Annotated in this window: 69 protein-coding genes; 47 read left to right on the forward strand and 22 right to left on the reverse strand. The window is 67.3% G+C overall.

From position 1 onward, the window contains the following. The first annotated feature begins 383 nt into the window (after window positions 1-383). Complete coding sequence (locus G6034_RS11395) at window positions 384-1,175, forward strand: electron transfer flavoprotein subunit beta/FixA family protein (protein ID WP_218063846.1); 792 nt, start codon at window positions 384-386, stop codon at window positions 1,173-1,175. A 10-nt stretch (window positions 1,176-1,185) separates the two neighbouring features. Beyond that, entirely contained in the window at window positions 1,186-2,154 is a 969-nt protein-coding gene (locus tag G6034_RS11400; RefSeq protein WP_176635241.1) for an electron transfer flavoprotein subunit alpha/FixB family protein, read from the forward strand. Between the two features lie 62 nt (window positions 2,155-2,216). On the opposite strand, the gene G6034_RS11405 is transcribed toward G6034_RS11400, so the two are convergent. From G6034_RS11405 to folE, 7 genes are all read right to left on the reverse strand, one after another. Beyond that, the gene (locus tag G6034_RS11405) at window positions 2,217-3,020 is read right to left on the reverse strand and encodes a class I SAM-dependent methyltransferase (protein ID WP_176635242.1); all 804 of its coding nucleotides are present in this window, start codon (window positions 3,018-3,020) and stop codon (window positions 2,217-2,219) included. 56 nt (window positions 3,021-3,076) lie between these two features. Further along, entirely contained in the window at window positions 3,077-3,544 is a 468-nt protein-coding gene (locus tag G6034_RS11410) for a TrmH family RNA methyltransferase (RefSeq protein ID WP_176635243.1), read from the reverse strand. Between the two features lie 17 nt (window positions 3,545-3,561). Beyond that, a complete protein-coding gene (locus G6034_RS11415) occupies window positions 3,562-4,587 on the reverse strand; it encodes a DnaJ domain-containing protein (RefSeq protein ID WP_176635244.1) in 1,026 nt (341 codons plus the stop codon). 171 nt (window positions 4,588-4,758) lie between these two features. After that, on the reverse strand, window positions 4,759-5,523 hold the full coding sequence (locus tag G6034_RS11420; protein ID WP_218063844.1) for a pyrimidine reductase family protein: 765 nt from the start codon (window positions 5,521-5,523) through the stop codon (window positions 4,759-4,761). After that, the gene (gene folP, locus G6034_RS11425; RefSeq protein WP_176635245.1) at window positions 5,520-6,509 is read right to left on the reverse strand and encodes a dihydropteroate synthase; all 990 of its coding nucleotides are present in this window, start codon (window positions 6,507-6,509) and stop codon (window positions 5,520-5,522) included. The genes G6034_RS11420 and folP overlap by 4 nt, the downstream gene beginning before the upstream one ends. A gap of 8 nt (window positions 6,510-6,517) precedes the next feature. Beyond that, window positions 6,518-7,771: an NAD(P)/FAD-dependent oxidoreductase gene (locus G6034_RS11430; RefSeq protein ID WP_246295708.1), complete on the reverse strand. Its 1,254-nt coding sequence runs from the start codon at window positions 7,769-7,771 to the stop codon at window positions 6,518-6,520. A 59-nt stretch (window positions 7,772-7,830) separates the two neighbouring features. Beyond that, complete coding sequence (gene folE / locus G6034_RS11435; RefSeq protein WP_176635246.1) at window positions 7,831-8,466, reverse strand: GTP cyclohydrolase I; 636 nt, start codon at window positions 8,464-8,466, stop codon at window positions 7,831-7,833. A 125-nt stretch (window positions 8,467-8,591) separates the two neighbouring features. On the opposite strand from folE, the gene G6034_RS11440 reads away from it, so the two are divergent. After that, window positions 8,592-9,275, forward strand: a complete 684-nt coding sequence (locus tag G6034_RS11440) for a helix-turn-helix transcriptional regulator (RefSeq protein ID WP_176635247.1) — start codon at window positions 8,592-8,594, stop codon at window positions 9,273-9,275. A 292-nt stretch (window positions 9,276-9,567) separates the two neighbouring features. Here G6034_RS11440 and G6034_RS11445 read toward each other — a convergent pair whose 3' ends face one another. Next, window positions 9,568-11,067 carry a S8 family peptidase gene (locus G6034_RS11445; RefSeq protein ID WP_176635248.1) on the reverse strand — a complete coding sequence of 500 codons (1,500 nt, stop codon included), beginning with the start codon at window positions 11,065-11,067 and terminating at the stop codon, window positions 9,568-9,570. 157 nt (window positions 11,068-11,224) lie between these two features. Here G6034_RS11445 and G6034_RS11450 point away from each other — a divergent pair, with 157 nt between their 5' ends. The 10 genes from G6034_RS11450 (at window position 11,225) to treS (ending at window position 24,311) form a co-directional block, all read left to right on the forward strand. Next, complete coding sequence (locus G6034_RS11450; protein ID WP_176635249.1) at window positions 11,225-12,448, forward strand: aminotransferase class V-fold PLP-dependent enzyme; 1,224 nt, start codon at window positions 11,225-11,227, stop codon at window positions 12,446-12,448. An 89-nt stretch (window positions 12,449-12,537) separates the two neighbouring features. Next, window positions 12,538-13,677: a tRNA 2-thiouridine(34) synthase MnmA gene (mnmA, locus tag G6034_RS11455; RefSeq protein WP_176635250.1), complete on the forward strand. Its 1,140-nt coding sequence runs from the start codon at window positions 12,538-12,540 to the stop codon at window positions 13,675-13,677. Between the two features lie 69 nt (window positions 13,678-13,746). Next, window positions 13,747-14,364, forward strand: a complete 618-nt coding sequence (locus G6034_RS11460) for a TIGR03086 family metal-binding protein (RefSeq protein ID WP_176635251.1) — start codon at window positions 13,747-13,749, stop codon at window positions 14,362-14,364. A gap of 136 nt (window positions 14,365-14,500) precedes the next feature. Beyond that, complete coding sequence (locus G6034_RS11465) at window positions 14,501-16,144, forward strand: ABC transporter substrate-binding protein (protein WP_176635252.1); 1,644 nt, start codon at window positions 14,501-14,503, stop codon at window positions 16,142-16,144. 126 nt (window positions 16,145-16,270) lie between these two features. Beyond that, window positions 16,271-17,353 carry an ABC transporter permease gene (locus G6034_RS11470; protein WP_246295720.1) on the forward strand — a complete coding sequence of 361 codons (1,083 nt, stop codon included), beginning with the start codon at window positions 16,271-16,273 and terminating at the stop codon, window positions 17,351-17,353. Between the two features lie 3 nt (window positions 17,354-17,356). Beyond that, on the forward strand, window positions 17,357-18,313 hold the full coding sequence (locus G6034_RS11475; RefSeq protein WP_176635254.1) for an ABC transporter permease: 957 nt from the start codon (window positions 17,357-17,359) through the stop codon (window positions 18,311-18,313). Then, complete coding sequence (locus tag G6034_RS11480; protein ID WP_176635255.1) at window positions 18,310-20,019, forward strand: dipeptide ABC transporter ATP-binding protein; 1,710 nt, start codon at window positions 18,310-18,312, stop codon at window positions 20,017-20,019. The genes G6034_RS11475 and G6034_RS11480 overlap by 4 nt, the downstream gene beginning before the upstream one ends. Window positions 20,020-20,099: 80 nt before the next feature. Further along, a complete protein-coding gene (locus tag G6034_RS11485) occupies window positions 20,100-20,576 on the forward strand; it encodes a chorismate mutase (RefSeq protein ID WP_176635256.1) in 477 nt (158 codons plus the stop codon). Continuing rightward, entirely contained in the window at window positions 20,576-21,712 is a 1,137-nt protein-coding gene (locus G6034_RS11490; RefSeq protein WP_343038026.1) for a uroporphyrinogen decarboxylase/cobalamine-independent methonine synthase family protein, read from the forward strand. Before G6034_RS11485 ends, G6034_RS11490 begins: the two co-directional genes overlap by 1 nt. 316 nt (window positions 21,713-22,028) lie before the next feature. Next, entirely contained in the window at window positions 22,029-24,311 is a 2,283-nt protein-coding gene (gene treS / locus G6034_RS11495; RefSeq protein WP_176635257.1) for a maltose alpha-D-glucosyltransferase, read from the forward strand. Window positions 24,312-24,592: 281 nt separating this feature from the next. Here treS and G6034_RS11500 read toward each other — a convergent pair whose 3' ends face one another. From G6034_RS11500 to G6034_RS11520, 5 genes are read right to left on the reverse strand one after another with little or no spacing between them, the layout of a single operon-like run. Then, complete coding sequence (locus G6034_RS11500; RefSeq protein ID WP_176635258.1) at window positions 24,593-25,885, reverse strand: DUF58 domain-containing protein; 1,293 nt, start codon at window positions 25,883-25,885, stop codon at window positions 24,593-24,595. 15 nt (window positions 25,886-25,900) lie between these two features. Next, a complete protein-coding gene (locus G6034_RS11505; protein ID WP_176635259.1) occupies window positions 25,901-26,932 on the reverse strand; it encodes an AAA family ATPase in 1,032 nt (343 codons plus the stop codon). Next, window positions 26,929-28,128, reverse strand: a complete 1,200-nt coding sequence (locus G6034_RS11510) for a DUF4350 domain-containing protein (protein WP_176635260.1) — start codon at window positions 28,126-28,128, stop codon at window positions 26,929-26,931. Before G6034_RS11510 ends, G6034_RS11505 begins: the two co-directional genes overlap by 4 nt. Next, window positions 28,125-28,826, reverse strand: coding sequence for a DUF4129 domain-containing protein (locus tag G6034_RS11515; RefSeq protein WP_176635261.1), 702 nt, complete (start codon window positions 28,824-28,826; stop codon window positions 28,125-28,127). The genes G6034_RS11510 and G6034_RS11515 overlap by 4 nt, the downstream gene beginning before the upstream one ends. Before the next feature lie 15 nt (window positions 28,827-28,841). Next, the gene (locus tag G6034_RS11520; RefSeq protein WP_176635262.1) at window positions 28,842-30,248 is read right to left on the reverse strand and encodes a DUF7847 domain-containing protein; all 1,407 of its coding nucleotides are present in this window, start codon (window positions 30,246-30,248) and stop codon (window positions 28,842-28,844) included. 298 nt (window positions 30,249-30,546) lie between these two features. Here G6034_RS11520 and mtrA point away from each other — a divergent pair, with 298 nt between their 5' ends. The 7 genes from mtrA (at window position 30,547) to secA (ending at window position 41,105) form a co-directional block, all read left to right on the forward strand. Next, entirely contained in the window at window positions 30,547-31,221 is a 675-nt protein-coding gene (gene mtrA, locus G6034_RS11525; RefSeq protein ID WP_176635263.1) for an MtrAB system response regulator MtrA, read from the forward strand. Between the two features lie 70 nt (window positions 31,222-31,291). Beyond that, window positions 31,292-33,208 carry an MtrAB system histidine kinase MtrB gene (mtrB, locus tag G6034_RS11530; RefSeq protein WP_343038027.1) on the forward strand — a complete coding sequence of 639 codons (1,917 nt, stop codon included), beginning with the start codon at window positions 31,292-31,294 and terminating at the stop codon, window positions 33,206-33,208. Window positions 33,209-33,214: 6 nt separating this feature from the next. After that, a complete protein-coding gene (locus tag G6034_RS11535; RefSeq protein ID WP_176635265.1) occupies window positions 33,215-34,984 on the forward strand; it encodes an LpqB family beta-propeller domain-containing protein in 1,770 nt (589 codons plus the stop codon). A 100-nt stretch (window positions 34,985-35,084) separates the two neighbouring features. Further along, the gene (locus G6034_RS11540) at window positions 35,085-35,945 is read left to right on the forward strand and encodes a ComF family protein (RefSeq protein ID WP_176635266.1); all 861 of its coding nucleotides are present in this window, start codon (window positions 35,085-35,087) and stop codon (window positions 35,943-35,945) included. A gap of 149 nt (window positions 35,946-36,094) precedes the next feature. Then, window positions 36,095-36,793 carry a ribosome hibernation-promoting factor, HPF/YfiA family gene (gene hpf / locus G6034_RS11545; RefSeq protein WP_176635267.1) on the forward strand — a complete coding sequence of 233 codons (699 nt, stop codon included), beginning with the start codon at window positions 36,095-36,097 and terminating at the stop codon, window positions 36,791-36,793. Window positions 36,794-36,884: 91 nt separating this feature from the next. Beyond that, window positions 36,885-38,138, forward strand: a complete 1,254-nt coding sequence (locus G6034_RS11550) for a winged helix-turn-helix domain-containing protein (RefSeq protein ID WP_176635268.1) — start codon at window positions 36,885-36,887, stop codon at window positions 38,136-38,138. 138 nt (window positions 38,139-38,276) lie between these two features. Next, window positions 38,277-41,105, forward strand: coding sequence for a preprotein translocase subunit SecA (secA, locus tag G6034_RS11555; RefSeq protein ID WP_176635269.1), 2,829 nt, complete (start codon window positions 38,277-38,279; stop codon window positions 41,103-41,105). Here secA and G6034_RS11560 read toward each other — a convergent pair. Both G6034_RS11560 and G6034_RS11565 read right to left on the reverse strand, forming a co-directional pair. Next, complete coding sequence (locus G6034_RS11560) at window positions 41,102-41,698, reverse strand: Rv3235 family protein (protein ID WP_176635270.1); 597 nt, start codon at window positions 41,696-41,698, stop codon at window positions 41,102-41,104. The genes secA and G6034_RS11560 overlap by 4 nt on opposite strands. A 101-nt stretch (window positions 41,699-41,799) precedes the next feature. After that, window positions 41,800-42,600 carry a LysM peptidoglycan-binding domain-containing protein gene (locus G6034_RS11565; RefSeq protein WP_176635271.1) on the reverse strand — a complete coding sequence of 267 codons (801 nt, stop codon included), beginning with the start codon at window positions 42,598-42,600 and terminating at the stop codon, window positions 41,800-41,802. 241 nt (window positions 42,601-42,841) lie between these two features. On the opposite strand from G6034_RS11565, the gene G6034_RS11570 reads away from it, so the two are divergent. Then, window positions 42,842-43,402: a hypothetical protein gene (locus G6034_RS11570; protein WP_176635272.1), complete on the forward strand. Its 561-nt coding sequence runs from the start codon at window positions 42,842-42,844 to the stop codon at window positions 43,400-43,402. On the opposite strand, the gene G6034_RS11575 is transcribed toward G6034_RS11570, so the two are convergent. Then, on the reverse strand, window positions 43,399-43,635 hold the full coding sequence (locus G6034_RS11575; RefSeq protein WP_176635273.1) for a helix-turn-helix domain-containing protein: 237 nt from the start codon (window positions 43,633-43,635) through the stop codon (window positions 43,399-43,401). The two genes, G6034_RS11570 and G6034_RS11575, sit on opposite strands and share 4 nt — an antisense overlap. Before the next feature lie 231 nt (window positions 43,636-43,866). Here G6034_RS11575 and G6034_RS11580 point away from each other — a divergent pair, with 231 nt between their 5' ends. The 4 genes from G6034_RS11580 to G6034_RS11595 all read left to right on the forward strand — a co-directional run bounded on the left by G6034_RS11580 (window position 43,867) and on the right by G6034_RS11595 (window position 52,749). Beyond that, window positions 43,867-44,502, forward strand: a complete 636-nt coding sequence (locus G6034_RS11580; protein ID WP_176635274.1) for a hypothetical protein — start codon at window positions 43,867-43,869, stop codon at window positions 44,500-44,502. A 32-nt stretch (window positions 44,503-44,534) separates the two neighbouring features. Next, window positions 44,535-46,262: a MinD/ParA family ATP-binding protein gene (locus tag G6034_RS11585; protein WP_343038028.1), complete on the forward strand. Its 1,728-nt coding sequence runs from the start codon at window positions 44,535-44,537 to the stop codon at window positions 46,260-46,262. 58 nt (window positions 46,263-46,320) lie between these two features. Continuing rightward, the gene (locus G6034_RS11590) at window positions 46,321-51,201 is read left to right on the forward strand and encodes an NAD-glutamate dehydrogenase (protein WP_176635275.1); all 4,881 of its coding nucleotides are present in this window, start codon (window positions 46,321-46,323) and stop codon (window positions 51,199-51,201) included. Between the two features lie 72 nt (window positions 51,202-51,273). After that, window positions 51,274-52,749 (forward strand): sensor histidine kinase, encoded by a 1,476-nt coding sequence (locus tag G6034_RS11595; protein ID WP_176635276.1) that lies wholly within the window; start codon window positions 51,274-51,276, stop codon window positions 52,747-52,749. A gap of 230 nt (window positions 52,750-52,979) precedes the next feature. Here the strand turns inward: G6034_RS11595 and G6034_RS11600 are convergent, their stop codons facing one another. After that, the gene (locus tag G6034_RS11600) at window positions 52,980-53,228 is read right to left on the reverse strand and encodes a WhiB family transcriptional regulator (RefSeq protein WP_038469266.1); all 249 of its coding nucleotides are present in this window, start codon (window positions 53,226-53,228) and stop codon (window positions 52,980-52,982) included. A 243-nt stretch (window positions 53,229-53,471) separates the two neighbouring features. Here G6034_RS11600 and G6034_RS11605 point away from each other — a divergent pair, with 243 nt between their 5' ends. Further along, on the forward strand, window positions 53,472-53,951 hold the full coding sequence (locus G6034_RS11605) for a hypothetical protein (protein ID WP_176635277.1): 480 nt from the start codon (window positions 53,472-53,474) through the stop codon (window positions 53,949-53,951). Between the two features lie 20 nt (window positions 53,952-53,971). On the opposite strand, the gene G6034_RS11610 is transcribed toward G6034_RS11605, so the two are convergent. Then, on the reverse strand, window positions 53,972-58,435 hold the full coding sequence (locus G6034_RS11610; protein WP_176635278.1) for an FtsK/SpoIIIE domain-containing protein: 4,464 nt from the start codon (window positions 58,433-58,435) through the stop codon (window positions 53,972-53,974). A gap of 266 nt (window positions 58,436-58,701) precedes the next feature. Here G6034_RS11610 and glf point away from each other — a divergent pair, with 266 nt between their 5' ends. The 10 genes from glf (at window position 58,702) to G6034_RS11660 (ending at window position 71,042) form a co-directional block, all read left to right on the forward strand. Beyond that, window positions 58,702-59,886, forward strand: a complete 1,185-nt coding sequence (glf, locus tag G6034_RS11615) for a UDP-galactopyranose mutase (protein WP_176635279.1) — start codon at window positions 58,702-58,704, stop codon at window positions 59,884-59,886. Then, window positions 59,883-61,922, forward strand: coding sequence for a glycosyltransferase (locus G6034_RS11620; protein ID WP_176635280.1), 2,040 nt, complete (start codon window positions 59,883-59,885; stop codon window positions 61,920-61,922). The genes glf and G6034_RS11620 overlap by 4 nt, the downstream gene beginning before the upstream one ends. Continuing rightward, on the forward strand, window positions 61,919-62,824 hold the full coding sequence (locus G6034_RS11625) for an ABC transporter permease (RefSeq protein ID WP_343038029.1): 906 nt from the start codon (window positions 61,919-61,921) through the stop codon (window positions 62,822-62,824). The genes G6034_RS11620 and G6034_RS11625 overlap by 4 nt, the downstream gene beginning before the upstream one ends. Further along, on the forward strand, window positions 62,824-63,552 hold the full coding sequence (locus G6034_RS11630) for an ABC transporter ATP-binding protein (protein ID WP_176635281.1): 729 nt from the start codon (window positions 62,824-62,826) through the stop codon (window positions 63,550-63,552). The genes G6034_RS11625 and G6034_RS11630 overlap by 1 nt, the downstream gene beginning before the upstream one ends. 112 nt (window positions 63,553-63,664) lie before the next feature. Beyond that, window positions 63,665-65,647 (forward strand): DUF6541 family protein, encoded by a 1,983-nt coding sequence (locus tag G6034_RS11635; protein ID WP_176635282.1) that lies wholly within the window; start codon window positions 63,665-63,667, stop codon window positions 65,645-65,647. A gap of 189 nt (window positions 65,648-65,836) precedes the next feature. Beyond that, entirely contained in the window at window positions 65,837-67,126 is a 1,290-nt protein-coding gene (locus G6034_RS11640) for a nucleotide sugar dehydrogenase (protein WP_176635283.1), read from the forward strand. 45 nt (window positions 67,127-67,171) lie between these two features. Next, on the forward strand, window positions 67,172-67,768 hold the full coding sequence (locus tag G6034_RS11645) for an acyltransferase (protein WP_176635284.1): 597 nt from the start codon (window positions 67,172-67,174) through the stop codon (window positions 67,766-67,768). After that, window positions 67,765-68,856 carry a DegT/DnrJ/EryC1/StrS family aminotransferase gene (locus tag G6034_RS11650; protein ID WP_176635285.1) on the forward strand — a complete coding sequence of 364 codons (1,092 nt, stop codon included), beginning with the start codon at window positions 67,765-67,767 and terminating at the stop codon, window positions 68,854-68,856. Before G6034_RS11645 ends, G6034_RS11650 begins: the two co-directional genes overlap by 4 nt. 3 nt (window positions 68,857-68,859) lie before the next feature. After that, window positions 68,860-69,852: a Gfo/Idh/MocA family protein gene (locus G6034_RS11655; RefSeq protein WP_176635286.1), complete on the forward strand. Its 993-nt coding sequence runs from the start codon at window positions 68,860-68,862 to the stop codon at window positions 69,850-69,852. Next, entirely contained in the window at window positions 69,852-71,042 is a 1,191-nt protein-coding gene (locus G6034_RS11660; RefSeq protein ID WP_176635287.1) for a glycosyltransferase, read from the forward strand. The genes G6034_RS11655 and G6034_RS11660 overlap by 1 nt, the downstream gene beginning before the upstream one ends. Window positions 71,043-71,061: 19 nt before the next feature. Here G6034_RS11660 and wecB read toward each other — a convergent pair whose 3' ends face one another. Together wecB and G6034_RS11670 are read right to left on the reverse strand one after the other, a co-directional pair. Continuing rightward, window positions 71,062-72,126, reverse strand: a complete 1,065-nt coding sequence (gene wecB, locus G6034_RS11665; protein WP_176635288.1) for a non-hydrolyzing UDP-N-acetylglucosamine 2-epimerase — start codon at window positions 72,124-72,126, stop codon at window positions 71,062-71,064. Between the two features lie 9 nt (window positions 72,127-72,135). Beyond that, window positions 72,136-73,308 carry a glycosyltransferase family A protein gene (locus G6034_RS11670; protein WP_176635289.1) on the reverse strand — a complete coding sequence of 391 codons (1,173 nt, stop codon included), beginning with the start codon at window positions 73,306-73,308 and terminating at the stop codon, window positions 72,136-72,138. Window positions 73,309-73,363: 55 nt separating this feature from the next. Between G6034_RS11670 and G6034_RS11675 the strand changes: the two genes are divergently transcribed. The 3 genes from G6034_RS11675 to G6034_RS11685 all read left to right on the forward strand — a co-directional run bounded on the left by G6034_RS11675 (window position 73,364) and on the right by G6034_RS11685 (window position 76,680). After that, the gene (locus G6034_RS11675; RefSeq protein ID WP_176635290.1) at window positions 73,364-74,473 is read left to right on the forward strand and encodes a glycosyltransferase; all 1,110 of its coding nucleotides are present in this window, start codon (window positions 73,364-73,366) and stop codon (window positions 74,471-74,473) included. Between the two features lie 62 nt (window positions 74,474-74,535). Beyond that, on the forward strand, window positions 74,536-75,657 hold the full coding sequence (locus G6034_RS11680; protein WP_246295710.1) for a glycosyltransferase: 1,122 nt from the start codon (window positions 74,536-74,538) through the stop codon (window positions 75,655-75,657). 27 nt (window positions 75,658-75,684) lie between these two features. Continuing rightward, on the forward strand, window positions 75,685-76,680 hold the full coding sequence (locus G6034_RS11685; RefSeq protein WP_218063845.1) for a glycosyltransferase: 996 nt from the start codon (window positions 75,685-75,687) through the stop codon (window positions 76,678-76,680). Window positions 76,681-76,756: 76 nt separating this feature from the next. Here the strand turns inward: G6034_RS11685 and G6034_RS11690 are convergent, their stop codons facing one another. Continuing rightward, complete coding sequence (locus tag G6034_RS11690; protein ID WP_176635292.1) at window positions 76,757-78,598, reverse strand: ABC transporter ATP-binding protein; 1,842 nt, start codon at window positions 78,596-78,598, stop codon at window positions 76,757-76,759. Between the two features lie 155 nt (window positions 78,599-78,753). Here G6034_RS11690 and G6034_RS11695 point away from each other — a divergent pair, with 155 nt between their 5' ends. The 7 genes from G6034_RS11695 (at window position 78,754) to G6034_RS11725 (ending at window position 84,989) form a co-directional block, all read left to right on the forward strand. Beyond that, window positions 78,754-79,719: a glycosyltransferase family protein gene (locus G6034_RS11695; protein WP_176635293.1), complete on the forward strand. Its 966-nt coding sequence runs from the start codon at window positions 78,754-78,756 to the stop codon at window positions 79,717-79,719. Between the two features lie 56 nt (window positions 79,720-79,775). After that, complete coding sequence (locus G6034_RS11700; RefSeq protein ID WP_176635294.1) at window positions 79,776-81,056, forward strand: glycosyltransferase; 1,281 nt, start codon at window positions 79,776-79,778, stop codon at window positions 81,054-81,056. Then, window positions 81,053-81,544 (forward strand): hypothetical protein, encoded by a 492-nt coding sequence (locus tag G6034_RS11705; protein WP_176635295.1) that lies wholly within the window; start codon window positions 81,053-81,055, stop codon window positions 81,542-81,544. The genes G6034_RS11700 and G6034_RS11705 overlap by 4 nt, the downstream gene beginning before the upstream one ends. 76 nt (window positions 81,545-81,620) lie before the next feature. Next, a complete protein-coding gene (locus G6034_RS11710; RefSeq protein WP_176635296.1) occupies window positions 81,621-82,259 on the forward strand; it encodes a glycosyltransferase family 2 protein in 639 nt (212 codons plus the stop codon). 13 nt (window positions 82,260-82,272) lie between these two features. After that, window positions 82,273-82,680, forward strand: a complete 408-nt coding sequence (locus tag G6034_RS11715; protein ID WP_343038030.1) for a DUF2304 domain-containing protein — start codon at window positions 82,273-82,275, stop codon at window positions 82,678-82,680. A gap of 26 nt (window positions 82,681-82,706) precedes the next feature. Further along, window positions 82,707-83,783 (forward strand): acyltransferase family protein, encoded by a 1,077-nt coding sequence (locus G6034_RS11720; RefSeq protein WP_176635298.1) that lies wholly within the window; start codon window positions 82,707-82,709, stop codon window positions 83,781-83,783. Between the two features lie 57 nt (window positions 83,784-83,840). After that, a complete protein-coding gene (locus tag G6034_RS11725; protein WP_176635299.1) occupies window positions 83,841-84,989 on the forward strand; it encodes a glycosyltransferase family protein in 1,149 nt (382 codons plus the stop codon). A gap of 31 nt (window positions 84,990-85,020) precedes the next feature. On the opposite strand, the gene G6034_RS11730 is transcribed toward G6034_RS11725, so the two are convergent. Next, on the reverse strand, window positions 85,021-87,696 hold the full coding sequence (locus tag G6034_RS11730; protein ID WP_176635300.1) for a cell wall-binding repeat-containing protein: 2,676 nt from the start codon (window positions 87,694-87,696) through the stop codon (window positions 85,021-85,023). Window positions 87,697-88,372: 676 nt separating this feature from the next. On the opposite strand from G6034_RS11730, the gene galE reads away from it, so the two are divergent. After that, window positions 88,373-89,389 (forward strand): UDP-glucose 4-epimerase GalE, encoded by a 1,017-nt coding sequence (galE, locus tag G6034_RS11735; protein ID WP_176635301.1) that lies wholly within the window; start codon window positions 88,373-88,375, stop codon window positions 89,387-89,389. The last annotated feature ends 154 nt before the right edge of the window (window positions 89,390-89,543 follow it).

The following is an 89,543-nucleotide window of genomic DNA, read 5'->3' on the forward strand; positions in this document are numbered from 1 at the left end:
GGCCACCGGCGGACGCCGTTCCACCGGGCCCTTGACGGACGTGACCCCGGTGCCGGCGCCACGGCGCTTAGTGCGTGAGCGTGCGCCCAATATTGTTGTGTTCATGCCTCCACTCGGGGACGGGGATGACGAAACGGACTTTTGAGGCTGATATCGGTATCCAAAGTCCGTTTCGTCATCCCGCGTGCCATTGGCGGCGGGCGGGCCGCCGTGCACTGTGCCGCAGGTAAAGAATCGACAAGGGAAATTCCGGGTCCGCACCGGCACGAACTAAGCTGTTGGGGACAGCCTTCAGGACGTTCCGGCGGCACCCTTCCCGGCAACGGGAGCGCGGCGGAAATGATGCGTCCATGACACAAAGGACAGTAGTGGAAAATTCAGCACTGAACATTGTGGTCCTGGTCAAATACGTGCCAGACACGCAATTTGACCGGCACCTCACAGGTGACAGCCACCGCATGGACCGCAACGAGAGCATCCTGAGCGAACTTGACGAATACGCACTGGAAGCGGCGCTCGCGCTCACCGATGCCCGCGGCGGGGCCAAGGCCGGCAACAAGGTCACGGCCCTGACGCTGGGTCCGGCCGCCGCCGCGGCAGCCGTGAAGAAGTCGCTGCAGATCGGCGCCACCGACGGCGTCCACGTGAGCGACGAGGCCCTGGCCGGCTCCGACGCCTCGGCCACCTCGCTGGCACTGGCCGCCGCCATCAAGACCCTGGGCCCCGTGGACCTGGTCATCACCGGCATGGCCTCCACCGACGGCGAAACGTCCATCATCCCCGCGCAGCTCTCCGCCCGGCTGGGACTGCCGCAGCTCACCTTCGCCTCGTCGCTGGAGGTCGACGGAAGCACCGTGACCGCCCGCCGGGACGGCGACGACTTCACCGAGGAAATCCAGGCCACCCTGCCCGTGCTGGTTTCCGTCACGGACCAGGCGAACGAACCCCGCTACCCGAACTTCAAGGGCATCATCGCCGCCAAAAAGAAGAAGGTCACCACGCTGTCCCTCGCCGAGCTGGGGCTGCCGGCCGACGCCGTCGGGCCGGCGGGTTCCCTGACCCGGGTGGACGCCGCCGCCGAGCGCCCCGCCCGCACGGCCGGCACCATCATCACCGACTCGGGCGAAGCCGGCGTTGCGCTTGCCGACTTCCTGGCCGCGCAGAAACTGATCTAAGGATTCGCACATGAGAGCCATTGTTGTATTTATTGACCAGATTGACGTGCCAGGCACACTCCACCCCACCGCCCACCAGCTGCTGACCCTGGCCCGCGCCGCGGGCGAGCCCGTCGCCGTGGTGGCCGGCCCCGTCGATGCCGGGCTGGCCGCGGACCTGGGCGCGTACGGCGTCACCCGGATTCTCCATTCCGAGCAGGCGGACCTTGCCGACTACCTCGTGGCGCCCAAGGCGGACCTGGTGGCGCAGGCGGCGGCGGCCGTGTCAGCCTCCGCCGTGCTGCTGGACAACGGCCCCCAGGGCCGGGAAATCGCGGCCCGCGCGGGCGTAGCCCTGAATGCGGGCGTCATCACGGATGCCGTGTCCGTCGAATCCGTCGATGGGGCCCTCGTGGCGCACAAGTCGGTGCTGGCCGGCTCCTACACGGTCGCGGCGCGGGCCACTTCCGCCGTCGCCGTCATCAGTGTGAAGTCGCACAGCGTGGAGGCCGCCCCGGCAGCCGAGGCAACCACTCCCGCCGTCGAAGCCATTTCGGTGAACTTTGCCCCGGCCAGCCTCGGGGCCCGCGTGGTGCAGCGCACCCCCCGTGCCGCGTCCGGGAGGCCCGAGCTTGAGGACGCCCGGATCGTGGTGGCCGGCGGCCGCGGCGTGGACGGCGACTTTGGCCCGGTGGAGGAAATGGCGGACGTCCTCGGTGCGGCGGTGGGCGCCTCCCGTGCGGCCACGGACGCCGGCTGGATTTCACACTCCGCGCAGGTGGGCCAGACCGGCAAGAAGGTTTCCCCCCAGCTGTACATTTCCGTGGGCATCTCCGGAGCCATCCAGCAAAAGGCCGGCATGCAGACCTCGAAGGTGATCGTGGCCGTGAACAAGGACCCGGAATCGCCGATCTTTGAGATCGCCGACTTCGGCATTGTGGGCGACCTGTTCAAGGTGCTCCCGCAGGCCGTGGAGGAGATCAAGCGCCGCCGCGGCTGACCGGCGCACCGGGCCTGAACAGGCTCGACCGCCGGTGGTCGAGCCTGTTCAGGCCCTGACGCTTAATCCGGGACTGAGCCGATCCCGATCAGGGCGTCGGAGTTCATTTCCACGTGCGGGCCCACGGACTTGATGAAGTCGCGCCGGACCCGCGCAATGGCCTCGGGGTCGCGGGGGAGCAGGGTGCGCCAGCCGCTGCCCATGACCAGGTTCCACGCCATGTCGTCGTCCACGGACAGGGTCAGGGGGTGGGCGGAGACGGAGACGTCTGCCAGCCCCCGGGCGGTCAGCCAGTCCGTCAGCGATTCCACCGAGGCAATCTTCGCCATGTTCTGGTTGGGCAGCGGCACCACGCCGGCCAGCCGCGGACGCTCCTTGACGGCCGCCTCCAGGATGCGGGCGGCAAACGGCTCCAGCGCGCCTTCCACCCAGGTGCTCGCGACGAAGCGGCCGCCGGGGCGGAGCATGGAAACCAGGTGTTCCACGCCGGCCTCCATGTCGGCGAAGAAGAACATGCTGTAGGAGCACAGCACGGCGTCAAAGGTGCGGTGGCCGCGCCACTCGGTGACGTCGGCCTCGGTCAGGGTCGTGTTCAGGATCCCCCGCCCGGCGAGGTTGGCGGCGGCGATGCGCAGGAGCCCGGTGGAAAGGTCGACGCCGTCGACCGTCCCCTGGGGCCCCACGGCCAGCGCGGCCGGGAGGGTGGCCGCGCCGGTGCCGCAGCAGGCGTCAAGCACCTTTTCGCCGGGCTGCAGCACGGCCGCCCCGGCCACATCGCGTCCCATGGGATCCCACAGCTTGTCCGCCCACAGTTCAAATTGCAGGGCGCCGTCGGTGAACGCCAGGCCGGGATCGCGAGCGGACATGAATGCCTCCAGAGGGTGGACCAGTTGGTTGTGTGAAGTGGACGGGCGCGCAGGGGCTACGTTTGCGCGCCGGAGAAGCCGTTTTGGCGCCAAGCCTCATAGACGGCGATGGACGCCGAGTTGGCCAGGTTCAGGGACCTCAGGGTCGGGAGCATTGGGAGCCGCACGCGGCTGGTCACGTGGGGGTCGTGCTTGACCTCTTCCGGCAGTCCCACGGATTCGCGGCCGAACATGAGGACGTCGCCGGGGCGGTAGGCGATGTCCGTGTAGCTGGCTTCCCCGTCCGAGGTGAAGGCAAAGACGCGTTGCGGCGCCAGGGCCTCCCATGCCGCCTCCAGGGTCTTGTGCACGGTGACCACGGCGAGGTCGTGGTAGTCCAGGCCGGCGCGGCGCAGCTTGGCGTCCCCAAAGTCAAAGCCCAGCGGCTCCACCAGGTGCAGCTCGGCGCCGGTGATGGCGGCCAGGCGGATGGCGTTTCCGGTATTGCCGGGGATCTCGGGGGTGACGAAGAGGATGCGAAACACCGCTTCAGCTTACCGCGTCAGTACATGCCGCCGAGCAGGCGGCCCAGCACCTGCAGGTCCACCACATTGGGCCTGGGGCCGGCAGCCAGGAAGTGCTTGGCCTCGCGGACAAACCGGGCCGCGTTGGCCACGTTCAGCACATTCGAGCCATCAGGTTCGGTCCCCCGGGCGTAGTCGATGACCGGCTCAAAGAGATTGCCGGTGCCGCTGTGAACGCAGACCCACGCCGTCACGTTGCATTCGGGGAACAGTTCCTGCAGGCGGCGGGCGGCCGGAACAAGCTGCGGAGGGGCGGCCACCTTGCTGCCATGGACCAGCATGCTGCCGTCCCAGCGGAAGGCGCCGCCGGGCACCAGCATGGAACCGATGACGGCGATCCGGTAGCCGGCTACCAGGACGTGGTCCAGGTAGCCGCTTCCGCCCGGGGCCGTCAGCCCGTTGATCAGCCGGGCCGCGGGAATGCCGGGCAGCACCTGCTGCATGACCAGCTGGGCCGTGCGGGCCTCGCGTGCCAACCTGGACGAGGCGCCAAAGACGCCGCGCTTCCGCGGCGCCCCGTGCACGGGCAGGGCGGCCGTGCTCCGTGGCAGGATGGGCACGGCGCCCTCGGGCAGCGACTCGTAGGCGGGCACGTAGACGGCCGGTTCGCCGGCGGTGTTGCGGGCCCGTGGCGGCCGGCGGGTTGAAAAAGTGCCGTTGAACCCGCCGCCCGCCGCGGACCCGCCGCCAAAGGAGCCGTCCGTGAATCCGGTGCCGCCCTGGCCAGGACCTGCGGGCCCTGCGGGGGAACGCCCCGGCGTGCCATGCCCCCGGCTGCTGCCGCGCCCGGCCGGGGCCGCGTACGACCTGTCGTAGCGAAGCCGCTGCTCCGGGTTGCCGAGCACCTCGTAGGCTTCGGTGACCTTGCGGAACAACGCCGGATCGCCGCCGTGGTCCGGGTGTGAAATGCGGGCGGCCTTGCGGTAGGCAATCTTTATTTCGCGTTCCGTCGCGGTACTGGGGATGCCCAGGACTTGGTAGTGCGTGAGGAACTTCTCGCTCACCGGTGGCCTTTCGCCTGGTTGGTCGAATCAGGCCAGTCTACTGGCGAACCCTGAACGCCGGCACAATTCGGCCGTGTCGCCAGGCAGGCCCGACGTGCAGCCGGCGGCCCGGCCGCGACCACCGCGCGCGTCATGGCCAGGCGCTCCGTGTCCCCACCCGCCAACTGACGCTCAGTTGCCGGGGCGCAGGTAGCGCAGGAACAGCATGGAGCCGGACTTGAGGATGTGCGCCAGTTCCAGGGCCTGCGGCCCGGCGGACGCGGTGCCCGGCAGCACGTCCGCGATGCGCTTGGCCGTGCCGCCCACCAGCAGGGGCGACACCGTCACCGACAGCTCGTCGACCCGCCCGGCCGCTTGGAAGGTGCCCAGCAGGGTGGGCCCGCCCTCCGAGTGGATGCGGTGCATCCCCCGCGTCCCCAGTTCCGCCACCAGGGCGCCCACATCCAGGGCATCCTCCCCGGCCAGGACGACGTCGGCCACCCCGCCGAGCGCCTCCCTGCGGTCCGCGGGGGCGGACGCCGTGGTGATGACCAGCGGCCGGACGGGGGCGTCCGTGAATACCTCCAGGGCCGGGTCCAGGTTCAGGGTGCCCGAGACAACGGCCAGCGGCGGGCGTTCGGGCAGCCCGTGCTCCATGCGCCACCGGCGGGCGTCCGGGCTGAGCAGCTCGCCGCCGTAGCCTTCGGCCCGGACGGTCTGGGCGCCCACCAGGATGACGTCCGCCGTGCGGCGCATCAGCTGGAACAGGTGCTGGTCGTCCGCACTGCCCAGCTTGCCGGAACGGCCCTCCACCGTGGCCGCACCGTCAACGCTGGAAACAAAATTAAAGCTGACCCAGCCGCGCCCGGGCGGGACGGCGGCGTTTTCGCGCAACAGCTCCTCGTCCAGGGCCGGCCCGGACAGCGCCGGCGCCGCCGGGAAGATCCGCTCAATCATGGGGCGTCCTCGGGCGGGCGGCCCGGCTGGTTGGCGTCCCCCGTGTTGTGCAGGAGGTACGCGGGCTGGCGCCAGCCCAGCACGGCCTCGGTCATGCGGATGGCTGAGGCCGCCGACGCCACGTTGTGCATCCGCAGGATGCGGGCGCCGCCCAGAATGGAGATGACGGCCGCGGCCAGCGAGCCTTCCAGGCGGTCCGACTTGTCCTGGTTGAGCGTCTCTCCGATGAAGTCCTTGTTGGACACGGCCGCGAGCGCCGGGAAGCCCAGTGCCGCGATCTCGTTGAAGCGGCGCGTCAGCTCCAGGGTGTGCAGCGTGTTCTTGTTGAGGTCGTGCCCCGGGTCGATGATGATGTTTTCCGGCGGGACGCCCAGCGAAAGGGCCAGCTCCACCTTCTCGCGCAGGAAGGCGGCCACCTCGGCCACCACGTCCGTGTAGACCGGGCGCGGGTGGACGGTGCGCGGCTTGGCCAGCGAATGCGTGATGATCAGGTGGGCGCCGGTCTCCGCGACCACGGACGCCAGCTCCGGGTGGGACAGCCCAGTGGTGTCGTTGACCACGTGGGCCCCCGCCGCGATGCTGCGGGCGGCCACCTCCGGCAGGAAGGTGTCCACGGAGATGATGACGTTGCTGGCCGCGGACACGGCCTCCACCACCGGGACCACCCGGTCGCCCTCTTCCCGGGCGCCCAGCGCCGGCCCCGGCGCAAAGGGGACACCGCCAATGTCAACCCAGTCGGCGCCGTCGTCCACGGCCGCCAGCGACGCCGCCACGGCCGCGTCCAGCGCGAAGGTGGCGCCGCCGTCGTAAAACGAATCCGGGGTCCGGTTCACAATGGCCATGAGGGCCACCTGGCGGCTGAAGTCCAGGGTCCGGGCGCCAATGCGGTGCACCGGGTGCAGCAGCGGCGGCGTGTAAAACGGCGCCGCGGTCCCCGAACCGGGGGCGGTGGCGTCGAAGGAAGGGGGCTGCCGCAGAGTTGTCATCCCCTCCATCAAATATCCCCGAGCGGCGTTTGTGGGTCAGCCAGCTTTGCCGTGTCGACGGTGCGCGCGGAGCTGATGAGGTCCTTGATGGCGTCCTGCACGTCCCAGATGTTGACGTTCATGCCTGCCACGACGCGGCCGTCGAGCACCCAGAAGGCGATGAATTCGCGCCTTTCCAGGCTGCCCCGGACCACAAGTTCGGCCTCCTTGGTGAGCGCGCCGAAGCCGGAGTACTCCATGCCAAGATCGAACTGGTCGGTGTAGAAGTAGGGAATGTCGTCAAGCGCGGCGTCCCGGCCCAGCATTGACTTGGCGGCCACCTTGCCGCTGGCAATGGCGTTGGCCCAGTGCTCGGAGCGGGCGTAGGCGTTGGTCACGGGGTGCAGGGAGTTGGCGACGTCGCCGGCGGCAAAGATGTCCGGGTCGGAGGTCGCCAGGCTGCCCGAGACCTGGATGCCGTTGTTGATGGTGAGCCCGGCGTCCTGGGCCAGGGCGGTGTTGGGGACGACGCCGACGGCGACAATCACCAGATCCGCGGGCAGCACCTCCCCGGTGGTGGTCAGGACTGCGGTGACGTGGCCGCCGTCGCCCCTGATTTCCTTGGCGCTGGAGGGCAGCACGAACTTCACGCCGGCCTCCTCGTGGCGCGAGGCGAACACGCGGCCCAGCTCGCTGCCGATCGCCACGGACAGGGGCACGTCCTCCAGGCCCAGCAGGGTCACGTTGTTGCCAAGTTCGGTGGCGGTGGCGGCGATTTCCATGCCGATCCACCCGGAGCCGATCATGACCAGGTTGTGCCCGCCGGCGGAAAGGAGCTCCTTCATTGCCACGCTGTCCGCCTTGGTGCGGAAGTAGTGCACGCCGTCAAGGTCAACGCCGGGGAACGGGATGACGCGCGGCGAGGCGCCGGTGGCGAGGAGCAGCTTGGCATAGGGCAGCACGGTTCCGTCGGAGAGTGTGGCGGTGTGCGCGGCGGGATCGATTGCCGTGGCTGCGGTGCCGCTCAGGACGGCCACGTTGTTCTCGGGGTACCAGGTGGCAGGGTAGGGCAGGAGGGCATCGTCGCCTTCCTTGCCGGCCAGGAATCCCTTCGACAGCGGCGGGCGCTGGTACGGCGTTTCCGGCTCGTCGGCGACAATGGTCACCGGACCCTCCCAGCCTTCCTTGCGCAGCGTCTCCGCGGCCGTGGCGCCGGCGAGGCCGCCGCCAATGATGACCATCCCGGCTGCTTGGGCCGCCGGCGTGCTGTTTGATTCACTCATGACAAGAAACTCTTTTCCGTGGACGTGGATGCCTGGTGCGTAAAAGGTGGGGGACCGCCCTAGTGGGGGAACTGGTCACGCAGGGGACCGGCGTCGGCCAGGTCCCCGGTGAAAACGGACGTGCGGGTCAGGGTGCCGGCAGTGTGAACGCCGCGCAGGGACATGCACATGTGTTCGGCCTCCACGACGACTCCGACGCCCCGGGGTGACAGCGTCTCCTCCAGCCAGTCTGCCACCTGTTGGGTCAAGCGCTCCTGGACCTGGAGGTCCCGGGAGAAATGCTCCACGCCGCGGGCCAGCTTGGACAGGCCGAAAAGGCGCTCACCGGGCAGGTAGCCCACGTGGGCCACGCCGCGGAAGGGCAGCAGGTGGTGCTGGCAGAGCGAGTGGAAGGGGATGTCCTTGACCAGGACCAGGCCCGCGTAGCCCTCATCGTTGGGGAACGTGGTCCAGTTGGTCCCGCGCGGCGTGAGCATTTCGGCATAGGCGGCGGCCACCCGGCGCGGGGTGTCCAACAGGTGGGGGTCGTTGACGTCGCGGCCCAGGGCACGGAGGAAGTCGGCAATCGCCGCCTGCGCCGCCGGCAGGTCAAGGGGCGCCGGGGCGCCCAACGCGGAACCCTCCAGCGCGGGACGGTCCAGTCCGGGAACCTCGAAGGCGAGGAGGTCGGGGAGGGCCGCGCTTGAGATCGACATGTGCTCTTCCTTTCTAAAGCTTGTATTCTTGACTTTAGAAGTGCAGACTCGAAGCGTCAAGTAAGCGTCATGTAAGAACGAAACAAAGCACCATCCGCACCGCACAACCTCGAAGGCAAGCAGTCATGAATCCAACCCAGCAGCAGGCATCCCTGAGCGAGGCCGAGCGGCTCAACGCCGTGGCGTCCCTGGGTGATCCCGTCCGCAAGAGGCTGTTCGAGTTGATCCGCCGCAGCCCGCACGCCCTCAGCCGGGACGACTGCGCGGAGGCGCTCGGGCTGCCGAAGAGCACCATCCGGGCCCACCTGGACCGGCTGGCGGCGGACGGACTGCTGCTGGTCGAGTTCCGGAAGGTGGGGGACCGCACGGGACCGGGATCGGGGCGCCCCACCAAGCTGTACACCGTGGCCGTGGGCGAGGTGGCGGCCTCCGTCCCCGCCCGGCACTACGACCTTGCGGCCGAACTGCTGGCGGCGGCCGTCCAGCGTTCCATCGACTCCTCCGAAGCCGTGGAGGACGCGCTCGCCGGGGTGGCGTTCGACGCCGGCAGGCGGCTGGGCGCCGAGGCCGGAACCATCCACAACCTGCTGGCCAACACCGGCTACGACCCCCGGCCCGACGGCCGGGGCGGGACCATCATGGCCAACTGCCCGTTTCACAAGCTGTCCCAGGAACACACCGGCGTGGTGTGCCAGCTCAATGGCGCGCTGCTCAACGGGGCCCTGGTGGGCTGCGGGGATGGGGACCACAGCATTGAACCCGACGCCGAACTCTCCCACTGCTGCGCCAGGATCGTCCCCGTTCGGTGATTGAGCCCGTCGAAATCCGGTGGTCGAGCCGCCCCGGTGGTCGAGCCGCCCCGGTGGTCGAGCCGCCCCGGTGGTCGAGCAGCGAGCCCTGCGAGCGCGTCGAGACCTTGAACCCCCGGGGGTGCAGTCATTGCCATTTGCGCGCGGCAGGCCGGGGGCGAATGGCAACAGCCACCCCCTGAACGCAAACGCCAAACACGATTAAGCATTTCCGGCGGCCACCTGAAAAGGTGGCCGCCGGAAATGTTGAAGGCGTGCGCCTGGCGGGCCGCAACCCGCCCTGCCCGGGTGCCTAGAAGACGGCCTGGAGGGCGTCCGCGATCCCTTCGCCGTAGAAGCTGTTGTCGCGCAGGGGGCCTGCGCAGGTGGCGCCCTTGGGCGTCGCCGGCGGCATGCAGATGTGGTCCTCGGCCTGCTTCCGCAGTTGCGAGATCAGCTGCTTCGGCTTCCAGCCGGGATGCCCGGACTTCATCAGCGCGAGCACGCCCGCCACGTGGGGCGAAGCCATGGACGTGCCGCTCAGCAGTCCATAGCCGTTGTTGGGCAGCGTGGACAGGATCCGTGATCCGGGTGCCGCGCCGTCAATCACGTTCAAGCCGCGGTTGGAGAAGGACGACAGCTTGCCGGCCTGGTCGGTTGAGGAAACCGTCACCACCCCGTCCAGTTCGGTGGGCATGTCCTTGCACCCGTTGTTGATCTGGCGCTCAATCCCGGTGGCGTCGTTCGGGCTGACGTCGTCCGTGGTTTTGTTGGCCAGGTCGTAGGAGGCGTTGCCGGCAGCCGCCGCATGCACCACGCCCTTGTCCGTGGACCAGTTGACGGCGCGCTCGACGGCGGTGCGCACGGCCTTCTGGTCCGGCTGGTCATCGCACCAGAACTGCACTGGATCGATGTAGTAGCTGTTGTTCGTGACATCCATGCCCTTCATGCCCGCCCACATGAAGCCGCAGATGGCGTATTCGGGATAGATCGAGCCGGCGTCGTTGACCACCTTGACGGAGGCCATGCGCACGTTGGGTGCCACGCCGACGATGCCCACGCCGTTGCGGGCCGCGCCGATGATGCCCGCCACATGGGTGCCGTGGGAGGAGGTGGTGGGGTTCCAGCCGGTCGGTGAGGTGTCCGGGCGCCCGGCGTTGGTGCAGTTGACGGAGTTGGCCACGTCGATGTTGGCCTTGAGGTCCGGGTGGTTGGGGTCGATCCCGCTGTCCAGGACCCCGACCAGGACCTTCCGTGAACCGTCGGTCAGCTGGTGGGCCTGGTCCGCCTTGATCTGGGTCAGGTTCCACTGCTCGGTTTCACGCGGATCCAGGGCAACGCCGTCGAACGTGGCGTCGCCGTAGAGGAGATCCGAGTTGGCCAGCTGCTTGCTGCGCAGCTGGGGCGCCTTCTGCCACGGTGTGGAAATGCCGTCCGGGGTGCCCTCGGCCACCGGGATGGTGCGGGTGGCTCCCACGGATTCCACGGAGGAATTTCCGTACTTGAGGACGTCCGCGCGGAAGCTGGCGCGCTCGGACTGGACAATGACGACGCCGATCTCCGGCCACTGCTGGACGGCGGCGCCGCCGGCGGCCTCAACGGCACGCACCACGTCCCGGGTCTTGTTGGCGTTGGCGGCCTTGGCATTGACCACGTAGCTCATGAGCTCGCCGTCGGCCGCGGGAAAGTCGATGGGTGTGGACTGCTGGCCGGGCGGCGCCGCCATGGCGCTGCCACTGAGCAGGGTTGACGCCGCGACCGCGACCGCGCAGAAGGCAGCCGCCGTCGTTCGGCGGAAGAGTGCTGTTTTCATGGATTTAATCCCCCAAAGGATTGTTGAGTGATGTCAGACACCTGCGATCCTGCCATCAGCGGCAGACATTGACAACCTTGACAAAAGCCCTGTCATGTTGACGTCGAGCGCGTGCGCCGTAAAGTGGGCAGTCCGCCGGATGCCGTAGAATTGTGCGGTGCCCGTGTATCTAGACCACGCGGCGACCACGCCCATTTCGGCCCCGGCCCTCGCCGCACTCACCAAAGTCATCAGCCGCAGCGGCAACCCCTCCTCGCTGCACGGCGCGGGACGGCGCGCCCGCGCAACGGTCGAACAGTCCCGTGAAACCATTGCCGCGGCCGCCGGCGCCCATCCAACAGAAGTCATCTTCACCTCCGGCGGCACCGAGGCGGACAACCTGGCCGTCAAGGGCCTGTTCTGGTCCCGGCGCGACGCCGATCCCCGCCGCACCCGCATCCTGGTCTCCGCCGTCGAACACGCCGCCGTGCAGGACACCGTGGAATGGCTGGCAAAGAGCGAGGGCGCCCAGGCCGTCTGGCTGCCCGTCGATGAAGCCGGGACCCTTGACCTGGAAGCCCTCAAGAAGGAACTGGACGACGGCGGGGCCGACTCCGTGGCGCTCGTCACCTGCATGTGGGCCAACAACGAGGTGGGCACCATCCAGCCCATCGCCGACGTCGTTGCGCTCGCGGCACCGCACGGCATCCCCGTCCATTCCGACGCGGTGCAGGCCTTCGGCTCCGTGCCGGTCAACTTCAAGGAGTCCGGGCTGGCCGCCATGTCCATCAGCGGGCACAAGATCGGCGGGCCCGTGGGCGTCGGCGCGCTGCTGCTGGGCCGCGCCGTGGCGCTGACCCCCGTGCAGCATGGCGGCGGGCAGGAGCGCAGCGTCCGCTCCGGCACGCTGGACACCGCCGGCATCGCGGCCTTTGCCGCCGCCGCCCGGGACGTCACCGAAAACCTGGCGGCGGAAGGCGCGCGGATCGCGGGCCTGCGGGATGCGCTCATCGCCGCCGTCCGCCAACTGGTCCCCGAGGCTGTGCTGCGCGGCACGGATCCGGCCCTCGACCCCGCCGGCAGGCTGCCTGGCAACGCCCACTTCACGTTCCCGGGCTGCGAGGGAGACTCCCTGCTGTTCCTGCTGGACATGGCGGGGATCGAGTCCTCCACCGGTTCCGCGTGCACGGCCGGCGTGCCGCGGCCCTCGCACGTCCTGCTGGCCATGGGCCTGGACGAGGACACGGCGCGCGGCGCGCAGCGCTTCAGCCTCGGGCATACTTCGACTCCCGCCGACGTTGACGCGTTTGTGGCCGCCCTGCCGCAGGCCCACGCACGCGCAAAAACGGCAGGCATGGCCGGGCACCAATCGTCCATTCAAACCGCCAGCACCGGTGGTTGAGCCTGTCGAAACCAGGCCGGTGATCGAGCCTGTCGAAACCAGGCCGGTGATCGAGCCCGTCGAGATCCAAGAACTGTGAAAGGTATGTAATGCGAGTATTGGCCGCCATGAGTGGCGGGGTTGACTCCGCCGTCGCCGCCGCCCGCGCTGTGGAGGCGGGGCACGACGTCGTCGGCGTCCACCTGGCGCTCTCCCGCATGCCCGGCACCCTCCGGACAGGCAGCCGCGGCTGCTGCACGGTGGAGGACTCCAACGACGCCTGGCGCGCCTGCGACCTCCTCGGCATCCCGTACTACGTCTGGGATTTCTCCGAGCGGTTCAAGGAGGACGTGGTCCAGGACTTCATTGACGAATATGCCGCCGGCCGCACCCCCAATCCGTGCATGCGCTGCAACGAGCGCATCAAGTTTGCCGCGCTGCTGGAGAAGGCCATCGCATTGGGCTTCGACGCCGTCTGCACCGGCCACTACGCCAAGGTCATCACCGATGCCGACGGCAACCCGGAACTGCACCGCGCCGCGGACTGGGCCAAGGACCAGAGCTATGTGCTCGGGGTGCTGACGCATGAGCAGCTCAAGCATTCCATGTTCCCGCTCGCGGACACCCCGTCCAAGGCGGAGGTGCGCGCGGAGGCGGAGCGCCGCGGGCTGTCCGTCGCCAAGAAGCCGGACAGCCACGACATCTGCTTCATTTCCGACGGCGACACCGCCGGCTGGCTGGCCGAGAAGATCCAGATGACCCCGGGCGACATCGTCGACGAGACCGGGACGAAGGTGGGCGGCCACGACGGCGCCAACCAGTTCACAGTGGGCCAGCGGCGCGGCCTGAAGCTGGGCACCCCAGCCGCGGACGGCAAGCCGCGCTTTGTGCTGGAGATCCGGCCCAAGGAGAACAAGGTGGTGGTTGGCCCGCACGCCCTGCTGGCCATTGACGAGCTCAAGGGGATCAAGGTCTCCTGGGCCGGGCTGCCCATCGCCGAGGTCGCCACGGGTGAGGAGTTTGACTGCCACGCCCAGGTCCGCGCCCACGGCGACCCCGTGCCCGCCCGCGCCCGCGTCACCATGGTGATGGACGACGGCGTTTCCCGCCAGGCGCTGACCGTCACCCTGGGCGAGCCGCTGCGCGGCGTGGCGCCCGGCCAGACCGTGGTTCTGTACCAGGGCACGCGCGTGCTGGGACAGGCGACGATTGATTCGGCCCGCTCCCTGGCGCGCCCGGAGTTGCCGTAGCGGCCCACGAAACGGCAAGCTGGCGTAAACTTCCGTACAAGGTGACTTTGATCACGGAAGGTAGCCATCATGCCCCCGCATTTAATACCGAATCCGCTGCAACTTCTCGAACGATCGCTGGACCAGTGCGGCGAGGTGATCTCGGCCATCGCCGCCAACCAGGCCGACTGGCCCACCCCCTGCACCGAATGGACGGTCCAGGACCTCCTGCACCACCTGGTGGTCCAGGACCTGCACAACTACACCGTGATGGCCCGTGGCAGCAACGTGGACCCGATGGCCGCGACCGCCACCGTGGGCGCCGACTGGTCCACCCGCTTTTCCCACGGCGCCGCCATGCTCATGAGGGCCTGGTCCGTGGCCGAACTCAGCAGCCAGGTGGCGCTGCCCGGTGGCGGCGAGGCGCCGCTGCGCAGCAGGATCGGCCTGCAGATTGCCGAATTCACCGTTCATTCATGGGACCTGGCCACGGCCACCGGAGTGCACGTCATGCTGGACCCCGCCCTGGCCGACCAGTCGCTGGCCTGGTCGCAGCGCGTGATGAAGGCCGACTACCGGGGCCCCGACAAGTCCTTTGGCCATGAGGTCAGGGTGCCGCTGAATGCGGACAGCTATGCCCGGCTCGCCGGGTGGTTCGGGCGGGATCCGCAGTTCGTGCCCGGGCCCCGGGCCGCGTCCCTAAAGTAACCGTCTGGTTGCAACTCCCCGTTCCATGCAAGGTCCACGGCATAAGTCTGGTAGAAAGTAAACATAAGGCACGTGGGCCAGGTCACACAACGTAGTGTGGCCTGTTTCATGAGCAGGCACTACAGAAAGTTTGCAGATGGCTAAGAATAAATTTGGACTGCGGTCGGTGGTCGCCGTAGCCGGCGTCTCACTGCTTGCTTTGACAGCATGCACGGGCCCCGCCGGCGGGGGCGGCAGCTCCCAGGGCGGCGGTGCCGCGGGCGGTCCGATCGTGGTGGGAACCACGGACAAGGTCACCTTCCTTGATCCGGCCGGGTCCTATGACAACGGGTCGTTCATGGTCATGAACCAGATCTACCCGTTCCTTCTCAATTCGTCGCCGGGCAGTGCGGACCCGAAGCCGGACATGGCCGTCTCGGCGTCGTTCACGTCCCCCACCGAATACACGGTCAAGCTCAAGCCCGGCCTGAAGTGGGCCAACGGCACCGCGCTGGACTCCAAGGATGTGAAGTTCTCCTTTGACCGCATGCTGAAGATCAACGATGCCAACGGGCCTGCGACGCTGCTCGGGAACCTGGAGAGCGTCAGCGCCCCCGATGCCACCACCGTGGTGTTCAAGCTCAAGCTCGGCAACGACCAGACGTTCCCCCAGGTGCTGACCAGCCCGGCGGCCCCCATCGTCGACGACACGGTCTTCAGCCCCACGAAGGTCACCGACGACGACACCATCATCAAGGGCAAGTCCTTCGCCGGCCAGTTCTCCATTGACACCTACAAGAAGAACGAGCTCATTGCGTTCAAGAAGAACCCCAGCTACCAGGGCCTGCTGGGGCCGGCCAAGTCGGACAGCGTGACCCTGAAGTATTACGCCGACTCCACCAACATGAAGCTGGACATCCAGAAGGGCAACATCGACGTCGCCTGGCGCAGCATGACGGCGACCGACATTGACAGCCTGAAGTCGGACAAGAACGTTCGGGTGGACATTGGGCCCGGCGGTGAAATCCGCTACATCGTCTTCAACTTCGACACCATGCCGTTCGGCGCCAAGACAGCGACGCCGGACGCAGCCAAGGCGCTCGCGGTCCGCCAGGCCATGGCAGACACCATCGATCGCAAGGCCATTGCCGACCAGGTGTACAAGGGCACGTACCTGCCGCTGTACTCCTTTGTCCCGCAGGGCTTCACCGGCGCGATCGAGCCGCTGAAGAAGGACTATGGCGACGGCAACGGCGCCCCGGACCTTGACAAGGCAAAGAAGGTCCTGTCCGACGCCGGAGTGAGCGGCCCGGTCACCCTGGACCTGCAGTACAACCCGGACCACTACGGCTCCTCCTCGGGTGACGAATACGCGGCCATCAAGTCGCAGCTGGAAGCCAGCGGCCTGTTCAAGGTCAACCTGCAGTCCACCGAGTGGGTGTCCTACTCCAAGCAGCGCACCGCCAACGGCGGCGCCTATCCGCTGTACCAGCTGGGCTGGTTCCCGGACTACTCGGACGCGGACAACTACCTGACGCCGTTCTTCAGCAAGGACAACTTCCTGAAGAACCACTACAGCAACGACGCCATCCAGAAGTTGATCAGCGAACAGCTGGTCACCAACGACAAGGCAAAGCGCACCTCGATCATCGAGCAGATCCAGACGGACGAGGCGAAGGACCTCTCCACGCTGCCGCTGCTGCAGGGTGCCCAGGTGGCCGTGTCCAACGTCAAGGTGAACGGCACCAAGGACACCCTTGATGCATCGTTCAAGTTCCGTTTGGGCGTGCTGTCCAAGTAGGCCGAAGGGTCTCCGCAAAGCACAACCACAAAGAAGGCGGGGCCTCCCCTGGGCGCCCCGCCTTCTTGCACGGAACCATACCGCACGATATTTCTTGCACCATAGAAACAGGCATACATGACCGCAATGATTGACCTGCCGCAGGCGGAACCCGCCGCGCAGGCACCCGAACGGAAAAGCAAGGCCGGAGGCAGCCTGGGCAAATATCTGCTCGTCCGCTTCTTCTTGATTTTCCCCACCATCCTCATCCTCGTCACCATGGTCTTCTTCCTGATGCGCGTGACCGGCGACCCCATTACGGCGGCCCTGGGCGGGCGGCTCGCACCGGACCAGCTGGCGCAGCGCATCCACGAGGCCGGCTACGACCGTCCCATCTTTATCCAATACTTTGAGTATCTGGGCCAGATTGCCACCGGCAACTTTGGCCGCACCATCTCGGACAACCTGGCCATCTCCGACATGCTGGCCACCTATGGCACGGCCACGCTGGAACTGGCCATCAACTCCCTGATCGTGGCGCTGGCCATCGGCATTCCCTTCGGCATGCTCGCCGCCTACAAGCGTGACAAGTACCAGGACGCCATCCTGCGCGTGCTGGCCATCTCCTTCTACGCCACCCCGGTGTTCTTCGCCGGGCTGCTGCTGAAGCTGGTCTTTTCCATCTGGCTGGGCTGGTTCCCGGTTTCCGGCCGGGCAGGGACGTCAACCGAGATTGCCATGGCTTCCCTGGCGGCCCCCACCGGCATCTACTGGCTGGACGCGCTGCGCAGCGGCAACATGAACGCCTTCTGGGACATTGCCCAGCACTCCGTGCTCCCCGCCGTTGCCCTCGGCCTGCTCACCGCCGGCATCTTCCTGCGCCTGGTGCGCACCAACGTGATCGGCACGCTGAGCAAGGACTACGTTGAGGCGGGCCGGTCCCGAGGCGTCAGCGAGTACCGGCTGCTCACCAAGCACGCCTACAAGCCCGCGCTGATCCCCATCATCACCGTCATGGGCCTGCAGATCGCCCTGCTCCTGGGGGGCGCGGTCCTGACGGAGACCACCTTCGAGTGGAAGGGCCTGGGCTTCCAGCTGGCCCACTACCTCACGGCCCGCGACTTCGTGGCCGTCCAGGGCATCGTCGCACTGCTCGCCGTGATCGTGGCCATCACCAACTTCATCGTGGACGTCGTTGCCGCACTGATCGACCCGAGGGTGAGGTACTAGGCCATGGAGACCAAGAAATCCCTGTTCAGCCGCCTTCCCGTCGTGTCCCAGCTGAAGAAGAGCATGGGGCTGCAGCGCGGCATGCTCATCGCCGGCATCGTCATGACCGCAGCCTTCCTGCTGACCGCGGCCCTGGCGCCGTTGATTTCCCCTTACGGTGCAACCCAGCGCTTCAACGAAACGCAGGCACCGCCGTCGTCCGTCCATATCTGGGGCACGACGGCGGGCGGTTACGACGTCTTTGCCCGCACCATCTGGGGCACCCAGACCGCCGTCCTTGTGATTGTGGTGGCCGTGGCGCTGTCCATCTTCATCGGCGTGATCCTGGGCCTGCTCTCCGGTTACATTGGCGGCTGGCTGGACAGGATCCTGGTGGTGGTGGCCGACGCGATCTACGCGTTCCCCACGCTGCTGCTCGCCATGGTCATGTCCATCGCCATCAGCCAGGGCCGCTCCAACATGTGGTCGGGCATTTTCTCGGCCGCAATCTCCATCACCGTGGTGTTCATCCCGCAGTACTTCCGGGTGATCCGGGCCGAGACCATCCGGCTGAAGGCCGAGCCGTTCGTGGAATCCGCCATCGTGGTGGGAGCCTCCAGCGTGCGCATCATGGCCCGGCACATCTACAAAAACGCCACCCGGACGCTGCCGCTGATCTTCACGCTCAACGCCTCCGAGGCCATCCTGACGCTGGCCGGGCTGGGCTTCCTGGGTTTCGGCATCGAGCCTTCGTCCGCAGCGGAGTGGGGCTATGACCTCAACCATGCGCAGACGGACGCCGCGTCCGGCATTTGGTGGACCGGCGTGTTCCCCGGCGCCGCGATCGTGCTGACGGTGCTGGGACTGACGCTGCTGGGGGAGTCCATGAATGACCTCAACGATCCGCGCCTGCGTGGGCGCAAGCGCGTTGGGAAGAAAAAGAACGGCCCTACCAAGGATGAGGAGTTGGTGGACGCATGAGCCGCCCTGACAAGCAGGCACCCGTCGAAGGGCAGGGGCTCCGGCCGGTACTGGACATTGAGGACCTCAAGGTCACCTTTGCCACGGACGCGGGGGACGTCCATGCCGTGAAGGACGTGTCCTTCACGGTGGCGCCCGGGGAGATTGTGGCGATTGTGGGCGAATCCGGCTCCGGCAAGACCGTCACCGCCAAGGCCATCCTGGGCCTGCTGCCGGAGACGGCGCAAAGCAGCGGCGCCGTGGTCATCAGCGGCAACGACATCATCACCGTCAGCCCGCACCAGCTGCGGCAGATCCGCGGCCGGGACGTGGCCATGGTGTTCCAGGAGCCGTCGACGGCGCTGAACCCCGTGTACACGGTGGGCTGGCAGATCGCCGAGGGCCTGCGGGCCCACAGGCCCGAAGGCAAGCGGGTGGGCCGCAGGGAGGCCCGCAGGCTGGCCATTGACGCGCTGCGCAAGGTCGGCATCCCCGAGCCGGAGAAGCGCGTGGACTACTACCCCCACCAGTTCTCCGGCGGGCAGAAACAGCGCGTGGTCATTGCCGCGGCGTTGGCCCTGAACCCGGGGCTGATCGTGGCCGACGAGCCCACCACCGCCCTGGACGTGACGGTCCAGGCAGAGATCCTGGAACTGCTCCGGGACCTGCGCGACCAATTCGGCACCTCCATCGTGCTGATCACCCACAACATGGGCGTGGTGGCGGACCTGGCCGACCGCGTGGTGGTCATGTTCCAAGGCGACGTGGTGGAGGAGGCGCCCTCCCAGGTGCTCTTTGACGCGCCGCGGGAGGAATACACGCAAAAGCTGCTCGCGGCCGTGCCCCACCTGGGCCGCAACTCCGCCTCGGAAGGCTTCACCGAGCGAGCCTTCCAGGACAAGGAAGTGCTGGTCCGCGCCACGGACCTTGAAATTGAGTACCCCGGGCGCCTCGGCAGCCCGGCCTTCCGTGCCGTGGACAAGGTTTCGTTCACCATCAGCGCCGGCGAGGTGTTTGGCCTGGTGGGGGAGTCCGGCTCCGGCAAGACGACCATTGGCCGGGCCATCGCCGGGCTGAACCGGACCACCGGCGGCTCGCTGGAGGTGCTCGGCTACGAGATGCGCAACTACAAGGAACGCACCTTCCGCCCGTACCGCAAGGACATCGGCTTCGTCTTCCAGGACCCGGCGGCTTCCTTCAACCCCCATCTGACCATCGGCGAGTGCGTGGCCGAGCCGCTGCTCATCCACACGGACCTGTCCGGCGCGGCCGTCACCAAGAAGGTGGAGGAACTGCTCGAATCCGTGCAGCTGCCGCGGGCCTATGCCAAGCGCTTCCCGCACGAGCTCTCCGGCGGGCAGCGGCAGCGCGCGTCGCTGGCCCGCGGCCTGGCGCTGAAGCCGAAGCTGCTTGTCGCCGACGAGCCGACGTCGGCCCTGGATGTTTCCGTCCAGGCCAAGGTGCTGGAGCTGTTCCGCGAGATCCAGGTGGAGATGGGCTTTGCCGCCCTGTTCATCAGCCACGACCTCGCCGTTGTCGACATTCTGGCCGAGTGGGTCGGGGTGCTCTACAAGGGCAAGATGGTGGAACAGGGGATCGGGAACCAGATCATGGGCAACCCGCAGGAGGACTACACCAAACGGCTGCTGGCGTCGCTGCCGGTGCCGAACCCGGCCGAACAGGCCGAGCGGCGCGCCGTCCACCAGGCCCTCCTGGCCCGGCGGTAGGTTCCTGCGCCCGACCCTTGGGTGGTGCGCCGGCGTGGACACAAGTTTTGTCCGCCCGGTGCACCACCTAAACTGTTTTCATGACCGAACCGAGCCACGCGCACCACCTCTCCGTCGAAGACTTTGACCCGGCAGCCAGTTCCCTCACCGGTTCCGTGGACCCCGCCGTCATGGCGGAGCTGCTCTCCATCCGCTCCAGCATTGACAACTTTGACGCGACCCTGGTGTATCTGCTGGCCGAACGGTTCAAGGCCACCCAGCGCGTGGGCATCCTCAAGGCCGCCCACCAGCTTCCCCCGGCCGACCCCACGCGCGAAAAGGCCCAGATCCAGCGTCTGCGCGCCCTCGCCGAGTCCGCCCACCTGGACCCGGCGTTTGCCGAAAAGTTCCTCAACTTCATCATCAGCGAGGTCATCCACCACCACCAGGCCATTTCCGAAAGCCACTCCGCCGTGGCCGCGACCGGCGTGATCCCCGTGGTCAGCGAGGACGGCCAGGGCTTTGTTGGCGGCCCGGATGCGCCCGCCCGGACGCACGACGGCGGCACGAACCTTTAGTGGGCGCCCCTAGCAACCGGCCGGTGGTCGATCCCCAGGTCACCGCCACCATGCTCGGCCCCTGGCCAGGCACGGATCCTGCCGAGGCGGACAAGGTTTCCCTCGGCGTGTTCACGCCGGCGCACCTGCCATCCCTGCCCGAACTTCCGGCGCGCGGCATCGGCTCCGACGCCGTGGGACGCACCGCGGGACTGCTGGTGGAGCTTCCCGTGGACGTCCAGCCGTACGGCTGGCGGTTCACGGACCGCCCCGGGAACGACCACCGCCGGGCCGTCTCGGCGCTGTCCACCGACATCAACGTCCTGGCCGACGTCGCGGGGGCAGCGGAGCTGGAACTTCCGGAGCTGAAGTTGCAAGTGGTGGGGCCCGTTTCGCTCGCGGCCGCCATCCACCTGCATTACGGCGAGCGCGCGCTGCGCGACCATGGCGCACGACGCGACGTGGCCCAGTCACTGTCCGCGGGGCTGGCCCAGCATGCTGGAAGGGTGCGGGCCGCCGTGCCGGGTGCGGCGCTGACCCTCCAAATTGACGAGCCGGAGGTGGCCAGGGCCCTGGCCGGGACCATTCCCACGGCTTCCGGGTACAGGACCCTGCGCTCCGTCCCCGCGTCCGAGCTGCGCCAAACGTGGACCGCCCTCGTGGCCGAAGCGCGCGCCGCCGGCTTCGCGAGAATCGCCATCAACCTGGCGCGGCCGCACGCCGAGGCCGCTGAGGCCGGGCCAGCCGAAACCGGGCCAGCCGAAACCGGGCCGGGCGGGACCAAGTCGGCCGAAACGGCATTCTGGCGCAAGGCTTTGAAACTCGCGCTGGAATGCGGGATCGACGCCGTCGCCGTTCCGCTGGACCAGCTCGACACCGGCCACTGGGAGCAGCTGGCCGGCGCCATTGAATCGGGCATGGGCGTGTGGGCCGGGACGGTGCCCGCACGCCCGGGCCAGGCGCCGCCGTCGTACCCGGCGCTGGTGGAACGGATCATGCGGCCGTGGCGCGGGCTGGGCCTGCCTGAATCATCGCTCGAGGCACTCCGCATCACCCCGGAGGCAGGCCTCGCTGGCGTCTCCCCGGCGGAGGCGCGGGCCATCGTGAACAGCACGCTGGACGTTGCCGCGGCCCTGAACGACCTCCGCAACGCGTAACGCCCGGACGTCCGGTGCCTTGTGAATGGGTGTCGTGGCGGCCGATTTTTCACGTGACGGGCAGGCCAGACGGTTTGGCACATTCCCTGAGGGGTGTGCCACATCGGGGTATCCTTCATCAGGACCAGTTGTCAGTACTCTTTTGGCCTGAACGAGCCCCCTCTTGGCACTTCGTCCCAGCAGGCAGGGGGGCTTGTCCAAGGACGCGCTTGGTCCCCCTGTCACCTGAAGTCAATTTCTGGCAGTGTAAGGAGCAGAGTCCATGGTCCGAAGCCATACGGCGGCGTGACACGAAACACTAAAGGGAAGGGTTCCCATGCCCAATTCGGCACCTAATTTGGCCCACGGGGAAGACAGCGAAGGCGAAGCCTTGCTTCAAGGGGTGCAGGAGCCGGAAACGGACCAGGTCAACCTTCCCGAGATTACCTACGACGAACAGTTCTTTCCTGCACGGCCGCGCGCCCTGCGGCCCACAGCCAAGCGGCGCAAATACTTGACGGACTCGCGGCCTCCCTTTGAGCCCGATGCCCGCAACAAGGCGTATGTGGAATGGCTGCGGAACCAGTCAATGCTGGGAGACGCCGACGCGCTGGCGCGACAGCTGTCCGGGCAAGCCAGCATGTGGCAAAATCCGTTCGCCTACCCCAACCCCAGGGCAGCTGTCGAGCGGGCTTCCGTCTGGTTTACCGCCTACCCCCTGTCGTTCATCACCAAACCAGGTCAAACCTTCCTCTCCGCCCTGGGGTCTTCCGATCTATGGGAGGCATTCCAGCAAGTGGGCATCAAGGCCATCCATACGGGGCCTGTCAAGCGCGCCGGCGGCCTGTCCGGCTGGGACTACACCCCCAGCATTGACGGACACTTCGACCGCATAAGCATGGCGATCGACCCGTTGTTCGGGACGGAAGACGAATTTCGGACCATGTGCGCGGTGGCCGCGGAACACTCCGGGACAATTATCGACGACATCGTTCCGGGACACACCGGAAAGGGTGCCGACTTCCGGCTCGCTGAAATGAACTATCTCGATTATCCGGGCATTTACCACATGGTGGACATACCCGAGTCCGATTGGGACCTGCTTCCGGATGTTCCCGCCGGCGAGGACTCAGTGAACATCGACGCGGCGGCCGAACGCCGCCTGCAGCGGGCCGGCTACATCATCGGCCAACTGCAGCGGGTCATCTTTTACGAATCCGGTATCAAGGAAACCAACTGGAGCGCGACAGGCCCCGTCATGGACACCGCCGGCATAGTCCGCCGATGGGTGTACCTGCACTACTTCAAGGCCGGCCAGCCGTCCATAAACTGGTTGGACCCCACATTCTCCGGCATGCGATTGGTCATGGGAGATGCGCTTCACTCCCTCGTGGATCTGGGCACGGGAGCACTCCGCCTGGATGCGAACGGGTTTTTGGGTGTCGAGAAAAGCGCCGAAGAACGGCCCGGCTGGTCCGAAGGCCATCCCCTCTCCCAGGCTGCCAACCAACTCATCGCCAGCATGGTGAGGAAGGTGGGCGGGTTCAGCTTCCAAGAGCTGAATCTGACGATCGATGACATTAAGGCAACATCTGAAACCGGGCCCGACCTCTCCTACGACTTCGTGACCAGGCCGGCGTACCATCACGCCCTCGTGGCGGCCGACACGGAATTTCTTCGGCTCACACTGCGCCTGGCGATGGAATTTGGCGTCGACCAGGCCTCCCTGGTGCACGCGCTACAAAACCACGACGAACTGACCTACGAACTTGTTCACTTCAGCACCAAGCACAAGGAGGACATGTTTGAATTCAACGGCCAGGACCTTACCGGGCTCGAGCTGGCCGAAACGGTGCGCGAAACACTCCGGGATGGACTGACCGGTGACCGCGCTCCGTACAACCTGGTTTTCACCACCAACGGCATCGCCTGCACAACCGTCACGGTGATCAGTGCGGTGCTGGGAATCAAGGACCTCGCAACCATCACGGCCGAACAGACGGAACAAATCCGCGAAGTCCATCTGCTCCTGGCCATGTACAACGCCCTGCAGCCAGGAGTGTTCGCACTCTCGGGCTGGGACCTCTGCGGCATGGTCACCTTGGAAAAAACCCAGGTCGCGCGTCTCGTCTCGCGCGGGGACACGCGGTGGATCCATCGGGCCGCCCACGATCTAATGGGCGCCGACCCGGCCGCCGACCAGGCATTGTCCGGGATGCCCAAGGCCAGAAGCCTCTACGGAACCTTGCCCGAGCAGTTGGCCGATGAGGGCTCCTTTGCCCGACGGCTCTCGCGCATCCTCGCCGTCCGTGAGGACTGGTCCATAGCGACCAGTGTTCTGATCGACGTCCCGGAGGTCTCCCATCGTGCCCTGCTCGTGATGGTGCACCGGCTCGAGTCGGGAATGCTGCAGGCCACGGTTTTGAACTTTTCCGCTCAAGACCTGGCCGGAACCGTGAAATCAGTTCATTTGGACTGTGGTGCCCAGGTAACGGATGCGTTTACGGGCGAATCCGTCGGCAGCGTCGATGACCTGCACAGCTTCTACATCCAGCTAAAGGCATATCAAGGTACCGCGCTGCTTGTGAGCTTATCCCCGGCAGGCCTCGACCTGGCTTGATCCGCCGGGCACCCCGGAACCTCATCGGCGAACCAAGGTCCAATGCCGCGGTGGCCGCGTGTTCTGGGTCAGGCTGCAGACGCGGATGGATCCCGGGCGCTGACGCGCACGGCGCCTCCACCAAGCCGGCACGGCTGCGTCACATTTCGCACAGGTCCGCACCGGATTCCGCGGTTTAAAAACACACCCCTGGGAGACCTCCGTCGCGGACACAGGAACTCACGGATAACCTCCCATGGTGACGCGGCGGTTGCGGAAATGCTGTCGGAAGCGGCGCGGCGTCAGAGGCGGCCGGCGGCCTTGAGGCGGATGTACATGTCTGCCAGTTCCGGCGGGAGTTCGTGGGGCGGGGCGTCCACCACCTCGGCGCCCATCTGCCTGAGGACTGCCATGACGGCGGCACGCCGGTTGAGCGCGTGCTCGGCCGCGGCCGCACGGTAGGCGAGGGACGCCGTCGACCGTTCCCGCCGGGCCTCGTCCAGGGCCGGGTCGCGCACGGACGCCACCACCACCACATGCCTGCGGGCCAGCTGGGCCACCAGCGGGATCAGCCCCTCCCCGGCGGCGCCGGCGTCGAGCGAGGTCACCAGCACCACCAGCGCCCGGTGCGCCGTCACCGAACGGACCTGGCCGGGCACCCCGGCGGCGTCCAGCTCGATCAGCTCCGGCTGCAGCGGCGCCAGCCCCTGGACCATGGCGCCGAGCATGTTGCCCTTGCCGGAGGAGGAAACGCGGGCCCGGACGCGGCGGTCGTAGGCGACCAGGCTGACGCGGTCGCCGCCGCGCTCGGCCAGCACCGCCAGCAGCAGCGACGCCTCGATGCCGGTGTCCAGCCGGGGTTCATCGCCGATCCGGGCCGCCGAGGTGCGTGAGGTGTCCAGCACAATGACCACGCGGCGGTCGCGCTCAGGCCGCCAGGTGCGCACCACCACGTCCCGGCGCCGCGCGGTGGCACGCCAGTCGATGGAGCGGACGTCGTCGCCGCGGACGTAGTCGCGCAGCGAGTCAAACTCGGTGCCGGCGCCGCGGATCTGCACGGCCGCCCGGCCGTCCAGCTCGCGCAGCCTGCGCAGTTTCGACGGCAGGTGGCGCTTGGAGTGGAACGGCGGCAGCACCCGCAGCGTGCCCGGCGCCGCGATGGTCTTCTGCCAGGCGGCCATGCCCAGCGGCCCAAAGGACCGGAAGGTCACGTGCTCCGTGCGCAGGTCCCCGCGGCGGACCGGGCGCAGGGATACCCGGACGACGGCGCGTTCCCCGGCCGGGATGCGCAGCGCCTGCAACGCGTTGGCAGCGCCCGCCGAGGGCTGCCAGCCGTCCCGCACCTGGCCCCGCAGCAGGCGGGGCGACTCGTTCGCCAGCCGAAGGACCGCCGTCGTGCTCTCGGTGAGGCGCACGCCGGCGGGCATTTCGCGGCGGACGGCGATGCGGCGCGGGGAGGCCGCCAGCAGCAGGTCGGCGGCGGACACCGCCAGCAGCACGGCAAGCGCAACCACCCAGGTGATGGCATACGGCGCGGCGATGAGCGGCACCACCAGAAGCAGCGCCAGGAGGAAGAACCTGCCCGAAATGGCCATGTCCGAGACCCGGGCCTAGCGGGGGACGGGGACGGTGGCGAGGATGGAGTGCAGGATCCCGTCGGCCGTGACGCCGTCCATCTCGGCTTCGGGGCGCAGCGAGACGCGGTGGCGCAGGGCGGGCAGGGCCAGGGCCTTGACGTCGTCCGGGGTGACGAAGCCGCGCCCGCACAGCCACGCGTAGGCGCGGGCGCACTTGAGCAGGGCGGTGGCGCCGCGGGGCGAAACGCCCAGCTGGAACGACGGCGCCGTGCGGGTGGCGCGGGCCAGGTCCACCACGTAGGCGAGGACCTCGGCGGCGACGCCGACCCGGGCGACCGCTTCGCGGGCCTGGGCCAGGTCCGCGGCGCCGGCAACCGCGCGCACTCCGGCGGCCCGGAGGTCCTGCGGGTCAAAGCCCAGGCTGTGGCGGCGGATCACCTCCATTTCCTCCTCACGCGCCGGCAGGTCCATGGAGAGCTTGAGCAGGAACCGGTCCAGCTGCGCCTCCGGCAGGGGGTACGTCCCCTCGTATTCGACGGGGTTTTGCGTGGCTGCCACCATGAACGGGGCGGGCAGCTTCCGGGACACGCCATCCACCGAGACCTGGTGCTCCTCCATGGCCTCAAGCAGCGACGCCTGCGTCTTGGGCGGGGTGCGGTTGATTTCATCGGCCAGCAGGATGTTGGTGAAAACGGGCCCCTCGCGGAAGGTGAATTCGGAGGTGCGGGCGTCATATACGAGAGATCCCGTGACATCGCCGGGCATCAGGTCCGGGGTGAACTGCACGCGCTTCGTGTCCAGGCTCAGGGCCGCGGACAGGGCCCGCACCAAGAGCGTCTTGGCCACGCCCGGCACGCCTTCCAGCAGCACGTGCCCGCCGGCCAGCAGCGCAATCAGGAGCCCGGTCACGGTGGATTCCTGGCCCACCACTGCCTTGGCCACCTCGGCGCGGACCTGCAGGAGTGCAGCGGCCGGGCCCCCAGGGGCCGCCTGCTGCTGCACGGCGGCATCCGGTGCCGCCGCGGGGGCCTGTGGCAGCTGTGTTTCGGGGTGTTGTGCCGTCATCGTGGGGCGACTTCTTCCTCTAGGGCGGCCAATTGTGCGGCCATGGATAACATTTGCTTGTCGTTCAGCGGGATGCCGGTGATCAGGAGCGCCTCCAGCTGGGCCCGCGGCCGGCCGGTGCGGGCGGCCGCCGCCTCCACGACGGCGGACGGCCGGGCGTGCATCCCCAGCCGCAGCCCCTGCGCCAGCCTGGTCAGCGTGGCATGCTGCAGTGCCTCGACGGCGGTGTCCTGCGCCTTTGCGTCCTGGTACAGGCGGGCCCTGCCGGTCACGGTTTCCGACGCCTTCACGATGACCGGCAGCGGCTCAGCCACGAGCGGCCCGTGCCGGCGTCCGCGCCACAGCATGCCGACCACGGCCACCAGCAGCAGCCAGGCCGACGCCGGAAAAATCCACCGCGGTGTCAGCTCGGCCAGCGTGGGCGGATGGCCGGCAACCGCCACGTCCTTCAGCGACGCCGTGTACCAGACCAGGTGCGGACGGCTGCCGAGCAGGCGGAACGCGAGGGCCGCGTTGCCTTGGCCGGCAAGGCGTTCATTGCTGACGACGCCGGGACTCCCCAGCACCGTCACGTCGCCTGAGCTGTTGGCCGCCATGAATCCGGCCGTTCCCCCGGACGGGACGAAACAGGTCGCCGCGCCGCGGTAGACGAACAGCGACGGCCGGCCTGCCTGGCCGATCCCGTCCACGCCGCGGGCGTCGATGCTGCCGGCAGCCGTGGCGTCCGCATTGGCGCAGCCGGCACCGGCCGCCACGTCGGCCGTGGCCGCCGCACCGGCCGCCGTGCCGGCACTGGTGATTTCGGGGCTGAGGTTTTTGACGGTGAGCGGCCCGGGGGCCAGCGCAACGAGGGCTGCGCCGGAATCCCTGGCGGAACCGGCCAGCCGGGCGGCCTGGCCGGGCTGGAGCAGGGACAGCGGGTCGTAGAGCAGGACCGTGCTGCCGTTGCGGCCGTTGGCCGCCAGGGCCTGCGCCGTGGCCTCGAGCGAGTCGGTGGCGGTGACCTGGACGCCGTGGCGCCGCAGGACGGTTGACGCCGCCTGGCCGCCGTCGGGCGCGGGGTTGGTGACGGACAGCGCATCGGCACTCCCGCCCCCGACGGTGGAGGCCACCAGCCCGCCCACAGTCACGGCCACAAGCGCGGCGCCGCCAACAAGCCAAAACCTGTGCTTCCGCCACCACGCTGCCGCGCTCATTGGCCCCCCGCGGTCCAGGCGAAGCTCCCGGCGGCACCGTCAAAACCGCCGTCGGGGTGGAGGGGCCGGGTGGCAGCCACGGCCGCGTCGGTGGCCGTGAGTTCGTCATACATGGCCCGGGACGGTTCCGCGTGCCCGTACCGCACGGCGTTGAACAGCTCCGCGGCCCGCGCCAGGGCGGGCCCGTGGTGGGGGAACGCCAGCTGCAGCCCGCCGGCCATCTCGACCGCGGTGAGACCCGGGGCGGCCGACGCGGCACCGCGTTCCTCCCCGGCCCGCACGATGGCCCTGAACTGTTCCAGCACCGCCGTGGCCAGGTCCCCGCGTTCGACGGCGGCCCGGGCCAGTTCCCGGTGCCGGCCGGCACTCAGGGCGGCGGGGCCGTCAAAGACAGCCGGGCCCTGCGCCGCCCTGCGGTTGAGCCGCGGCCGGACGAGCAGGACTGCCGCAATGATGGCGAGCACCAGCACGCACACGGCCACAAGCAGCCCGGTGGTGCCACCGAGCGATCCGAGGCCGTTGAGGAAATCGGCAATGGCATGCTTCAGCCAGCTGAGAACTTGCGCACCGAGTCCGGGCTTGGCGTCCTGGTAGACCGTTCTGGCCAGCTCCTCCGCGGCCCAGCGGCGTGCCTCGTCGGCCCCCGGGATGACGGGGACGTCCCGCGGCGCTGCCGCGGCCAGGGTCAATGCGATCATCGGGGCGCCGGGCGTCTACTGGCCGGGGTGCCGGGTGGGCGGCTGTTCGCCCGGATAGGGCGCCGGAGGGGTCGGGGCGGGAGGATTTTGGCCCGGGTGCTGTCCCGGAGGGTGCTGGCCTGCTTGATAGCGGCCCGCCGCGGCGGGTACGGGCGCCCCGCGGCCGGGGATCCCGCCGTCGTCCGTCCCCGACTCCGATTCCTTGAGCAGGGTGACGTCGAAGCCGTCCCGCCGCATCCGCAGGTCCACGTAAATCAAGGCCATGACGCCCGTCTGGAAGGCGACGGTCACGGCCCCCACCAAAGCGCCGATGAGGGCGGATATGACCGACGCAATGACCGAGGTTCCCATCACCTGGTCCGGGGTGGGGGACATGACCGGCAGCAGCAGGCCCAGGAGCAGGCTCACCGGCGTGGTGATGATGGCGCCAATGGCACCGGCAATGATGGCCGCCAAGGCGGAAATGCCAAACGTGCGCCACCAGTTCTGCTGGGTCAGCTGCCAGGAGCGCTTGAGCCCGGCAAAGACGCCGATGCCTTCCACGACGATCGCGGCCGGGGCCAGCAGCACCTTGACGCCGGCCCACACGCCCGCGGCAAGGAAGGGAAGGCTCAGGAGGAGCCCAAAGCCCAAGGCGGCGAAACCGCCGGAGCCGGAGTTGACGGTGTTGGTGGCGAAGAGCAGGCCAATGAGGACGCCGGCGTAAACGGCAACGGCAACAAGGGTGGCGCCGGCATAGACCAGGGCGAGCAGGAGCAGCGTTCCGATGCGCGGCCTGACCAGCCGCCACATCTGGCCGAAATCCGTCTTGCGGTTCAGGGTGGCCCGCAGCACCGGAACCACCAGGGCACCCTGCAGCACCATTTCCATCAGGGCGGAGATGAACGAGACGGCGCCGACCCCGATGAACAGTTGGAGCATGGACGTGGCCAGGCCGTTGAGCTGTGCCTCGGTGGGGGCCGCACCGGACAGGGAGTCGCTGAAAATATTGGACGTCAGGGGGCCCACGGACGAAAGCGTGATGGCGAGGGTAAGGACGGCCGTGATGACCTGAAAGATCAGGGCCGAGCCAAAGATGGCCTTGCCGTTGTGCCGGGCCGCCTGGAATGCGCCGTCAAGGACCTCGCCAAGACGCAGCGGACGGAGCGGGATGACGCCGGGCTTGGGCGGTGCCATGTACTGGTTGTAACCGTACGGATTCTGTCCGGGTTGCTGGGGTTGGCCCCACTGGGGCTGCTGTGCGTACTGGCCCCACGGCGGCTGCGCGGGGGGTTGCTGGGGCTGCTGTGCGTACTGGCCCCACGGCGGCTGCGCGGGCCCCTGCCCGGCCGCGGGCTCCTGCCCGCGCACTGGCGGAACGGGCTGGCCTGCGGTTCCCCCGTTCGGGTCCAGCGGCGGCTGTTCTGGTTCCTGCGTCATCATGCTCCCGTGTCTTGTTCCCCAGTCAAATTGGCCGCTGCGCCACTTGCGGAGGCTCCGTTCCGGGCCTTCAAATGCCCGGTCCGGGACCGGCGGGGTCCGTACGCTGCTTCCACGTTCAACCCTATCGGCAAGAGCTGCATTTGCCCCGTGACCTGTCGGGATTATGCCGGGCCGGATGCCCGCATGGGCCTGCGGAATGCCGCCCAGGGGCTTCCGCTCGTAGCAAAACTCCGGTTTCCCCTCGCCGCTGTGGAGGGTCGAAAGCGACTTTCGGCCGTGAATAGGCAAATATAGAGCTATGAAGGCACGCATTTTAGTGGTGGACGACGACGAGGCACTGGCAGAGATGATCGGCATCGTGCTGCGCAATGACGGTTTTGACCCCGTCTTTTGCGCCGACGGCGCAAGGGCCCTGGAGACTTTCCGCTCCAACAAGCCTGACCTGGTCCTGCTGGACCTCATGCTGCCGGGCATCGACGGGATTGAGGTCTGCCGGCTCATCCGCGGCGAATCGGACGTGCCCATCGTCATGCTGACGGCCAAGTCGGACACCTCGGACGTGGTCCGCGGACTGGAATCGGGCGCCGACGACTACGTGGCGAAGCCGTTCAAGCCTGCCGAGCTGGTGGCCCGCGTGCGTGCCCGCCTGCGCCCCGGGGACGTCAAGGCCCCGGAAACTCTCACCATCGGCGAGATCACCATCGATGTGGCCGGGCACGCCGTCCGGCGCGCCGGCGCGCGCATCCTGCTCACCCCCCTGGAATTCGACCTCCTGGTGGCGCTGGCACGCAAGCCGTGGCAGGTCTTCACCCGCGAACTCCTGCTCGAACAGGTCTGGGGCTACCGCCATGCCGCCGACACCCGCCTTGTCAACGTCCATGTCCAGCGGCTGCGCTCCAAGATCGAACGCGACCCCGAAGCGCCCGAGGTTGTCCTGACCGTGCGCGGCGTGGGTTACAAGGCCGGGCAGTAGAGGCTCCGACGGCACGGGAACCAGTGGCGAATCCACTATGAGCACCAACCAAAGAGGGCCGGGAAGGCCCGTGAACAGTCGCCCCGGCGCCACCCGCGTTGGCAGGAACGACGCCGGTGCGCCTGTTGCGCCTGGCGTCCCGCATTCCGCGGGGGCGGCGGCGCACGGCGATGCGGCAGCCGGCGGCGCCATCTCCCGCGCCTGGCCGGCGCTGCGCCGCGCACTGGCCGTGGCTGGTCACTACATCGTGCGGGCGCTCCAGGGCAGCCAGCGGGTGATCATGCGCAGGTGGCGCACCTCGCTGCAGTTGCGCACCGTCCTGACCACGCTGGTCATTGCCTCCATCGCCGTAATTGGCGTGGGCGGCTATCTGGCCGGCCAAATCTCCAATGGCCTGTTTAAGGAGCGCCTGTCCCAGGCGCAGCTGGAGTCCGCCCGCGGTGCCAGCCAGGTCCAGGAAGGCTTCTCCAGTGCGAGCCTCAGCGACCAGCCCATGGTGTCCAAATACGTCAAGGACGAGCTCAAGCTGCTCGACAGCGGCGCGGACGACAACCGCAAGTACCTGATGGTCAAGATCCCCAAGCAGGACAGCACACTGGCGGTCAGTTCGGTCGACTCCGGAGGCCTGACTTCCGCCATCATCCCGGACGCGCTCCGCCAGGCAGTGCAGGCGGACAAGGCCGGCCAGTACTGGCAGTCGATCGAACTCCCCACTGGGATCTCCGGCATGCACCCGGCGGTGGTGGTGGGCAGCCAGGTGGAACTGCTCAACACCCGCTACGAGCTGTACATGATTTACGACCTCAACAGCGCCCAGCTGACGTTGAACTACATCCAGTCCGTGCTGTGGCTCGCCGGGGCCATCCTTCTGGTGCTGATTGGCGCCATCGCCTGGTACGTCACGCGGATGGTGGTCAAGCCCGTCAGCCAGGCCGCGGCGGTGTCCGAGAAACTGGCCGCCGGCCGGCTCGAAGAGCGCATGCCGGTGGTGGGAGAGGACGAGATGGCCCGCCTGGCCACCTCGTTCAACAGGATGGCGACGTCGCTGCAGGACCAGATCAACGCCCTTGCCGCGCTGTCGGAAATGCAGCAGCGCTTCGTTTCGGATGTTTCCCACGAGCTGCGCACGCCGTTGACGACGGTGCGCATGGCCGCGGAGGTCCTCTTTGACGCCCGTGAAGACTTCGACCCGGTCAACAAGCGCTCCTCGGAGCTGCTGTTCCACCAGGTGGAGCGCTTCGAGCTGCTCCTGGCCGACCTGCTGGAGATTTCCCGGTTCGACGCCGGCGTGGCCGATCTTGACGTTGAGTCGCTGGACATCTTCTCCGTGATCCATTCGGTGATCGACGCCGCCACGCCGGTGGCCGAGGCCAACCGCAGTGAGCTCTCGGTGGTCACGCGGTTGCGCAACCACAAGTGCATTGTGGAGATGGATTCCCGCCGGATCGACAGGATCCTGCGCAACCTCGTGCTCAACGCGCTTGAACACAGCGAAGGCCGGCCGGTGAAAATCTTCGTGTCCGCGGATGAAAGCGCGGTGGCCGTGGCCGTGCGCGACTACGGGATCGGCATGTCCCCGGCCGCCCTGGAACATGTATTTGACCGCTTTTGGCGGGCCGATCCGGCCCGTGCGCGGACCACAGGCGGCAGCGGCCTGGGCCTGTCCATTGCCACGGAGGACGCCCGGCTGCACGGCGGCTGGCTGGAGGCGTGGGGCGTCCCCGGCGAAGGGGCCTGTTTCAGGCTTACCCTGCCGCGCAAGCGGGGCGGGGAGCTGGTGCATTCCCCGGTACCCCTCCCGCCCGACGGCGGTGCCGCCGCGGCCGCGTCCAACCTCAACACCGGCCCCATCATGACCAACACCGGCTCTTTCGGGGTGGTGGGCGCACTGGGTACGATTAATCCGGCCGCTGTCGGTGCCGCCGGGAGCGGTGCCGCCGCGACCGGGGCCTTCCCCGGCGGCGACTCGTCAAGGGCGGAATCGTGAACGAACGTGAATAAGACCCCGAGGGACATCCACGCGGTGCCGGCACACCCCGGGCGCGCCGGCCGGCCACGGCGGAAGGGGCTGCTGCCGCTGTTGGTGACTGCCGCCGTCGTACTTTTCGTTGCCGCGGGATGCGCAGCCATCCCCACCGACGGCCCCGTCGGCAAGAGCGACCCCGTGAGCCCGCGCACCCACTCCGTCGACGTCAACTACGCGCAAAACAAGCCCGTGGCCGGCGCCTCCCCGGAAAGCATCATCCGCGGCTTCATTGACTCGGGAACGGGCATTGACGACGATTTCCAGACCGCCAGGCAGTACCTGACGGCCGGGCTCGCCCAGTCGTGGTCCGCGGACAAGCGGACGCTGGTGTACTCCAACGCGTTTTCCGTGAAGCCGGGCAAGACGAAGGACTCCTACCTGGCCACCTTTGACACCGTCTCCTCGGTGGACTCGACGGGCGTGCTCACCCAACTGCCGGCGGGTTCCACGGAAACACTTGAAATGGACCTGGTTCAGGTGGACGGCGAGTGGCGCATTGCCAAGGCCCCCGACGGGCTGGTGCTGAGCCAGGACACCTTCGGCGTGCTGTTCAAGCCGGTCTCGCTGTATTTCTACGATTCGACGTACACCTACGGGGTCCCGGACGTCAGATGGCTGTCCGGGGGGTCCTCGCGGACGGCGACGTCCATTGTCCGGGCCATGCTGGCCGGGCCCGCCCCCTACCTGAAGGGCGCCGTGGTCAGCGCGTTCCCCACGGGCATGGCGCTGGCCCGCGAATCCGTGACGGTCAACAACGGACTCGCCAAGGTGGGGCTGACCTCGGCGCCCCTGCTGCAGTCCAGTGTGCGCCAGCGCCAGCAAATGCATGCGCAGCTCCTCGTCACCCTGCAAAAGAGCCTGAACGACGTCACTGAAGTCCAATTTCTGGCCGACGACCGGGAGGTGGACATGGGCGGCAGCGGCGACCTGGTCCCTCCCATGGTCATTGACAATGGCGTCCCGCCCGTCCAGGTGGGCCTTGCCAAGAATGAACTGGTCAGCTATGACGGCAGCACAGTCGCGGCGGTGCCGGGGATGGCCAACATCGCGGAGCTGGCGCCCACCGATCCGGCCATGTCCTACAACGGGAAGGACTTTGCCTTCCTCTCGGGCGACGGGAACCACGCCTTCAGCATCTCGGCGGGGCACGAGCCGTTGAACGTTGCCAACGGAGTGGCCCTGACCACGCCGTCGTTTGCCCCCAACGGATGGCTGTGGACCGCCGCCGGAGATGGAAGCGGCATGGTCCAGGCCGTGAACGTCAACGCGGGGGCCAAGGATCCGGCGCCAGTGGTGATCAACGTCCCCTGGCTGGTGGGCCAGCAGGTCACCACCCTGCGCATCTCGCGCGACGGCACGCGCGCACTCGTCGTTTCCAACGCCAACGGGATCAGCCGGGTGTCCATCACAGGCATATCCAAGTCGGGCGACGTCCCCAAGGAGCTGACGGCACCCATCAACCTGGCCCATGCAGGAACGCCCACCGTGGGCGTGTGGGCCGGGGACACAAGCGTGGCGGTCATTGCGCCGTCGGGCAAGTCCGAGGTGGCGGTCCAGGTCCTTGACCTGGCCCGGGCACCCATAACGCTGGCCCCGGTCAAGGGGATCACCTGGATCAGCGCCGCGTCCGGCGTGCGGAGCGTGCACATCCAGACGCCCACCGAGCTTTACGCGCTGGTCGGCAACAACTGGCAGGTGGCCGCCAAGGGCCTGAGTCAGGCCTCCTTCGCCGGCTGAGACAACGCTGGCCCCTCCACAGGGGCGCCTGGCGGGCACGCCGTCCACACTTCGGCGGGTGCCGCTGGCGGCCCCGGCAGGCACCGGGGATGCTGGTCGCATGGGGACATTGCCGGACGCCGCGGACAGCACTTCCGCCGCGCACAGGGGGCGTCCGCGCCACCGGTGGGAACGCGCCGTGTTCTGGTGGTCCGGCGCGTGGCGGGACTTCCTCTATCTGGTGATGCCGGCCGAATGCGTGGCCTGCGGGTGCGACGACGCGGCGCTGTGCACCGACTGCGCGGTGGTGCTGCGCCGGCAGACGCGCAGTCCCTTCCGCGCCGAGGCATCGGCCGACGCCCTGATGAGTGTCTTCGGGCACGCCACGCTACCCGTGGTGGCCGTGGGGGAGTACCGCGACATCCTGGCCGCGGCCATCCTTGCCTTCAAGAACCATGGCCGCACCGAACTGGGTCCGCCGCTGGCCCGTGCCCTGGCCCGCGGCATTGGCTCGCTGCCGGGTCTGCTGCCCGGTCTCGGGGGCGGGGAGCTGCTGCTCGTTCCCGTGCCCAGCACCGGCGGCGGCTGGCGGCGGCGCGGCTACGATCCCGTGTCGCTTCTGCTGCGGGCCGTGGCCCGGGAACGCAGGCTGCCCCCGGGCGTCACCGTGGCACACGTCTTGGCAGTCCGGCCCCGGCTGCCCTGGCGCCGGCGCCACCAAAAGGGCCTGGGCCGCTCCGCCCGCCGCGCCAACGTCCGCAACACCCTGCGCGTCCGCCGCGTGCGGCCCGCGGCGGGCCTTGCGGGAGCGCCCGTCGTGGTGGTCGACGACGTCCTGACCACGGGTTCGACAGCCGGCGAGGCGGCACGGGCCCTGGCCGGAAGGGGCGCCGTGGTGTGCGGGGCGCTGGTCCTGGCAGCAGCCCGCGCACCGGACGCGGCGGCGGCCGCAGTGACGAACGAAGGACTCGGACGAAAATAGTTTTGGGCAAAAGATGAATAAAAGGATGCGGTGAACTAACGTGAGTAAACGGGTACCTCTTAAGAGAGGAAGCCACCCGTCGGCGGCCAGAAAGCGGTACTTGGATTGCTAGCCGGCCGCCGTGTCACCGAAGTCATTTGGAGGGCACCATGGAGTTCATGATCAGCGGTCGCAACTTGAGTGTTTCCGACCGTTTCCGCGAATACGCCGGCGAAAAGCTCACGAAGATCGAGCAGCTGGCCAACAAGGTCCAGCGTGTCGATGTGAAGATTTCCAAGGAGACCAAGGCCCGGTCGGCGGAGACCCCGCTGACCGTGGAGCTGACGGTCTTGGGGCGCGGTCCGGTGATCCGCGCCGAGGCGGCCGCATCAGACAAGTTCGCGGCGTTTGACCTGGCCTACGGAAAGCTGTTGGAGAGGCTGCGCAGGGCCAAGGACAGGAAGAAGGTCCACCACGGCCGCCACGCCCCCGTGGCCGTCAACGAAGCGACCGGGGCACTCACCCCCGTCAGCAGCTCGGAACCGATCTACGCGCAGGCTGAGCCCGAAGCCGCGCGCGAGCGTTCACCGTATGAGATTGAAAACGACATCCCGGCAGGGGACTCTCCGGTGCTGATCCGGCGGAAGGTCTTCCCGGCAACGTCGCTGAGCGTCGATGACGCGGTGGACAACATGGAACTGGTGGGACACGACTTCTACCTCTTCATCGACGCGGCCACCGGCATCCCGTCGGTCGTGTACCGCCGCAGCGGTTGGACGTACGGGGTAATCTCCCTTGACCCCAACGCGGATGTGGAGGCAGCGGAAATCTCCGCCTACCGCTCGCCGGACGAGCCGGCACACGTCTAGGGCGTGCGGCGGACGGGCAAAACCCGGCCGCCGCGGCCCGTGAACGCACAGGCAGGCAACAACCAGAAACAGAACGAGGAGCCGGGGAAGCATGCGTGCACGCCTGAGCCTGCCACAGGCGCGGCGCATCGCACTCAACGCCCAGGCCCTGGCCGGGGTCCGGCCCGCCGAACCCGTCAACGCACGGGCGGTGGGCCGGACTTTCGCGCAGCTCCAGCTGGTCCAAATAGACTCCGTCAACATCATCTCCCGCAGCCATTTCCTGCCGTTCTTCTCCCGCCTGGGCAGCTACGACCGCACCATTCTTGGCACGCTCTCGGGCGCCGCCCCGCGAAAAATGATGGAGTATTGGGCCCACGAGGCCAGTTACATCAGGCCGGAGCACTTCCGCGACCTCACACTCTGGCAAAACAGGAAATGGGTCGGTTCCGCCGGCATTGATCCGTTGCTTCGGGCCACCCTGGAAACGGAGATCATGGCCCTGCTGGCGTGCAGCAGGCCGCTCACCGCCCGCGAGGTCAAGGACAGGATCGGCCACGAGGAGGAGAAGCGCCGCGACGAATGGGGCTGGAACTGGAGTTCCGTCAAGAGGACCTTGGAAGGACTCTTTGAGCGCGGGGTCATCGGGGCGGCGTCGCGCAACGAGCAGTTTGAACGGCGCTACGCGCTGGTGGACAAGGTTCTGCCGCCGGCCCTGCGAAACGGGGCAGGCACTGCTCCCGCGGCCGGAAGCACGCCTGCGGGCCCGGCCGAAGCGGACCGGGATGCGGCCATGGACCGTCTCATCGAGGCCTCTGCACGGGCCCACGGGATAGGCACCCTGCGCTGCTTTGCCGACTACTTTCGCCTGCCGGCCCGGGATGCGGCCCGCTCCGTGGAACACCTCGTGGCAAGGGGCACCCTGGAAAGGGTCGACGTGGCGGGATGGGACGTCCCAACCTATCTCCACAGCGCCGCGAAAATTCCGCGCAGGGCGCAGGGGCGTGCGCTGCTCAGCCCCTTTGATTCCCTGGTCTTTGAACGGCGCAGGCTGCTGGACCTGTTCAACTTCCACTACAGGCTGGAAATTTACACGCCCGCGCCAAAGCGGAAATACGGCTACTACGTCCTCCCGTTTCTGCTGGGGGAGACCCTGGCGGCCCGGGTGGACCTCAAGGCCGACCGGCAGGGAGGCCGGCTGCTGGTGCGGGGAGCGTTCGCGGAACCGGATGCGCCCGCGCGAACACCGGCGGAGCTGGCGGCCGAGCTGGCGCTCATGGCCCGGTGGCTGGAGCTGGACGACGTCGTGGTGGTTCCCCACGGGGACCTGGCCCACAGGCTTGCCCAGGAAGTGAAACGCCGCTGACCGGCTGCCCCGGCAAAGGGCGGCATGGCGCGTTCAGGCATTTCCATGCCGCGCATGGCAGACTGGCCCGAGGCTGTGCCCGTTCTCACGTAGACTGGTTACGCCACTTTTAGGCAGCCATAGATTGGGAGCAATTTCGTGCCATCACTACTTGAGCGGGTCCTCCGAACAGGCGATCGCAAGACGCTCAAACGCCTCAACGTGCTTGCTGACGCCATCGATTTGCTGGAGGAGCCCTTCCAGACATTCACCGATGCCGAGCTGCGTGAGGAAACCGACAAGCTCAAACTCCGCCACCAGGACGGGGAATCGCTGGATGACCTGCTGCCCGAGGCGTTCGCAGCCGTCCGCGAGGCATCGTCACGCACCCTGGGGCTGCGTCACTTCCGCGTGCAGCTTATGGGCGGCGCCGCATTGCACCTGGGCAACATTGCCGAAATGAAGACCGGTGAGGGCAAGACCCTGGTGGCCACGGCGCCGGCCTTCCTGAACTCGCTGACCGGCAAGGGCGTCCATGTGGTCACGGTGAACGACTACCTGGCCGAATATCAGTCCGACCTCATGGGCCGGGTTTTCCGCTTCCTGGGCCAGACCAGCGGCTGCATCATCTCCAACCAGGACCCGGCCGTGCGCCGCGCCCAGTACGCCGCCGACATCACCTACGGCACCAACAACGAATTCGGCTTTGACTACCTGCGCGACAACATGGCGTGGAGCAAGGACGAGCTGGTCCAGCGCGGCCACAACTATGCCATTGTTGACGAGGTTGACTCCATTCTCATTGACGAGGCCCGCACGCCGCTGATCATCTCCGGACCGGCGTCCGGTGACGCCAACCGCTGGTACAGCGAATTTGCCAAGGTGGTGCTGCGCCTGGACATCGACGATGACTACGAAGTCGACGAGAAGAAGAAGACAGTGGGCGTCCTGGAGGGCGGCATTGAAAAGGTCGAGGACTACCTGGGCATTTCCAACCTGTACGAATCCGCCAATACGCCGCTGATCGGCTTCCTCAACAACGCCATCAAGGCCAAGGAACTTTTCAAGCGCGACAAGGACTACGTCATCATGGACGGCGAAGTCCTCATCGTTGACGAACACACCGGCCGCATCCTGGCCGGACGCCGCTACAACGAAGGCATGCACCAGGCCATCGAGGCCAAGGAAGGGGTGGAGATCAAGGCCGAGAACCAGACCCTGGCCACCGTGACCTTGCAGAACTACTTCCGCCTTTATGACAAGCTTTCCGGCATGACCGGCACCGCCGAGACCGAGGCGGCCGAGTTCATGGGGACCTACTCGCTGGGCGTTGTCCCGATCCCCACGAACATGCCCATGCAGCGCGTGGACCAGCCGGACCTGGTGTACAAGAACGAGATCGTCAAGTTCGACGCCGTGGTGGAGGACATTGCCAAGCGCCACGAAACCGGGCAGCCGGTCCTGGTGGGCACCACCAGCGTGGAGAAGAGCGAATACCTCTCCAAGAAGCTGGCCGAAAAGGGCATCAAGCACGAGGTCCTCAACGCCAAAAACCACGCCCGTGAGGCGGCGATCGTGGCCCAGGCAGGGCGGCGCGGGGCCGTCACCGTCGCCACCAACATGGCCGGCCGAGGCACCGACATCATGCTCGGCGGCAACGCCGAGTTCAACGCGGTCGCCGCACTGGCCGCGCAGGGGCTGGACCCGGAGGAAACTCCGGAGGAGTACGAGGCCGCCTGGCACGACGCCTTTGAGGCCGCCAAACTGGCGGTCAAGGACGAACACGAGGCGGTGCTGGACGCCGGCGGCCTCTACGTGCTCGGCACCGAGCGCCACGAGTCCCGCCGCATCGACAACCAGCTGCGCGGCCGTTCCGGACGCCAGGGGGACCCCGGCGAATCGCGCTTCTACCTTTCACTGACCGACGACCTCATGCGCCTGTTCAACTCCGGCGCCGCGGAGCGGCTCATGTCCCGTTCCTCCATGCCGGACGACGTCGCCCTGGAGTCCAAGCTGGTGTCCAAGGCCATCGCCTCCGCGCAGGGCCAGGTTGAGGGCCGCAACGCCGAGCAGCGCAAGAACGTGCTGAAATACGACGACGTCCTGAACCGCCAGCGCGAAGCGATCTATGGCGACCGCCGCCGGATTCTGGAAGGCGACGACCTGCACGAAAAGGTCCAGTTCTTCCTCGAGGACACCGTCAACGAAATCATTGACGCGACCATCAACGACGGGCACCCGGGGGACTGGGACTTCCACTCCTTGTGGACCAACCTGCGCACCATCTACCCTGTGACGGTAACGGTGGAGGAGATTGCCGAGGAGGCAGGCGGCGAGGGCCGCATCACGGCCGAGATGCTCAAGACCGAGCTGCTCTCCGACGCCCGGATTGCCTACCGCGAACGCGAGGCCGCCCTGGGCTCGGACACCATGCGCGAACTTGAGCGCCGTGTGGTGCTGTCCGTGGTGGGCCGCAAGTGGCAGGAACACCTGTACGAGATGGACTACCTCAAGGAAGGCATCGGGCTGCGGGCCATGGCCCAACGCGACCCCCTCGTGGAGTACCAGCGCGAAGGCTTCGAGATGTTCCAGGCCATGATGGCCGCCATCCGTGAGGAGAGCGTCGGGTTCCTGTTCAACCTCGAAGTCCAGGTCGAACACGCGCCCGAAACCGCGGTGGGCGTTGTGGCGGGCGCGCCGGCCGGGCTGATGGACCGGGTCTCCGGTGCCGGCGGCGGAGGAGCAGACACCGGGGAGGCGCACGCAGCCGGTGGCCACGAGGCCGCCGAGCACGGTGCCGTGCGGATCATGGCTCCGGGCCTGGAAGCCCCGGAACGGCCCGCGCAGCTGCAGTTCACGTCCCCGGACGCACAGGGCGACGCCGAAACCCACGTGGAGCGCCGCTCCAGTGGCAACGGCCTGCCGCCGTCGGCCAAGCGGGCCGGGAACAAGAACGCCAAGCCGGCCAAGAAGAAGAAAAAGCGCTAGCCGATCTGCAGGGCTGTCACCTTCCACGCGCCATGCGTTTCCTCGAAGCGCATGGCGATGGCCCGGAACCGTGACTTGTCCGCGACCACCACTGACGTTTCATACACCCCCGGGGCGATGGCGCTGCAGTGCGTCGAATGAACAATTGGCTGGTGGTGGAGCAGGCTGACGTTGCCCGCAAGGCCCGGCTGGCTGGCGTGGCGGCTTTCCGCCTGGCAGGCAGCGGCATGCAGCCTGGCCCGGGTCGTCAGGGCGCTGAAGCACCGGGTGTCCAGCCAGCGTGAGAGCTGCTGGACCGAGCGCACCCCGCTCAGCACTTCCAGCGCCCCTTGGGCGATGCGCCGTGACATCTCCGCGACGAGGGCCCGCTCCGGAGCCGCCGGGTCCAATACGGTCGCGCCCCCTTGTGCCGGCAGGGCGCCCTGCGGCCCGGTTTGTCCATCCGGGGGCGTGCCTTGGCGCGGCGTCATCTTCACCACGGATCCCTGCGTCCCGTCCGCGCCGTCGCCGGCGGGGCCCCGCAGGGACGGGGCGGGCCGGACCACCAGCCTGGGGGCTGTCGGGGCCGTTTCCTCAATGGCCATGGTGTCCATCGTGTTCTCCTTTGAACTGTGCAGTTGGGGTACCGGCAGGGTGCCGAACCAGGTTGCTGCCACGGGCAGCCCATCCGGCGGGCAGGCGGTGCGTTGCGCGGCTAGGCGGCCGGCGCGTGCAGCACCTGCCCGGGCAGGATGACGTTGGGGTCGCCGCCGATGACGCTGCGGTTGGCCCGGTACCACTCGGGCCAGGCCTGCGCCACCTCCACGTCCGTGGCGTACGGGCCCAGGGCGGAGGCCACTATGCCCCACAGGCTGTCGCCGCCGCGCACCACCACCGCGCCGGCGTCAGCGTCCAGGCTGGCCGGGGCAGCTTGCTGCACCGGGGTTCGGGTCTGGGGGCGTGCCAGGGGACCCGGGTCCGCGGCAGGGGCCTGCGGCGTCCACGCAGGGTTCACCGGCGGGGTGCCGGAGACCAATGCGGCCGCGCGGCCGGCTGCCTGCACCGGGCCCGCCGCACCTGCCGCCGTCGGCGGCACGTGGAGCGGTGCCTCGGCAACCGGGACGGGATGCCATTGCGGATCGATGGGGGCGCCGGTCGCGGACGCCGCCGTGGCCATGGGGGCCGCCACCAGGTTCAGCCCCAGCACCACGGCGGCCAAGCGCCGCATGAAGGCGGGCGAGCACGCGCCGGCCCTTGAGGCGAGGCGGGGCCTGCCGCAATGGCAGGCCAGCGCGGAAATAAGGGCGCAGGCCAGGGCCGCCAGCCACCAGAATGTGACGGCAAGGCCGATCCCGGCGGCCGCGGCACCCACCATCTCGGCGAGTTCCAGCGGAGCGGCGCCATGAGGGCCGCCGGTCCGGTGGCGCAGCAGGACACTCCCGGCGAAGACGAGGGAAGCGCCAAGGAACAGGACTGCCACCGTCATGGCGGTGTCCGCTACGGCCTGCCTTTTCATGGCGTCATTCCCGCCTTCCTGATCTTTGACATCGTTTGAACTCGTTTAACATCATTGAATCAATTTTGAACCTCTGTGAGTGGAAATGTCCAGACCCGGCCGCAGCTTGTGGACAACGTTCCTGCGACGTTTCTGCCACCGTTCCGCGACGGGACGGTCGGCCAGGCGTGGGGGGGTCCAAGCGGCAGGTCCGGGCCGCGCCCTGGTTGACGGTGCCCGGCCCAGCGCCTAGCGTGGCGGCATGCGATGGGATGCGCTGTTTGGGGACCTGGATGCCCAGTGGCATGCCGCCACGCAGCAGGAACTGGAGGGCCAGGTCAACGAACTTGCCCGCGTGGAGGCGTCCCAGGTCACGATGGCCGATGCGCTTCGCGGGTCGCTGGGACGCGAGGTGGCCGCAGTGCTGCGAAACGGCGTCGTCCATCACGGGACACTCCAGCGGGTGGAGGCGCAGTGGATGCTCATGGGCTCGGGTGGGCTGTCAGTGGTGCTGCCGCTGGCAAAGCTCCAACAGGTGCGCGGGATCGACCATGCGCGCGGTGTCCTGCAGGGCCGCGTGCGCTACACGCTGGCGTCCGCCTTGCGCATCCTGGCGCGGAACCGGGCGGCGGTGGCCCTTGGCCTGGAGTCCGCACAGCCCGCCGGGGTGCGCGGGGTGTTGGACCAGGTGGGTGCCGACTTTGTGGTGGTGGCACGAATGGCCGACGGCGTGGCGAGGGTCCGCGGCAACCAGCAGGGCACCGTGGTGGTGGCGCTGGATGCGGTGATGTCCGTGACGTCCTCGGGTGAAAACGAGTTTTAGCCGGCGGTCCCCGCATGGTCCGTCTGTTGGGTGTGGCCGGCCGCGAGCATGGCACGGGCCGCGGCGTGGCGGTCCTCGATGAACTGGTCGAACTTGGCGGCATCGACGCGCCACTGCCCGCGGCCGCCAATTTGGAATGCCGGAAGTTCGCCGCTGCGCACCAGCGAATAGCACGCGGCGGCGGAAATTTGGAGTTCTTCGGCCACATCGGCCAGCGTCAAGAATCTAGGCATGCATCCATTGTCGCCCCTTTTGCCTGTATTTGTTCCCGTTATCCACCGTTTGGCCGCCTTGACCCTTCGGTGCGGGCCGAACTTATCCACATTATCCCGCCGGGCCTTTCACCATGGACGTTTCAACGGTAGAAATGAAGGCAATGCGGTCCACGCTTGCCGCGCTGTAGCAGTCCGTCCGCCCACTCCCCCCGGGGCCCGGGCGTGGCGGGTCGGGGGAGGAGCCAGGGGATGGACGCACAGGGCAGGGCGCCAAGACTGGCCAAACCGTCGTGGCGGGACCCGCGGCTCTTCGTCGGCATGCTGCTGGTCCTGGCCTCCGTTGCCGGCGTGGTGGCACTTTTGGACAGCGCCGATAAAACAGTCCCCGCCTATGTGGCCAGGGACGCGCTGGTGGTGGGCCAGACCGTCACGGAGGATTCCTTTGACGTTGTCCGGGTGCGCCTCGGCGAGCTGGACGGGAAATACCTGGACCCCGGGGGAGCCCTTCCCACCCATGCCGTGGCCGTGCGGATGGTCCCAAAGGGAGAGCTGGTGCCTGCCAGCAGCATCGGAGGCACTGACGCGCTGGACCGCAAGACCGCATCCGTGACCGTGTCCGAGCCGCTGCCCAAGGAGGTGGTGGCCGGATCGCACGTCGACGTGTGGGTTGCGTTGCCCGACGAACGCAACGGCTATCGGGAACCGGTGCTCATGCTGCCGGGCGCAGAAGTGGCCGCCTTGAATGACTCCTCCACCAGCCTCGGGGCGGGTCGGACCACGCAACTCATGGTGCTCGTGACGGACGTCCAAATGCCACAGTTCCTGGGGGCCGTGGCCAACAAGGCCAAGGTGTCCGTGGTGTGGAACCCGGCAGGCGCCCGGTGATCCCCGTTGATCCTGCGGGCCCTGTCCGAGCGGTGACCGTCGTTGCGGTTGGGGACACCCCGGAGCACGCCATTGAGGCGCTGGAACGCAGCCGCGGGCCCGTCGCCGTGGTCCGGCGCTGTCCCGAGCTGGCGGGGCTGCTGGCCGCCTGCCAAAGCGGGCTGGCGCAGGTGGCCGTGGTGGCCGCGGACACGGACGCCCTGACGGCCACGCTGGTCGACCGCCTCACGGCCGTCGGAGTCAGCGTCGTGGCGGTGGCAGCAACTCCCGCCGAGGCGGCACGGCTGCGCAGCATTGGCGCCTGGCCCCTCACCGGAACGGCCGGGGTGGAACTGCTCACCGAATCCGTGCTGGCCGTGGTCAGCGCCCGCAGGCACCGCCCGTCGGCCTCCTTTGGCTTCCCCCTTGCTGAACGGCCTGCCGACGTGCCCCGCCGCGGACTGCCGCATTCCACCGGGCTGCCGGACGATGCCCGATTGCCGGGCGACGCCGGAGGCCGGCCTTTCGCCGGAGGCTGGCCTTTCGCCGGACCGACTGCGGGCGCCCGGGGTCGGGAACCGGACAGTGCCGCCGCCGCTGGACCCTTCCCCGGCCGTGCGTCCACCGCCGGCGAACCGGCGGACAATGCCGCCGGGGAGCCACCCGGGCAGGCCGGGGGCGGTCATGTCGCGCACATTCAGACCAGGCCCGGCGGGCGCTCCGGAAGCCATGCCCCGGCCCCGGGCGTCCTAGCCAAGGTTGCTGGGCGGGTGAAGTCCGCGGTGGCCGGCGGCGGCTCGCTGCTGCGGCCACGAGGCGGCGGGACGCCCGCAGGGCACGCGCGCGTTGTGGCGGCCGGCGCCGCGGATTTGGGCGCCGCGGAGGCCGGCGCGCAGGAGTCCGCCCTGGCCGGGGATCCCGTAACGCGGCGCACCCTGGCCGTGTGGGGGCCCATAGGTTCACCGGGGCGAACGCTTCTCGCCGTCAACATGGCCGGCGAACTCGCAGCCCGGGGGCAACGGGTCATGCTGGTCGACGCCGACAGCTACGGGGCCAGCGTTGCCGCCAGCCTGGGCCTCCTGGATGAGTCCGCGTCCTTTGCCCAGGCCTGCAGGGTGGCCGACCAGGGCCTGCTGACGGTGGCTGAACTGGCCCGGATCTGCTCCGAGGTGGTGTGCGCCGGCGGCACGTTTTCGCTCCTGACCGGCCTGACCCGTTCGGACCGGTGGCCCGAACTCCGCGCGGCCGCCGTTGAGCGGGTGCTCCAGACGGCCCGGACCATGGTGGACACGGTTGTCATTGACTGTGGCTTCTGCCTGGAAACCGACGAGGAACTCAGCTATGACACTGTGGCGCCGCGGCGCAACGCGGCAACCCTTGCCGCGCTGGCCCAGGCGGACACCATCTACGCGGTGGGCAGCGCGGATGCCGTCGGCATCCCGCGGCTCATCCGGGCACTCGCGGACCTGACGGAGGCTTGCGCAGGGTCCGAGGTGCGGGTGGTGTTGAACAAGGTCCGGAAAAAGTCCGCGGGGGGTTCCCCGGTGAAAGCCCTCGAGGATGCCTGGCAGCGGTTCGGGCCGGCACTGCCCATTGGCCATGTCCTCCCCTGGGACCCCGACGTCCCCGCCCGGGCATTGCTGGAAGGGCAGCTGCTGCAGGAACTGGCCCCGGACTCCGCCCTGCGCCGGGCCATCCGCGACATCTGTTGTGCACCTGTCCAGGGAAACCACAGAACTGCTGTATTAAGCGCCACAGCAAGGCCCGGGAATCCGGGCTAGGCTCAAGAAGAGGCCGCAAAGTAGCGGTCTTTTACTCTTTGACGGAGGCGTTAATTTTATGTCGTCCAAATCCCCCACGACCGGGTCCCTGAAGGATTCCACCGAGCTCGGCGCCGGTGACCAACAGTTCATCACCGACTACTACGTGCAGCTGTCCGACGAGGACAGGGCGGCGTACCAGGCCTCGACCCTCAATTCCAGGGCGCTGACCCACCGGGCCCTGGCCTCGGACAGGGCTCCCGGCACGGTCAAGGTGGAGGTCTTGGACGAGCGTGACGCCAGCGTGGTGTACATCGTGACCGACGACATGCCGTTTCTGGTCGACTCCGTCAGCGCCGAACTCGTGCACCAAAACCGGGCCATCCGGCTGGTGACCCACCCCATGTTCGTGGTGTCCAGGGCCCGGGGGACCAACATCCTGGCCGGCATCCACAAGGTTCCCTCCCACGCCGGCGTGGCCAGCGGCGACACCGCCACCCTGCCCAGCTTCGCGCACCTGATCGCGGACGGCGACAACTCCCCCCACCTGGAATCCTGGATCGCCGTCGAGATCGACAAGGCCGACGACGAGGCAAAGTCGCGCCTGGTGGACGGCCTCATCAAGGTCCTTGGCAATGTCCGTGCCGCAGTGGAGGACTGGCCGGCCATGCGCGAGAAGGCCCTCAGCCGGGCCGAGGTCCTGGCCACGGAACTCGCCGGGGAACACATCTCCGACATCCGGGAGGCCGAGGACCTGCTGCACTGGATGGACGCGGGCAACTTCACCTTTCTGGGCTACCGCGAGTACGACCTCATCAAGCAGGACGGCGAGGATGTGCTGGTCAACCGCGAAGGCAGCGGCCTGGGCTTGTTGCGGGACGGCTCCAACCACCCCACCGTCCAGCACCTGACCATCACCGGACGGCGCAAGGCGCGGGAAAAGCGCGTCCTGGTCATCACCAAGGCGAACTCCCGATCCACGGTGCACCGGGCCGCGTACCTGGACTACATCGGCATCAAGTCCTTTGACTCGCAGGGGAACGTCAACGGCGAACAGCGCTTCATCGGCCTCTTCTCCTCCGCCGTCTACACCGGTTCCGTGCGGAACATCCCCGTGGTACGGGAAAAAGTCGACGCCGTGCTGCGCCACTTTGGCTTTCCGCCGGACTCGCACTCGGGCAAGGACCTGTTCGCCGTGCTGGAAACCTATCCGCGCGATGAACTGTTCCAGATTGAAACCGATCAGCTGATCGAAACCGCCGAGGGCATCCTTCGGCTGCAGGAGCGACGGCGCACCCGGCTGTTCCTGCGGCCCGACATTTACGGCCGCTTCATGTCGGCGCTGATCTTCATCCCGCGGGACCGCTACACCACGGCCGTGCGCCGGCGCATCGAGGACGAGCTCACCCGGACCTTTGACGCCGTCTCCATCGACTTTGAGGCCAGGATGAGCGAGTCGGCACTGGCCCGCCTGTTCTTCCGCATCCGCCTGTCCAAGGATTTCATCATCCCGGCCGATCTCCGCTCCGCCGAACTGGAGCAGCGGCTCGTCATGGCCGCCCGCTCCTGGCCTGAAGGCATCGCCCAGGTGCTCCGTGAGACCCAGCCGCTGGAAGCCGCCGAACACCTGGCCGCCAAGTGGTCCGAGGCGTTTCCCGCCAGCTACCGGGTGGACTTTGAGGTTGAGGACGCGCTGGAGGACATCAAGCGCTTTGAGGACTTCGACACCCACTACAAGCAGGTGGGGGAGGCCGGCGGCCCGGCGGAGGAGTGCGCGCCCGGGATGAATGTGTACCTGCCGGACGGCGCCCTGGACGGCCAGCAGGGGGACGCCCGCGTCAAGCTCTACATGGCCCACCCGCAGAGCCTGAGCCAAATCCTGCCGTTCTTCCACAACCTCGGCATCGAGGTCATCGACGAGCGTCCCTTCGAGATTGAAACCGCGGACAAGCGCGACTTCTTCCTCTACGACCTCGGCCTCAAGTACCCGGCCGGCGTCGACCCCCTGAAAACGGCGGACCTGCTCACCAACGCTTTCGGGGCCGCCACCACGGGGGCCAGCGAATCCGACCTCTTCGACAGGCTGGTGCTTACCGAGGGCATGGAGTGGCGCCAAATCGTCATCCTGCGCGCCTACGCGAAGTACCTGCGCCAGATGGGCAACACCAACTCCTTCGGCTTCATCGCGGATACGCTGCTCCACAACGTGGCCGTGACCCGGGCCCTGGTGGAACTCTTTGAGGCCCGCTTCGACCCGAGCGCCATCGACGCCACGCGCCCGGAACGGATTGCCGAGGTCCACGGACGCCTTGACGCGGCCCTGGAAGGCGTCCCGACCCTGGATGCCGACCGCGTGCTGCGCACCATCGCCAACCTGGTTGACGCCACGCTGCGCACCAACTACTACCGGGGCCGCGATTTCCTGAGCCTGAAACTGGACCCGGCGCGGATCACGGGACTGCCGTTCCCGCGACCCATGTTTGAAATCTGGGTCTACTCGCCCCGTGTCGAAGGCGTCCACCTGCGCTTTGGCAAGGTGGCCCGCGGCGGCCTGCGCTGGTCGGACCGCCGGGAGGATTTCCGAACCGAGGTCCTGGGCCTGGTGAAGGCGCAAACCGTCAAGAATGCCGTCATTGTCCCCACGGGCGCCAAGGGCGGGTTCTTCCCCAAGGCCCTTCCCAACCCCGCCGCTGACCGCGGGGCGTGGATCGCGGAGGGCCGGGAGAGCTACAAGACCTTCATCAGGGGGCTGCTGGACGTCACCGACAACCTGGTGGCCACCGCGGACGGGGAAGTGGTGGTGCCGCCGGAAAACGTGGTTCGCCACGACGCCGACGACACCTACCTGGTGGTGGCCGCGGACAAGGGCACGGCCTCCTTCTCCGACACCGCCAACGCGATCTCCGCCGAATACGGCTTTTGGCTGGGCGACGCCTTCGCCTCCGGCGGCTCGGTGGGCTACGACCATAAGGCCATGGGCATCACCGCCCGCGGCGCCTGGGAGTCCGTCAAGCGGCACTTCAGCGAGTTCGACGTCGACACCCAGGCCGAGGAATTCACGGCCGTTGGCATTGGGGACATGTCGGGCGACGTGTTCGGCAACGGCCTGCTGCGGACCCGCCACGTCAAGCTCGTTGCGGCGTTCGACCACCGCGACATCTTCCTGGATCCGAACCCCGAACCGGGTGCGGCCTTTGACGAGCGCCAGCGGCTCTACGACCTGCCCCGCTCGTCCTGGCAGGACTACAACAAGGAACTGATCAGCGAAGGCGGCGGCGTCTACTCCCGCATGCTGAAGTCGATCCCCATCACCGAACAGGTGCGCACGGCCTTGGGACTGCCGGACGGCACGGTCAAGCTCAGCCCGCCTGAACTGCTCCGGGCAGTGCTCCTTGCCCCGGCCGACCTGCTTTACAACGGCGGCATCGGCACCTACATCAAGGCCAGCAGCGAAAGCAACGCTGACGTGGGGGACAAGACCAACGACGCCATCCGAGTCGACGGCAGGGACCTCCGCGTGAAGGTCATCGGCGAAGGCGGAAACCTGGGCATGACCCAGCACGGCCGGGTTGAGGCGGCCCTGCACGGGGTCATCCTGAACACGGACGCCATCGACAACTCCGCCGGCGTGGACTGCTCCGACCATGAGGTCAACATCAAGATCTTCGTTGACCGCATGGTCGCAGCAGGGAAGATCGACCCGGACGAACGCGCCAACTTCCTGATGTCCATGACGGATGAGATCGGCCACCTGGTCCTCGAGGACAACATCGACCAGAACGTGCTGCTGCTCAACGACCGGCAGAAAGTGGTGGAATGGAGCCCCAGCTATGAACGGTTCATGGACTGGCTCGAGCAACATGGCGACCTCGACCGCGCCATCGAGGCGCTGCCCACCAACGATGAACTCCACGAGCGGCTGCAGGGCGGACAGGGGCTGACGTCCCCCGAGCTTGCGGTGCTGGCCGCCTATGCCAAGATGGAACTGGCCACGGCGCTGTCCGGGAGCGACCTCGCCGACGACCCGTGGTTCAAGCGGACCCTGCGTCGTTACTTCCCGCAGGAAGTGGCGGCTCGCTTCGACGCGGAACTCGACACGCACCCCTTGCGCCGCGAGATCATTGCCACCGTGGTTGCCAATGACATGGTGAACCTGGGCGGGATCACCTTCGCCTTCCGGGCCATGGAGGAGTCCTCCGCGGACGAGGTCGCGATTGCCAAGGCCTTTGTGGCGCTGCATGAGATCTTCGACTTCGAGTCCATGACCAAGGCACTTCGCGAGTTGCCGCCGTCGTTTCCCACCGAACAGTGGTGCACCGTGCAGCTGGACATGCGCCGGCTGCTGGACCGCGCCCTGCGGTGGCTTGTCAACGAGAGCAGCGGCCAGCGCAGCATCGAAGAGGTCATCAGCCAGTTCAAACCCGTGGTTGCCTCCGTGGGCGGGCGTCTGGGCAGCTACGTGCAGGGGGTCGACGCCGCCCGCGTCCAGTCCTGGTACGACCATGCCAAATCCTTTGACATGCCGGACACCCTGGGCCGGCAATGGGCGGAACTCTTTGAGTCCTTCCCGCTGCTGGACATCGCCAAGGTCAGCGGCGACATTGATGAGCCCGTGGACGACGTCGCCAGCGTCTACTACGCGCTCTACGACCGGTACGGCGTGGACGCCCTGCTGGAACGGATCACGGCGCTGCCCCGCAATGACCGCTGGCAGGCGCTGGCCCGTGCCGCCTTGCGCGACGACCTCTACGCCACCACGGCGGACATGACACGCAATGTCATGCACAGCACGGAGGGCGGCATGTCCACCGAGGACCGCATTGCGGCCTGGGAAGCGCAGAACAAGGAACAACTGGGCCGGGCCACCAAGATGTTTGCCGAAGTCAACGAACTTGAACAAGACGACATGGCGTCGTTGTCGGTAGCATTGAGGCTCTTGCGCTCAATTGTCCGGCGCTAGCTGAAGCGGCGGGGCGGCCGGTTGCCTGCGGGAACCGGCCGCCCCGCCCACCCAATTCCGAAGGAGCCGCGCATGGCCATCTTTGCCGACATGATCAGGGAGGGCGCTGATTTTGGGCCGGGGGATGCCGAATGGCTGCACCTGCTGGTGGGGGACTGGCAGCTGATTGCCGACCTTTCCTTCGCCGACCTCGCCCTGTGGTTTCCGCACCCGGACAAGGGCTACGTCGCCCTGGCGCATGTCCGCCCGTCCACCAGCCACACGATGTTCCACTCCGACTTTGTCGGCGAGGGGATCCGCCCGGAGCTGGACCCCCTGGTCCGTGCCGCCTGGCGCAGCCAGAACATCGAGCGCTCCAGTGAAACCGGCATCTGGAACGCCGACCTGGCCATGCGCGTGGAAGCGATCCCCATGGTGCGCAACGGCCGCACCCTGGCCGTCATCACCACCCACATGGACCTTTCCAGCTCGCGGATGCCCTCCCGGCTGGAACTGACCTACCGCCAGTGCGCCTACGACCTGCTGAAGATGGGCACCCTGGGGCTGTGGCCCGACTTTGCCTCGCCCACCGGTTCACGGCGCGGTGCGCCCCGCGTGGGTGACGGCGTCCTGCGCCTGGACGTGGACGGAATTGTCCAGTATGCGAGCCCCAACGGGGTCTCCGCGTTCCGCCGCCTCGGCGACGGCGAGTCGCTGGAGGGCCGCTCCCTGGCGGAAGTGACCACCGGGCTGCTGAAGGACCGCCGCATGGTGGATGAGACGCTGCCGCTGGTGGTCACGGGGCGCATGCCGTGGCGCACTGAAATTGAATCACGGGGCGTGAGCCTGTCCCTCCGGGCCATTCCGCTGCGCGACGCCACGGAACGCTTCGGCGCACTGGTGCTGTGCCGCGACGTTTCCGAACTGCGTCGCCGTGAGCAGGAACTTGTCACCAAGGATGCCACCATCCGGGAGATTCACCACCGGGTGAAAAACAACCTGCAAACTGTTGCAGCGCTGTTGCGGATGCAGTCCCGGCGGATGCACAGCGAAGAAGGGCGGCAGGGGCTGGAACAGGCCATGCGCCGCGTGTCCACGATCGCCCTGGTGCATGAAACGCTCTCCCAGGGCTTGGCGCAAAGCGTGGACTTTGACGAACTGATCGACCGGCAGTTCCGCCTCTCGGCCGAGGTGGCCTCCCCGTCGCAGCGCGTTCGCACCGAACGTGCGGGGGCATTCGGCGAACTCCCCAGCGACTTTGCCACGCCCCTGGCACTGGTCATCAACGAACTTGTCACCAACGCGGTGGAGCACGGCCTGCAGGACCGCGAGGGCACTGTCTCCCTGACCGCCCGCCGCTATAAGAACGACGCCGGCGACGACGCCATTGCCGTCACCATCGCCGACGACGGCGTGGGCCTCCCGGAAGGGCACATCAGCGAAGGGCTGGGGCTGCAGATTGTGCGCACGCTGGTCACCAGCGAGTTGGGCGGCACCATTGAGTGGACCCCGCGCGAGGGCGGCGGCACCGCCGTGCTGCTGGACATGTCGCTGATCCGCCGCCACTGAGCCGCCGCCGGTCGAGCTTGTCGCCGGTGGTCGAGCCTGTCGAGACCCAGGCGCCGGTCGAGCCTGTCGCCGGTGGTCGAGCCTGTCGAGACCCGGGCAGCCGGCGGCGGCACCGTCCTGACGTGCAGCGGCGACCGGTTAAACAGCTGACCCGCAGCGGCGGGCGAAGTCCCAGTGATTTTGTTGGACTTCGAACCCTGCTGCGGGTCGGCTGGCTGGTTTTCCGAGTCCTAGCTGGCGCGCCTGGCCCGTGCGGCCCGGCGCTTCATGGCGCGGCGCTCGTCTTCGCTCAGCCCGCCCCACACGCCGGCGTCCTGGCCGGACTCGATTGCCCACTTTAGACAGGTGTCAATGACCGGACAACGACGGCACACGCTCTTTGCTTCCTCGATCTGCAACAAAGCCGGCCCGGTGTTTCCCACGGGGAAAAACAATTCCGGGTCCTTGTCAAGGCAGGCTGCGCGACTACGCCAGTCCATGCTGATCACTCACTCCTTTGGAACGGAAGGCCGTTTGTGAAAAATTTCACGTTAGGCCACATAAGAAAGGGGCCGTTATCGGCCCCTTTAGGTCATCGAGTTAAGCGTGTCATGTTAACTCCATGTAAACAAGGGGTTGTGATGCTTTTGTTGGCCCGCGGCCATGAGCGATGCGTCACACGAATGCCGCCCGCAGGCTCTCCAGCATGGTTGTTCCCCGACTATCTCCGGTAAGGTGCAGTTGTGTCAAGACCTCCAGTGAACCCCGCAGAACAGCCGGATCCAGGGCCGCGGGACAACACCGCGCCCGGCCCGCAGGGCAGTCCGGCGCGCCGGCCTCCCGGCGTCTATGTCATCTCCGGTGTGGTCGGGCTTCAGGCCGTGGCCCTGGCGGTGGCCGGTGTGGTCTTTACGGTTGCCGCGTTCACACAACCTTCCCTTTCCATTGCCGGCACTGTCTTCCTGATCGTGCTCGTTTTTGCCCTTGCCGCAGGGCTGGCCGCAGTTTCCGTCAACGCCTTCAAGGGGTTCCGCTGGACGCGGTCGGCGGCCTTTGTGTGGCAATTGCTCACGGTGGCAATCGCGGTTCCCTCTTTGCTCAACGGCTCCACCGCTACGGGCCTGGTGCTGCTCCTGCCCGCCCTTGCCGTCATCTTTTACCTGTTCACGCCGAGGGTGGTCGAGTTTTCCTTGCGCGCCGGCGGCGGCCAGCCCCTTCTGTAGCCGGGCTGTAGCCGCCTCGCTCAGGCCGCCCCGCGTTCAACGAACGGGAACTGGAACCATTTGGTCCGGCCGCGGTCCACAAGGACGGCCCTCCCCGGTGGCTCCGACCCGGCAGTGTCAAGGCGCAGGCCGAACAACTCGCCATCCTGCGCCCTTGCCGGCCTGAGGACGATTCCCCGCTCCGCAGTGCGCAGGCCCCACTCAAGCGGAAGCCGGGCCAGCGTGGGCAGGTGGTTGGGCACAGCCACCAGGGCCGAGCGGCCGGCAGCCAGCGCCCGGGAGATGGCCTGGAGCGCCTCCGGCTGCAGCATGGTGGCATCGTCGGCCCACAGCATGCACTCCGGCGTCCGGTTCAGTTCCCGCACCGCCGCCATGAAGGTTGATTTTCCCGATCCGGGCCCGCCGAGGACCGGAAGGACGGCCCCAGGGGCGAGCAGGATGCTGATGGGCGCGCCGCAATCGCCGCCCAGGCCCAGGGCCAAGGCACAAGCGGCTCCTGTGCCTTCCGCCGCGGAAGTCCCGGACGCCGCGGAAGTCCCGGCGCCGGCGGCGGCACCCGTCCGCAGCCCGGACATGGCGCGTCTGACATCGTCCAAGGTGAGCGACTCGGGCAGGTCCCTGACGAGGACGGGTGGGGTCGCGGCCCGCCCGTCCCGCAGGGACAAGGGCCCCCGGTGCTCTTGACCGGCCCGGCCAAGCTGGGCCAGATGGGGCTCGTCGGGCGCTCCCCGGGCGGCGGCGGCGTTCATTGGGCCGTAGAGGACAGCCCTGCCAGGCAGGGGCACGGACCGTGGACTGGGCGGCCACATGAGCCTGGATTCGGCACTGGCACCGAACGGCAGGAACATGCGGTTGGGGACGGCCGCCATGAACGGTGCGGTGAGCAATTCGCGGTCCCCGCCCAGAACCACGGCCACATTGGGGCGGCAGTGGCGCACCAGGGCGGCGGCGGAATCCTCGGCCCAGGGCCAGGGGCTGGACCGGAAGGCGGCCACCCACCGTCCCCAATCGCTGACAAACACTGCCACGGGTGCCTCCGTGGAGGTGGCCACCTCGGACAGGCGCAAGAGCAGGCGCGCCGCGGTGCGCAGAACCGCTGGCGTTGCACAGCCGCCCACACCAGGCCGGTGCGAGAGGTTCTCCATCGACCCGTCACCGTCCAGGATGTAGACATGCTGCCTGGACGCAGCGGCCCGGCCCGCATTTGAGTCCAGCAGCCGCGCCGCGAGGAGGCCAACCGCTGATGAGGAGGCAGCACGGGTGCCGACGCATGCCACATGCGAGTGGAGCGAAGGCGACCACGTCAGGGGCTCCAGCGATTGGCGTTCGGGCACGTCCACCATCCCCACCAGCACTGCGTCCTCCCCGCGTCCCCCGACTGCCGCATGCTGTCCGCGTCGCCGGATCCGGGCCCAGGTCCCATCCTCGGCGTCGCCGGTCCCGGCGTCGCCGCCTGGCAGCCCCGGCAGGGCGGGCAGGTCAAGTTCGCGGGGCAGCTCGGGCGCCACGACGGCCGGTGCCGCCGTCCATGCAGCCAGCGCGTTGCTGTTGCCCCTGGGCCGCGCCTCGGTGTCTTGGTCCGGCCAAGGAGGGCCGTCTGGCTTGGTCCGTACCGCCGCTGCGGCGTCCGCCGGGCCCGGGCGTGGCGGGCCGGACAGCATCTGCCATGCGGCCGCGAGGACACCGGCCACGGCGTCAATGTCACTTTCCGGCAGGCTTGGAGCCGCCACGCCGCCGTCTGTCCTGGCGGCCCGCGCTGCAGCGGGACCGGGCGGTCCCGCAGGCTCCGGTTGTCCTCCGGCATGACCTGGCGCCGCGTCGGCAGCCTGCGCCCGCAGCAAGTCGGCAGCGGGAACTGCGCGGGGGGCCAGGCTGCTGGGGGGTGCCGGCAGCCGGAGTGTGGCGCTCTGGAACGGGGTGGGCCGGCCCCCGGCGCGGCTGATATAGGCACGCCCCGGGGTGTCAACGGCAATAAAGGCCGCCGCCGCAGACCCTATGACGTCCTGGGAGTCATAGGTGGTTTGGACGCGCAGGCAGACGGAGGAGGTGACGTTGGCACGGATGTCCGGGCTGATGGCGCCCTGCGGCCGCTGAGTTGCCATGACGAGGTGGATTCCCAGCGACCGGCCCACGGCAGCGAGGCGCATGAGTTGGTTCATGGCGTCGGGGTACTGGTCCACCAGCACCCGGAACTCGTCTATGACGATGACCAGGTGTGCCATGCCTGCGCCTCCCGGGAGGACCGTGCCGGCCCGGAAGGTGTTGGCATCGGCTGACTCGACCCGGCCCAGGACTGCCTCGCGCCGATGGACCTCGGCACGCAGGGATGCAAGCAGCCGGTCCAGGCCACCGCCGTCGAGGTCGGTGACGAGGGCTGACGTGTGGGGGAATTTCCGCAACGGGCCCAGCCCCGCTCCGCCCTTGAAGTCAACGAGAATGAACTGCAGGTCTGTGGGGGAGTGGGCTGCGGCGAGGCCACCGACCAGCGTCCGAAGAAACTCCGACTTCCCCGAGCCCGTCGTGCCGCCCACCAGCAGGTGCGGGCCGTCGTCAACAAAACTGAACATTTCATGGCCTGCGGGCGACCGGCCGACCGGCACCGGCCTGAGGGGGCCGCCCAGGTTTGTCCTCCACTGTTGGGCCACACCCTCCGGACTGCGGCCTTGCGGCGGCGGGACGCAACAGGCACCCAAGGGAAGGGCCTCCGGTTCCGGTTTTTTTCCTGAAGCGCCCCGGGACCGGGCGTACCGGTCAAAAATCGCGGCAGGCACCCCGTCCGGGACAAATGCGAGGCCGCCAACGTGCCCCACAGCGCCGTTGCCCGCAGGGTGCAGCTGCACCTCGCGGGGTCCGGGGCCTCCAGGGCTGGTTTGCGGGGAGAAGTTAATGGACGGCAGGTGCGGAAATTGTGCGAGGAGCACGCCGGGCTGTGCGAGGAATGACACGAGCACGCAGGCAGGGACCCCCGGGCCCGCCGCTGCCGTCCATCCAGGCCCGCCGCCGGCGGAACCTTCCCTGTCCGGACCGGTCCCAGCGGCTTTTGCTGCAGCGTTCAGGCTGTGGACAGCGCCAGCCGCCGCTGTCTGGCTGCCCGCCAGCACTGTGCGCGGCAGAAACCTGGCCGGCAGGGGAAGTTCGGACGCGGGCCCCCACAGCACAACCGGCACCCCTGCAGAGTCCAGCTGCATGAGCACAAAATGCAGCAACAGCCGCAGTGGTCCCAGAGGCCCGGAAATCTGGATCGATGCCGGTCCAAGTTCGACGGCGACGGGCATGTCGCTGCCTTCGGGCGGGCTGGGTGGGGGACTGCCGGATACGGGCTCCGACGTGGCACGCTGGGCGGCGGTGCCCACGCGGACGGCGAGCTGCCCGCCCGGTGGACCCGAACCGCGCGGGCCGGGGTCCCACTGGCCGGCCCCGGGCCGGCCCGAAGCTGCCGGGCCCAGGGCAGCCGCCATCAGGGCATCGGCGCCCGGGAAGGCAGCGAGGCGGCGGGAGGCGTTGCGCGCAGCGTCGGCGGCGGTCGAAGCGCGGAACGCGCGGCGCTGCCTGGCACCGCCGAGCAGCGGCGGGAGGATGGCGACGGCTCCCATGGCGGCAAAGCCCAGAAACATCCACGACCCGGTCAGCCAGGCCAGCAGCACACCCGACGCCAGCGGCACCAGGCCGGCGGCCAAGGCGCCCCACCGGCTGCGCGGCGGCCAGGTGCTGAAGGACAATTGCATGGGTGCCAGCACCGATGCATCCAGCAGCCCGGAACTGTCCGGGGTGCCCCACGGCGTGGCGGGGTCCCTGTCTGAGATGTCCCCGCTCCCGGCATGGGGCCCGTCCACGCCCGGCGCAGCCCCTGTGTTGCGAAGTCCCCGTCCGCCGGACCCGCCGGTGCCCGCCGGCATGGCCAGCCGAACGGCCAGGCCGGACATGCCGCAGCGGATGAGGTCGCCCACTTCGATGGTGGCGGTTCCTCTCAGTGGCGTGGCAGCGACAAACGGGCTGTCCTGCCAGCCGCGCAGGATGCTGAATCCGGCGGAGCCCGGTTCCGCGGACAGGGTCATGCCGCGCTCGCCGACCGTCAGGGTTCCGTGGTGCCTGGACAGGGTGGGGTCGGCCACCACAATCCGGCAGTGGCCGCGCCCCACACTGTAGCTGCCGCGGTGCAACGGAAACATGGCCCCCGCTCCCGGCCCGGAGCAGACGGCCAGCACGGCCGGGGCGCCTGGTCCGTGCGTGGTGCGCGCCGAGCCTTGCGGGACACCGCTGCCCGGCGCCACAACCACCACGGCTCCGTCCGTCAGCGGCTGGCGCCCGGCAACGAGGCCGTCCAGGGCAGCGCCCTCCACCGTGAAGAGCGCCTCCGGCCAGAGTTCGTGCAATGCCGCGGCCACGGCCTGCCCGCCGCCCCCGTCCGGCAGCGAAATGCTCAGTTCGGCGGGCTCGAAGGGAACGGTTCCGGGACCTGCCACGGCCGTGATTTCCAAACGCACCAGGGCCCCTTTCCCAGCATTGCGGCGGCCCCTGCGCCCGCCGTGTCCTGACGAGCCTAGGCGGGCGGGAAACGTCCGGAAGGTCCGGCGTCGGCCATTGTCAACAAGCCGGCCGGCCGGGCGCCATGTGGAGGGATGAACGGCCCCGACGTGCCATGTGTCATAGCTCGGACGGAGAGTGTTTGGATAACGTTCGGGTAACCTAGGACGGTAGGCGTGGCACTGCTGTGCCTGTATACCGCCGCGCAAGGAACACAGGAGAGTTTGTGAACGCTGACCTAATCGTCGTCGGTTCGGGTTTCTTTGGCCTGACCATTGCAGAACGTGCCGCCACGGAATTGGGCTTGAATGTGGCCGTGCTGGACCGCCGCCACCACATCGGCGGCAACGCCTACAGCGAGAACGAGGCCCAGACCGGCATCGAGGTGCACCGCTACGGCGCCCATCTCTTTCACACCTCCAACGAGCGTGTCTGGGAGTACGTGAACCGCTTCACCCAGTTCACCAACTACCAGCACAAGGTGTACACCTCGCACAAGGGCGAGGTGTACCAGATGCCCATCAACCTGGGCACCATCAACCAGTTCTTCCGTTCCGCCATGGGCCCGGGCGAGGCGCGTGCGCTGATCCAGGAGCAGGCCGGCGAGCTGGCGGGCACCGACCCGTCGAACCTCAACGACAAGGGCATCCAGCTCATTGGCCGCCCCCTCTATGAGGCATTCATCAAGCACTACACGGGCAAGCAGTGGCAGACGGACCCGAAGGACCTGCCGGCGTCGATCATCTCCCGGCTGCCCGTGCGCTACAACTACGACAACCGCTACTTCTCCGACACCTACGAGGGCCTGCCGGTCGACGGCTACACCGCGTGGATCGAGCGCATGGCGGACCACCCGAACATTGAGGTGGTGCTGAACACCGACTTCTTCGACGGCGGCGACTACGGCCGCAAGGCCGTGCTGGGGCAGGTTCCGGTCATCTACACGGGCCCCGTGGACCGCTACTTCGACTACGCGGAGGGCGACCTCTCCTGGCGCACCATCGACCTGGAGCAGGAAGTGCTGCCCATCGAGGACTTCCAGGGCTGCTCCGTCATGAACTACCCGGATGAGGACGTGGCCTACACGCGCATCCACGAGTTTCGCCACTTCCACCCGGAGCGGGACTACACCAAGGACGCCACGGTCATCATGCGGGAATTCTCGCGTTTCGCCGAGAAAGGCGACGAGCCCTACTATCCGGTCAACACGGCCGATGACCGCAAGAAGCTGCTCGCCTACCGCGACCTCGCCAACGGCGAGGCGGACGTGCTGTTCGGCGGCCGGCTGGGCACCTACAAGTACCTCGACATGCACATGGCCATTGGTTCGGCCCTGAGCATGTTCGACAACAAGATCAAGCCGCACTTTACCGGCGGGGCGAAGCTGCAAAGCGGAGGAGTTGACGCGTGAGCGTAGCAACCAAGACCGAAAGCACGACGGCGGCGGACGCCACGCTGTGGAAGACCATCCACCGCGTGGTCTTCCCCACGGACGGGGACACCGACACCCTGCCCCTGTACGTGGACTTCAACCCGGCCCAGCGCGTGGTCGCCAAGGATGATGCGGCAGCCAAGTCGGGGGCAAGCACGACGGCGGCCGTCCCGGCGGCGGCCATGCTCGGATCGCGCCAGCGCACCGACTATGTCCAGGGCCGCCGCTCCCTGCGCCTGCCGGCATTCCGCCGGGTGTCCTTTGGCACCTACTTCAACGCCTTCCCGGCCAGCTACTGGCGTGCCCACACCAACGTGGAAAAGGTGCGCCTGACCGTGGAGGCCGACGGCGATGCCACCGTGATCGTCTACCGCTCCACGCCGCGCGGGACGGCCAACCGGGTGGAGAGCCTGAGCGTCGCCAAGGGAACCCCGGTCAGCATCGACCTGTCCATCATGAACTTCGCCGACGGCGGCTGGTACTGGTTCGACTTTGCCACCGGCGAAAACCCAACCACGCTTGACAGGGCCGAGTGGTCCGTGCCGCAGCCCGACGGGTTTGTGGCCGGCACTCTCTCCGTGGGCGTGACCACGTTCAACCGCCCGGACTACTGCGTCAAGCACCTGCGCACGTTTGCCGAATCCGAGGACCTGACAGAGGTCCTGGACTGCCTCATTGTCACCGATCAGGGCAACCGGCGCGTCCGTGACGAACCGGGCTACGAGGAGGCTGCCGCCAATCTTGGAGGTCGCTTCAAGCTCGTTGAGCAGGCCAACCTGGGCGGCTCCGGCGGATTCGCCCGCGGCATGCTCGAGACGGTCAAGGCCGGCAAGAGCAAGTACGTCATGCTGCTCGACGACGATGTCCTGATCGAAACGGAAGGCGTGCTCCGCGCCGTCCACTTTGCCGACTTCACCCGGGAACCCACGATTGTGGGCGGCCACATGTTCAACCTGTTTGAGCGCGCAGTGGTCCACAACTTCGGCGAGGCCATCAACGAGTACCGCTTCCGCTACGAGTCGGCCGGCAAGAGCGAGGAAGTCCACGACTTCGGCGCCAGCAACCTGCGCACCACCCCGTGGATGCACCGGCGCATCGACGTCGACTACAACGGCTGGTGGATGTGCCTCATCCCCACCGCCATCATTGAGGACATCGGGCTTTCGCTGCCGGTCTTCATCAAGTGGGACGACGTCGAATATGGGATCCGGGCCAAGGCCAACGGCTACGGGACGGTAACCCTTCCCGGCGCTGCCGTGTGGCACATGCCGTGGACCGAAAAGGACGACACCATTGACTGGCAGGCCTACTTCCACCAGCGAAACCGGTGGCTGGCCGCCATGCTGCACTCCCCGTATGCGCGCGGCGGGCGGATGCCGGTGGAGAGCATGCTGGTGGACGTCCGCCACCTGTTGTCGATGCAGTATTCGGCCGTGGAACTGCGGCACCAGGCGCTCGAAGACCTCCTGGAGGGCCCCGTGCACCTGCACCGTAATCTGGGCACCAAACTCCCGGAGATCCGCCGCGTTCGCAGCACGTTCCCGGACGCCACCGTGCGCCAGGACATCACGACCTTCCCGCCGGCAAGGCGTGTCAAGCCGCCACGGTTCGGCCGCCAACCGAGTGCGCCGCAGAGCCTTCCGGGCGCGCTGACGGCCGCTCTCTCGGGTGCCCTGCACCAGCTGCGCGGCGTCCGTGAAGGGGCTGCGGACTTCCCGGAAGCCGTGGTTCCAGCCATGGATGCGCGCTGGTGGAGGCTGGTTGGCCTGGACTCGGCGCTGGTGTCCGCGTCGGACGGTGCCGGTGCCTCCTGGTACAAGCGGGACGCCAAAAAGTTCCGCAAATACATGGCCCGCAGCGTCGCCCTGCACCAGAAGCTGCTGCTGCGTTGGGATGAGCTGGCGGCCACCTACCAAAGGGAACTCCCCAACTTCACCTCGCCCGGGGTCTGGGAGCAGACATTTGCCGCCAATCCGGCGTTGGATTCGGCGCCCGCACCGGTGACGGATAAGTGACAACAGGGATTGGGGGGGACAGTGCCCCGAGCACTGTTCCCCCGCTGACCGCCCCGGGCCATGGCAATGGGCTGCTGGACGTTTTCCGCTCCAGGTACCTCTTGAACCTTTTGGTGCAGAAGGAGCTCAAGGTCCGCTACCGCGGTTCCGTGCTGGGCATCCTGTGGTCCTACGTGAAGCCTGGCATGCAGTTCGTGGTGTTTTACATTGCCCTCGGCGTCTTTTTGGGCCTGGAGCAAAGCCCCACAAACAGGAGCGGCATGCCAAACTATGCCATCTACCTGTTCTCCGGCATTGCGCTGATCAACTTCTTCACCGAGGCGCTCGGCAACGCCGCGCGCTCGGTCGTGGGCAATTCGGGGCTGATCCAGAAGATCTACCTTCCCCGGCAATTGTTCCCTGTGGCGTCCGTCTGGGTTTCGGCCGTGCACTTCCTGCCGCAGGTGGTCATCCTGGCGTTTGTGTGCCTGCTCAACGGCTGGCACCCCACCATCAGCCAGGTGGCCGTGGCCGTGGCCGCCTTCATCATGGTGGCCCTGCTCGCCACCGGGCTGGGCCTGTTCTTTGGCGCCGTCAATGTCTATTTCCGCGACGCGGAGAATTTTGTGGACATGCTGCTGTTGGTCGCCACCTGGGCCTCCCCGGTGCTGTATTCGTGGGAAATGGTGCACAACAAGCTTGGGCCCGCCTGGTTTGCGGTGTACCAGGTGAACCCGCTGTCCGTGGCCGTGGAGGCCTTCCACCTGGCGTTCTGGTACCCGACCACCGCGGAAACCGTGGCCATGGTGCCGAACCTGTTGTCCGTGTGGGCGCCCGTGGGCATGGCCATATCATTGCTTGTCCTGTTCCTGGGGCAGATGGTCTTCAGGCGGCTTGAAGGCCGTTTTGCGCAGGAGCTCTAATGACCACAAATTCAATTGAAATCTGCGGCATCAGCAAGAAGTTTGTGCTGCGCCACACGCGCTCCCTCAAGGAAGCGTTTGTGTGGATCATGAAGGGCCGCAAGGGCGATCTCTCCAAGAAGTTCTACGCCCTCAACGACATCACCCTGGACGTGGCGATGGGGGAGTCCGTCGCCTTGCTTGGATTGAACGGATCGGGAAAGTCAACGCTGCTCAAACACATCTCCGGCGTCATGCTTCCGGACACCGGCACAGTGTCAACGCGGGGCCGGGTGGCTGGCTTGATCGAGGTTGGCGCAGGGTTCCACCCTGACTTGAGCGGCCGGGACAATGTGTACCTCAACGGCGCCATCCTGGGCATGAGCAAGGAGCAGATCGACGCAGCCTTCGATTCGATTGTCGCCTTCTCCGAAATCGAGGAGTTCATCGACACGGAGGTGAAGTTTTATTCCTCCGGCATGTACCTGCGCCTGGCGTTTTCGGTGGCGGTCCACACGGACCCGGACGTCTTTTTGATCGATGAGATTCTGGCCGTGGGGGACGAGCCCTTCCAGAAGAAGTGCCTGGCCAAGATCAAGGAACTTCATGCGGCGGGGAAAACGCTCATTGTGGTCAGCCATGACCTTGACGTTGTCGCCAAGGTTTGCGACAGGGGCATCTTGATGGAATCCGGGCATGCCGTCATGGATGCGCCGGTGGACGAGGTCATCGCCCGGCTTCGCAGCTAGCTGCCAGACTTAACGCAAAACATCGGAAATGGATTTCTGCTGCTCCGGTGCCAGTGGGCCGCGCACAGCAGTGCCGGCCCGGCCCTGAACCTGTAAACAATTTGGAGGAATAGTGTCCTGGTGGACTGCCGTGCCGGTGGTGCTGGCTTGCATGGTGCTGGTGTTGGCACCTGGCGCCGCGCTGGCGTTTTCGCTTGGGTTTCGGAGGCTGGCCGTGCTTGGCCTGGCTCCCGTTCTCTCCCTGTCCATCATCGGCGTGGGAGCTGTGGCCGCACCGTTGGTCGGGTTGCGCTGGAACATATGGATCGTCGTCGGACTGAGCGTGCTCGCCTGCGCCGGGGCATGGCTGGTGACGGATTTCCGGCAGTCCGCCCGCAACCGTGCCACGATCCACCGGGACCCGTGGATGGTGCTGGGCGCGGCCGTGCTGGGCATGGGGGCCGGCGCGCTGCTCATTGCACGCAGGGTCATGCAGCTGGTGGGAGCTCCGGACAATATTTCACAGCGCTATGATGACGTGTTCCAGCTCAACGCCGTGCGTTTTGTGCTCGATTCCGGCAACGGCTCGACCTTCAGCCTGGGCGAAATGGGGGGCGGAAAGGGATTGGGCGCCGTCTACCCGGCCGTATGGCATGACATCGCCGCCCTGCTCGTGCAGTTGACGGGCGCGTCGGTGCCACTGGCTGTCACCAGCTTGAACCTGACCATTTGCGCGGTCATCTGGCCGGTTTCGGTCGTCTTTCTCACGCGCGTGGTGGCGGGGCCAAAGCTGGTGGCGATCATGGCGTCCGGCATCTTTGCCGCCGGCCTGGCGGCCTTCCCGTTCCTGTTGCTCGTGTGGGGTCCGCTCTTCCCGAACCTGCTATCGGTCAGCGTCATCCCGGCGGCACTGGCGGTCATTGTCCTGTTGTTCAGGCTCTCCGACCACGCCGAGCGCCCGTGGCGGCTGTGGCTGGCCCTGCTCCTCCTGGTCCCCGGCATGACGCTGGCGCACATGAGCGCCGTGGGGGCGGTCCTGGCGTTCAGCGTGCCGATGGCGGCGTGGGCCATGGGCCTGCACCTGCGAAGGCTGGCCGTCGCCGGATCGCCGTGGCGGCACTACATCGCACCGGCGGCGCTCACCGTGGCGTGCGCCGCCGTCGCAATCGTGGCGTGGAACACGCTCCGGCCGGGAAGCTACACCGGGTGGACGCCGCACACCACCACGCCCGGGGCCATCGGCGAGGTGCTGGCCAACGGCGAAATGTCGACCCGCTCCGCAGTGGTCATTTCCGTCCTCGCGGCGGTGGGCATCTTCCGGATGGTGGGCGGGAGGCGCCAGATTTGGTGGCTGCTCAGCTTCGCGGCGGCGGCGTCGCTCTACGTCGTTGACGCGGCCGTGGCGAAGGGTCCCGTGCGTTTCTTCTGGACCGGGATCTGGTATGCCGACACGAACCGCCTTGCCGCCTACCTGCCGGCATTCGCGGTGGTGCTGGCCGCCGTCGGGCTTGCCGGGATAGTCGATGCCTGCGTGCGGGCGGCCGCCAGGTTCAGGGACCGCAAGGCTGCCGTGGTCCGCCCGTGGAGCCGCCCCGCACTGGCCGCCGGCGTCGCCGCCTCGCTCCTGGTGCTGGGGTTTCTTGCCGTCTCAACGCAGCTTGGCTCCATCCGCACGTACATCGCGACCAACAAGCAGTTCTACGAGCGCAACACGCCGTCGTCCATTCTCTCCGACGACGAATACCAGCTTCTGGCCAGGATTGACGGGGAGGTGCCGGCGAACGCCGTCATTGCCGGCAACCCCTGGAACGGTTCGGGCCTTGTCTATGCCTTCGCGGACAGAAAGGTGCTCAAGTACCACCTGAGCCAGGGGACCACCAAGGAGCAGTCGGTCGTGGACCAGTCGCTGAACAAGGCGGCTGGGAACCCTGCCGTCTGCAAGGCCATTCGGGACCTGGACGTGCACTACGTCCTTGACTTCGGCACACAGTACCTGCTCAACCACCCCGCCAGCCGGACGTATCCGGGCCTGCAGGACCTGGCAACCTCCGCCTCGGTGCAGCTTGTAGACCAGCAGGGTGCCGCGAAACTGTACAAGGTGAGAGCATGCTGGTAAATGCTGAAACGGCCGGACCCCGTGCGCGTAAGCTCTAGCGTGATGGGCGTGCAGCAGGACGGCTGCCGGCGTGGCCTGGCTCTCACCTGGACCGGACCGCGGCGAAAGATCGATATTCTGGTAACACAACGCGGCGGTGCCAGGGTGCCAGGCACGATCCGGGAAACGAAAAGAAGAGGCTACTAAAACGTGAAGATTGCTGTCATTGCACTCGGTAAGATCGGCCTGCCACTGGCTGTCCAGTTCGCCTCCAAGGGCCACGAGGTGGTGGGCGTGGACGTGAACCAGGCCGTGGTGGACCTGGTAAACGCCGGCACCGAGCCGTTCCCCGGCGAAGCCCACCTGCAGGAGATGCTCTCCGAGCTGGTTCCGGCCGGGAAGCTGCGAGCGACGACGGACTACGCCCAGGCGGTCCCGGGCGCCGACGCCGTGGTGCTGGTGGTGCCGCTGTTTGTTGACGCGGACGCCAAGCCCGACTTTGGCTGGATGGACGACGCGACCGCCGAGCTCGGCAAGCACCTGACCGCCGGCACCCTGGTGTCCTATGAGACCACGCTGCCCGTGGGCACCACCCGCACCCGCTGGAAGCCGGCGCTTGAGGCGGCCTCGGGCCTCGTCGAAGGCAGGGACTTCCACCTGGTGTTCTCCCCTGAACGGGTGCTGACGGGCCGCGTGTTTGAGGACCTGCGCAAGTACCCCAAGCTGGTGGGCGGCCTGTCCGACGCCGGCGCCGCCAAGGCCGTGGAGTTCTACGAGTCGGTGCTGGACTTTGACGAGCGCCCGGACCTCAACCGTGCCAACGGCGTGTGGGACCTCGGCTCCGCGGAAGCCTCCGAACTCGCCAAGCTGGCCGAGACCACCTACCGCGACGTCAACATCGGCCTGGCCAACCAGTTCGCCCGCTTCGCGGCCAAGACCGGCATTGACATCTACCAGGTCATCGCGGCCTCCAACTCGCAGCCGTTCAGCCACATCCACCAGCCCGGCATCGCCGTCGGCGGCCACTGCATCCCCGTCTACCCGCGCCTGTACCTGTGGAACGACCCCGACGCCACCGTGGTCCGGGCCGCGCGGGCCGCCAACGCGGACATGCCCGACTACACCATCGGGCTGCTGGAAGGTGCCTATGGCGACCTGGCCGGGGCACGCGTCGTCGTGCTTGGCGCGGCCTACCGCGGCGGGGTGAAGGAAACCGCGTTCTCCGGCGTGTTCGACGCCGTCGAGGCCATCAGCACCCGCGGCGGCATCCCCCTGGTCCACGACCCCCTGTACACGGATGCGGAGCTGAACAAGCTGGGCTTCGACGCCTACCACCGGGGCGAGCCCGTGGACGCGGCCGTGGTGCAGGCCGACCACGCCGAGTACCGGGGGCTGGGCCCGGCCGACCTGCCAGGCGTGAAGGCGTTCATTGACGGGCGCCGGGTAAGCTCGGCAGAAAAGTGGCCCGGCGTGACCTACCGCGTCATCGGCAAGGCCTAGACAACCAGGCCGCAGCCGCAGCCGATCACGATCAGGAGTACCAGCATGACTTATATAGCCCCCAGCGCCGACGTGGCCGAGCAGGCAGTTCTTGGCGAAGGCACCAAGATCTGGCACCTGGCCCAGGTTCGCGAGGACGCCATCCTTGGCGAGAACTGCATCGTGGGCCGCGGCGCGTACGTCGGCACCGGTGTGAAGATCGGCGAGAACACCAAGATCCAAAACTACGCGCTGGTCTACGAGCCGGCCGTCCTGGGCAAGGGCGTGTTCATCGGCCCCGCCGTGGTCCTGACCAACGACACCTACCCGCGCGCCGTCAGCCCGGACGGGTCACTGAAGAGCGCCCACGACTGGACCCCCGTGGGGGTCACCATCCAGGACGGCGCCTCGGTGGGTGCCCGGGCCGTGTGCATCGCGCCGCTGACCATCGGGCGGTGGGCCACCATCGCCGCCGGGTCCGTGGTCACCAAGGACGTTCCCGCGTTTGCCCTGATGGCAGGCGTTCCCGCCCGCCGCCTGGGCTGGGTCGGCAAGGCCGGCTTCCCCCTCCAGGAGGACGGCGGCTTCTGGGTGTGCCCGGAAACCGGGGCAAAATACATTGAAGAGGGACCTTCCCTTAAAGAGGCAGAGGACAACGCATGAGCCAGGACTTCATTCCCGCAGCAAAACCCATCATTGGCGCCGAGGAACGGGCAGCGGTCGACGCCGTCATGGCCACGGGCATGCTGGCGCAGGGGAAGCAGGTGGCCGACTTTGAAACGGAGTTCTCCCAGGTGCTTCTGGACGGGCGCGCCAGCGTCGCCGTGAACTCCGGCACCTCTGGTCTTCACTTGGGCCTGCTGGCCAGCGGTGTCGGCCCGGGCGACGAGGTCATCGTCCCGTCCTTCACCTTTGCCGCCACGGGCAACTCGGTGGCCCTGACCGGCGCCACGCCGGTCTTCGCCGACATCGAGCTTGACTACTACACCCTCGATGTTACCCACGTGGAGTCCCTAATCACCGACAAGACCAAGGGCATCATGCCGGTGCACCTGTACGGGCACCCCTTCGCAGCCGAGGCTTTCGCGGCGGTGTGCGGGAAGCACGGGATCGACCTCTACGAGGATGCGGCCCAGGCCCACGGCGCAGCCGTGAACGGCCAGAAGGTGGGAACCTTTGGCAAGTTCGGCATGTTCAGCCTGTACCCGACCAAGAACATGACCTCCGGCGAGGGCGGCATGGTCTCGACATCGGATCCCGAAGTTGAGCGGAAGCTGCGCCTGCTGCGCAACCAGGGCATGGACAAGCAGTACGAAAACGAGCTGGTGGGCTTCAACAACCGCATGACGGACCTGCACGCGGCCATTGGCCGCGTCCAGCTCACCAAGGTGGACGGCTGGACCAAACAGCGCCAGGACAATGCCGCGTTCCTGACCGCCAACCTTGAGGGTGTGGGAACGCCCAAGGTCGCCGCCGGCGCCGAACACGTCTACCACCAGTACACCATCCGCGTGCCCGAGGGCCGCGACGAGCTGCATGAGCGCCTCCGCTCCGGGTACAACATCGGCTCCGGCGTCTACTACCCTGTGCCCAACCACCGCCTGCCGTCCTTCAACCGCACCGAGGACCTGCCCAACACGGAGACCGCCGCAAAGGAAGTCCTCTCGCTGCCGGTCCACCCGTCGCTGACGCAGGATGACCTCGAGCGGATCGTCACCGCCGTGAACACCCTCGTCAAGGCAGGTGCCTAAAGCATGGCGAACCTGCGCGTAGGCCTCATCGGCCTGGGCATGATGGGCCGCCACCACGCACGGGTCATCCGTGAAGTGGACGGCCTGGACCTGGTGGCCGTGGCGGACGCCTTTGGCGATCCCCACGGCGTGGCCAAGAACCTGCCCGTGCTGCACAGCGTGGAGGAGCTCATCGCCGCCGGCCTGGACATGGCCGTGGCGGCCGTGCCCACCGGCATGCATGAGGAAGTGGGCCTGGCCCTGGCCGAGGCCGGCATCCACACGCTCGTGGAGAAGCCGATCGCCGACAGCGTCCCGGCCGGCCGGCGCCTCGTGGAGGCCTTCGCCGCGAAGGGCCTGGTCGGGGCCGTCGGGCACATCGAGCGCTTCAACCCCGCCCTGCAGTCCCTGCGCAAGCGCATCGCCGACGGCGAGCTCGGGGAGGTCTACCAGATCGCCACCCGCCGGCAGGGCCCGTTCCCGTCCCGCATTGCCGACGTCGGCGTCGTGAAGGACCTGGGCACGCACGACATCGACCTGACCGCCTGGCTGGCCCACAGCCGCTTCGAGACGATCTTCGCCCAGACCACCACCCGCAGCGGCCGCCCCCACGAGGACATGGTGGCCGCGACCGGCAAGCTGGCAAACGGCATCATCACCAACCACCTGGTGAACTGGCTGTCCCCGATGAAGGAACGCCTGACCATCGTCACCGGTGAAAAGGGCGCGTTTGTGGCAGACACCGTCACGGCCGACCTCACGTTCTACGAAAACGGGACGATCGCCACCGAATGGGACTCCATGGCGGTCTTCCGCGGGGTGTCCGAGGGCAACGTGACCCGGCTGGCCATCGCCAAGCCCGAGCCGCTGCGCACCGAGCACGAGGCCTTCCGCGACGCCGTCCTGGGGCTGCGCACCGACGTGGTGACCATGGCCGAGGGCCAGGACACGCTCGTGGTGGCCGAGGCCGTCCTGGAATCGTCCCGCACGGGCGCCACCGTCAGGATCCCGTCTTAGTGCCGGTACAAAAACCGTTGAGGGTCGTCGTCGCCACCCGGCTGTATGCGCCGGAAGTGGGGGCGGCGGCCTTCCGCCTGAAGGCCCTGGTGGACGGACTCGTGGAGCAGGGCGCCGAGGTGGAGGTCATCACGACGCGGGCGCCCACGGGCGCGGGCGTGTTCAGGCCGCCGTACAAGCTCAGCCGGTGGCCCGTGCTGCGCGACCCCGGCGGAAATGTCCGCGGCTACGTGCAGTATCTCAGCTTCGACATCCCGGCATTTTTCCGGCTGCTGGCCGTGAGGGCCGACGTGGTGGTCTCGGAGCCACCGCCCACCACCGGCGTCGTGGTGGCGCTGTCCTCGCTGCTGCGCCGGCGCCCGTTTGTCTACTACGCCGCCGACGTGTGGACCGAGGCGCTGTCAGCCATGGAGGTGCCCGGCACAGTCAAGAAGGCCATGGCCGCCGTGGAGGGCTTCGTGCTGCGGCGCGCCGCCAAGGTCATCGCCGTCTCGGAACCGGTTGCGGCGCAGGTGGCCCAGTTCAAAGTCGCGGCCGGCCGCATCCAAACAGTCGGGAACGGCGTGGACACCGGTGTCTTTTCGCCGGACGGCCCGGTTGCCGCCGCTGCAAAGCCGTACTTTGTCTACACCGGGACCATGAGCGAATGGCAGGGCGCGGGCATCTTCATTGAGGCCCTGCCGCTTGTCCGCGAGCGGTTCCCTGACGCCGAAATCCGCTTTTTTGGCCAAGGCACGGACGAGGGCCACTTGAAGGTCCTTGCAGCTTCTCGCGTGCCCGGCGCCGTGCACTTCGGCGGTGTGGTGCCGCCGGCCGAGGCTGCCGAATGGATCCGCGGTGCCGCCGGAGCCCTGGTGAGCATCAAGCCGGGGCAGGGCTACGACTTTGCCAAGCCCACCAAGATCTACGCGGCCGCCGGGTGCGGAACCCCCGTCATCTTTGCCGGCCAGGGCGACGGCGCCGCCATCGTCGCCGCGGGCGGGCTTGGGGCCGCCGCCCCCTATGACGCGGCGGCAGTTGCCGACGCGATGATTGCGGTGCTCGCCGATGCGGCGCTGGACGGGACGCAGGCAGCCGAAGCCAGGGTGCAGTGGGTGGCGGACAACGCCTCGCTGGCCGCCTCGGGGCGCGTTGCCGCTGACACCGTCCGCGGCGTTGTTCGCCGGCCGGCGGGCACGAAGGCGCACTAGCCGGTGACGGCGTGCGGGGCTACTTTGCAAACGCCTCGAGCAGCGCGTCCACCGTCCGTTGGGCGGCGTGGCCGTCGCCATAGGGCGCCGCATCCGTTGCGGCCGGGGCGGGGCGTTCCACAGCGCCGGCCAGCCGGGACAGATCGCCGTTGACCAGCACGTTCCAGCCCAGTTCCACGGTTTCCACCCATTCGGTCTCGGGGCGGATGGTGGTGCAGGGGACACGCAGCAGGAAGGCCTCCTTCTGCAGGCCCCCGGAATCGGTGACCACGCCGGCGCTGTTGGCCACGGCGTTGACCAGCTGCGGGTAGGCCAGGGGCTCATGGAGCACGATGGAACCGGCCGCGAGGTCGATCCCGTGCGTCTCGGCCAGGGCCTTCAGCCGGGGGTGGGCCAGGAGCAGCACCGGCTTGCCCAGGGCGGCCAGCGACTCCACAATGGCCTTCAGCCGTGCTGGGTCGTCCGTGTTGTCGGGGCGGTGGATGGTGCAGACATAGAAGTTGCCGGCCGTGACGCCGTCGGGCAGGGGCTGGCCCTGGGCGGCAAGCTGGTCCCGCACGGTGTACAGGACGTCGGTCATGACGTCGCCCACCATGCGCGACCGCTCCGCCAGGCCTTCCGAGGCCAGGTGGTCCATGCCCACCTGGGTGGGGGAGAGGAGCAGGTCCGAGGCGTGGTCGGTCAGCACCCGGTTGTGTTCCTCGGGCATGCGCCGGTTGAAGGAGCGCAGGCCGGCCTCAAGGTGCGCCACGGGAATGTGGATCTTTACGGCGGCAAGGGCCGCGGCCAGCGTGGAGTTGGTGTCGCCGTAGACCAGCACCACGTCGGGCTCGGCTTCCTCAAACACTTTTTCCAGCCCGGCCAGCATGGCGCCGGTCTGTTCGCCGTGCTTGCCCGAGCCCACACCCAGGTTGTAGTCCGGCGCCGGGATGCCCAGGTCCTGGAAAAAGACGTCGGACATGAGCTCGTCGTAGTGCTGCCCGGTGTGGACAATGACATGTTCGGCCCGGCCCTCCAAGGCCTTCGCAATGGGGGCAAGCTTGACAAACTGGGGGCGCGCGCCCACCACACTCAAAATACGCATGGTTCCAGCCTAACGGGAATTCTGTCCGCCTCCGGCAGCCTCCAGGGGCGGGGGAGCGGAATACACGCCGGATTTCGACCGGAGCCGCTCGTTGACGTAGTGCCGCAGCACAGAGTCGCGCGACATTGCGCTGAACCGCCCCTCAGTGAGCAGGTCCCCCTTGCGCCCGGCCTTTTCATGAAGGACGACGGCGGCACGCAGCTGTTGCAGTTCGCCCGCCTTGGCCGCGGCCCGGCAGAGCGCGGCGTCGCGCCGGCTCAGGGACGGAAGCCTGCCGCCAGCCAACGTTTCCAGGCGCGCCAGCAATCCGGACCAGTAGCGGCGCTCGGCGCCGTTCCACAAAACATTGTCCGGCTGCGTCCCCGCGGCGCGGCGGAGGAGCGCGCCAATGCCGTGGATGCGCAGGATCTTCAGCGCGACGGCCCGGCGTTCGGCTTCCGTGGCGGCCAGCAGCCAAGGCGCGGTCAAAAGCGGTCCCAGCCACTCGAACTCCTCCTGCAGCGGCAGGAGCCTGCTGGTGACCCGGCCCATGCCGGCATCGTCGGTCTGGTGGTAGGCCGGGGCCGCGTATGGATAGCAGATGACCCCGGACCGGAACCACAGCTTCAGAGTGGCTTCGATGTCCTCGCCGGTGCTGATGCCCTCGGCGTACCTGAAGCCGGCCGCCACGACGGCGTCCCGGCGCAGGAGTCCGTAGGGCACGCTGCGATATGCCAGCCCGTCCTTGACCGCGTCCAGCACCGCCGGCTTGGTCGGGCGGATCCGCGGAGAGCGGAGGATGGTGCCCTCCGGAGTCCGCAGCGGCGCAATGACGGCCGCGGCGCCCTGGGCTACGGCAACCTTCCACCACGCCGCCAGGGATCCAGGTTCCAGGTAGTCGTCGGAGTCAAGGAAGCTCAGGAATGTGGCCGAGCTGCGGTCCAGCGCGGCGTTGCGCGGCCCGGCGGGGGACCGGGTGCCGTCGTCATGCCCCAGCCAGGTGACAGTGTCGTCCTCCGCCATGGCCGCCGTGACACTGCCCTGGACGGCCTCGACGGGGATGTTGTGGCAGACCACTGTGGCCCGGAGGTCCACGCCCAGCCCCGAAAGCTCCGCACGCTGGGCCAGGATGGACGCCAGCCCTCTCTCCAGGGGGCGCGCCGTCTCATGCACCGGTATGACAACTTCAATGCTCTGGCTCATGGCCGCGTTCTCCTGTGCAGGCTGGGGTCCTTTGGTTCCGCGATAACCTTACTGGGTGGACAACTATTCGCAGGATTCCGTGCTGGTCGACGTGGTGGTGGCCGTGCACACGCCGGACCGGCCCGTCGAGCGCACGGTTGCGTCGCTCATGGCGTCCGGGCTTCCCACGGGGCCGGCGGAAGCGAAGCGGCTGCGGGTCACCGTGGTGTGCCACAACACCGCGGTCGAGCCGATCCGTGCCCGCGTGGCGCCCGAACACCGCGAGCTTGTGCGCTTTGTGCACTACGAGGACGGGATCAAGAGTCCGGCGGGCCCCTTCAATCACGGAATGGCGCTGGCCACCGGCACCTGGGTGTCCATCATGGGCAGCGACGACTCCCTGGAGCCCGGGGCCCTGGCCCGCTGGGTGGAGGCTGCAGGCCGGACCGGCGCCGATGTCCTGATCGCACCGATGGCCCACGCGGGCGGGGCGGCGATCCACACGCCCGTGGTGCGCCGCACCAAGACTGCCGGGCTCGACCCGGTGGCCGACCGGCTCACCTACCGCACCGCGCCGCTGGGAATCATGCGCCTTTCGCTGGTCCGGTCGCTGGGCCTGGATTTCCCTACCCGATACGCCACGGGGGAGGACCAGTCCTTCTCCGCCAGGCTGTGGTTCTCCGGGGCGAACATCAGCTTCGGCCGCGGCCTGCCCCGCTACCTGGTGCACGACGACGCCGCCGTCAGGGTGACGGCAACCCCGCGCAGCGTCACGGACGACCTGGCCTTCGCCACGGACCTGGTGAAGTCGGACTGGTTTGCCCGCCTGGCCCCCGCCCAACGGGCCGCGATCGTGACCAAGCTCATCCGGGTCCATGTGTTTGGGCACGTGATGCTCAGGGCCGACGCCGGCACCTGGCATGCCGGCGACGCCGCCGGCATGGCCTCCGTAGCCCGCACATTGTTGTTCGCCGCCCCGGCTGCGGCGCGCCCGCTGTCGGTGGCGGACCGGGCGTTGCTGGACGCCGTGGCACGGGCGGAGGCCGACCCCGCCGTGATGAAGTCACTCGCCACACTTCGCCGCACCTTCACCAACCCGCGCACCTGGCTGCCGCGGGACCTCTCGCAGCTGCTGCACCCGGAAGCGCCGTTGCGGTTCATGAGCGCCTCGGCACTGGTCTCATAGCTCACCACGCACAGCCACTTCACGCACAACCCTTTCGCCCACAGACCCCATTCAAGGAACACATGAAGATCCTGGTCATTGCCACCTGGTACCCGCATGAGGAGAACCCCGCCGAGGCGCCGTTCAACGCCGAGCATGTCGAGGCCATCCGTGGCCGGGGCCACCAGGTGCGCGTGGTCCACATCCGGCTCGGGACTGCTCTGGCCATGCCCCAGGCCGTCAACGGGGAGTGGGAAGGCGTCCCGGTGCGCCGTGTCCTGGCGGACCCCCGGCGCCCGGCAACGGTGCTCGCCTGTGAACGCGTGCTGGCAAGGGAGATGGCATGGGCCGACGTCGTCCACACCATGGCCTTCTCCTCCATCCTCCTTGCCCTCCCGGCCTGGTCGGCGCGCACGGTGGCGGGCCGCGGGCGCCCGTGGGTGCACACCGAGCACTGGAACGGCGTGGTCAATCCCGCCAGCGTCTCTCCCCTGTGGGACAGGCTGTCCGGGGTGCGCCGCGTGCTGCGGTCCCCCCACGTGGTGACGGGCGTGACGGGCCAGCTCGCCGCGGAGATGCAGCGCTTTGCCCGGCCGCATGCAGCCAGGGTGGTCCCGTGTGTCGTGAAGGACCGCGGCCCCGTTGTGCCGTCGGTCTTCGGCTCCCCGCTCCGGCTGGTCGCCGTGGGTGGGCTCATCGCCCGGAAGCGCCCCCTGGCCGCCATTGAAACTGTCGCCTGGCTGCGCGACCACGGCACGGACGCGCACCTGACCTGGGTGGGGGACGGCCCCCAGCGGCCAGAGTGCCAGGCCCTCATATCCAAGCTGGGACTGGCCGGGCACGTCGCACTGGCTGGTTCGGTGCGGCCGGCCGAAGTGGCCGGGCACCTCTCCGCCGCCGACTTGTTCTTCCTCCCCACAGCCCAGGAGAACTTCTTCACCTCGGCGGCCGAGGCCCTCGCCGCCGGACGGCCCGTGGTGGCGACGCGGGTGGGCGGCTTCAGCGACTATGCGGACGACTCCAACAGCAGGCTCGTCGATGACGTCACGCCGGAAGTTCTTGGCAGGGCCGTCCTAGGTGCCGTGGAGGCCTTCCGGAACGTGCCCGCAGAGGACATTGCCGCGCCCATCAGGGCGAGGTTTTCCCCGGATGCCGTGGGCGCACTCTTCGACGAGGCCTATATGGCCGCGATCGCCCGGGCCTAGCGCCCACGAATGCCGAGGAGGCAGCACATGACACGTGAACCGAAGGTCCTGCAGTTCAACGACTGCGCCTTTGTGGCCCGCTCCATGGTCAGCGCCGCGGCCCGCGCCGGACTCCGCTGGGACTACCTCCCCCCGGAACAGGTCCGTCCGATGACAGCAGCGCCACGGAACCCGCTGCTGGCCAAGGCCCGCTTTGTGCCCTACCTGCTTCGCCGGAGGGCGGCGCTGCAGGCGGCGGACGTGGTCCACGTCCACTACGGCACCAGCGTCAGGCTGATCCGGGAAAGGGGAATGCCCGACCGGCCCTATGTCCTGACCTTGCACGGGACGGACATCCGCAGGCAGTGGAAAGACCCGGCTTTCCACGATGAAATCCAGCGGGCCATCGACGGCGCATCCCATGTGTTTTATGCAAATGCCGACAACAAAGACGATGCCACCTCGGCGCGCTCCGACGCTGAATTCTTCCCCTCCGTGGTGGACTTGGCAAGGCTGCCGACATGGATCCCTGCGCATAAGCCCCAGATCATGTTTATTTCCCGGTGGGACGATGACAAGGGCATGGAGCGCCAACTGAAACTGGCTGGCGCACTGGCCACGGTCATTGGGGACAAGGCGGAGTTGATAGGCCTCGACTGGGGGCCGGGGGCAGCGGAGGCACGTGCCCGTGGCGTCCGACTTCTGGAAAAGATGCCGCAGCACCGCTACTACGAACAACTGGCACGCTCGGCCGTCGGCATCGGGCAAGCTTCAGAGTACTTTTCCACCAGCGAGTTTGAAGCCCTGTGCATTGGCCTGCCGTTGGCGGCCCTGGGCAGCCGGTTGCCCAGACCAGACGACGGAACCGTGCCGCCCGTCATGGAAGGCTCCGTGGCCGACGTGGTCGACCAAGTCCTGGCAGCCTTGGCCGACCCTGCGGATGCATCGGGGCGGCTGGGCGGGGCCGAATGGGCGGTGCCCCGTTACGACGCCGCCGCCTACATTCCGGGATTGGAAGCGCTGTACCGAAAGATTGCCCGCTAGCCTGCGGCCATCTCGGAGGTAAGGAAGGGAGATTCTGTCCAAGCCGTCCGAATTGCTGCGGGCGAGTGGTTGTTGCTTATTCGCTCGCGGGCATGGCTGCAACGGAACGTGATGCGGTTCCAGGCAGCGTGTACAGGCCTGCAAGAGCAGCCTGCTGGGCAAACTCCTGGTTGGTGTGGACAACCTCGTCGAAGGTTCCCTGAGTGATGATGCTGCCATCCTTCATGTAACAGACCTGGTCGTTGTCGCGGATGGTGGAAAGCCTGTGGGCCACTGAGATAACGGTCATGTCACCGTGGAGCTCCGCGATGGCTTTTGCCACCGCAGCTTCGGTGGCCGTGTCCAACGCGCTTGTCGCTTCGTCCAATACGAGGACCAGCGGATCCATGTACAGGGCACGGGCAATGCCTAGCCGCTGGCGCTGTCCACCTGAAAGCGCACCGCCGCGTTCACCCACGCGACCGTGTATTCCATCGGGGCGGGACTCGATGGTTTCCAGCAGCTGGGCACGGGCGAGTGCGGTCCGGACCCGCTCCTCGTCAACATCGCCGCCCCACGAGAGTGCGACATTCTGTGCAACAGAACCGTCAAAGATGGCGACCTCCTGCGGGACATAGCCCACACGCTTTCGCCAATCGGCGAGCACGTCCTCAAGCGGAATGCCGTCTAGCGTCATTGTGCCGTTCGAGGGAACCAGCAGCCCCAGAAAGATGTCTATCAGCGTTGATTTGCCGGCTCCGGACTGGCCAACGACGCCCACGGAGGAACCCATGGGGAGCGACAAGTTGATTTGGGTGACCGCAGGGCCGTTCGCGCCGGGATAGGTGAATTCAACGTTGCGCAGCTCCAAGACCTTGGGTTCACCGTGGATGGGTGTCTTTCCCAGCTTTTCAGCATTCTTGCGGAACTCCGCAGCCTCCCGAATGTCCGCCATAACGAGTTCCGTGTAGGGCAGTGTCGACTGCACCAGCGTCACTTGGGACTGGATGGTCGTGAGTGCGGGGACCATCTTAAATCCGGCGAGTGCAAAGATTGCGACGGAGGACATGGCAGCGCCGATGCCGCCCGCGAAGTAGCCGACGGTGCCGATAATCAGGAACCCACCAATCAATGCCATGTCAATGACGAATTTCGGGACGGAACCGAGAAAGCGGATGTTTGAGCGCGACCTGGCGGCTCTTTCCCTGCTCACGTACACCACGTCTCCGACTTCGTTGGCTTTGTCCCGGAGCGTGATTTCCTTCAGAGCGGCTAGCATTTCCGAGACGAGCGTGGACATGCGCATCGCAGAGTCACGATTGACACGGCCCGCCTCATACGACTTCTTGGACAGGTAAAGGTAGAGGAAGGCGGCAATGAGGCCAAGGTAAATCACAGTTATCAATGCCGTCTGCCACGAGGCTGCCACCAAGATGAGGAGCACTGAGGCGAAAGTCAGCGCCTGCGACGGGAGGATCACTGCGGGAAACAGTACTCCGGCAATGGTGTTCGCGATGCCGACGTCCATCATGCGGACAAGTTCCGTGGTCGACCTGTTTTGTCGTGAAGTCCAGGGCGCACGAATGTAACTTTGGAAAAGTACGGTGCCGATTTCGAGTTCGTAGTCGGCAAACCGGCGGGTGGACACCCATTGAAGCCAGATGTTAAGCAAGGACTTCAGGATCATCACCGCAGCCGCACATACGAGAATAATTAGCCCCAAGTTATCTGAGATGGTGCCAATGACTGGCAGCCGCATCGAAGCTCCAGTGCTCTGCGACTGCATTATTTGGTTGAGAACGAGTGCAAAAATGCCCAGCGCGCCAGAGTCGACCAAGACCAGGACCGACGAGAGCGCCGCGAAGAGCACCAGAAAACGCCTCGCATTGGGCGGGAGGAGCGGTAGTAACTGGCCAAGGGTGCGGCGCAGATTTTTCAAGGTTTACTCCAGAACTGCAGTGGAAGAATCCTTCCTATAGTACGGGGATTGCCAGCCCTACGCGGTGCGGCTCGGAAGAAGCGGGCAAGCCCCGCGCTTTGCCGCGGTTGTCTCGTAGGCCAACAGGAGCCTCCCCGGATGCGACAATGGTGACCATGAGCGAGGCATACCGGGTTACTCAACTCTTCGACTGCGCCGATGTTGGAAAGACGTTGGTGCAGGAGGGGCAACGGCAGGGAAAGCCGTGGAAGATCATCCAAGGACCGTGGACGCGCGGCGGCACCAAGACCGCTTATTACCGCTTTCTCCTGGAGCAGGCTGCAGCGTACCCTCGCACACAACTGTGGCACGTCAACATGGGGGGCCGGGCCAAGTGGGCGCGCGGCAGGTTCGCACGGCCCTATGCATTGACCCTTCATGGAACAGACATCCGGGAAAACTACTGGCAGGAACAACACCATTCGGCCATCAAGGCTGATATCGATGGCGCCGGGCATGTCTGGTACACCACTCCGGATTTGAAGGACAAGGCGGAACAGGCGCGTAGCGACGCAGAGTACCTGCCGGTGCCCATAGATCTGTCCACCTTGCCGGCATGGGCCCCTGCTGCGAAGCCGCGGGTCTTTTTCCCTTCACGCTGGGACTCGTCCAAGGGCGGCGACGCGTCGGTTCAGACTGCGGGGGAGGTCGTTTCGGCCCTAGCTGGAATGGACGTTGACATTGTTGGCCTTGACTGGGGGGACCGCGCCAGCGAGGTTGCCGCCCTGGGCGTGACGCTGCTTCCGAAGATGCCCAAGGCTGAATTCCTTAACGAGATGGCCCGCGCCCATGTGGCCGTGGGGCAAATTGCGGGAATTCTTGCGGCCAGTGAACTGGAGGCCATGGGCATGGGTGTGCCGACGGTTTTTGCCGACCAAGACCCGGGCTATCCTGCGAATGTCGGGACGGTGTCAGTGGGACGAAAGGATGTTGCCATTGCCGTTCGGGAGTCCCTCTCAGACCCCGTGGCCCTGTCCCGGACCCTGGCCAGCGCAGATTACATCCGTGCCAATCACGGACCTGCCGTCCTGCTTCCGCGGCTTGAGGCGGGCTACGCAAAGGTGTTGGGGGCTGACTCGTGACGCGGCCGCACCTGCTGTATATAGCATTTTCCTTCCCACCCAGCACGGCTTCCTCCGTGTACAGGTGCACGGCGGTTGCCAACGCTTTTGCGAAGGACGGCTGGGATGTAACAGTCATAACCCTTGATCCCTCCGTGTGGTCCGAAATTTCCGGCACCGATCATGGGCTTGTCGAATCGATTGACCCTCGCATTACCGTCGTGCCTGTCGACGATTGCGGCGCAGAGGAGCCTGCACGGCGTGACCTGCGGAGATTCTCGCGGCTGCGGATTGAGGCACCTTACCTGTGGAAAGAGCTATATCGGCGCAAGACCCGGAAAGGCTTCCCGGAGGATTTCCATGCCGCATGGCTGGATCCCGCGTCTAAGGCGGCGCGGCAGGTCCACGCCGACCATGCGGTGGACCTCGTCATGGCTTCGGCAAGCCCCTATGTGTCCTTTGGCGTGGCTCGGTCGCTAGCGGACGTACCCTTCGTATTGGACTACCGCGATGCCTGGGCCTTCAACACGATCAGCGGTGCGGAAGATTTCTCCCCAGAGTCCAACATGGGGCGCATGGAAGCCGACTATCTGGACCGGGCCGCCCAGATGTGGTTTGTCAATGAACAGATCCGCGGTGAGTACGCGCACAGATACCCCAAGGCAGCCGGCAAGATGCGAGTGGTGGCCAACGGCTTCGACCCCCAGCCGGGCCACGCCAGGCGCACCGTTCAGGCCACCGATCGGCCCAGCTTTGGCTACTTGGGCACCCTCCAATACGTCAACATGCCTCTGCAACCCTTCCTGGCGGGCTGGGACACGGCCTTCGGAACGGAGTCACCGACGAAGGCTGACGGAGTATTTCGGGGCAAGCTCAGCCCCTCCGGCGCTGCGCCGGCCGAGGTGCTGGCGGCCTTTGCCTCCGCGGCCGGCAACGGCCTGCGCTACGACGGGCCGATTTCCAAGCGGGACGTCGCAGGGTTTTACGGCACCCTCGATGCCCTGATTCTGCTCCTGTCCACTGGAAAGTACGTAACCGGCGGCAAGACTGCGGAATATCTGGCCACCGGCCTGCCCATCGTTTCCGTCCACGACCTGGGCAACGCAGCCACGGACCTCCTGCGGGACTATCCCCTCTGGTTCCCGGCCAAGGACCTTTCGCCGGCAGCGATAGCCGATGCACTGAGGGAGTGTGCCGCCGCCTTGCGGGAACCTGACGAGGCACGCTGGATGGCGGCATGGGAGTACGGTCAACAGTTTGACCGCAGCGCGATCCTAACGCCCGTCATTGCGGAATTGCGGCAGATCGCCGGGCGCTCCGAAGCCGAACTGTCCGCGGGAACGGGAGAGATGCCATGATTGCGCCGAGGAACCTCAAGGTCAGCATCGTCGTTGGCCAGGTCAGCCACGCGCAGGCCGTCATCGACGATTTGCGCCAGCGTGCCATGGCCGCCGCAGCTTCGCCCGCGTGGGCGGTGAGCGTCGATGTTGTCCAGGTGGGGTCCCTGACGGACGGCGACGCGCCCGGAGGCGGGGAGGGGATTGTCCGGCTTCAGGCTGAACGGCCGGCCCCTGCCGCGGCCCGCTTGGGTGCGCTGGCCGGCAAACCGGGAACCGTGGGCGTGGCGGGACGGCTGGTCCGGGACAACCTTGAATCCCGCAGGGTGGCGTCCACTCTCGCCCGGCACAAGGACGTCGTGGCAGCCCTCCGGGGCTCCGCCGTCGTGGTAGCGGCCGATCCCAGTGCGGACCGCGCGGTGTGGCAGCTGCGCCGAGCCACGGGCGCCCACCTGGTGCATGGGCCAGCCGCCATGGTGCATGCAATCAAGGCCCTTGCCAACGGCTGAGGCCGCACCCTGATTCAGTCGGCACAGGCCCTTATGGGATACTTGTGCGGTGAGTCGAACTTGGATAGTCATCCCCATGTATAACGAAGCGTCGGTGGTCGGCGCTGTCATCACGGGGCTGCGAAAGGTGTTCCCGTACGTCGTCTGCGTCGACGACGGCAGCACCGACGGCTCGCAGGATGCGGCACGGGCAGCCGGTGCAGTGGTGGTCCAGCACCCCATCAACCTCGGGCAGGGCGCCTCCCTGCAGACGGGCATCGAGTACGCGCTCAACGATCCCGACTTGGACTGCATTGTCACCTTCGACGCCGACGGGCAGCACCGGGTTGAGGATGCGCAGGCGATGGCGGGCCGCATCACGTCAGGTGAAGCGGAGATTGTCTTGGGATCCCGCTTCCTGGACAAGCGCACCAAGATTTCCCCCGCCAAGCGCCTGGTGCTTCGCACCGCTGCCATCCAGTCCCGCATGGCAACCGGCATGGCGCTGACGGACGCCCACAACGGGCTCCGCGCTCTCAGCCCGAAGGTGGCCAAGGGCATCCACCTCACACAAAACCGCATGGCCCACGCCTCGGAGTTGGTCCACCAGGTTGCCGAAATGAAGCCAAAATGGGTCGAGCAGCCGGTGGAAATCATTTACACCGATTATTCCAAGGCCAAGGGCCAATCCCTGCTGAATTCGGTCAACATCCTCGCCGACCTCTTGTTTAGGTGACATTGTGCAAATAGTGGTTCAAATTGTTCTTGTCCTCGCCGTCGTCATCGTTTCGCTGGCGCTTATGCGGGGCGGATCGAATGCGCGGCATCTGGCCATCCGTCGCATTATGCTGGTGCTCTTTGCCTGTGTGGCGGGACTGTCGATCTTCTTCCCGGGGATGTTGACCCACATCGCCCGGTTCTTCGGCATCGGACGAGGCACCGATCTGGTGCTTTATGGCCTGATTGTCAGCTTCCTCGTTTTCATGGCCACCACCTACCAGCGGTTCCGGCACATGGAAACCACCTTGACCAAGCTGTCGCGCAGGGTGGCCCTGGATGAAGTCAACCGCAGCCAATCGCCGGCTGCCGCGGCGCGCGAGATTGCGCGTGGGGCTGCGCCGTCGGAACCTGGAACGAACGGGTCCGCCGCCGGATGAGCCGTGCCCCCGCAGGAAAATTGACGGTGAAGGTCCAAGGCGCGGAACGCGCCGGGACGCCACGCAAGCACGGTCTGGACATATTGCGGATCCTGAGCATTTGCGGGGTGGTGGCCATTCACGTCTTCGGGCTGCGCGTGGGGGCGGACCCCAAGGCTGGCCGCGGCTGGTGGGCCGCCGTTGCCATCGACATTGGCTTTATCTGGGTCGTTCCGGTTTTTGTCATGATCTCCGGCGCCCTCCTGCTCGGCTCCCGGCAGGTGCTTGAGGCCCCCGCCGCTTTTTACCGCAAGCGTGCCATGCGGTTGGTGCCTGCCCTGATTTTCTGGAACGCCGTCTATCTGGTGGGGGTGCGGATATGGATGAGGCACGAACACCTGACCACGGCACGCGTGCTCCAACTTCTCTATGACAGTTCAGTGTTCACCCAGCTGTACTTTCTGTGGCTGATTCTGGGCTTGTATGCCATCGCACCCCTGCTGGCCGCGTTCATCACGGCAAGGGAGGATCGACGTGCAATGGCCACCGCAGTCAGTCTGTTGGCCGTCACCGTGCTGGCGTACATGATGCCCGGGATCCTTGGACATTTCGGCATCTCCCGCCCCATCCCCATGAACGTCTTCACGTATTGGCTGCCGTACGTGGGCTACTTCGCCGCGGGGTATGCACTGCGCCGGGTCCGGCTCAAGGGGCTGCCGCTCGCCGCCGCAGCGGTGCTGACGGCGGCGCTGATGGCCTTTACCGTCTGGCACTTCGGGCACCGGGGTCTGCTGCCCCTCGCGGACCAGCTGGTTTCCATTTCCTACCTGGGGGCCGGGGTGGCGCTGACGGCGATCGGCGTGTTCGTCGTCGGGCTTTCAGTGTCCGAGTTCATCACGGTGCCCCGCCGGGTGGGGTCCCTGCTCACGGCCCTCTCCAACGCCTCCTTCGGCGTCTTTCTGGTGCACCTGGTGATCTTCGAGGCGATCCGGCTCAATGTGCCTGCCGTGTTGGGGGCGAGGTCGTTCACCGCGATTGCGGCGGCGTATGCTGTGACCCTGGCTGCCAGCTTTGCGATATCGTGGCTGGCCTCGAAGGTGCCGCTCCTGCGCAGGGTGTTTTAAGGCCCGCTGTTGCCTGGCGGGTCGGTGCGGGGCCGGCGATCGGGAATAATGGAGGATATGACTGACCTCCCCTCCCTGCTGATTCTGACTTTTTCGCCCATCCGCTCGGATCCCCGGGTGCTCAAGCAGGTGGAACTTTTCAAGGACAAATACCGTGTGAGCACGTGCGCCTACGGTGCGGCGCCCGACGGTGTGGCGGAGCATTTTGCGCTTCCCGAGGACTCGCGGGGATGGCCGGCGGACAAGATCGGGTTGGTCAGCCGGCAGTACGCGAAAGTCTACGAGGGCCTTCCCGCCGTGCAGTCGGCCCGGGCCGTGCTTCCCAAGGGCCGTTTTGACGTCATCCTGGCGAACGACCTGAACACCCTGCCGCTGGCATTGGACCTCGATGCCAGGCTGGGCGTCCATGCCGATTTGCACGAGTTTGCACCCAGGGAAAAGGAAGACAACCTCAAGTGGCGGTTGTTCATTGCACCCTTCATGCGGTGGCTGTGCTCCAGGTACCTTGCCGGGGCTTCATCGGTGACGTCGGTGTCCCAAGGCATCGCCGATGAATATTTCAAGGATTACGGAACCCCAACGGGCGTCGTCACCAATGCGGCACCCTACGCCGAGGGCGCCGTCAGGCCGGTCGGGGAGAGGGTGCGCCTCATCCACAGCGCGGCAGGCCAGCGCTACCGGAAACTGGAAAACTTCATCGAGGCCATGAAGGACGCCCCGGACTGGCTGTCCTTGGACATGATCGTCATGCCCAACGAACCTGACTATGTTGCCGAGCTCAAGGCGAAGGCAGCCTCCGTCCCGTCCATCACTTTCCGCGACCCTGTGCCGTACAAGCAGCTCGTGGCCACCTTGAGCGAGTACGACGTTTCGGTGGTGTTCCTGCCACCCACCAATTTCAACCTCAAGAACGCCCTGCCCAACAAGTTTTTCGAAGCCATTCAGGCACGCATCGGCCTGATTGTGGGGCCGTCCCCCGCCATGGTGGGCCTGGTCCGGGAGTACGGTCTCGGCGCCATCACGGAGGACTTCTCGGCGGAGTCGCTGCGGAAGACGCTCTGGTCCTTGACCCCGGAAACCATTGGTGCCTGGAAGCACGCGGCCGACGCCGCAGCCAAGGCACTGTCAGCCGAATCCCAGGTCGTGGTCTGGCAAGAGGCCATTGCGCGGATTGTGGGCGGGCGAGAGGCTTCCCGGACGGCATAGCACGGCCGCGTCGCGGAGGAGCCGCGGAGAATTAGCCCACGTACCCCGACAGCTGCGTTTGAACAGTGGTGTTCAGGGCCCCCGCGCCGCCCAGGACGATGATCTTCTTGGGTTGCAGCCGGGTGAGTTCCGACTGGATGGCCGCAGGCAGTCCGGCGGAAGTAGCTAGCAGGACCGGTCCATTGAGCGAGCCGGCGGCTGCGGCGCCGGAGAGCGCATCAGGGTAGGTGTCGCCGCTGGCGACATAAGCGACGTTGACTCCGGCGGCGAAGGTGGACTTGGAAATGACCGCTGATGTCGCATACCGGTCCGCCCCTGCCAGGCGGGATACGTTTGTACTGTATTGCGCCAGCTGCGCTTGGACGGTGCCGCTGAGTGCCCCTGTACCTCCGAGCAGGATGATTCGTTGGGGCTTGAGCCGGGAGAGCTCGGCCCTGATGACTGCAGGAAGCCCTGTGGCGGTCGCCAGCAATACAGGACCGTTGCGGGAGCCGGCCGCTGCGGCGCCGGAGAGGGCATCGGGGTAGGTTGCGCCACTGGCAATGTAGGCGGTGTTGACTCCGGTGGCGAAGGTGGCCTTGGAGATGGCCGCCGACGTCGCATACCTGTCGGACCCCGCCAGGCGGGACACGTTTGTGCTGTATTGCGCCAGCTGCGCTTGGACGGTGCCGCTGAGTGCCCCCGTACCTCCCAGGACGATGATCCGTTGGGGCTTGAGGCGAGTGAGTTCGGTCCGGGTGACTGCAGGAAGTCCGGTGGCAGTGGCCAGCAGGACTGGGCCGTTGAGCGAGGAGGCGGCGGCGGCGCCGGAGAGGGCGTCGGGGTAGGTTGCTCCGCTGGCGATGTAGGCGGTGTTGACGCCGGCGGCGAAAGTGGCCCGGGAGATGGCTGCCGACGTTGCGTACCTGTCGACGCCTGAGATTCGGTAGACCGGGGCGTAGGGAATTACGGCCGAACTTGCTGCGGACGACGGCGATGCGCCCGCGGCGTTACGTGCCACAGCCCTAAACGAGTAGGACGTTCCATTGGCCAGCCCGGCAACCGAGCACGTGCCTGAAGCTGCCGCTATGGTGCAGCTTGCGCCCCCTGGCGCCGCAGTGACCGAAACACTTGTGGCGGCCGCACCGCTCGCATTCTTGGCCACTGTAACCACCGCCTTGCCGTTGCCCGGCACTGCCTTGGGTGCGGCGGGAGCCAGTGGGGGCTGGGGCATGTTGATGTTCTCGCCGCCGGCAATCAGGTAGGAGTTCCAACCGCTGCCGATGGACTTCTGCGCGCCGAAGGTCGAATTGCCGGGAACAGGCACGTAACTTATCGCGCCGGCCGTGGTCCGGCGGATAAGCCCGGTGGAACCGGCGGAGGCAAAGTCGCTGTAGACAGTCACGCTCGTGTACGCATTCCAACCCGTGCCGACGGTCTTGCGGACCTCATTGACAAAGGCACCCGACCCGTTGGAGCGGGCCAGCCGCAGCGTGCCGTCGGGATATTGGGCCAGCAGGTCCTGGCGGCCGTCGCCGTCAAAGTCCAGCATGGTCAAGTTGATGCCGTTCCAGCCTTGGGCGATTCGTGTCGCCGTGCCCAGGGAGCTGCCCGCCGGGTTAGTCCAAAGGTTCAGGTCGCCGTTGGTGCCGCGCGTGAGTATTTGCGGGTATTTGCTCGAGTTGAGCCAGTAGCCAACGGTCAGTTGGTAGCCCGACCAGCCGGACGAGGCGAGTGTTTGTGATGCCGCGAACCCGCCACCCGACAATCCCCGGTAGTAGGACAGCGAGCCGTTGGTGCGCTGGGCCAGCAGGTCCAGCACGCCGTCGGAATTCCAGTCAATGGCTGTGATGGAGCGCATGCTGCTCCAGCCCTGGCCAATTTGCTTTTTCGTTCCAAAGCCACCTGAACCGTTGGAGGGATAGTCCCACAACGCCCCGGAGCTGTCCGCCGCGACCAGGTCGGCCGTGGAGCCGATGGACGGCTTGCTCACGGGGGGCGCGGGCGGTGCCGTGGTGCCGCCCTTGGTGGCAAAGGTCTTGAGGCTGGTCAGCGTTCCGTTCCATACGTTGGAGTCACCGGCAAAGGGGCCGGTGGAGCTGTACTGCCAGACGCTGTAATTTGGCCAGCCGCCCGGCATCCACGGATTGGTGGTGCCATAGGCGGCAATGTGCAGCGGCTGGTTGGTAAATGCCGTGGAGTTGCCGGTGCAGGCCTGCCACCAGTAATAGTTGGTGTAGATCATGGGCAGTCGCCCCGTGCGGGCCTGTACCTGCTTGGAAAAGGAGCTGATCCAGGCCACCATCTTCGCCTGGCTCAGGCCATAGCAGCTTGCGCCGTAAGGATTGTTTTCAATGTCCAGCAGGGGGGGCATCGTTTTGCCGTCCGCGCTCCAGCCACCCCCATTGTTGACGAAAAAATTGGCCTGGGTGGCGCCGTCAGACTTGTCGGGCAAGGCGAAGTGGTAGCCGCCGCGCAGCATGCCCACGTTGGATGCGCCCGTAAAGTGCGAGGAGAACGATGCGTCGCGGAAAGCATTGCCTTCGGTGGCCTTGATATAGACAAACCGGGCGCCCAGCCTCCATTGCTCGGTCCAGTTGACTTGGCTCGTTGTATGGGTGCTGCTGTCGGCCTGCCAGCCGCTGACGTCCATGCCGAGCACGCCTGCCGGCGTCACCGCCGCCAGCGGTTGGGCCACGGAGCCGGACAAGGGAGATGCGGCCTTCATTCCGAGCTGTTGCGGCTGTTGCTGGCTGGGGACTGACTTCGCCAGGCCGATACCCATGTAGGCGCCATATTTGGCCACGTCAGCGCTCGAGGGCGCTTGTGTCGTGGGAGCTGCCGTCGTCGCCGGAGCAGCTGCCGTTGGGGCTGCCGTCGTGGCTGCGGCGGTTGGTGCAGGAGATTCCGTGGCGGGCGGCACCGTTGCCGTCGGCGCTGAAGTGGCCACCGAAGGGCTACTGGACGTTGCCAGAGACGTGGCTTCGGCGGTTGATTCGCCGGGGGCGGCGTTGGCCGGAACTGTCCCCATCGAGAGTGCCACGGAGGCTGCGACGATCCCGGCGACCGCCATTTTTGTCAGGCGAAGTGACGGCAGGCGGGTTGAGCAGCTGATCAGTTTGGGCCGGGTCGTAAACATATGTGGGGCTCCGGTACAGTGTTTGTGGTTGGTGACACCTTGAATCGGCGAAAGCAGGCAGGAGATCAAGATGCGCCCCCAGGCCCACATAGGCCCAACCTTACCCCCGTATTGGTGGATCGACGCGCTACGCAAGTGACTCGTGATGCGAATGTTATGGATGTTGATTCGGGGATGCCGCACCGGAATCACCAATGGAACGACTCCATGCCCTGTCCGGCCCAGGTGCAACGGCGCGCGACGTGCGCCATATAAGCTGGAACTCATGAAGGTCTTGGTCACCGGCGGCGCCGGATACATTGGGTCGCACACGGTTCTCTGCCTGCTGGAAGCCGGGCACAGCGTCGTCGTCCTCGACAACCTGGCCAATTCCTCGGCGGAGTCGCTGCGCCGCGTGGAGGAACTGACGGGCAGACGGCCGGAATTCATTGAGCTGGACCTCCTCGACGCTGCCGGCGTCGACGGACTCTTTGCCGGTGCCGGCTTCGACGCCGTCATCCACTTCGCCGGACTCAAGGCTGTGGGGGAGTCTGTGGCAAAGCCGCTCATGTACTACCAAAACAACATTGCCGGCACCCTGAACCTGCTCGCCTCCATGGACCGGCACGGCGTGCGCACCATCGTTTTCAGCTCCTCGGCCACCGTGTATGGCGCCAGCGAGGAGGTGCCGCTCATTGAGAAGATGCCCCTGGACGCCACCAACCCCTACGGGCGCACCAAGGAGCAGATCGAGGACATCCTCACCGACCTGGGCGCGGCCGACCCCACCTGGCGCGTTGCGCTGCTGCGCTACTTCAACCCCGTCGGCGCGCACGAGTCCGGCCGCATCGGCGAGGACCCCAGCGGCATCCCCAACAACCTGCTGCCGTTCGTGGCCCAGGTGGCCGTGGGACGCCGCGAGAAGGTCATGGTGTTCGGCAACGACTACCCGACGCCGGACGGCACCGGGGTGCGCGACTACATCCACGTGATGGACCTCGCCGCCGGCCACCTGGCCGCCCTCGACTACCTGCCCGCCCACGCGGGGGTGTTCCGCTGGAACCTGGGCACGGGCAACGGCTCCTCGGTCCTGGAAGTCATCCAGGCCTTTGGCGACGCCGCCGGCAGGCCGATCCCCTTCGAGTTCGCGCCGCGCCGCCCGGGCGACGCCGCCGTCAGCTACGCGGACCCTTCCGCCGCCCTGGCGGACCTGGGCTGGTCGGCGCATCGGAACCTGGCCCAGATGTGTGAGGACCACTGGCGCTGGCAGCGCGAGAACCCGCAGGGGTACGGCCAGGCCTGACGCGCATGCGGCGGCGGTGCTCCCCGGAACCGGCGCGGCATCACCGTTGCCGGCGCCCGGCCCTCCCGCGTGAGCTGCTTCCGGAGCGCGACCCGCCGTCTAGCCTCGCGAACCGGCGCGGAGCACGGACCGGAAAAGTGCCTTTCCGAGGGAC

The sequence above is a fragment of the Arthrobacter wenxiniae genome, from assembly GCF_013376105.1.
GTDB classification, from domain to species: Bacteria; Actinomycetota; Actinomycetes; order Actinomycetales; family Micrococcaceae; genus Specibacter; species Specibacter wenxiniae.

Coding starts and splice junctions, on each gene's coding strand:
- G6034_RS11400 (WP_176635241.1), top strand. CDS start 1,186: ATGAGAGCCATTGTTGTATTTATTGACCAGATTGACGTGCCAGGCACA.
- G6034_RS11405 (WP_176635242.1), bottom strand. CDS start 3,020: ATGTCCGCTCGCGATCCCGGCCTGGCGTTCACCGACGGCGCCCTGCAA.
- G6034_RS11420 (WP_218063844.1), bottom strand. CDS start 5,523: ATGATTGAGCGGATCTTCCCGGCGGCGCCGGCGCTGTCCGGGCCGGCC.
- folP (WP_176635245.1), bottom strand. CDS start 6,509: ATGACAACTCTGCGGCAGCCCCCTTCCTTCGACGCCACCGCCCCCGGT.
- G6034_RS11430 (WP_246295708.1), bottom strand. CDS start 7,771: ATGAGTGAATCAAACAGCACGCCGGCGGCCCAAGCAGCCGGGATGGTC.
- folE (WP_176635246.1), bottom strand. CDS start 8,466: ATGTCGATCTCAAGCGCGGCCCTCCCCGACCTCCTCGCCTTCGAGGTT.
- G6034_RS11440 (WP_176635247.1), top strand. CDS start 8,592: ATGAATCCAACCCAGCAGCAGGCATCCCTGAGCGAGGCCGAGCGGCTC.
- G6034_RS11445 (WP_176635248.1), bottom strand. CDS start 11,067: ATGAAAACAGCACTCTTCCGCCGAACGACGGCGGCTGCCTTCTGCGCG.
- mnmA (WP_176635250.1), top strand. CDS start 12,538: ATGCGAGTATTGGCCGCCATGAGTGGCGGGGTTGACTCCGCCGTCGCC.
- G6034_RS11460 (WP_176635251.1), top strand. CDS start 13,747: ATGCCCCCGCATTTAATACCGAATCCGCTGCAACTTCTCGAACGATCG.
- G6034_RS11465 (WP_176635252.1), top strand. CDS start 14,501: ATGGCTAAGAATAAATTTGGACTGCGGTCGGTGGTCGCCGTAGCCGGC.
- G6034_RS11470 (WP_246295720.1), top strand. CDS start 16,271: ATGATTGACCTGCCGCAGGCGGAACCCGCCGCGCAGGCACCCGAACGG.
- G6034_RS11475 (WP_176635254.1), top strand. CDS start 17,357: ATGGAGACCAAGAAATCCCTGTTCAGCCGCCTTCCCGTCGTGTCCCAG.
- G6034_RS11480 (WP_176635255.1), top strand. CDS start 18,310: ATGAGCCGCCCTGACAAGCAGGCACCCGTCGAAGGGCAGGGGCTCCGG.
- G6034_RS11485 (WP_176635256.1), top strand. CDS start 20,100: ATGACCGAACCGAGCCACGCGCACCACCTCTCCGTCGAAGACTTTGAC.
- treS (WP_176635257.1), top strand. CDS start 22,029: ATGCCCAATTCGGCACCTAATTTGGCCCACGGGGAAGACAGCGAAGGC.
- G6034_RS11500 (WP_176635258.1), bottom strand. CDS start 25,885: ATGGCCATTTCGGGCAGGTTCTTCCTCCTGGCGCTGCTTCTGGTGGTG.
- G6034_RS11505 (WP_176635259.1), bottom strand. CDS start 26,932: ATGACGGCACAACACCCCGAAACACAGCTGCCACAGGCCCCCGCGGCG.
- G6034_RS11510 (WP_176635260.1), bottom strand. CDS start 28,128: ATGAGCGCGGCAGCGTGGTGGCGGAAGCACAGGTTTTGGCTTGTTGGC.
- G6034_RS11515 (WP_176635261.1), bottom strand. CDS start 28,826: ATGATCGCATTGACCCTGGCCGCGGCAGCGCCGCGGGACGTCCCCGTC.
- G6034_RS11520 (WP_176635262.1), bottom strand. CDS start 30,248: ATGATGACGCAGGAACCAGAACAGCCGCCGCTGGACCCGAACGGGGGA.
- mtrA (WP_176635263.1), top strand. CDS start 30,547: ATGAAGGCACGCATTTTAGTGGTGGACGACGACGAGGCACTGGCAGAG.
- G6034_RS11540 (WP_176635266.1), top strand. CDS start 35,085: ATGGGGACATTGCCGGACGCCGCGGACAGCACTTCCGCCGCGCACAGG.
- hpf (WP_176635267.1), top strand. CDS start 36,095: ATGGAGTTCATGATCAGCGGTCGCAACTTGAGTGTTTCCGACCGTTTC.
- G6034_RS11550 (WP_176635268.1), top strand. CDS start 36,885: ATGCGTGCACGCCTGAGCCTGCCACAGGCGCGGCGCATCGCACTCAAC.
- G6034_RS11560 (WP_176635270.1), bottom strand. CDS start 41,698: ATGGACACCATGGCCATTGAGGAAACGGCCCCGACAGCCCCCAGGCTG.
- G6034_RS11565 (WP_176635271.1), bottom strand. CDS start 42,600: ATGAAAAGGCAGGCCGTAGCGGACACCGCCATGACGGTGGCAGTCCTG.
- G6034_RS11570 (WP_176635272.1), top strand. CDS start 42,842: ATGCGATGGGATGCGCTGTTTGGGGACCTGGATGCCCAGTGGCATGCC.
- G6034_RS11575 (WP_176635273.1), bottom strand. CDS start 43,635: ATGCCTAGATTCTTGACGCTGGCCGATGTGGCCGAAGAACTCCAAATT.
- G6034_RS11580 (WP_176635274.1), top strand. CDS start 43,867: ATGGACGCACAGGGCAGGGCGCCAAGACTGGCCAAACCGTCGTGGCGG.
- G6034_RS11590 (WP_176635275.1), top strand. CDS start 46,321: ATGTCGTCCAAATCCCCCACGACCGGGTCCCTGAAGGATTCCACCGAG.
- G6034_RS11595 (WP_176635276.1), top strand. CDS start 51,274: ATGGCCATCTTTGCCGACATGATCAGGGAGGGCGCTGATTTTGGGCCG.
- G6034_RS11600 (WP_038469266.1), bottom strand. CDS start 53,228: ATGGACTGGCGTAGTCGCGCAGCCTGCCTTGACAAGGACCCGGAATTG.
- G6034_RS11630 (WP_176635281.1), top strand. CDS start 62,824: ATGACCACAAATTCAATTGAAATCTGCGGCATCAGCAAGAAGTTTGTG.
- G6034_RS11645 (WP_176635284.1), top strand. CDS start 67,172: ATGACTTATATAGCCCCCAGCGCCGACGTGGCCGAGCAGGCAGTTCTT.
- G6034_RS11650 (WP_176635285.1), top strand. CDS start 67,765: ATGAGCCAGGACTTCATTCCCGCAGCAAAACCCATCATTGGCGCCGAG.
- G6034_RS11655 (WP_176635286.1), top strand. CDS start 68,860: ATGGCGAACCTGCGCGTAGGCCTCATCGGCCTGGGCATGATGGGCCGC.
- wecB (WP_176635288.1), bottom strand. CDS start 72,126: ATGCGTATTTTGAGTGTGGTGGGCGCGCGCCCCCAGTTTGTCAAGCTT.
- G6034_RS11670 (WP_176635289.1), bottom strand. CDS start 73,308: ATGAGCCAGAGCATTGAAGTTGTCATACCGGTGCATGAGACGGCGCGC.
- G6034_RS11680 (WP_246295710.1), top strand. CDS start 74,536: ATGAAGATCCTGGTCATTGCCACCTGGTACCCGCATGAGGAGAACCCC.
- G6034_RS11685 (WP_218063845.1), top strand. CDS start 75,685: ATGACACGTGAACCGAAGGTCCTGCAGTTCAACGACTGCGCCTTTGTG.
- G6034_RS11695 (WP_176635293.1), top strand. CDS start 78,754: ATGAGCGAGGCATACCGGGTTACTCAACTCTTCGACTGCGCCGATGTT.
- G6034_RS11705 (WP_176635295.1), top strand. CDS start 81,053: ATGATTGCGCCGAGGAACCTCAAGGTCAGCATCGTCGTTGGCCAGGTC.
- G6034_RS11710 (WP_176635296.1), top strand. CDS start 81,621: ATGTATAACGAAGCGTCGGTGGTCGGCGCTGTCATCACGGGGCTGCGA.
- G6034_RS11725 (WP_176635299.1), top strand. CDS start 83,841: ATGACTGACCTCCCCTCCCTGCTGATTCTGACTTTTTCGCCCATCCGC.
- G6034_RS11730 (WP_176635300.1), bottom strand. CDS start 87,696: ATGAAGGCCGCATCTCCCTTGTCCGGCTCCGTGGCCCAACCGCTGGCG.
- galE (WP_176635301.1), top strand. CDS start 88,373: ATGAAGGTCTTGGTCACCGGCGGCGCCGGATACATTGGGTCGCACACG.